Origin of the sequence: Puia dinghuensis (assembly GCF_014642875.1) — a bacterium.
Classification (GTDB): Bacteria; Bacteroidota; Bacteroidia; order Chitinophagales; family Chitinophagaceae; genus Puia; species Puia dinghuensis.
The window spans coordinates 1-115,343 of the sequence record NZ_BMJC01000002.1 but is presented as its reverse complement, the minus strand read 5'-3'; the positions used below and the strand labels follow the sequence as shown (position 1 = coordinate 115,343).

Sequence of the window (115,343 nt, the reverse complement as noted above, 5' to 3'; positions counted from 1 at the left end):
TGTGGATGGACGGAGTCTCGATCAGCTGTCCGCGCGGGAGCAGGCCTTGCACCGAAAGGCTTTTGACACCAACACCGGAGACCCGGATTACCGGGTGTTGGAAGAGCTGAGCTATTCGGATGGCGGGGTGGCGCGGATGATGAAGTCGCCCAAGGGGGATGTGCTGCACCAGTTTCGCCAGGATGTACAGTCGGGGCAGCTGCCGACCGTGTCGTGGCTGTCGGCGCCGGAGAACTTCTCCGATCACCCCAGTGCGCCGTGGTATGGCGCTTGGTATGTCTCCGAGGTGTTGGACATCCTTACGCAGAACCCGGAGGTGTGGAAGAAGACCATCTTCGTCCTTGCCTATGACGAAAATGACGGTTATTTCGACCATGTACCGCCTTTTACCGCGGCGCATCCCGACCGGCCGGAGACGGGGAAGGTGTCTGCGGGCATCGATACCCGGGTGGATTTTATAACGCTGGAGCAGGAGAAGGCGCGGAATGGCTTTCCGGAAAAATTCGAACGGGAATCGTCGATAGGGCTTGGCTTTCGGGTTCCCCTGATCATTGCCTCGCCCTGGAGCAGGGGCGGCTGGGTCAATTCCCAGGTGTTCGATCATACGTCCACGTTGCAATTCCTCGAAAAATTCCTTTCGCATAAGCTGGGCCGGCCGGTGGTGGAGCCCAATATCTCCGCATGGCGCCGGACGGTGTGCGGCGATCTCACCAGTGTGTTTCGGCCGTATCAAGGGGAGGCGATGAAACAACCGGAATTCCTGCCCAAGGATGCTTTTTTGGAGAGTATCAACAAGGCGCAGTACCGGAAGCTGCCCAATGATTTCAAGGCGTTGACGCCGGATGAGGTGATGGCTTATAAGCGTGATCCGCATTCGTCGCCGTATCGGACGAAACAGGAGCCAGGCACGCGGCCATCCTGTGCGTTGCCGTATACGTTGGGGGCGGACGGGCTGTTGAGTGTCGACCGGAAGCAGTTTGAGATGGTGTTTTCGAGTACTAATAGACTTTTTGGCGAACGGACGGCGGGGGGTGTGTTCAATGTGTATGCTTCGGGGCAGTTGGGGCAGGCAGGGACGCGGGCTTATACGGTGAAGCCCGGGGAATATGTTACTGACGCCTGGCCGCTGGCGGAGCTTGGTGAGGACGGGTATCATCTGCGGGTGTATGGGCCGAATGGATTTTTCCGGGAGTTTAAAGGAAGTGCTGCCGACCCGGCCGTGGAGATCGCCTTCGACTATGAGATGGCGAAGGGTGGGAGCTATGCGTTGACGGGTAATGGCGTGTTGCGCGTGAAGAATGGAGGGGGTGAGACTTCGGTGATAGAGGTTGTCGACCATGCGTATGGGGCTGGTATGTTGTCGAGGACGGTGGGTGTGGGCGAAGTTGTTTCGGTGGTGCTGCCGTTGGGGCGCAGTCATGGATGGTATGACTTTAGCGCAAGGGTGAAGGGTGTGAAGGGATTTGAGAAACGTTTTGCGGGAAGGGTGGAAACGGGCAGGGATGGGGTGAGTGATCCGGCGATGGCGTAAGCGCACAGCGAGTGTATCGAAAGAGGACAGTGCGGTTTTGGGGAGGAGCTTGATAAGCGGTTGATTGCTATTGTATTAAGCGTTTGGCATGGGGTTAGCGCGGGGATGATCAATCAATTCGGTGTTTATGATCATCAATTACTTCAAGATCGCGTGGCGCAACCTGATGAAGAGCAAGATATTTTCCTTCATCAATATTTTCGGACTTGCCGCGGGTCTCACCTGTTGCATGCTTATCTCGATCTACCTGAAGCACGAGCTGAGCTATGACGCCTATCAGAAAGATGTAAAGGACTTATACGAGGTGGCGACGGTCTTCCAATTCCAACATAAAGATGAGATACTGCCGGCGACGCCCTGGCCCATGGGACCGACCCTTCAACGGGATTTTCCCGAGGTGGAGCATACGGCCAGGCTGCTGCCGTTGTCCCTCTTCGAGGATAAGACGATGCTGGAATACCGGCAGGGGAGCGCGATACCGGTAGCTTTTTATGAGGACAAGGGTTTTTTGGCGGATTCCACCTTCTTTCGGCTGTTTACTTATCATTTTATCGAGGGCGATCCGGGTACGGCGTTGGATATGCCGGCCGCCATCGTCGTTTCGGAGGAGATAGCTCATAAGCTGTTTGGGGCTGCGCCCGCTGTTGGCAAGGTGATCCATGTGAGCAGTGGAATGTATGGCGATCATGTGCTTACCGTCAAGGGCGTCTTCCGGCCGATGAAAGCGCCCTCGCATATCGCGGCGAATTTTTTTATGAGCATGAAAGGCGGGGATATGGACAACTTTTATCACCGTCAGGAGAACGATTTTGCGACTAACAATATGTTCGTCCTCTATCTGAAGCTAAAATCCGGCACCAGCCCGGCGGCGTTGGAAGCGCAGCTGCCCGCCTTTATCGATAAGTATGCGGGGAAGGACCTCAAGGTCTATGGTTATGGAAAGCGGGAAATGCTGGTGCCGGTGAGGGATGTCCACCTGCGCAGCGATATAAAGAGCAATGTCACCCCGCCCGGGAGCAAGGCCTACCTGTATATATTGGCTTCCATTGCGGTGTTTACGTTATTGATTGCCTGTATCAATTTTATGAACCTTGCCACGGCGCGGTCGGCAAAGCGGAGCAGTGAAGTGGGCATCCGCAAGGTGTTGGGGGCAGTAAAGGGATCGTTGATCGGGCAATTCCTGGGCGAGTCCGTGCTGATGAGCATCATAGCGTTTGGGTTGGCGTGGGCGTTTACTGTCCTGTTGCTTCCCGCCTTCAGCATGATGACGGCGAGGAATCTCTCGTTTACGGTTGCCGACAGTCTGCCGATGCTTGCCGGATTCCTGGCGCTGGCGGTTTTTGCGGGTTTGCTGGCGGGGCTTTACCCGGCCTTTTATCTTTCTTCTTTCCAGCCGGCCAAGGTGCTGAAGGGGAAATTTTCGAATTCACTCGCAGCCGCTTCGCTGCGAAAAGGGCTTGTCATCTTCCAGTTCATCATCTCAGTAACGCTGATCGTTTCCACTGTCGTCATCAACGACCAGATGAAATTTCTCCGCAGCCAGGATCTTGGTTTTAACAAGGAGTCGCAGATCGTCATCCCGTTGCGTGGATCCGTGGCCAAGGAGAAATGTGCGGCGCTGGAGACCGAGTTCAAACGCAACAGCTCGGTGTTGGGTACCGGTGGGGCGGCTTATTATCCGGGGATCATCAATCCTTCGGACAATATGATGTACAAGGATGGGGACAATCCGCAGACGGGCAGGCGTGTCCAGCTGAATTATGTAGACTATGACTATTCCTCCACGCTGGGGCTGCAGATGGCAGCCGGCAGGCTGTTCTCCCGGGATTTTCCGGCAGACAGCAGCGGCCGCATCATCCTCAATGAGAGCGCGGTCAAGGCGTTTGGGTTCGCTACACCGCAGGCGGCTATCGGCGCATGGGTGAACAGTGCTTTCCAGGGTATGACCAACCGGTTCGAGGTGATCGGTGTCGTCCGGGACTTTCATTTTGAAGACCTGCATACCACCGTGGCGCCCTATGCTTTGTTGCGCAACCGGAGTATGAACAGCTATCTCATCGTTCATGCCCGACCGGGAGCGCCGGGGCCGCTGCTTTCTTCGCTTGGTGCGGCCTGGCACAAGGTAGACCCCGACGAGCCTTTTGAATATTCCTTTCTCGATGAAGATTTCCAGAAGAATTATGCCGCGGAAGAACGGCTGTCGGCGATGATCGGTTATTTCACGGTGATGGCCATCCTCATCTCCTGTCTTGGGCTTTTTGGACTGGCCAGTTTCAGTGCGGAGCAACGTATCCGGGAGATCGGTATCCGCAAGGTGTTGGGAGCGAGTGTAGCGGGTATCGTGATGCTTTTGTCGAAAGACTTTTTGAAGCTGGTGGGCATCGCCATGGTGATCGCTTCGCCGGTGGCATGGATGATCATGCATCAGTGGCTGCAGGATTTTGCCTACCGGGTGCCAATAGACTGGATGGTCTTCGCGGTGACGTTTGTGTCAACGCTGCTCATTACGCTGGTGACGATAGGTTTCCAGGCGGTGAGGGCGGGGATGGCCAACCCGGTGCAAAGTTTAAAGATGGAGTAGTAGGGATTAGCGATGCTGGGCTTCTTTGACGGAATCCTCCTTTCTTTTCTTTTCTTTTTCCTTCTTGCGGAAGAAGCCGCGGAACAGGAAGTTATGCTGTGCTGCTTCCATGTTCTCGTCCAGCTTCTTGCTGCCGGATTTCAGGTTTTTCACCGTGGCGCTGATATTGGATGAGAGGGCGGTGTCGTGCAGCAGTTTGCCAAGGGCGCCCTTGCCGTTGCTGATGCGGGTGGAAATGTTGGCGAGGTTGGCGGTGATGATGGCTGCGTTGTCGGCGGAGGTCTTCAGGCTCGAGATGATGGCGTCGGTCTCGATGGGCTGGCGGGCGGCCAACGTGTCGCCCTCACGTATGGTGGGGGTGTCGGGAGTGCCGGCGAGAATGGAGACCACTTTATCCCCCATGAGACCCTCGGTGCCGATGCTTGCCATTGCGTCCCTGCGGATGAAGTGCTGGACTTTTTTCTGGATGACCATCTGCACCTGTACGGTGGAGTCGGTGATGAGCTGGATACCGTCTACGGTGCCCACGTCGATGCCTCTGATGCGGACATTATTGCCCACTTTGAGGCCGTTGACGGAGCTGAACAGAGCGCTGATGTGCAGCACCGAGCCAAATTTATTTCGTTGTTTGCCGATATAATAAATGCCGGCGATGGCGACGACCAGCGCGGCGATGGCGAAGAGTCCCAGTTTCCATTTATAGTTACTTTCCTGTGGCATTTTGAGCTGTATTTATGTTGTCGGAAAAGTCGAAGAAAGACCTTATCCATTCATCCTGCGAGTTTTCCAGCTGCGCATAGCTGCCTTCGGCATACACGATGCCGTCCCTCAGGATGATGATGCGATCGGCGGTGATGCCGGCGCAGATCATGTCATGGGTGATGATGATGGAGGAAATATGGTATTTCTTCTGCATTTTAACGATGAGCTCGCTGATCTCTTTGGCGGTGATGGTGTCGAGTCCTGTTGTCGGCTCATCGTAGAGCATGACCTCGGGCTGCAGGATGAGCGTGCGGGCCAGGCCGATGCGTTTGACCTGGCCACCGGATAGTTTGGAGGGGAGCTGGTCGATGGAGTCGACGAGCCCTACGTTGTCGAGCATTTCCAGGATAAGGGCTTCTTTTTTTTTAGCAGACATTCTCTTTTTGTGTTGTCGCAGGGGGAAGGCAAGGTTCTCACGGACGGTCATCGAGTCATAGAGTGCCGCGTTTTGGAAGAGGAAGCCGATGCGGATGCGCAGGTCGTTGGTCTCCTGGTAGTTGAGCGAATCGAGGTCTTTGCCGAGGATGCTGATCGTGCCGCAGTCGGGCCATTCCAGTCGTACCAGGCATTTGATGAACACCGATTTTCCCGATCCCGACTTACCAAGGACGACCAGGTTTTCCCCTTTTTTGACGTGCAGGCTGATGCTGTGCAGAACTTCATGCTCGCCGAAGGATTTTGTCAGGCCGCGGACGACGATGACGGGTTGTTGGCCATTGGCAGGCAGTTTTTCTACCTGTGGCTGGACCGCGCGGTCGGTAGTGGGGGATATGGTATTGTTTGTCTGGTCCATATGGTTACTTATAAAAGATCGGTGATCTGGGCTGCGATCATATCGATGATGAACACTGCCAGCGAGGACGCCACTACCGCGCTGTTGGCTGCAATACCGACGCTTTCCGTCCCCCGGCTGGCGTGATAGCCCTTGTAGCAGCCGATGATGCCGATGACATAACCAAAGAAGAAGCTCTTTATCACTGCCGGGAAGATATCGACGAAATCCAGGTGGGCCATTCCTGCTGTGAAGAAATGCCTCAGGGAGGTAACATCATGAATGTTCATGGCGAGGTAGCCGCCGAAGAGCGCGATGCCGTCGGTGAGGATGGTGAGCAGCGGGATCATCAGCGTGGTCGCCACTGTGCGCGTGACCACCAGGAAGTGGAAGGGATTTATTGCCGAGACTTCCATGGCGTCTATCTGTTCGGTGACGCGCATTGAACCGAGCTCTGCGCCCATCCGCGACCCGATCTTTCCACAGCAGATGAGCGCCGTGATCATCGGTCCGATCTCTCTTACGACGGAGACTGCGATCATGCCCGGGATGAGGGAGACTGCGCCGAAGCCTGCCATGGAAGGCCGTGTTTGGATGGTGAGCACAGCGCCCATGATAAAGCCGGTGAGCCCGATGAGCAAGGTGGATTTGTAGCCGACCAGGTAGCATTGATAGAAGATCTCCCGCCACTCAAAAGGGGGCTTCACCACTTCCCGGAAGAAGCGGAGCATGAAGGCGGTGAGATCACCGGCCTGATGGAAGAAGGTTTGATATCGGTGCAGGAAAGGCTGCATCGTACTGAATTGGTTAAGTTAGTGTTCATACTATAGGATTCAATTATCAATCCACGCCGCTTCCAGCGGCGTTTGGCATGTTATTTTTTGTGAAAATTGGGGAAATAGTTCCACAGCTGCGAAGCGAACGGCGATGAGATAATAGGTTACTTTTGGGGATGATCCTGATTGTCGATGACAAACCTGAAAACATTCTTTCACTCAAGACCATCCTTGAATTACATTCGTTTCCTACCGATACGGCGCTGAGTGGAGAAGAAGCGTTGAAAAAGATACTCCGGCAATCCTATGCACTTATTATCGTGGATGTACAGATGCCCGGCATGGATGGATTTGAGGTTGCCGAAGCGATCAGTGGTTACAGTAAGGCCCGGGATGTCCCGATACTTTTTCTTTCCGCTGTCAGTACCGAGAAGAAATTTATCACCAAAGGTTATAGTTCGGGGGGCATCGATTATATCACCAAGCCTATCGATGCGGATATCCTTTTGTTAAAGGTGAAGACTTTCTATCGGTTGTATGAGCAGAACCGGGAGTTGAACCGTATCGAGACCAGTCTGCGCAGCGAGATCGAGTATCGCAAGAAGATGGAAGGGGAGCTGCAGGAGCGGGCGGGAGAGCTTCATTCCATCCTCGAGTCGCTTCCGCAGGTAGCGTTTACGACCCGGGCCGACGGACAGATCGAGTTTGTCAACGAGCAATGGTTGAACTATGCCCCTTCGAAACAGGAATTCCCGTTTACGCATCCTGATGATGCCGATCTTCCGCGGGTGTGGGCCAGGACGGTGGCGATGGGTGAGGCGTTGGAGCTGGAGATCCGCGTGCGGCGCATCGACTCCGAGCAATACCGGTTTCACCTGTTGCGGGCCATGCCTATCCGGGAAGGCGAGACCATCGTCAAATGGGTGGGTACGTTTACCGACATCGAAGATCAGAAGCAGGCCGTGAAGCGGAAGGATGAGTTTATCAGCATTGCCAGTCATGAGCTGAAGACCCCGTTGACGACCATCAAGGCGTATATGCAGCTGCTCGATCGCAGCATTTCGACCGGAAACCCCACCAAGCAATATGTAGAACGGGCACTCGCGCAGGTGCGCAAACTCGACAACCTGATAGTAGAGCTGCTCGATCTTTCCAAGATCGAGAGCGGGAAACTGAAATTCAACAAGAAATTATTTTCTTTCGAGGCGATGCTGTCCAATGCCATCGAGATGATACAGCAGACCTATCCGGACTATCACATCACGCGGAAGGGGACGGCCGATGTAGAACTATATGGAGATGAGACGCGGATAGAACAGGTGATCATCAATTACCTCACCAATGCGGTGAAGTATTCGCCTGACAGAAAGGAGATCGACATCGCGACGGTGGTGAAGCCGGATGGCCGGCTTTTTGTGGAGGTGCGGGACTATGGTATCGGCATCCGCAAGGACCACCAGGCCGATATCTTCAGTAAGTTTTACCGGGTGGAGGAATCGGCCAACCGGTTTCAGGGATTGGGTATCGGGTTGTATATCTGTGCGGAGATCATCCGGCGGCATGAAGGAGAATTCGGAGTGGAGAGCGAGCCGGGGGAGGGGTCTGCTTTCTATTTTTCCGTTCCACTTTCAGTTGGCTGACTATAGATAGCTCAGCCATTTTTGTTGCGCCTGGTGACTGCGTTTGTAGGCGTCGAAGCGTTTGCAAAGCGGATAGAGCGCCAGTACGACGATGATCCACACTGCGTAGACGACCCAGAGATCGAAGCCATAGCCTTTTAGCCGGGGATTGCTGGTGACCCAGGCGGTGATGTTGGTCATGTCCGAGGCGGGGTGTCCCTGGCTCATGGCGGCGAGGACAGCGATGCCGTGGAAGATATAGATATGCAGGATATAATAGAAGAAGGGGACGCGGCCGAAGACGGAGATAGCCGAGGCGAACTTGTTCAGCGGACGTTCGGTGTATGCGAGGAAAAGAAAGGCTGGTCCGAGGGTCATCAGGATATAGCACAGCGAGGGCGGATATTTCGTGACATTGATAAAGGACAGGACGGTGTAGAGGGCGTTGTGTTGGACGGACCAGGGGGAGGGGTCGCCATAGTGATTGATAGCGCGGATGACGATGAAGGCGCCGATGGAGAAGAGGCCGAGGTTGCGCAGGGTCTTTTTTCTCCGGGCGGGGTCGACATCCGGTGCATATAGCTGACCGAGATAGTATCCGATGGTGAGGATACCCAACCAGGGCAGGATAGGATAGCCGATGACAAAGCTGAAGTGCGGGTAGGAGAAGAAATGAAACTCGTGGAGGGCGGACCAGCCGACGGCGTCGAGGCCGTTACCCGGGACATGGATGCCGTCGAGGAGGTTGTGGGTGCAGATGAGGAGGAGGGCAGTGGCGAGCAGCATGGGTCTGCTGAGATAGACGAGCGCGGAGAGGATGACCATGGTGGCGCCGAAGGCCCAGATGACCTGTAATATATAGAAGGTGAAGTGGACGTTGAAGGTCCAGGCGACGGTGACGACGAACAGTTCGATAAAGATGAGCCAGGCGCCGCGGGTGAGCAGGAAGAAGGAGACGGCTTTGCGCCCGTTCTTATTTCCATAGAGCCAGGCGGCGACGCCGGCCAGGAGCATGAAGATCGGCGCGCAATAGTGGGTGATCCAGCGGGTGAGGAACAGCGCCGGCGAAGCCTTTGACAGATCGGTCGGGTCGTAGAGATAGGCGCTGTTATTAAAATAATCGCGGGCGTGGTCGAGGGCCATTATGATCATGACGAGACCTCGGAGCAGATCGATAGACGCTACCCGCCGGGAGCGGCCGGCTTGTGCGGGAATGGTGGTAGTGGCGGTCAGTGGAGCAGTAGCTGTTGACATGCGATGGGGGTTTTTACCCTGCAAAGATGGGTCGTTTATCCCGATGTGCAAGGGGTGGTGGACTACCTGGAGGAAAGAAAGGAGGTAGTCCAGTTATCTGGCAGGGTGTGGGGTCGATGGCGATGGTGGGGAGGGTTGGACGTCGGGCTGCTGTTTGGGAGATCCCACGTCTTTTTTGACGGCCATTTGTACGATGGCTTCGAGGGTGGCGATGTCGAATGGTTTTTGGAGGAAGTAGTCGGCCTGGGCTTCGCGGGCCAACTCTGTGATGTTGCTGTTGGCGCTGAAGAAAATGACGGGAATGTCCAGCGTTTCGGGGTCCAGCTTGAGCAGGCGGGTTGCTTCTATGCCGCCGGGGCCCGGGATCCAGTTGTCCATCAGGATGACATCGGGGTGGTAGAGCGCTGCCTGGCTGACCACCTGGTTGGAGCTGTTTAGGGTCTGCACGTCGTAGCCTTTTTTGCGGAGGACGATGGTGCAGATCTGCAGGATGTCTACATCATCGTCCAATATCAATACCCTTTTTTTCATACTGGTTGATTGTTATACATAGTTGCTGAAAATCTTGTGCCAGCAATTGGGATGGGGGAGACCCCGGGGGTGGGATGCGTATGAGTGGGGTGGGGTGTGGAGCGGCGCCAGGCGCCTGGTGCGGCTGACTGGGGAGGGATGCCGGCCGCGGGTGTTGGAATGCGGGGACGGCGGGAAGATGCAATGGATGCGGGCGGGATGTGGATAAAAAGAAACCCGGGTGCTAAGGTGCGCCCGGGTCATGGTTGTGATTATTGGTTAATGCCTCGCTTTTGAAAAGCCTTTCTACAAAATTTCTATTTTTTTATAAACAATGGCTTTAGCGTATACCAGCCGAGGGCCGGAAAGAAGTGCATGGGGATGACCATGCCGGGGAAGAGTTCGGGGGTTTGCATGTCCAGGGGCAGTTTGAAGCCGATGGGCAACAGCAGGCTGGCGAAGCTGAGCAGGGTGAAGAGCAAGTTGAACACGATCTCTCCTTTTGCCTTTAGCAGCTTGTCCGCAACGGTGTAACCGATGGCTGCAAGTACGCCGCCGAACAGGCTCGAGGCCAGGATGCGGATGGTTCCGACGATCTTGGAAAAATCTGCCTCATTGATCTTATAGTAGATTCTGGCGTAGACGATGCCGGCGATGCCTGCGAGTATGCCGGAGATGAGGCCCAGTAATAATGCTTTCTTAAACATGTATCGGTGTTTGTGTTTTCAGCCTATTTGGTGACGGGGACGGAAACGTCGATCTTGATCGATTCGCCTACTTCCCCGCCGGGTTTGCCCACTTTGAAATCGTTGCGGTTGACGGTGAACGAACCAGCGAAGGTGCCGCCAGTGCCAGTCTTCTTGAAGGTGAACGGGAAGGTGATAGCCTTGGTGACGCCGTGCATTGCCAGGTCGCCGGTGACCTGGTAACCGTTGGCGGTTTTGGCGACGCTTTTAGAGACGAAGTGGATCGTGGGATATTTTGTCGCATCTAACCATTCGTCGCTTTTGAGATGTTTGTTTTGCAATCCGTTGCCGGTGTTGACGGTGGCAACGTCGATGGTCACATCGAATTTAGATGCGGCCGGATTCTGTTCGTCGAAGGCGATGGTGCCTTTAAACCCCTTGAAGATGCCGCCGGCGTCGTCGCTGCTGAAGGCGATGTTGTAGCCATCGGCGATCTGCCAGTTCGTTGCCGCGATGAAGGCGAAGGCGCTACCGGTGAGGAGCAGGAGAGCGGCGAGGGGAGCTATATACTTCTTCATAAACATTTTTTGAGAGAGTCCCTGCCGATTGTGGCAGCAGGGACTTTTTGGGAATTAGCCTTTTACAAATTCGGTGTTAGCAACCAGGGTTACGTCATCGCTGACCATACCCGCGGGGAAGTTGGCGCCGATGCCGAAGTCGGTACGTTTGATGGTTCCGGTGACCTTGAAGCCGGCAATGGTCTTTTTGTTCATCGGGTTGACGGTTGTTCCATTGAAGGTGGCTGTGAGCGTGACGGGCTTGGTGACGCCATGGAGGGTCAGATCGCCGGAGACCTGGTAGGTCTTGTCGCTTACCTTTTTAAAGCTGGTGCTTTTGAAGGTGAGGGTAGCGAATTTGGCAGCGTCAAAGAAATCCGGGCTCTTCAGATGGTTGTTGCGTTGTTCGTTGCCGGTGTTGACGGAGCTCATGTCGGCAGTGAATTCGACGACGCCGTCGGAGAAATCGTCTTTGGAGGAGGTCAACGTGGCAGAAACAGTACCGAAGGAGCCGTCAATTTCGTTGATGCCCATGTGGGTGATGCCGAAATTGACCTGGGAGTGAGCTTTGTCCATGCTCCATGTCTGTGCAAAGGTAGAGCCCGCTACGAGGATAAGAGCTGCTGCGCTGAGAATGATCTTCTTCATTTTTTGGTTTTTTGTGTTTTTAAGAATGGCTTTTTTGCTTTTGATGTTTGTTCAATGTTTGAACACGAATTTATAGTTCAATTATTAATTCCTCTTTGGGGCGACGGACTTTTTTGAGTTGGCCGTATTTGTCGTTTGCAGCGTCGCGGTAGCCTAAGGCCATAAGTGCGTAGCTGCGGAGTCTTTTTTGGGGCAGGCCGAGCAACTGGTCGAGTTCGGCGTTGCGGAATCCTTCCATCGGGGCGGCGTCCACTTCTTCGAGGGCGGCGGCGGCGATGGCCAGGCCCAGGGCGATGTACGTTTGACGGGCGGCCCATTGCGCGCGGAATTCCGGGGTATAGCCGGCGAACCGGGCTTTGAGCTTATCCACATACTCTTTTTGTGCGCCGGGTGCCAGGTTGCGCTCGCTGGCGATGTGATCGTAGACTGCATCGATCCTTTGAGCCGTTACATCTTCCCAGGCGGCGAAGATCAGCAGATGAGATGCTTCGACTATCTGGGGTTGGTTGTTGGCGATGGGTTTTATTTTTTCCAGCAATTGTTTATCGGTGATCTGCAGGATGGTGAAGGGTTGGAGACCATTGGAGGTCGGGGCCAGTCTTACGGCTTCGAGGATGGTATCGACCTTCTCCTGGGGGAGTTGTTCACCGGTCATCCGCTTCGTGGCGTAGCGCCATTGCAATGCATCCAAGAGAGACATATGAGTGTTTGTGTTTTTTGTTAGATTTTTTTTCGGTAGTCCGGAATTGCCTTTTGAGCTACCGGGATTATAATTTATAACAGTGTTACGGTTGAGCGCCAAAAAAAGCGTTTAAGGGTTTTCGGTGGTTGACGGGTTTTCCGCGGTTGTCGGATTTTCCGCGGCCTGGATGCCCCGGATAAAGCTGCACATGACGTCTTCGAGGACCAGCAGCGGCAGGCTTCCGTGGTCGTCGCCGGTCTTTGGGGCGGTTGCCGTGCGGCCGAGGGTGGTCATATTGATAGACACAAGGCCGTGGAGCATGGACCAGAAGGACTGGTATTTCAGGAAAGGGTTAAAGGACGGTTGTTTACCTGCGGGCACCATGGCTACGATGCTGCTGGTGATGACCTCGTTGAAGGTGCCCATTGCCGGGATCTTGCTAACGGTTTCACAGGTAGGGATACCGAGGCCGAACATCAGCTGGTAGTATTCCTTGTTCTGGAAGGCGAAATCCCAGTAGGCGCGGCCCATAGCCCTGATCTGGTTGGCAGGGTTGTCCTGGCCGGCTTTTGCCTTAATGAGGCTGTCGGTGAGTAATTGGAACCCTTTTCTATTGAATTCCAATAAGATAGCGTCCTTGTTCTCAAAATGACTGTAGATGACAGGGACACTGTATTCGATGGCGTCGGCAATTTTCCGGATGGAAAAGGATTGCCACCCTTCGGTGACGATCATTTCCCAGGCGGTTTCCAGGATGCTGGCCCGGACCTCTTCTTTTTGCCTTAGTTTACGATCTGTGATTCCCATTTTCTAGCTCTGTTACTTTCTGTAACAGTGTTAGGCAAAATTACACCCTTATTTTGTTTTGCCAAATTTTTTTTGGGGAGGGGCCGGGGGAGGCTTTTTGGAGCGGGGTGGAGGGGGAGGCTGGGGCTTAATTTCCACACATCGCGGTGATTTTCACCTTGTTGAAAAGTAACGAGCTGAAATGCCCAAGAGGGTACGATAGTTGGGATAGGGGGTATCTAAACTATTCTTACTTATGAAGCGGATATTCGCCTGGGTCGCCGCGATGGTATTGACGGGTTGTTTTGCTACCAGGGTGCGCGGACAAAATTCTACTCTGCCAAATTCTACTCTGCCAAAATGGGAAGTCGGGGTCAGCGGGGGCATTTTTATCTACCAGGGTGATCTGGCGCCTTCTATCGTTGGCTCGTATAAGCCGAGCCTGCTTAGTGTGGGTGGAACGGTGTATGCCGATAGGATAGTGAATCGCTTTCTCGCGTTGCGCACCAGCCTCACTGTTGCCGGACTAAAGGGAGACGACCGGAAATATGATGCGGAAGCCTGGCGGCATGCCCGCGCGCTGCGATTTCATACCTCGGTGACAGAGCTCTCGGAGAGTTTCGTCTGGAACATCTTTGACAATAATGACGGAAATGCACGCACGCGGTTTACGCCTTACGTGTTGGTGGGTGTAGGATATGCGCTGCTTGGAGTGCACCGGGATGCGAGCCGGTTCGATACAGCTTATTTTGGAGCGCAGTCCGTTGTCACAAACGGGTTGAAAACCGATCTTGCTACGAAACCGCCACAGGGTGTTGCCATTATTCCGGTGGGCGTCGGGTTGCGGTGTATGGTATCACCGGCCTGGTCGGTGAATGTCGAGGGGGTGTACCGCTTTAGCAGTACGGATTATCTGGATGGATTTAGTAAGGTGGGAGACCCCAGCAGGAATGATCATTATTATAGCCTGGAAGTTGGGGTGAGCTATGCTTTTTTGAAGGGAGACAGGACGTCGAAGTGCCCGGTGATGAGGGAGTGATATGTAACTATGTTGCCGGAAGAGGACGAGGCGATTGGGTCGGGATGTCTTAGATGAGACCGTTGAAGTTGGTATTGCTCAGAAGCTTTTTACCCCTGGCGATTTTTTCGGGAAAAAGAGTGTCCTTGGGGTCGATGGTGCTTTGAATAATAATCACCGTTTCTGTCCTCTTTTTGCGAAGCCTTTTAGCTGTTTTTTTTCTTGTAGGCATATGGTAAAGTTAAACAATTCTTTTGATCAAAAAGGCCGAATATTCGGTGTTTTTTGTAGGGTCAAATGTGATCAATTGGCTATCCTCCGCGCCTTCTTTGATTGCAAGCAGGATGAATTCCTTGCTGAATACGGAATAATAGGTTTTTAAGATGCGGCTGTAAAAGCGGTTGCGCTTCTTCGTGCTGCCCTCGAAGTAAATCACTGCGTCGGGATGTTGAGAAGTGAAATGCCTCAGTATCTCAATTACAGTGGCCAGCACCTTCGCGATGTCTCCATTGTTGGAGTTGATCACGTCGTCTATAGTGCCGTCCGAGCGCAAATCACCGAAGCCGAGATTAATGACGTTTCGTATTCCGTAGGGCACAAACTCCACTACCTTCTCGATCCTCGTCTTGCCAAGGCTGAAGAATGTATAACGTGTACTTCGAACTTGTTTATATGGGTACGGAACGTGCGCCATTTTATAAAGCTACAAAATTTAGCATTTTAAAACTAAATTTTGTAGCTTATTGCGGGGCGGTCAGCGGCGGGCGGTGGGGGCGGGGCGGGTGGTGGGTGATGTGGGGGGACCGGTGGGTGTTTTTTGCCAGGCGTCGGCGAGCCAGGTGTGGAGGGAGTCGGGGATGTGGGCGTCGAGGGTGTTGAAGAGGTCGTGGGCGCCGGCATAGGGGCCGCCTTTGCGAAAGGCCCATTGGTCGCGGAAGGCGCGGAGTGCGGTGTTGAGGCTGTCGAAGCCGATGGACCGGCCGAGGGCGTAGAGCTGGAGGGCGGCGCGGGCATCGAGCTCATAGCCTTTGTTGGCGTTGATCAGCGGACGTTCGCCGTCGTGGTCGGTGCGATGGCCCCATGTATAATCCCAGTTGAGGAAGTCTAGCGCCCTTTGCACCTGTGTGCTATCGGGACGTCGCGCAAGGAGGGCCAGGGCGGCATAATGCGGAACGCCGCTGTTAATGATGGGTGCGCCCAGGGTGTTGTTGGGGATCACCGTGGAGCCCCACCATTGATGGGCGAGCTGGACGGCGGCGGTATAATAAGGGTAGTCAAAGTCTCCGCGGTCGCGAAGATCGGCGACCCAGCCGTCGGGTTCGGAAATGAAGATGACTCCCGGGGTGGAGATCTCGTTGCGGCTATAGGCCGAGGATTCGACGAGGCAGAGACGGTCGTAGGGAAAGGGACCGAACGCACGGGAAAAATAGCGCAGCCCATCCTTTAGCGCGGTCTGGTAACGGCGAAGATTAGCCGAATGTACGGGGTGATAGTCTATCTCCACCTGTATGGTCCGGCCGTCGTTGAGCCGGACGGTGTCTGTCCACCGGGCATACCGCGCCGTGGCGATTGCTGCGGGCGGATAGAGGCCGGGGTTGTCCTGGATGAAATGAAAATAGTGACGGCCATTTTGCATCCATTCCTTTTCCAGGCGCCCGGAGGCCTGTACCCATTGACCGGCTGATGTGCTGACGGTGAGGTCGTAGCTGATGAGATCGCCGCCAGCGGCCAGGGTATTCCTGCCGGTGGAGTCGTCCCAGGGGATGTCGATGGCGTGTTTTTCGGGAAGGCCATGGTCCTTGCGGATATCGTTATTACCGATCTCGTCGCCTTCGTCATAGCCGGCGCCAGGGAGATTGCCGGTGGTGAACATGCCGTTGTGCAGTGCGTTTGCGGCATAGAGGCTATTCCGAAAGCCGGGGAAAGCGAGGTTGGAGTGCACCTGGAACTGCATGGAATCACCCGGTTGCAGCGGCACCGGCAGGATATAGAGGCGATAGTCGGAGGGTTCTTTTCGGGGACGGAAGAGATTGAACTTCCCGGCGGGGAAATACAACGGGCAGGTATACGGTAGAATGGCGCCGTTGTGACTGATGTCGAAGTCCAGCCCGTCGCCGTCGATGAGCAGGCTGTCGATGGGCCGGTGGTCTTTGTTCATCACCGTCAGGGTTGCGTGGGTCTCTTCCCTTTGCTCGCCGGGGAAAAGGTCGACAGTCATCGAGAGACGGGTGATACGAGGCAGGGGCATGCCGGCATATTGCTTGAGGTGCTTTTCCACCAGGGCATTTCTTTCATTGTGTTCCCAGGGCGTGAGGTATTCGTTCAGATAGCTGACATTGTAATAAATATATCCGCCGAGAATGAGGAAGAGCGCGAGCAGGGCGCCGAAGCCGATGCGGGCGGGCCCGTGGAAACGCTGACTGGCGAGTCGAAGCCGTTCGCGGAGGGAGCGGGGGACGCCGCGGGCAAAGAAAAGGGAGCCGATGACGATCAGTACCAGACCTGCCGCTGTCCAGTAGAACTGGAACCAGCCAATGGGCCGGGTCATATGGCCGATGCCATCCATGTCGGAAGCCCAGACAAAGGGGATATGGGAATAGAGCAGGGGGGTATAATTGAAGTAATTGAACTCGGAGACCACCAGCATCGCGGTGTAGATAGTGATCGCGACGCCGTAGGCGGCGAACTTATTGTTGACGATGAGTTGGATGGCATAGCAAAAGAGGACCATCGCTACCAGCTTTGGGAAGGTGATGACGAAGGTGGATGCGAAATATACAGGAATATTGACTGCTGTGTAGCCTCTCAGCAGTTGAACGGGCAGGCCTATCAAGGCAGGTGTCAGGGAGAGGAAGGCCGCCAGGCAGCAGAGGCTGACGATCTTGGCGCTGTTAAGCACCCAGTCGGGTGGGGGCAGGGCGTCGTTGATGAAGGCGAAGCCGGTGAGCTTTTCACGGTGGACGGTCTCGCCGGTGTAGAATACGATGATGAGGAAGACAAAGACGAGGAAGATATCGTTAAATACGTCCACAAAGAAGACCGTGCGGGGAAAGTCCTTGACGCCGAAATGGTGCGGGCCGTTCCAGAATACAAAGCTGAGGAAGATGTAGCCACCGGTGAGGATGAGCCAGAAGTAATTATCCCGGATGATGTTGAGCAATTCGATGCGGGTGAGGCTGAAGAGGGTGCGGCGGTAGTAGGAGCCTTGCAGCTGTGTGTGCACGGGGGTGAGACCGGCTGGCAGAGCGGGTGCGGGGCGGGTAGCGCGACGGTCTTTTGTCAGCCTGCCGCTGAAGAAGCGTTCGAAGCTGAAACGCCACCAGGTGATGGCCAGTACGATGGCCCCAACTGAGACCCATAGAATGCGATTTTCCAGGATGAGGCCGGTAAGGGGGATAATGTTGTGATTCAGCTGTTGGGGTGAGAGGCCGCTCTGGGCGCTGTGCACGCCGTTGAGGAGGAAGGGATCGGCCAGAAAGATGATTGTCTGGTTGTTGATATTGTGAAGGAAGAAGTTGGCGAGAATATAGCCCAGGAGGAGAAAAAGTCCGCTGCTATAGATGACCTTGACATTCCGAAAGGCGGCCACGAGTCCGAAGAAAAGGGATGAGGTGAAGAATAGGGTAGGAACGGTGATGGTGAAATAGGGATAGAAATAATAGAGCAGCCGGTTGGCGCCATAGCGACCTGCGGGCTGCCAGCCAAAGACGGGGCCGAGCAGGGACCCCAGCCGGATACCCAGCAGGATGCCCAGGCCAATGACGAGGACAAAGAAGAAAGAGCCGAGGTATCTTCCCCAGAAGTAGCCGGCTTTTGTGATGGGGTAGGAGAGATAGTACTCCTTTGTGTTGTGCTCGAGATCGCGATAGAGCGGTGTGCCCATGATAGCCGAGCTTACGAGCATGAGGAAGATGCTGGTGGCGGCGAGGAATTCGGCCAGCGAGGCCGGGGAATTGAGCACTACCTTTTCCGGGGCCCCTATCGCGCCTTTTGCGAAAATGAATAAGGAGAAGCCGAAGAGCAGGATGAAGTAGACATAGAAGGCCGGGCGGCGCAGCCGGTACCGGATCTCGAATAAGAAGATCTGGGAGAACATAGTAATAGGTTTTATGATGGGTTAGGTTAGATCGTCAGGACATCCATTTTTGTCGCGATGTGGCTGAAGTAAACGTCTTCGAGGTTAGGGGCGCTGGGGACGAAACCATTGCCCGGGGCCTGGCCGGCGAGGATGCGGATATGCAGTTCGCCTGCTTTCAGCTGGGTAGAGATGATGGGGTAGACGGCCCGGTATTGGTCGATGGTGTCGCGGGGGATGCGCTTGCTATATACTTTTCCTTCCAGGGTGGCGACGGCTTCATCCGGCTGGCCGCTGTAGAGGACCTCACCAAGACAGATGATGGCGAAGCGGGAGCAGAGCGTGCTGACGTCTTCGACGATGTGTGTCGAGAGGATGACGATGGTCTGTTCGCCGAGGTGGCTCAGGAGGTTGTAGAATCGGTTGCGTTCGGCAGGGTCGAGGCCGGCCGTGGGTTCGTCGACAATGATGAGCTTTGGACTTCCGATGAGGGCCTGGGCGATGCCCCAGCGTTGTTTCATCCCGCCTGAGTACGTTCCCAGTCTTTTCTTTTTGTCTTTGTAGAGATTAACCTTGTTAAGCAGGCCGTCGACTAGGTCTTTTCTTTCGCCGGCGCGGTCGACTCCTTTGAGTCGGGCGACGTGGTCGAGCATTTGTTCGGCGGAGATGCGGGGGTAGACGCCGAACTCCTGGGGCAGGTAGCCGAGTAACTGCCTGACGCGGGTCTTGTTTTGGAGGACGTCGATGTCGTCCAGGAAAACGGAACCGCCATCGGCCTCCTGCAGGGTGGCGATGGTGCGCATCAGCGAGGATTTGCCGGCGCCGTTGGGCCCAAGCAGCCCGAACATCCCGTTGTCGAGGGTGAGCGAGACGTTGTGCAGGGCGCGTACCCCGTTGGGATAGGTTTTCGATAAGTTGCGAATGGTCAGTTGCATGGAGATTTTTTTATTGGGTGATGACTTGTGTTTTTTTCAGGTTGTCGCCGGAGAGGTCGACATGGGACTCGGGCGTGCAATAAATGGTGGGGTGGGTCAATCTCGCAGACTGGTCTTTCAGTTCTGAGTGGTCATGCAAGTGGATCAGCGGGTTTTCAACGGTGGAATGAGCGTTGAGCACAACGATGCTGTTGAAAGAGCGGATGTTGATGCTGTCGAAGTATTCGCGGGGGGCGGGGCGGTAGAGCTCGTATTGCATGCCGACCCATACAGTAGAATTGAGTACCAGGAGGCGGGCGGAGAGGCCCATGGTCGAATCGCCGGCGCCTTGCAGGTATACTTGACCGTGATTGAGCACAACATCGTCAAAGGCGGGCCCGTAAACGGTCACCTGGGGCAGGTTGGCGCGATAGTGCCCGTCGGAGAAAGGGCGGTGGACGGACGCGGTGATGTTGCCGGTGATGAAAAGCGTATCGCCCTGTTGGCGCCAGGTGATCGCCTGCGGAGAGGCGGCATTTTTTATAAACATATGTGCGTCCGGGTCTTCGTTCTTGCGAGGCAGATCGAGTGCGAATTCCCTGGCGGGAGCGAGGTTGACCCAGATGGCCCCGTCGATGAAAATGACCCGGGAGGCAGGAATGGGCTGTTTTATATAATCCTCTTCGTGCATCTGCTGTGCCGTCACGAAGTGACCTTTGCGGTATTCGCTGTATAGCACGAGGTGGACGGCGATGGCCAATCCGAAAAAGCCGAGGATAAAACCGAGGATCAATTTATTGCTGGTCTTCATTGCCGGTGGTTTAGCTGTTTTTGGCGCGCATTTGTTTTTTGAACTGCTGGTATAGAGGTTTCAGTTCTTCGGGATCCATGCCAAGCAGGAAGAGGCTGCGGAACACCTGGGGCAGATCGGATTCGATGAACAGACGGCGGCGATAGCGGGCGGCCTGTTCGAGTGCATCGTTAGCCGCGAAGAAGCCGATGCCACGCTGGTTGAAGATGATGGACTCCTGTTGCAGGAATTCATACGTACGCATGATCGTATTGGGATTTACTTCCAACTGAACGGCCAGTTCACGGACGGAAGGAATGCGTTCGCCCGGGACCCACTCCTTCAGTAGGATCTTCTCGCAAACATAGTCAGCGATCTGCAGGTAGATGCTTTGGGTTTCTCTGAACTGCATGGCTATACCTGTTTTTCTTTGAGCCGGTGATAGGTGATGAACCAGAAGAACGGGGGCAGCCCGAATTGGATGAGCGTGATCAGCATTTGCTCGACACCAGCCGGCAGCCGGACCTCGTTTTGGGGTGGCTCCATTATATATTTCATCTGGTCCCAGCGAAACACATCATTATTCCAGTTTCTGGGAAGCATCGGGGTGATGACAGTGTTCTCAAAGAGGACAAAGGCTATCAGGAAGAGGACCCCTACGATGACAGTCTTTATAAAGGCATAGCGGGTGTAGTATACCGAACCGAGCAGGGCTACGGCCTGGGCGGTGAAATAGCTATAAAGAAACAAATGGTGGTTGGCTTCCGGGATAGGGGCGCCTACTGCAGTGAAGACGTTATATACGGACAGGAAGGGGATCGGCTGGTTGGTGTTGGGCCAGTTTTGGGGGTGATGGCGGAGTGCGTTGTTAGCCCAGTGCACCATGGGTATGTCTACGCAATAGAAGACTACGGTATAGGCGATGAAGAAGAATACGACGCTGAAGAGCAGGGCGCAGAGCAGTTTCTCGAATTGGGAGGCGGGCAGGGACAACCAGGGCAGGGCTTCCTTTTTTGTACTGAGGTCGGCGAAGAGGAGGCTGGAGAAAAGACAGCCGGCGAAATAAAGTCCGCCGAAAAAGGCGAAGAATTGGGCTATGACCAGGGTTGCATAGCCTTGCATCAGGATGATAAAGGTGAAGAAGACAGCCAGGAGGCCGGCGATGGCCAGCAGCGACAGGATATAGCCGCGACGGTGTTCTACCCAGTGTTTGCCGACGAGCAGGCTCCAACGGGAGAAGCTGAAGAACTGGTTTGCAGGGGTCGTTCTCATGGGAAAAGGGCGTTGATGGTTTTACTGTTGAGCAGGACGGCTTTGTAGAGCATTTCCAGATCGGGCCGGCTGTCCTCTCTGTCGTGGTTGGACAGGATGAGGGCATGGCCTTTTAATGATGACTCGCTATAGAGGGCCTGTGCTTCTTCTTCCGGGTCGAAGGTGAGTTTGAAGAGCAGGGTCTCAGCGATGCGGCTCATGGGTTGGTGGAAGAGGATCTTTCCGTCTTCGAGGATCATCAGGTGGTCGATGAGGTTTTCCAGGTCTTTTACCTGGTGCGTGCTGATGAGGATGCATTTTTCGTCGTCCAATGCGCCGGCGATGACTTTCCTGAACTGGCTTTTGCTGTGGATGTCGAGACCGTTGGTGGGCTCGTCCAGCAGGAGCAAGGGGGCGTTTGTCGCGAGGGCGAGGCTGATGAGGACTTTTTTCTGCTGACCATAGCTGAGTTCGCGCAGGCCGTTGAAAGTAGGGATGGCGAACTCCCGGGTATAATGTTCGAACTGTTGCTGATCGAAGCCGGGGTAGAAGGGCGCCGTGTGGTTTATCCATTGGGCGAGGGAGATGTCCGGCAGCTGGAAGTCTTCCGGGACATGAAAGAGTTTTCCCAGGAAGGCGGGCAGGCGCTTGCGTGGGGTGAAACCGAAGGCTTCGATCTGTCCCTGTTGGGGGAAGAGGTAGCCGGCGATGTTGTGGAGCAGGGTTGATTTGCCGGTGCCGTTGCGGCCGAGCAGCCCGTAGATGTGGCCGGGTTGCAATACGAGGTCGAGGCCCGAGAAGACGGGGCGACGGCGGTAGGCGAAATGGAGGTTTTGGATGGATACCATAGGTAGTGTACTAGTGAAGTAGTGCACTAAGTTGCGACAATTTTTTGAGTCCGGCAAGTTTTTGGGGAGGAATTTTTTTGCGGGGGATTTTTTTGGGGGGTTGGGGTTTTCGGAAGGGATGGTTTTGGGGCGGCGGGGGATGGGGAGGGGTTATGGCGTCTCGGCGGAGGTGGTGTTGGCCTGGAAGACTAGTTGGGCGATGCGGGCGATGACCCATTCGCGGGTGGTTTCGGTGGCTTTTGCGTCGGTGACGAAGACGGCGATGAGCAGGTGCTTTTTGTTGGGGAGGGTGATGATGCCGACGTCGTTGGTGGCTGCGGCGATGCCTTCGGGCGAAACATCGGATGTGCCGGGTTTATGTGCGACGGGGGTGCCGGTGGGCAGGAGACCTTTGAGGCGGCGGGAGATGCGGGTGGAGGCTGTCATCCATTGCAGCAGCTGTTGGGTGCTTGCCGGGGTAAGCAGCAGGCCGGCGTCGAATTTTTCGAGCAGGGCGAGCATGGCGGCGGGGGTGGTCCAGTTGGTGTACTGGACGGGCCAGGAGTGATGCATCTGAGCTTCGGTGGCGGCGATAGAGATATCGGGGATGCCTAATCCTTTTATATACGAATCTACTTGCGCGGGGCCGCCGGCCTTGCGGAAAAGGATGTCGCAGGCGACGTTGTCGCTGTTGATGATGATCGCTGCCAGGAGATCGCGCAGCCGCAGGGATGCGGGTGGCGTTTTATATTGATCGCGAAGGGGGCTAAATTCTTTTGGCTCCCAGTCGTCCTTACTGATGGGGATGGGCTGGTCGAGGGTGAGGTGTTTTTTGTCTACCTGGTCTAGGAAGTAAAGCGCCAGATGGAACTTATAGACACTTTGCATGGGCAGATGCGCGTTGGTGTTGAGGCCTTCGTAGGATGGGGCGCCGGCCATTTTGTAGGCGACGCCGACGGTGCCCTGGGCCATAGGGGCGATGCTGCGGATGGAATCTGGTAATGACTGGCCGTGGGTAGTAAGGCAAAGAAAGAGTAGGGCGGCGGTGAGGGATCTATAGAAAGTCATCTGCTTCGCGGTATGCTTTTATCAGGGCTTTTTCGCCATCGATACCGGTGCCTGCCATGCCGTGCTCCATGCCGAGGACGCCTTTGTAGCCCTTCTGATAGATATGTTTAAAAATGTTCTTGTAGTTCATTTCTCCTGTTCCTGGTTCTTTGCGGCCGGGGTTGTCGCCGATCTGGAAGTAGGCGATATGATCCCAGGCACGGTCGATGTTGGAGATGAGATCGCCTTCGTTGCGCTGCATGTGATACATGTCGAAGAGGTATTGGCAGGAGGGGCTGTTGACGGCTTCGCAGATCATATAGGTCTGGTCGGGATGGCGCAGGAAGAGATCAGGGGTGTCGCTGAGCGCTTCGAGCACCATGATGAGGCCGTGTGGTTCGAGTATCTCGCATGCTTTGCGCAGGGCGTGGATGACGTTTGTCGTCTGGTAGCCCATGGCCAGTTTGCGGTCGTAGTTACCAGGAACGACGGTGATCCATTTGCCCTGACAACGGGCTGCGGTGTCGACGGCGTCGTGGCAGGCTTTAAGGAATTTTTCCAGCCAGGCGGGGTCGCCCGAGCAGAGGGAAGTGCTCAGGGGCCAGTGGTCGAAGTTGAGGACAAAGACCCCCATGCTCATGCCCAGCTGTTTTAGCGTATCGCCGATGCGGGCCTGTTCGGCGGCGGGGCGGTCCATCATTCCGTTGTCTTCGATGGCGCGGAAGCCTTGTTCGTAGGCAAAGCGGATCTGATCGGTGAAGTTCGGTCCGGCGTGATTGCGGAATGTTCCGTCGTGGATGCCGTAGTTGAGATGGAAGGGCGTGCCGGTGGTTTGTTGTGCGGGTCCGCATGCGGCAGCGGTGAGTGCGCTGCCTGCCAGAAGGGAACCGCCGGTGAGCAGCGATTTAGACAGAAATTCTTTTCGTTGCATGGTCCTAAATGTAGGCAATAATTTTCCTATATTCATATCTATTATGACCCAAACCACACCTTCCCAGCGGCTCTACTCGCTGGATGCCCTTCGGGGTTTTGATATGTTCTGGATTGCGGGCGGAGAGGAGATATTCCATAGCCTTGCGAAGATAACCGGAAGTCCTTTCTGGCAGACGTTATCCGATCAATTCGAACACCCGGCGTGGAATGGGTTTCATTTCTACGACCTGATCTTTCCGTTATTCCTGTTTATTGCGGGGGTGGCTACGCCTTATTCCGTCGGTAAGGAGCTGGAGAAGGGGACATCGCGGCAGAAACTGTTGTGGCGTGTCGTGCGCCGCGGGCTCATCCTGGTGTTGCTGGGTATCTATTATAACAACGGGTTGAAGATCCATCCCCTGGCCGAGGTGCGGTTTTGCAGTGTGCTGGGGCGCATAGGACTGGCGTATATGTTTGCGAATATCATCTACCTGTATACGAAGCAACGCGGGCAGTGGATCTGGTTTGCGGGATTGCTTATCGGGTATTGGTTACTATTAACCTTTACTTCTGCGCCTGGTTTCCCGCGTGGTGACCTGACGATGGAAGGGAATTTTGCTTCCTATATCGACCGGTCGATCATTCCTGGCCGGCTGTATCTGAAGATACATGATCCGGAGGGTTTGATGTCCACGATACCGGCGATAGGGACGGGGCTGCTGGGTATCCTGGCGGGGCAGCTTTTGAAGAACAGCTCGCTTTCGGGCGCGGCCAAGTCGGTAAGGCTGGCGCTGGCCGGAGTTGTTTCGATCGTGCTGGCGTTGGCGTGGAATGTCGTGTTTCCGATAAACAAGAACCTGTGGACGAGCTCGTTTGTGTTGAATGTGGGTGGGATCAGCCTGCTGTTGCTGGCCGCCTTTTATTATATCATCGACGTGCGGGGGTACAAGAAATGGGCTTTCTTCTTTACGGTGATCGGGATGAACTCCATCTTTATCTACATATCAGGTCATTTTATCAATTGGAAGTATATGACCGATGGATTTTTTGCCTGGGTAGGGCAATTGATCGGCAGTCCATGGAATGCCTTTGCCATGGTATTTTGTTTCCTGGCCGTGAAATGGGCGGTGCTGTACCTTATGTACAGGAAGAAGATCTTCTTACGTGTTTAGAGCGGCCGCCTTTGCGCGGGTGTCTATTTTCGCCATCAGTGTGTCACTGAAATCGCACATCTGTCCGAGCAGACCGGAGAGCTCTTCTCCTTTGTCGGTGAGGGAATACTCCACTTTCGGGGGGATCTCGTCGAAGTCGGTGCGGGTGATGAGGCCATACCGTTCGAGCAGCTTTAGTCTGTCGGACAGGATGGTATCGCTTATGTACTTGAGATCGTCCTTGATGAGTTTGAAGCGGTTGTTGCCTTCCTGGATACAGAACAGGACGTCGCTGAACCATCTCTTGCTGACGAGATCGAGCAACTCATTAAGGCTGCATTTTTCTTCCAGGAAGGATTGGTTGCGGTAATTGGTGGAACTTGTTTTTCGCTCTGTCATTGCTCATTATTTTGAAGTTGAACGGTAGGGCAGGCAGTCGAATCTTGCAAACATAATTTTTTAGCGGGAGAAACTTCTCCCGATGGCGGGGGGATATGACCGGCTATACTAATTATCGAGCAAGCATCATACTAAGTTTAAACTTAGCTATTTCAAAGAACGGGGTTTTGGGGCCTCCGGTTGGCCGGATTTTAACCCAGTATGAGCATATTTTAACCTCGTTGGGTGGGACTCAGAGGTCGAGGCGGTGGGCTTGTTGGGGGAAGATGAGTTTTACCTGCAGCGGGTTGTTGGCCAGGAGCTGGCGACGGATGGCTTCTTCCTGGTTGCCGACGGGTTTGCGGTGGGTGATGACGACGGGGAGACCTTTGAGGGCGCCTGCGCCGGTGAGGTGGGCGAGGGTTTGCAGCTCTTGTTGCAGCAGGGCGGGGGTCAGGTGGCCGAAGAGCGACTTTACCGGTTGTTCATTGGGGAAGGAGACCTCTATAAAAATGGCTTTCAGCTTACCGGCGGTTACCAGGGGGGCAACGGCCTGCCAAACGGCCTGCATCCGGGTTGAATGTTCGACGCTGTCGGCGCCGGTGTCACCGAAATATAAAAGGCTGTTGCCGCCATTGCGTACGAGGAAGGCCGTGCTTTCGTACGGGTTGCCATGACTTAACGGAAATGCTTGTACGAAGAGGGGTGTCCCCGCGGCGAAGAGCTCTTTACCGGGTTCCATCGGCACGTAGTGGTATTTTTTTAGCTGGGGTTTTTCACCATCGTCGCCGAAGTTGGCCCAGCTTTCCCAGGTGAAATATTTTTCTTTTAGTACGGTGAGGCAGGACGGCAGACCATAAATATTCTTGGCGCTGTCGTCGGGGGAGCTGATGATCAGCCCGGCAACATGGTCGAGGTGCGGGTGGGAGATGAAATAACCTTTTATCCTGTTGCGCAGGATGGCACTTATCGGTGGGGGGAAGAGTCCATTATCTACAGATAGCTTAATGCCCGTATATATAGTTCCGGCGTCGAGACAGATGTAGTCCTGTCCGCCTTTTGCGGCCACCATATAAGAAGAGAGGTTGCTTTCGTCCAGTCCGCCGCGCACGCCGAGGGGGATGACGGTGAAGGCGGGTTCGGTGTTCACCGGTATTGCCGGGGTTTGTGCCCGGAGGGTGGCGGTCAGCAGCAAGCAGCCGATAACGGCCAGGGGCAGGCGGGAAAAGGCGGAGGGCGTATTCATGACCTAAAAATACGCCCTTTGTCGATATTGTTTAATTTTACGGGCCTATGGAAAAAGAACATCATTACGCTACGCAGCTCCGGTGGACCGGTAACCGGGGCGAGGGCACGAGTAACTATCGCGCCTACGACCGGGATCATGTCCTTTCCGCGACCGGCAAGCCGGAGATACCCGGTTCTTCGGATCCTTCCTTTCGCGGTAACCCGCAGCGGTATAACCCGGAGGAACTGCTTGTTGCTTCCTTATCTTCCTGTCACATGCTGTGGTACCTGCATCTCTGCGCCGTCAATGGGGTTGTCGTCGTCGATTACGAGGATTCGGCGTCGGGAGTCATGCAGGAGACCAGTGATGGCGGCGGTCATTTTACGGTGGTCGTACTGCGGCCTGTCATTACCGTTACTGAGTCCGGGATGATCGGGAAGGCGCAGGCCTTGCATCATGAGGCCAATAAGCTTTGTTTTATCGCCAATTCGGTGAAATTCCCCGTTCGGCATGAGCCGGTGATCAAAACTTTCTCAGCCGGATGATGCGGAGTGCGTGCAGGGCCCGCATGATGGGATAAGTGGGGTCCAGTTCGAACCATTTACGGGCAAAATTGGCGTCGTTGGGACTCTTATGATGGTTGTTCTGAAACAGTTCGCCCATCATGAGGAAGTCCAGCGGGAGGGTATTCTTGCTATGATCGTGGTTGTCATAGTTGGAATAGCCATATTTATGTCCGCACCAATTGACGATGGCTCCGTGGATGGGCCCCATAAAATAGTGAATGGGCAGCAGCAGGTAGAGCCACCAGTGCGTTGCAAAGGCGACATAGAATGCGGTGTAGCCGAGGCCGAAGGCGATGCGGGTGGGCCAGAGATCGCTTAGGCGATCGAGAGAGGGCCAGGTGGGATAACGATCGCGAAAGGCCGGTTCGGGTTCCAACTTGTATCTAAGATAGTCGAGATAGATGTTCTTGGTCTTTATCATCAGGCCCCAGACATCCTTTATAAAATGCGGGGAGTGAGGGTCTTTTTCCGTGTCGCTGTAGGCATGGTGCATCCGGTGGAGGATGGCGTAGGCGCGGGGGTTGAGGAAGGACGAGCCCTGGGAGACGAAGGTGAAGCCGTAGAAGAACTTCTCCCAAAATTTATTCATCTTAAACATCTTGTGCGAAGCATAGCGATGCAGGAAGAATGTTTGTGAAAATAGGGACAGAAACCAATGACACAGGAAAAACACGACGACGATAGCCATAACTAAAAACAAAGCCTTTTTGAACTTAAAAGGGCACGAAGTTAGGTGATTTCAGATTACCCCCATGTTATTGTTTACGCTCGTTTTTAGCCATTAAGGGTCAAAAAGACCTTTTTCGAATGATCTGGAAGGCGGTGGCGAGCAGCAATGCCAGCATGAAGATGCCCGCGATGATCTGGATCGTCGTGCCGGTGTAGTAAGAGGCCGGGTGGAAGGTGAACCTGATGGTGTGGCTGCCTGCGGGGATGGAGAGGCCGCGGAGCACATAGTCGGTGCGGATGATGGGGACTTCGTTGTTGTTGATGTAGGCGTGCCAGCCGCGGTTGTAGTAGACTTCGCTAAAGACGGCGAAGCGTGGGGCGGTGGTGGTGGCGTGATAGGTCATTTCGTCATTGTCGTTCTTTTCGAGCCAGATGGAGTCGGTGTTTGCGGGTGTTGCGTCCGCGGCCTTGCTCTGGTCGGCGGTGAAGAGAATAGCCGTATCTCTGGTGTCCAGGTCGGTGAGCGCATCCATCACCGTGCGCGCGTCGGGGGCATAGCGGATGCCGCGGACCAGCCATACCGGGCCGAGGGCCGCTTTGTTGAGTGCGACGGAGTCGCGGCCACCTGCGGTGGGTAACAGGAGATATTTGGTATTGAGCATGTTCAATACCGGCTGGCAATTGGGGTATTTGTATAGTTGATTCTCGATGATATCCTCGTAAATGCTGAGTTTGGCTGGATGATAGCCGGTGATGGAATGATGGAAATAGGGGGTCGGTCCGCTGTTTGTGATGTTTTCCCGTCCTTCGCGGAGATCGAAGACACGGTAATAGCTTTTGTCCGTCAATATCTGCTGGTCGGCGGGTGTGGGTTGGAAGGGGGTTTGGGCTTCCTCTTCGTCCTGGTATTTATCGGCGTTGAGGTATTGAATGTCGGTGGTGATGAGATCGATGAAGGCCAGGGTGCCGATGAGGCCAAGGGAGAGGAAAGGTTTGAGTTTGCCTTTTAGCCAGAAGAAGCCGATAGTGGCGGCGATGGCGATGTAGGCGAGACTGCGGAAGATGCTGCCGAGGAACATGCTTTGCCGATCGTCCCGCAGGGCATGGAGGAACGAGCGGATGAATTCCTGCACCTCGGCCGGTGCGGAGGTAATGCGTTGTTGGAAGCCGCGGTCTCCCTCGGTGGTATAGTCGAAGCTCATGTAGAGCAGGAAGAGGATGACGAAGATGCCGCCCATGAGATAAAGTCCTTTTTTATATTGTTTCCAGGTGGCGTCGCTTTCTGCGGCGGTCAGGGTCAGCAGCCGGTTGAGGCTGAGGGCGGCCAGCATACAAAGCAGGAGGGTAGGGATGACGATGATGACGCTTGGCGCCCGGAATTTGCTATAGCCGGGGAGTATTTTGAGCAGAGGGCCGTTGAATTCGACGAAATAGCTGCCCCAGCTCATCAGGATGGCGAGGACGCCTGCTGCCAGCATCCACCATTTGTGTTTGCCGTCGAGCAGGAAGAAGCCCATCAGGCCGAAGAGGCAGATGACGGCGCCCGCATAGGCGGGACCGGCGGTACCACCGATGCCACCCCAGTAGCTGCGGACCATTTGTTGTAATTGTTGACCTATCTGAGGCGGCATATTTTGGAGGGCGGTCATGGTTTTGGAGTCGTCGGCGGTCATCTGGGCGTCGAAGTTACCGCCGCCGTAGATCTTGGGGACAAAGAGGGTGAAGGCCTCGGTCTTATACATGCTATAGCTGAGCGCATAGTCCTGGCTGAGGCCTGTTTTGGTGATGTTCCCACCGGCGGTAGCCAGGTCGCTGCCGTTGCGCAGCGAGGCTTTTGCGTAATCCATGGTGGTGAGGATGACCACGGCGTTGCTGGCGATGCCGATGAGTCCGGCTGCGGCCCCGAGGGCTATGACGAGGGCGATGTGGCGATAGTCTTTTTGACGGACCCAGCGGATGAGATAGGCGAGGGTCATAAAAGCGGCGGTGATGAGGCCGTAGTAGACGATCTGCGGGTGGTTGGCGGCGATGAAGAGGGAGGTGAAGAGGGCAAGGGTGGCGGTTCCCAGCCAGTACTTTTTCTCATAGAGCCAGAGGAGGGAGGCGAGGAAGGCGGGCATGATCGCGATGGCTTCCATCTTTGTCGAGTGGCCGACGACGAGGATAGATGGGTTATAGGTGGAATAGGCATAGGCCAGGGCCGTGAACATGCCCACGTAAGGGTTTACCCGAAGGGCGAGGGCAAGCAGGTAGAAGCAGATGCAGGCGAGGAGAAAGAAGTTGGCGGGCGCCGGCAGGCCCAGCGTGAGAATATTATATATAAGGTATTGTGGTGAGAAGGCCGGGGTGTCCATGGCGATCTGGTAGGCGGGCATGCCGCAGAAGAGATTTTCGGTCCAGAGCGGAAATCGTCCATGAATCTCTTTGTATTGGAAGGAGTTCTGTGCCATGGCCTTCCAGCCGGCGGTATCGTCGGGAGAAAGGGTTTTATGTTCGAAGATGGGTTTGCAGTAGACGACGGCTACCAATAAAAATACCCCGATGGCGATGGCATGGGGAATGAATGGGCGATACCAGGACTTTTGCATGAGGGCAATATAACGTAATAGCTTATTTTCAGGAAATAGAAAATGAGCGTGCGCCGAAGGCATGGGGAGATGCATAGGGAGGGGGCAGGGGAGTCGCGCGGGGAGGTGCGCGGGGATACATTAGATAAAAATAATATGCATCTTAATTCGGATAGTTCTATGAGTATAGATCAGTGAGCGGCATAAAAAATGCATTTATGGGATTAACCGTGTCGATATTTTTAACAGACGTGCATTTTTAGTCGATTTTTGATCTGTTGTGCTGTCAAAGCCAGTCCTGTCGCGACTTTTAGGGTAAAAGAAATTTTTTCCCTGTGGTGTGGATGTACGAAAAAGCCCTACCTTTAGCAGGTAGCAGAGAGCCTGCTGCTTGTCACTCTAGCGATTGCATACCAACTTTCAACATCTCATCCCCGGGTTTCCGCCTGGGGTTTTTTGTTTACTTTTAGGTATGGCAAATGAATTTTATGATCTAAGCGCCAATACACCCCAGGGGCATTCCGTCAGTATGGCCGACTATCGGGGAAAGGTGGTGCTTGTTGTCAATACGGCTACGCAATGCGGGCTTACGCCGCAGTTTGCGGGGTTGGAAAAATTGTACCAGGAGTATAAAGACCAGGGGCTGGTGGTGCTGGGATTTCCGTGTAATCAGTTCGGGAGCCAGGAGCCGTTGACCAATGAGGCGATGGAGCAGACCTGTCTTGTCAACTACGGGGTAACGTTTCCGTTGTTTGAGAAGACGGAGGTGAACGGACCGGGGACGAATCCGGTGTTTCGGTATTTGAAGAAGAAGCTGGGTGGCCTTTTCGGCAGTAGGATCAAGTGGAATTTCACGAAATTTCTAATCGACGCGAATGGCAGGCCGGTGAAGCGGTATTCGCCGGTGACGAAGCCGGAGGCGATCGAGGGGGAGATAAGGCGGATGTTGGGTGGGGAGAGGGTTCATATATAAAGGCTATTCCCAGAGTGGTTTTTGGCGGGTGCTATAGATGGCGGCTATGAGGACGATGCGGGCTTCTTCGTCGATGGTGTAGTGGACCAAGTAGGGGAACCGAGGAACTTGAGCGCAGCGCACCTCGTCGTAGCGAAAGGAAGCAAAATGGGGGTTACTTTTGATGGATCGTAAGGCCTGTTGCACCTGGGCGGCGAAACGTTTGCCGAGGCCTCGTTGCATCCGGTTGTAGGCATAGACAGCGTCTTCCAGGTCGATTAGGGCGTGCGGAGAATAGATAACCTTGTACCTTGTCATTTAGTCAACCGCTTGAATTTCTTCTGCGCTTCTTCCCAGGGGATAGCCTTCTCGGGATGTTTTTGTATCTCCTTGATGCGTTTACGGACCTCTTTTTTCTGCCATTCGGGGATGACAATATCTTCTTCCGGCCGGAGCTCTACGGCGTCGAGCTTTTGCAAGTCTTTGAGGATGGCGGCGGCGTAATTCTTTTTAATGCGGATATGATAGGTGGTAATTGGCATATATAATAAATATACAAATGATTGGATTAGTGTGCAAGTTTACTTTCAACACTGACGGAGTAGCACAAATCTACACTTAAAATTTCATTCATCAAATGAATCGCGGCCCAACAGACCATGGTGATGGACCGGGCTTTGAGTGGTGTGGCGGCAGGGGCGCGACACGGGCACGAGGGTGCGGCGGCGGCGCGGAGCCCGAGTCGTTAGGCGAGGGCGGGGATTATTTTTCGAGGCGCTCGAGCATTTCTTCGGTGAGTTCGAGGTTTTCGGCGGCGAGATTTTCTTCGAGGTGTTGGACGCTGGAAGTGCCGGGGATGAGCAGCGTGTTGGAAGAATGATAGAGCACCCAGGCGAGGGCGACCTGGTGGGGCGTGGCGCCGATCTTGCTGGCGACGTATTCGACCGAAGACATGCTGCCGAGATTGCCGGCATTGATCGGATTCCAGGGGATGAAGGCCATGTCGGTCTCTTCGCAGTAGCGCAACACGGATTCCCATTTACGATAGTCCTGGCTGTATTTGTTTTGGACCGACACGATCTCAATATATTCCTCCGCCTTCTTTATTTCCTCTACGCTTACTTCGGACAGGCCGATGTGCTGCACCAGCCCTTCTTCCTGTACACCCTGCAGGAACTCGAGAGTCGGCTCGAAGGGTAAGGTCGGGTCGATACGATGCAACTGGTATAACGGGATGCTGTCGAGGCGGAGACGGGTGAGGCTGCCTTCCAGGGCTTCCTTCAAATGTTTGGGACTGGCATTGATATGCCACTGGTTGGGACCGCTGCGCAGGAAGCCGCCCTTGGTCGCGATGACGAGCCCGGCAGGATAGGGATAGAGGGCTTCGGCGATGAGTTCTTCCGAGATATGGGGGCCATAGCTATCCGCCGTATCGATGAAATTGACACCCAACTCCACGGCGCGTTGCAACACCCGGATGGCTTCGGCCCTATCCCTGGGTGGACCCCAGATGCCCGGACCGGTGATACGCATGGCGCCATAACCCATCCGGCGGACCGTCAATTCCCCGCCAAGGGTGAAATCTTTCCGGAAACTTAGTTTGGTACTCATATGTAAAGTGTTTTTTGTTGTGGTAAATTGGGGGTGCTACCTTCAACGCCCCGGTCGTGTAAATTGTTCGCCGGGTGTCCGGGGTTTGGATTAAATTCGATGATACCAAAATTCTGCGAATGAAAGCCCGCTTTTTTACCCTGGTTTTTATTGTATTGACCGCTGCGGCCCCGGCTCAAGCTCAGAAAAAGCCCCTGGACCATTCTGTATACGACGGATGGCAGAGCGTCGGCGAAAGCCTGCTCTCCAACGACGGCAAATGGCTTGTTTATACCATCACGCCCCAGGAAGGGGATGGACGACTTGTCATCCGCGCTACTTCAGGAGACTATGCAAAAGAGATACCGCGCGGGGCGGATGCAACGATCACGGAGGATGGCCGGTTTGTCATTTTCCTGATCCACCCTTTCTTCAAAGACAGCCGGGAAGCCCGCATCCGCAAACGGACGCCGGACCAGTCACCAAAGGATAGCCTGGGCTGGCTGGAGCTGGGGACGGACCATCTTGTGAAGATGGCGAGGGTGAAATCTTATAAGGTTGCGGAAAAGAATGGAGAATGGTTAGCTTATTTAACTGAGAAGTTGGTACCTGCGACACCTGACTCGGCGACCCGCATCCGGTTGTTGATGGCGCGGGCGGATAGTTTGGCACGAGTAGCGGACAGTCTGCGTCACCAGGTGGCAGAGGTGGAGGCGAAAGGTTGGAAGGCGGCGTCGGCGGGTTCCAGGGGCCGGGGTGGTGCGACGGTGGGTGAAACGCAGGAGGAAGGTACCGATCTCGTCCTGCTGAATCTGCACAGCGGAGCAGAGAGACGATTCCCGCTAACCAGCGAATATACACTTAGTGCCGAGGGCAATACGCTGATCGTCGAAACGACAAGCCGCAACGCGGACTCGCTTTCCAAGGCTTTTGTCCTATGGGTGAACACCGCAAACGGCAAGACAGACACGGTGTTGCGCGGCTTCCACGATGCGAAGAACTATGCCCTCGACGAGGCCGGCGCCCAGTTGGCGTTTGTAGCCGAGCGGGACAGCGTCCCCAAGGCCCTTGTAAAATTCTACCGCCTCTGGTATTATACCCCGGGAATGGATAGTGCAATAGTTCGCGCCGACGCCGGCAGCATCGCCGCAGCCCTGGCAGCCAGTCCCAACCATCCCAGCCCTTTGCCGCCGACGGAAAGCAAGGGATTTACCGTTAGCTCAGACTTCACCAACGCCTTCAGCAAAGACGGCAGCCGCCTTTATATCGGTCTGGCGCCCATCCGCACGCCAAAGGATACCAACCTCGTAGACTTTGAAACGGCACGACTGGATGTGTGGAACTATAACGACGACTATCTTTCGCCCCAACAGCTGGTGCAGGCGAACAACGAACTAAAGCGCAGCTACCTGGCCGTGCTGCCAAAAGGCGAGAGCCGTCTTGTGCCACTTGGTGACGCCGACTGCGAGACTGTGATCCCCGGCCAGGAAGGTAATGGCCGCTATGCGCTGGGGATGACCTCCCGGCCCTATCGTATCCAGCAGCAGTGGGAACAAAGTGGGTTGCAGAAGCTGTATCTTATCGATATGGCTGACGGAAGCCGCCGGCCGGTGCAGGACAAGGTGCGCGGTGGCGCGACGCTTTCCCCGGGCGGTCAGTATATCCTGTGGTACGACTGGAAGGGCCGTAACTGGTATACTTATTCGACGGCTAGCGGAAAAGTGAACAATATCACGGCCGGTATCCGGGCGCCGCTGTACGACGAAGAGGACGATCATCCCGATGACCCGCCGCCCCATGGGATGATGGGCTGGCTGGAAGGGGACAGGGAGGTGTATATCTATGACAAATATGATATCTGGCAGTGCGATCCCGAGGGTAGGACTCCGCCGGAATGCATTACACGCGGAGTTGGCCGGCGGCAGCAACTTACCTTCCGTACTATTCGCCTTGACCAGGAGGAACGAAGAGGGCGAGAGGGACGATTGCTACGCGAGGACTCCGCTGTGCATGCGGGTCAGGTCTTACTGTTGACCGTATTCAATCAGCGGGATATGTCCGAGGGGTTTGTGCTGCATCGGTTGGGCTCGACCTTCGATGCTGATACAACTGGTGGGCTCACCGGTGCGCAGAGCTATAACGGGTTCTTCAAGGCAAAGAAGGCGGCGGTGTATGGTTGGCTCAGGGGTAATTTCGATAAGCCCTATGATGTGTATGTAGACAGGCGGCAGTATAGTCAAATCAACCCGCAACAGAAAGATTACAACTGGCTGACCGTCGAGCTGCATCACTGGAAAATGCTTGATGGGAAGCAAAGCGAAGGGCTTCTGTACAAGCCGGAAGATTTCGACAGTACAAAGAAATATCCGGTGATCTTCTATTTCTACGAACGGGATGCCCGGACACGGTATGACTATATCGCGCCGCAGCCTGTGCGGGCTTCGATCAATATCGCGTATTTTGTGAGCAATGGATACCTGGTGTTCGATCCGGATATTTACTACAAGACGGGTCAGCCTGGGGAAGATGCCTATAATTCCGTGATCTCGGCGGCGCGATATTTGTCACGATTCAAGTGGGTTGACACGACGAAGATGGGGTTGCAGGGACATAGTTGGGGTGGATACCAGGTGGCGTACCTGGTGACGCGGACGCATCTTTTTGCGGCGGCCGAGGCGGGGGCGCCGGTGGCGAATATGACCAGCGCCTATGGGGGCATCCGCTGGGAGTCGGGGATCAGCCGCCAGTTTCAGTATGAGAAATCGCAGAGCCGCATCGGTTCGACGTTGTGGCAACGGCCCGATCTTTATCTTAAGAATTCGCCGTTGTTCCGCGCCGATAAGGTGACGACGCCGTTGCTGATGATGCATAACGATGCCGATGGGGCCGTACCCTGGTACCAGGGGATCGAATATTTCTCCGCCTTGCGGCGGCTTGGTAAAAAGACCTGGCTTATCGAGTATAACGGAGAGGGGCATGGACTAACAGAGCGGCGCGACCGGAAGGACTGGTCGATGCGCTTGTCGCAATTTTTTGGCTACTACCTGAAGGGAGAGCGTGCGCCGCGCTGGATGGTGGAAGGGGTGCCGGCGACGCTGAAGGGGATCGATTGGGGGCTGACGACGGAGTAAATATCAATACGATACTATGAAAAAAGGCCGATTGGAAGCTTTCAGTGATGGAGTGTTCGCGATCATCATCACTATTATGGTGCTTGAACTGCATGTCCCGCAGGGGGCAAGCCTGCACGACCTGGCGCCGGTGGCGCCTGTCTTCATCAGTTATACCCTCAGCTTTATCCTTGTCGGCATCTATTGGAATAACCACCATCATATGCTTTATGCGGTGCAGCGGGTGAATGGGGCCATCCTTTGGGGCAACCTCCACCTGCTGTTCTGGTTGTCGCTTATGCCGTTTGCTACCGCATGGATGGGGAACAGCCGTTTTGCGACATGGCCTGTGGTTCTGTATGGGGTCGTGCTGTTTATGAATGGGCTTGCCTATATGATCCTTTGCCGGCTGCTGATAAAAGAAGCGGGGCCCAATTCTCCGCTGGCCGTTGCGCTGGGAAAGGATTGGAAGGGGAAGGCTTCCATCATTTTTTATGCCCTGGGTATTGCGTTGACCTTTCTTAATCCCTGGCCGGCGTTTGTGTTGTATGTCGCGGTGGCCGGGATGTGGCTCATTCCGGACAAGCGGATCGAGAAGAAGGTGGCCGGTAGAGATATCGTGGAGTGAGGGGCGGGTCGGATGTTGTAAAACCAGGGATTGTAGACACAATCCCCGGTAGCTTTTATGATAAAACGAACGTGCACGTGGTTGAAGACCAAAATACATGACAATCGGCGGAATATAAAAAAATGAAAATGGGGCGGGGAAAAGATGTGCGCAAAGATAGGTGGGGGGAGCAGGGGTTAGTGCGCGAAATGGAACAGCAAGTGTATTGAAAACGAACAGTTTCGTTTTTGAGGCGGTTTGTAAGAGTCTGATAGACAGAGACGTAAAAAGATGGTCGCCGATTTGTGTCTTAGAGCAAAAAGGACTTCATGATCCGAAACTATCTCCTTACTGCCTGGCGCAATCTCCAAAAGAACAAATTCAATGCAACGATCAATGTCATCGGCCTATCGGTGGCGTTTACCTGCTGCATCCTGCTTTTTTTGATGGTACAGTATGAGTTTTCCTATGACTCTTTTCAACGGAACGGCGATCATTTGTACAAGGCGTATGATCTTTCTCATGCGGCCAGCGGGGACAAACGGGGGGAGAGCATGGCCTTTCCCGCGGCGCCGGCCATGAAGAAGGAGGTAGCGGGGGTGGTACATACTACGGGGTTGATGTCGGCTGGTGCGGGTATCCGTTATAAGGGAAAGGAAGTATTTCAACGGATCACGCTGGTAGACCCGGATTTTTTCGGGATGTTCTCTTTTCCGATCGTGGCGGGCAATGCCGCTTCGCCACTGGCGGAGTTGAGCGATGTTGTGCTCGCACAGTCGACGGCGACGGCGCTTTTTGGCGGGGAGGACCCCGTTGGGAAGCCGGTGGAGATCAAGGTGGCGGGACAATGGAAAGCGGTAACGGTATCGGCGGTTATTGCGGATGCCCCGGAAAATTCGAGTGTGCAATACTATATCCTTGCGCGGACGGAGATACATCCCAACTATCCGAACCAGAAGAATAGCTGGGATGAGCAGCATCATCCCGTTTTTGTCCAGTTAGCGGCTTCGGCATCTGTGCTGGCCGCGGAGAAGGACCTGCGGCAGCTGGTGAAGCGACACGGGCTTGTCAACGAGATCCAGATGAAGAGCCAGGGTTACCACAAGGACGCGAACGGGGACTATTATGCCATCCGCCTCGAACGTATAGCCGATCTTCATTTTGACCCGGACCTGGGTGGCCGCAATTCCATGAATAAAGCCTATCTGTATACGCTGATGCTGATCGCCGGGATTGTGATGTTGATCGCCTGTTTCAATTTTGTCAACCTCAATGTGGCGCGGTCGTTCACGCGGGCCAGGGAGGTGGGCATCCGCAAGACGATCGGCGCCGGGAGGCGGCAGATCTATTTCCAGCTGTGGGCGGAGAGCCTGCTGCTCTTTGTCGTTGCCGCGGTGATCGCCGTGGGGGCGTCGTCGATGCTCTTGCAGCGATTCAATGATCTTTTTACCGAAAAATTGAAATTAGAGACCCTGTTGCAGCCGGGGGTGTTGTTGGTGGCGTTGGCGGGGGCGGTGCTGGTCTCCTTTCTTGCCGGGGGGTATCCTGCCTGGCTGGTGTCGCGGTTCAATACAGTGGAGGTGTTGAAAGGGAAGGTCTCGGTGCGGGGCAGCGGACTGCTGCGCAGCGGGTTGATCACCTTCCAGTTTGTCCTGGCGAGTGCGCTGATCAGTGGAACGCTGGTCATCTACCGGCAATTTAATCATCTGCGGACGGCTTCCCTGGGGTATGTACAGGAATCGGTGATCAGCATTCCGTTGAAGAACCCCGAGAATGCCCAGCGTTATGCCAATGAGTTGCGGATGGACCTGGGGTCGCAGCCGTGGATGGCGGGGATCACCGGGAGTTCGGTGAATATCGGCATCGGGCAGGACGGGAGCATGAGCCATAGCGGGCTTGGCTTTACCATCGGCGACAAGGGTTTCTCCACGACCATGCTGCAAGTCGACTATGATTATCTTTCCGTTCTTGGCATGAAACCGTTGGCTGGGCGGGATTTCAGCCGGGATTTTGGCACCGACACTTCGACTTCCGTGACCAATGTAGTTGTCACGGAGAGTATGGCCAGGGAGTTTGGGGTGAAGAACGTACAGGATGTAGTGGGAATGTCCTTCCTCACCGACAGTTCGGGCCCGAAGTGGAATATTATCGGCGTTATCCCGGATTTTCACCTGTATTCGATGAATGAGCGGTTGGCGCCGACGACCCTGTTTTTGCAGCGGCATGGGGGGCTGAACTATCTTTTTGTCAAGGTGCGCACCACCAACCCGGCGATGACGCTTGGGCTTGTGCAGGCGGCCTTTCACCGGCTGGAGCCGGACAACCCGACGGCGGCCTCCTACCTTACGGAGAACACCGCGCGCTGGTATGATAAGGAGCGGCGGCTGTCATCCATCTTCTTTACTTCTGCTTTTATCGCCATTCTGCTCAGCTGCCTGGGGTTGTTTGCCATCGTTTCGCTGGTGATGAAGCAACGGCGGAAGGAGATCGGTGTGCGGAAGGTGCTTGGGGCTTCGATTCCGGCCATTACCGGTTTGTTGTCGAAGGATTTTATCCGGCTGGTGGCGATTGCTTTCCTGCTGTCGACGCCGGTGGCCTGGTATTTTCTCGACCGGTGGCTGCGGAATTTTGAATACCGGGTGGCTGCTTCGTGGTGGGTGTTTGTGCTGGCGGGTGCGACGACCCTGGTGATCGCGCTGGTGACGGTAGGGATACAGACGGTGCGGGCAGCGGTGGAGAACCCGGTGCGGAGTCTGCGGAGCGAGTAGGGCGACGCGAGTTGGTGAGGCACGGCGCCGGGGAATTTTTGCAGGCGGGCCTTGCAAAATTTGGTTACCAGGATGTTTTTAGGGTGACACCCCAGGTTTGCGGGTCGCCGAGGTGGGCGGCGCCGAAGTCGTAGGCGTATTCGATGTATTTGGTGTCGGTGAGGTTGCGCATCCAAAAGAATAGTTCGAGGTGGGGGATGGTGAGGCCGGCGCGGGCGTTGAGGATGCTGTGGGGCGATTGGGAGATCTTGTTATTGAGGTCGAAGTATTCTTTTCCCAGATAGAACCATTCCCCGTGGAGGACCAGCTTGAGTTGGCGCCGGGCGTTTAGCAGGAGGCTGTATTGGGGGCTGAGCATCGACGTGAGTTCGGGCGTATAGATCTGTTTTTTCCCGGCGAGGTCGACGGTGTGGCCGTTTTGTGAGAGATCGAGGGACTGATAATGGGCATCGGTATAGCCGAAACTGTACTGGAGCTGGAGGCCTTTTACGGGATTGGCTGCGGCTTCGAGCTCGAGGCCTTCACTGATCAGTTTTCCGGTGTTGCGGGTGACGGTGATGGCGCTTGGCAGGATGAGGGTGGGAACCTGTGCGTTGTTGACGTGTGAGAGGAAGGCCGTGATGTTGAGTTCGAGCCGATGCTCCCACCAGGTGTTTTTGATGCCGGCTTCGATGTTGTTGCTGTATTCGGGCTGGTAAGGATAGAGGGGTGGCTGGGTAGGAGCGGTAGATAGCTGAGTCAGTCCGCCGGGTCGATAGGCCCGGCTATAAGTCGCATAGATGTTGGTGTGAGGGTTAAGAAGGTATTTTATCCCGGCCTTTGGCGACAGGGCGCTGAAGTGCAAGGCAGCGGAAGTGTCGGGTCTGACAGTGATGACCGCGTGGCCGTCCTTTTGGTATTGTCCTTCTACATCGAGATAGCGGTGTTCGTAGTCATAGCGCAGTCCCGCGATGAGCTGCCATTGGCTGGTGACCGCATAGCTTACCTGACCATAGCCGGCAACGCCGGTATTCTTTCCCGTTGTAATATCGATAGAAGAAAAGTTGGATTGGGGTGACCCGACGAGTGCGGCGTCGGCGCCAAAATGCGTCGCCACTTTTTTGGGGTCGTCCTGGTGAAAGAAATAGACCCCGGCCGTCCAGTTGAAAGGCGAGTTGCGGTGATCGGCGGAGCTGAGACGGAGTTCCTGGGTGAAGACCTTGACATTGTTCCAGTCCGGGCCGTAGTTGTTGATGATGGAGACGGCATCCGCCGGGGAGAAATCACCATCGACGGAAGGGATATAATACCGATAGTTATGCTGCCAGGCGGTCTGTGCGGTAAAGTCGACGGTGTTTCCGGAATGCTTTATGGCCAGGGAGGCGTCGAGGGTGTTGTCGATCATTTTTCCCACGGCGTTCTGCGACAAATGGAAGGGGTGGCTCAACGCGTACTTTGCGCTGGGGGAGAGGGGGAAGGCGCCCCAGTTGCGGTTGTTCTGATGTTTTACGTTGAGGGTTGCCGACCAGCCTGCGCCGGGGAGATATTTCAGATAATAGTTGCCGGTAAAACCCGATTGCCGGTCGAAGGAAGTGTTGTTGTAGTCGTTTGTATAATAGCCGTCGCGTTTGCTGTAGGCAGCGGAGGCACCGAAGAACAGCACGTCTTTTACCAACGGGGTGCGGATGCCGGCGGCATAGCGTTGCTGGCCATAGTTGCCTTCATCCACCCGGGCAAAACCATGGGTGGCATTGGTGGGTTGCTTTGTGATGATGTTGATGACCCCACCCATGGCATTGCGGCCAAAGAGCGTGCCTTGCGGGCCGCGGAGGACTTCGATCCTTTCGATGTCATTCAGTTGTGGGATATAGGTGTCGAGGCTGAACTGGTTGACGCCATCGACATAAGTGGCGACGGCGGGGTCATAGGAGGTGGTCGTGATGCCGCGGATGGCCGTCACGTTGCGGCCGTCGCCGGAATTACCCGAATAGAGGTTGGGGACGATGGCGGTGATGCCTTTTATGTCCCAGAGGCGGTAGTCATCCACCTGTTGGGCCGAAATAGCCGATACGCTGAGGGGTACAGATTGCAGCAGCTCTTCTTTTTTTTCGGCGGTGACGGTGACGGCGTCGAGCTGGGTCAAGGAATTGGCCAGCCGGAAGGATTGCCGGTTGTCGCCTGCGGCGATATCGATGTTGGTGGCTAGAGTGGCATAGCCGATGGCAGATAACTGTAGCGTATACCTGCCATCAGTGAGATGCTGTATAGTGAAGCCGCCGGCGCTGTCGCTGACCGTGGTGATCTCCGTGTTGAGCAGGTGGATGCTGGCGCCGGCGATGGGTTTGGATATTTCGTCGGTGATGGTTCCGAGGATGCGCGATTGGGCGTTGGCGGTGATGGTCAGCAGCAGGGCCAGGATGCCGGGTAAAAATTTCATTTAAGCACTCAGAATTTTGGTAAGGTTGTTATAGCTGGTGGTGATGCTGGCAAAGGCATCGGCCGGCATATCGTGTTCTACAAAGAAGTGTTGCATCCCTGCTGTGGCTGCATTGTCGAAGATGCGTTTGAAGTCGACGACGCCGGTGCCTACGGGGGCGGGGCCGGTTCTCTCCTTGTTGAGATCTTTTGCATGCCAGAGGGGGAAGCGGCCGGGATGCGCCTTGAACAGTTCGACGGGGTCGACGCCGGCCTTTGTTGCCCAGCAGAGATCGAGCTCCATTTTTATGTCGGGGGACAGTTGCGTGAGGAAAAGATGATAGGGTGTCTCGCCGTCCACCTTTGTAAATTCTTCGGTGTGGTTGTGATAGCAAAAAGTGATGCCGGCTTTTTTGCAGGCTTCGCCAGTCTTATTGAGCGTTTCGATAGAACTCTTTATTTCGTCACTTGTGTGCATCGGGGTGTTAGCGCAGACGAGATAGGGGATGCCGCCTTCGGCGGCCTCGTCTACCAGCTGTTGCATATTCTCTCTCAGGTTGCGCATCGGCGGGAAGGTGATGGGTTTGCCGTTGGCGTCGACGATGGGTTTTGCGTTGGCGGGCATGTGGAAGGGGGCCCCCAGCACGTGGTGGGATCTCCAGGACATGCCGGTGTCCTTTACGAGGGCGGCGAATGCCGCCGGTTTCATGCCGTAATACCCACCTTTTTTGCTGAAGGCGGATTCTATTTCTTTATAACCGATGCCGGCCACCTTCTTCAGATTGCCGGGGACGTCGTTATCGATGAAGGTGAAGAGGGTGAACAACTGCAAGCCGATGGGGTGAAGCGCCTTGCCCGGGTGGCCGGATGAACCGGCGGCTTTGCTGAAGAAGGCCTGTGCCTGCTTACTGATGGCGAAGCTGCCGAGGGCGGCGGCGCCGCCGAGCTTGAGGAATTCTCTTCTGTTTGACATAGTTATTTTGAATTAAAGGTTAAGGATAGTATTCCGCCTGAGATGGGTTCTTTGGACTTGTAGAGGAAATAGACGGTGTGGCTGCTGCCGTCCGTTATCGCACTGATGGGGAGGGTGGCGATGGCGAAGGCCAGGGCGCCCGGCTTACCCGGGGAGGGAGTTATCGCTGCCTTGCCCAATAGTTTGCCGTCAGGGCCATCCAGTCTTGCCTCGAAGCCGAGCGGCATTTTTGGCGGCGCCTGCCACCCGCAGGTGAGGCTGATGTAGCGGACGCCGGTGAGGTCGACGCTATCGGAAGAGAGATAACCTTCGCCGGAGGGGAAGACCATCACGTTGTGGCCGTTGTATAGGAAGGGATTGAATCCTTTTACTTTTTCCTTACCGGTGAAATACATCGTGTTGCTGCGGAGGCTGACGGTGGCTTTGCCGGTGAGGGCTTTTATGTTGTTACCGCCTTTGTCGGTGTAGCTTGCGGTGATGACCATGTTATCACCGGGCTTTGTGTCCTTCGACGGGGTGATGGCGCCGGATTGGGGCAGAGACTTCTTAATGGCCGTTTTATTGCCGAGGGAGAGGATCCAGGTGACTATCTGGTTGACGTCTTCGGGGGAGATGTTGGGATGAGCGGACATGGCAACATCGCCCCATACTCCGCTGCCGCCTTTGATGATCTTTTGTGTGAGATAGCTGGCGGCTTTCGGATCTTTTTGGTATTTCTGCGCCACCAGCACGAAGGCCGGGCCGATGGATTTGTCGGCTTCCTTGTGACAGCTTTTGCAGTCGAGGGTCTGAGTGAGCAGTTTCCCGCTGACGCTTGCCTGACCTTGTTGGTGGCCCATGGGGACGGCATTCTTGTAATAGCTCTGGACGTAATCCACAGAGACGTACAGGTTGGCGGGGTCGAATTTGGCGGTGTCGTTGTCTTTTACGTCGACAGTGTAGCCGACGGGGGTGCCAGGCATATAGAACGACTTGTTGCCGCTTTTTAGTTCGATGGACACTTTCGGTTCTTCATTGCCGGCATAGACGGAAACGCCTTCGCTGTTTGCCGTGGCGCCCTGGTCGTCTTTTGCCTGGACGGTGATTGTATAATCGCCGGCGGTGCTATAGGTGTAATCGAGAGTGGGTTCGGTGGTCACTTTCTTTGTGCCGTTGCCGAGATCCCAGGTGTAGGTGAGTTTGCCTTTCTCCGGGTCTTTGGCCGTTGCAGTGGCTTTAACGGTGAAGGGCAGGAGGCCGGAGGTTCTGTCGACGGTGACCGCCGTGACGACGGGCGCCCGGTTACCAGCAATGTAATCGACGCGGGCCAGGCCCGCGTCGGGGTTTTTGGTGAACCAACCGGTGCCGTATTCCAGGAGGTAGAGCTTCCCGTCGGGGCCGACCTCCATATCGATGACCGAATTCATTTTTACGCCGGGGGCGAAGGGCTCCATCTTGTCGAAGTCGCCGTTGGGTTGCATAGTCACGGCCTTCATCCAGCCGCGCATCCACTCGTATATGATGAGTTTCCCGTTGTAGTAGTCGGGGTACCGCGTGGAGTCGGGGAACAGATCGGTGTAGTATACCGGTCCGGCCATGGCATTTCGTCCACCCGTTCCTACTTCGGGGAAGTCGGGTGAGGGTCCGTAAGGATACCAGATGAAGGCAGGTTGTGCCGGCGGCAGATCGCGGAGGCCGGTGTTGTTGCGAGAGTCATTGATGGGATGTTGGGGGTCGAAGGCGGGACCGCTCTTACCTGTCGCATAGTCATATTCGTGATAGGCGTAGTTGTCGCCTACGAAGAGGGGCCAGCCAAAGAACCCGGCTTTTCTTGCCTGGTTGACCTCGTCATAGCCGCGGGGGCCACGGGTGGCGAAGCTGTCATCGTTGGCATCGGGGCCTACTTCTCCCCAATAAAGATAACTGTTCTTCTGGTCTACGGAGATGCGATAGGGATTGCGATCGCCCATGACATAGATCTCGGGGCGGGTTTTTGCTGCTCCTTTGGGGAAAAGGTTGCCCGGAGGAATATCGTAGCTGCCGTCGGGGTTTATCTTTAGCCGCATGATCTTGCCCCGCAGGTCGTTACTGTTGCCGGCAGACCGTCGGGCGTCATACTGCAGATGGCCGGGGATGTCGTCGAGGGGAGCGAAGCCGTGGTTGACATAAGGGACGCCTTTCTCATCGAAAGGCGTGGAGTTGTCGCCCGCGGAGAAATAGAGCAGCTTGTCGGGGCCGAAGGCGATGGAGCCGCCGGTGTGGCAGCAGATCTCGCGCTGCGCTTTTACTTCGAGGATGGTTTTCTCGGTGGCGTTGTCGAGGGTATCGTTTATAAAGGTGAAACGGGAGAGCCGGTTGACCGAGCTATCGGCAGGGCTGTAATAGATGTAAACATAATGGTTGGTGGCAAAGTCAGGGTCTTTGGCCAGGCCCAGCATGCCTTCTTCGGCGTTGACGCCGGGTGTGTGGAGCGTTTTACAGTAGACATCAAAATATCCCACCTGTTTCACCTGTTTGGTATCGTGTTTGTACAGCGCGATGGCGCCGCGGCGCTGGATGATGAGGATGTCCAGGTTGGGAAGGATGGTCATCTCGGTAGGTTCGTAGAGCTGTCCCGTGAACAGCTGGGTCTTTACAAAGCGATCTTCATCCGGGGGGATGGGGGATTTCGCCTTTGCATAGTCGAGCTCGTTGTTGTCCCCGATGGCGTATTGGATGCCGGCGAGGATGTGTTTAAGGTAATTGTCTTCCGTGTAGCTTTCTTTTGTATGGCCGAGCTCGGTGTAGAAGGCGCGGCCACCGTCATAGTCATGCTCCCAGGCCATCGGGTGATCGCCCATTTTGTGGCCGCCTTTGTAGCTGGTCTCGTCGATGGTGAGCAGGACATGAACGTCCTTGTTCAATTCTTTATAACTGTAGAATTCGTCTTTTCGCTTCCATTGTTTTGGCAGGAATTGGGTGGCAGGGTTGTTGGCGTCGACGATGTTGAGAACACCTTCCTGGACATTGGGGAAGCTATCGTGGATGCCGGGGTGGTCGAGGAAGTAACCTCCTACCAGGCGGCCATACCAGTGCCAGTCGTATTCCGCGTCGGCCGCAGCGTGGATGCCGACAAAGCCGCCGCCGGACTGGATATAGCGTTCGAGGGCACCGCGTTGCCGGTAGTCGAGGACATCGCCCGTCGTGCTGAGGAAGATGACGGCAGAGTATTTCTTCAGGGTGTCGTCGGTGAACCACGTGGCGTCGGTAGTAGTGTCGACCTCGAAGTTGTTCTGGGTTCCCAACTGCCTGATGGCTGCGTTGCCATCGGCAATAGATTCATGGTGGAAGCCGGCAGTCTTGCTAAAGATGAGGACCAATGGTTTGCCGGGTCTGTGGTGGGAGCAGGAGGACAGGAAGGCGACCATGATCATCATCATGATCAGACTCTTTGTTGGCAGGCAATATCCTTTCATGTGTGTTGTTAGTTTATGGTTTCTTTATGTCAGGATGACACAATAATAAGGAATTATTTTTAAGATTGGGGTACCGCTGGTGGAGGGGAGGGGGGCTAAAGTGAGCAAGTTACGGGTTTTCGAAAGGCCGTATTTAGGATAATTTTGGGGTATGACAACGAGAAATCTATTTGCTACTGAGTCGGTTATCAACTTATTACCATTTGACGGGCAGGCGGATTACTATGGAAACGTCATTGAGCCGGCTGCGGCGCGGCGGTTTTTGGAAAAGCTGATGGCGGGGATTGAATGGCGCAATGACGAAGCGGTGATCTTTGGCCGCCATATTATTACCAAGCGGAAGGTAGCGTGGTATGGGGACAGCGACTATGGGTATAAGTATTCAGGTGTTGTCCGGCAGGCGCTGCCCTGGACCCCGGAGCTGATGGAGCTGAAGGGATTGACGGAGGGGCTGACGGGGGTGCAGTATAACAGCTGTCTGTTGAACCTCTATCATGATGGGGATGAGGGGATGGCCTGGCATAGCGATGATGAAAAGGAGTTACAGCCGGATGGGGCGATCGCTTCGTTGAGTTTTGGCGCCGGGCGGCGGTTTCTGTTCAGGCACAAGGAGAGTAAGCAGATCGTTGAGGTGATGCTGGCTGCGGGCAGTCTTTTGGTGATGAGGGGGGCTACGCAGGACCGGTGGCTGCATAGCCTCCCCAAGATGAAAAAGGTGCGGTTGCCGCGGATCAATTTGACATTTCGGACGATGATGCGGCGGGAGCCGGAGGACCGGACGATTGCAACCCCACGGCTCACGGCAGGTTAGTTACCCCAGAAGCTGTCCTCGGCCTGCTGGTCGAGCGAGAAGATCTTTGCGGAGGCGATCTTATTATCTCTCACCGAATACACATCGATGTTGTCGATATCGAGGCCGTCGCCGGGGCTGGTGGCTTTGAAGTGGAGGATACAGGCTACTTCGTCGCCGTTGACGCCGATAGGCGAAAACCCCGTGAGCCGGAATGTGCCTTCGCTGACGGCCTGCCAGCCCGCGGACATTTCGAAGACTTCGGCGGCGCTGTTACGGATGCCGGAGAAGCGGTTGTTGCCAGGCTGGGTCCATTTTACGTCGGGATGGATGAGTCCGGCCACGGTTTCCATGTCGCCATTCAATAATGCGTTGAGGAACGATTCGACTGTTTTTTTTGTTGCGTTTTCCATTTGTTTACGTTTTCAACAAAATTAGCGGCAGGGGGAGGTCCGGGCCTTACCAATTGGCGCCAAACGATTGACATTTCGCGCCATGGGGAAAAGCGGGGGACGAATTCGCTTACCTGTGAGGTGATCAGGAACAGCCATACTGTAGGGGAAGCATTTCAGCATTGCGCGGATTTTACGGAATTGCTGACCGATCTTTTCCGGACGAAGGTGACAAATGGTAAAAAGACCTTTGTCGCGGAGTTCATCCCTATCAAGGAGAAGACGGACGCTTTCCCCGTGTTGCGGAAACAATTGCTCGAGCTGTCGATGGCTTTTGTGCTGCACGAGCTGGATGGGCTGCTTTTTACGAAGATAGAACCGGTAGCCGTGGAAATGCCGTATGAGCGGGCTTCGCTGGGCGAGTTGCGAAGGGTGTTGCGGTGTGACAGGATCAAACCAGGGAAGCGATACCGAATGGAATTCAGCAATGATTTTTGGAATGAGCCGATCGTCGCCGCCAGTTTCAGCCTGCAACAGGTGTTGCTGGAGCGGGCGGGGCAATTGCGGGCCAGTGCCGGTAGCCGGGCGGCGAAGGAGGAGACGCTGTCCGGGCATATCAGCCGGTTGCTGGAGAATAATACGTATCTCGGAGTACCTTCTCTACAGCAGGTGGCGGCCAATCTCCACCTGAGTACGCGAAGTCTGCAACGCCGGTTGAAGGAAGAAGGAGTTTCTTATGGGGAACTCGCGGAGTCGGTGCGGAAGGCGACGGCTATGCACTACCTGCGGAGCAGCGACTACCCGTTGAAGGAGATCTCTTTTATGCTCGGGTATAATGAATTGAGTGCCTTCAGCAGGGCGTTCAAGAAATGGACGGGCCGGTCGCCGCAGGATCTCAGGAGACAATGGACAGGCGCCAATCGGGATAGGGTGGATATGGCCAGGGGGGCTTAAGGGGCGAGGGGCGTGACGAGCGATTTAGGCAATCTTTAACGCTGCCGGATTTAGCGGGGGAATTGTTTTTTATTAGTTTGGGCGTGCTAATCCATGCGCCATGCTAACAGCGAAGATCAAGGCATGTTTCCTATATTATAAGCACCTGCTGAGGGTGAACTTTGTTGTTTCTCTTTTGATCGCCCTCCTGGGCTGGGCTTCGGGGCTCGATGGTCTGAAGACGTTTTGTTTTTCTCTTGTAACAGGCGGAGCTTTTTTATCGTCTTACTTCTACGAGCGGCAACGCGGACATCAATATTATTTCTTTTTCAATCTCGGGCTCTCAAAAGGGGTGCTGTATGGCAGTGCCATCCTGTTTAATATTGTGTTGGCGGTGGTGCTCCTGGTCGTAAAAAACAATCTCCGATGACCGAACATGTCCTGGAAGCCGACAGTATCCTTGTGGAGCTGGGCGGCAGAAAGCTGCTATCGGATATTTACCTGCAATGCCGCACCGGTGAGGTTGTCGGGTTGTTGGGGCGTAATGGCGCAGGCAAATCCACTTTGCTCAAAGTATTGTTTGGCACCCAGGCCACCCCGGATCGTAGCGTCCGGATCGATGGCCGGAGCCTATCTCCGGTGTCGCTGCGCGGCAGGTGGATCACCTATCTGCCGCAGCATGGATTTTTACCGCCCGATCTTTCGGTGCGCAGCCTCATCAAGCTGTATGTTACCGATGCCCTGGAGGTGAGCCAGGTGCTGGCCGACGAGCGGATCAGTCCCCATCTGCGAAAGCGGGTAACGGCCTTGAGCGAGGGAGAGCTGCGTTACCTGGAGGTGCTGTTGTTACTGCATCTGCCTGCGCCGTTCGTACTGCTGGACGAACCTTTTTCGGGGATAGAACCGCTGTACCAGGAGCGGGTGATGGAGCTGATAAAGGAGTACCGTAGCCGGAAGGGATTTATTATTACCGATCATATATATCGGCCCATCATCAGTGTCAGCGACCGGCTGGTGCTGTTGGACAATGGGCGGGCGATCGGTATCCGCAGGAAGGAAGAGCTGGAAACGCGGGGGTATGTGCCGAAGGGTACATTTGTTCGTGGGGAGTCCGGTGTGGATGGTGGCGTTTTGGAGAGTGAGCAGGAGGCGGGATTCGAGGTGGACAAGCAGACCTGGAAAGACCTTGACCTGTTTGACCATGGAAGACGGGGATTGGTATTCGAGCTCCTTAACAAGGTGAAGACGACAGGTGGTGGCGATGTCCTGGAGCAACTATTAAAGTCGCCATCCAATCAGCGGGAGCTGCTGGAGGCGCGGCGGGACACTATCCGGTTCTTTGCCGACAACGGGGTCGATCTGCATATCGATCGGGAACAGCTGAGGACAATAGAGCATTATGCTACTTGTGGTATCGGGCTTTTCCCGGGGGTATTCTTTGATGCGGCGATCTATACCCTGCGAAATCAATTAAAGCAATCGCCGGATTATTATACGATAACCAATGGAGTGAGGCGGACGGTTGGTGTTCTGCGGCATCTTGTGGTACAGGCGGAAGAGTGGCTGGAGTGCGGTTGTCCCGATGCGCTGGTCAGCGAGGTGCTGGAAATGCTGGAGCTGCTCTTCGACTCCCGGGTCAAGGCCATCCTTTTCACCCCCGAGCATCCGCTGACGATGAGGGAAATTGCGCGGTGTGATCATTTTTTTCGCGGGGCGGGTAAGGTCTCACTGCGCCGGATACTCGATTTGCTGTATGAATGGGATGCCTATGTAGCGGTGGCCCGGGCGGCCCAGCAATACGATTGGTCGTTTCCGCACTATAGTGAGGCAGCGAGCCCGGCGATACAGGCTCACGGCGTTTTTCATCCGCTGATTGCCAATGCGGTGGCCAATGACTTTCAGATGGATGGGAAGGCGAACCTGTGTTTTATCAGCGGAGCCAATATGGCTGGTAAGTCGACTTTTCTGAAGTCGATGGGGCTGGCGGTTTATTTCTCGCACGTGGGATTCCCGGTGCCGGCCCGGTATTGGGAGACGACCTTGTTCAACGGCCTTATCACGACCGTCAACCTTGCCGACAATATCAGCCAGGGGTATAGCCATTTCTATACCGAGGTGAGGCGGGTGAAAGAGGTGGTGATGAAGGTGAAGGAGAAGCGGAAGATGGTGGTGATCTTCGATGAGCTGTTTCGGGGAACGAATGTCAAGGATGCGTCCGATGCTTCGTTGCAGGTGATCGATGGGCTTGCGGGCATCGGCGGGAGTCTTTTTCTGATCTCGACGCATATTGTGGAGATTGCTGCGGGGTTGGAGCGGAATCCGAATATCGTCTTTGCCTGTTTCGAGTCGCGGATGGAGGGTGGGGTGCCCTGGTATAGTTATAAGCTGCGGAGCGGGGTCTCCAACGAGCGGGTAGGGATGCTGATATTGAAGAATGAGGGGATATTGGAGATGCTGGAAGAGATGAAAGGGGCGCGGCCGCCCGGTGGGATGGGCGGGCATCAGCGGGGACCGGAAAGGGCGAGTTTTTCCAGCTGATGGCGGTAGAGTTTGCCGACAGGGATATCTTGCCCGCCGATCTCGACACCGGTATGGGTGTAGGCGGTGACCTTGTGGATGGCGATGATGAAAGAGCGGTGGATGCGCAGGAAGAGATGAGCGGGCAGCATCTCTTCGATGGAGCCGATGGGTTTTTTCATCACGAGCGGCTTTTGATCGGTGCGGATGATGCGGCTATAATCTTTTAAGCTTTCTATATAGACGATCTCGTCGAGGCGGACCTTGACCATTTTCCTGTCGACCCTGAAATAGAGAAAGGGGGCGGCTTCCGGGGTTTCCGCGGGTGACCTGCCGGCAGCAAGTGTTTTGCCGGCCGCGGGGGTTACGGATGTAGCGAGACTTTCGCCCGTGAATTTGTTGACGGCGCGGAGGAAGCGTTCGAAAGAGAAAGGTTTCAGCAGATAGTCGACTGCATCCAGGTCGAAGCCTTCGAGCGCGTAGTCTGCGTGTGCGGTGGTGAAGATGACCTTTGGCGGATGGCGCAGGGTGCGGATGAACTCCGTCCCCAGCAGGCGGGGCATCCTGATGTCGAGAAAGATGAGGTCTACCGGTTGTTGCCGGAGCAGCTGCATCGCTTCGAAAGCGTTGTGACAGGCGCCTATCAACTGCAGATTGTCCGTGCTTTCCAGATAGGATCGGAGTATTTTTAGCGCGGGTGGTTCGTCGTCAACGATGAGACATTTCCATTGCATGATGGTTCATTTCTTTGGATGAAGCCAGGCGGATGACGAGGGTGACCTGCCAGGTGTCCTCGTCGGCGAGGCATTTTAATGTATGGGTACCGGGATAGAGTAATTCCAGTCTTTTTTGCACATTATGCAGACCCAGGCCGCCCGGGTGGCGGTCTGCCGGCCTTTGTCCGGCTTCGTCGCGGCTGTTGATCAGTTGGAAGGTGAGCGTATTAGCCTCTACGTGGAGGTGGAGGCTGATCCAGCTTTTGTCCAGCTGTTTACTGATACCGTGTTTTATGCTGTTCTCCACGAAGGGGAGCATGAGCAGTGGTGCGATGGTTTTGCCGGCAATGTCACCGGTGAACTGCAGGCTGCAATCGAGCCTGTCGCCAAAACGCATACTTTCCAGTGCCAGGTAATTTTTTATGATGTCGATCTCGGTAGTCAGCGGGATCAGGGGGGGATTGCATTCATACAAAATATAGCGCAGGAGGGCGGAGAGTTTCAGGACGAGCTGCGGGGCCTGGTCGGACTTTTCGAGGCAAAAGGAGTACAGACTGTTGAGGGTGTTGAAGAGAAAGTGGGGGTGGAGCTGCGATCGCAGCAGTTGTAACTCGACGATGAGCTTTTCCTTTTCCAGCTGTTGCTGGCGTTGTTTTTCGAGATACCAGGATTTGACCAGTTTGATGGTGACGGCCATCCAGCCGGTGCTGAAGAGGGCATAGATAGTGCGGGGTGTGTAGATACTCAGCGGCGTTTCGTTTCGCCTCCACATCTGACGCTCGCCGGAATAGTGAACGAGGTAGACGTCGGCAAAGCGGGCATAGAACAAGCAACAGGTGAGGATGCCCGCGAAGCCGATGATGGTGGGCACGAGTTTCCCTTTGAGGACGAATTTTGGGAAGAGGAAATAGTTGAGGGAATAGGCGAAGAGGATGTGTCCGGGCAGAAAGCCAAGGGTGGTGGTCAGGATCCGCAAGGGGGTGCCGAAATGGAAAACGAAATAGTGGAAGATGATGACGGCGATCCAGAACAGGATGTGCAGTAATATCCGTTGGCGGGACAGCCGATCGAAGAGTTTTATGTACATGAGTTCTGCCATGCCCGGGATTGACCGGGCAATTTATAGTAAAAGGATCGGATTGGAGGGAGGAATGTTGCTTACTGTCGACGAAAGTGCCCTTTTGGTAGATGAGTGGAATAAACAGGCGAATATCGCCGGTGAGGAAGGGTTGGGCGATATGGTGGCGGCGCCCCGGAGGGGCGCCGTAGTTTTGGAGCCTCTCATCATATAGAGAGGTTTTGCAGAGCCTTGTTGTATCTACGGCGGGGCTCATTTTTTTTCGTATCTTGGCTGTCTACACTGGGAATATCTTTCATTTTAAATTATTGGTCATGCTGAAAAGTATGCTGCGGATCGCGGTCCGCCACCTGCGTAAGCGTAAGGGTTATGCTGTATTGAATATTTTGGGATTGACGGTGGGCATCGCCTGCTGTCTGCTCATTTTCGAATATGTGGCGTATGAGCGCAGCTATGAAAGTTTTAATCCCAAGGCCGGCAGGATCGTCCGGGTGCAGAATGAGGAATACCAGAACGGCGTGATGACGGTGCCCTGTGCGTCTTCGATGTCGGCGCTGGCGCCTACATTGAAAAAGGATTTCCCGGAAGTAGAGGAAGCCTGCCGGCTCCGGCATTCGCCCCTCATCCTGGCCAATGATATCCGTAATGTCCGGTTCGAGGAATTGAAGGCCTATTATGCCGACCCGGCCACAGTGGATATTTTCAGCGTCCACGTGCTGGAAGGCGATGCGAAGACAGCACTGTCGGCGCCCTCGAAGGTGTTGTTGTCGGCCACTTCGGCGAAGAAATATTTCGGCCACGAGGACCCGCTCGGGAAGACATTGACCCTTCATGGCAACGGACGTACCTGGTCGCTGGAGGTGACGGGCGTATTCGCCGATTACCCAGCCAATTCCCACATGCAGTTTGACCTGCTGGTATCCTATAAGACCCATAGCGTAGTGAATGGCACCTATGGCAAGCCGAATGACCCGGTTGAGACCAGCTGGGGCTGGACGGACTTTTACACGTATATCCTGTTGCGGGAGGGGGCCAACCGTCAGCAGTTTGCAGCCAAAATGCCGGCTTTTATCGACAAGTATTATAATAACCTGCCGGAGAATCTTGCCGATAAGGACCGGTATAATCTTACTGTTATGCCGCTGCTGGATATTCATCTGTACTCCCATTACACCGAAGAGGCGGAACCCAACGGGGATGGGCAGTCGGTGTCTTTTCTTTTCCTGATCGCCTTTTTTATCATCGCCATTGCCTGGATCAACTATATCAATCTTTCTACGGCGCGTTCGCTGGAGCGGGCCCGGGAAGTGGGGGTGCGGAAGGTGCTGGGGGCGGTTCGCCAGGAGTTGATCCGGCAATTTATGCTGGAGAGCCTGTTGCTCAATGTGGTTGCCCTTGTGGCGGCGCTTGCGGTTGTGCTGGTGGCGAACCCGCTGTTTGGACGGCTCACGGGGCGCCCGTTGACGGCTATCTTCTCGTTGCCGGGGCTTTATTGGGAATATTTCGCCGGGTTGTTTGTTGCGGGGACGCTGCTGTCTGGTATTTATCCGGCACTGGTTTTATCCCGGTATCAGCCGGTAGCCGTGCTGAAAGGATTGTTCAAGAATGCGGCGGGAGGGCAATGGCTGCGGAAGGGGTTGATCGTGGGGCAATTTGCAGCTTCCATCATTCTTATCGCGGGGACGGTGATCGTTTACCGCCAGGTGATCTATATGCGCAGCCAGCGGTTGGGCGTGGATATCGATCGTACGCTGGTGTTGAGGGGGGCCCGCAGCGCCCTGACGGATTCGGCTTACCATGGGGCTTTTGATGCTTTTAAAGGTGAAGTGCTGCAAGTGAAAGGTGTGAAGAGCATCACCGCTTCGTCGAATGTGATGGGGGAGGAGATCTTGTGGGACACCGATTGGTGGTGGATGCAGCATCCTGGTGGCATACGTAAGGTCTCGATCTTTATGCTGGGGGTGGACCAGGACTTTGTCGGCAGCTACGGGATCAGGATGGTGGCGGGACGCAATTTTTCCCGGGATTTTCCCAGCGACAGAAGGGCTGTGCTGTTGAATGAGACGGCTGTTCGCACGCTTGGGTTCGCGTCCCCGCGAGCGGCGTTGGGGCAATTGGTGACCACGGGTGCGAAAGCCTTTGATTCATCACTGGTCGTTGGTGTCATCGCCGACTTCCACAATGAAGGACTGCAAAAAGCCATCCAGCCGCTGGTGCTGTTGCCGAATAGGGATGGGCGTGCCCATTATTCCCTTAAGATAGAGCCGACTGATGCTGCGGCGACGATCGCGGCGGTGAGGAAGATATGGGACAAGCATTTTCCCGGGGATAATTATACCTATTATTTTCTCGATGAGGCGTTCGACCGGCAATATGCCGAGAACGAGCGTTTTGGGCAGGTGTTTGCCTTATTTGCCCTGTTTGCGGTGGCTATCGCCTGTTTTGGCCTGCTTGGGCTTTCTGCCTATAACGTATTGCAGCGGACGAAGGAGATCGGGATCCGCAAGGTATTGGGCGCTTCTGTGAGCAGCCTCCTCTACCTGTTGTCGCGGGACTTCCTGGTGCTGGTGATTGCCGTCCCTGTTACGTGGGCGGTGATGGATAGCTGGTTGCAGAGCTTTGCCTATCGCATCGGTATCTCGTGGTGGGTGTTTGGGCTGGCGGGGTTGCTTGCCGTGCTGGTGGCGTTTGTGACAGTGGGTGGGCAGGCGTTTCGCGCGGCTGTAGCGAATCCCGTCCACAGTTTGCGGAGCGAGTGAGCCGCAGCGGGTTAATCCTGTGGGGTGTTTAAAAGCGGAATAGACTCCTGGAGCACTTTGTCGAGGGGGCAGTTGCCGGTGGGAGAGGTGTCGACAATTTGTTGGAGGCGGTTTTTGATGGTGGTGAGTTCATGTATCTTCTGGTCGATGCGGTCGATCTTCCGTTGTACAAAGCGGATGCCGCGCTGGGGTTCGAGGACGCCTTCCTCGAAGAGGATGATCATGCCCAGGGTTTCCTGGAGGGTAAAGCCAAATTCCTTTATTTGACGGATGGCCAGCAGGCGTCTGAGGATGGTTTCGGGATAGTCTTTGAACTGGTATCTGTCGCGTCCGGCGTCGGGCAGCCGGATAAGGCCTTTTTTCTCGTAGAAACGGATGGTATCCCTGCTGAAACCCGATCTTTTTGACAGTTCGCCGATGCGCATAGGCCTGTTTTTGAGGGTGATGAAATTTTTTTGGCGTTTTTGTTGACTGTGGACTATACTCCAGGGTATAGGTTTGCAGGACTAAATTAGCCAATTATGGAAAAAACGCCTATGTCTTTTTATACCGTTCGGTTCAATGATTGCGATCCGATGGGCCATCTGAACAACAGCAAGTATATCGACTATTTTTTGAATGCGCGCGAGGATCATTTGAAGGAGCATTATGGGATCGATCTGAAAGAGTGGGCGCAAAGGGGGGATCTTTTTGTGGTGAGTCAGCATGAGATCCGGTATCTGCGGCCGGTGACCTATAATGAGCGCGTCGGTATCCAGTCTGCGCTGATCGGGTGGGGGGATAGTTTCCTGATGGTGGAGATGCTGATGTTTGATGAGGCGCGGCAGCTGAAGACCATTTTATGGACGCGGTTTACACGGATCAATGCGCGAACGGGGAAGAAGGAGGCGCATCCGGCGGAGTTTATGGAGTGGATACAGGGGACACTGGTGGAGGGGATTGAGCTTGAGCGGGGGTTGAATGGGAGACTGGAGGGCTTGAGGATGGTTTTGCCGGGATAACTATAGGCAGCTCGAAATCGATGGTTCGGGGAAACAGGCAGGTTCTGGCATCACAGGCCTGGTAGCGCAATTGCGCTTTGATGTGGTGTAGCCCTGTCTTGGTATCAGCAGAAGGTTTTATGGGAAGGCGAATGATGAACGACGACTCGAAAACATTCTGGTCGTTTGCGGCGCCTTCCAACCGAAATAAGGTGTAGGGAGGGAAGATGGTGGCGCCTATGGTGAATAGACTGTTTGGCGTTGTTCGCAACGTGACGGGGATGAGCGATGCATCGTTGACGATATTGGCCTGAACGTGATAGCCTTCTTTTACCGTTACGCGGATGTTAGCCATAGTTTTCCTGCCCGGCTGGACAACAGTCGTATCGATCGATAAGCTCACTATTGGTTGTTGTAGTATTGCATCCAGTTTTTTGCGGGCCTCGGTGAGTTTTGCATCGAAAGCCGCCGAATTCAGCAAAGAATAGAAACGAATTTTCCCCTCCCTGTCAATGATCAGGTTGGCTGCCAGCACCACTTCATCTCTTTTAAGATCGGGCAAGACATCCGGCGGGGCATAGGTGGCCGCCACTTTCCCATTCGTGTCCAGTAACACGGGAAAGGAGAAATCATACTTCTGAAGGGACTGGGCGACCAGCTCTTTGTCTTCCTTTACATCGATGACTACTACCTGCACGCCTTTGTCTTTGTACGACTGGTAAAGCTGTTGCAAGTTGGGCGCTTCCGCATTGCAGAAGGGGCACCAGGTGGTGGAAAAATGCAGGAGGATGACCTTGTCCTTCCATTGCGCGAGCCCATAGTCTTTTCCATCCAGGCCTTTCAATTCGAATGCCGGCGCTTTTTCCCCGAGCATGGGTTGGGTTTGCTGTTGTTGCTGCGCCTGCAAGGTTGGTGCTGCGAAGAAAACCATGGCGCTGGCGATGAATGTTAGTGATGGCTTCATATGGCTAGTTTTTTGAGGGCGCCTTCGCCTAGTATTCAATTATTTTATTGAATACTTGAATTTACGTAATTTTGTGCAATGGAGAAAAGAATCTTTAAGGATAAGGCCTATTCCCTGCTGGCGGCGATGATCAAGGCGATGGCCAATCCTCACCGGCTGGAGATCGTGGATCTGCTGGGCCAGGGTGAGCGAACAGTGGAGGAAATAGCGGAGGAAGCCAACATGTCCATCGCCAACACGTCGCAGCATCTGCAAGTGCTGAAGCAGGCCAATCTTGTGGAGGTGAGGCGGGAAGGGAATTATATACATTACCGGTTGACCCATGAAGAAGTATCTAAATCGTGGCAAATGTTGCGCGAACTGGGATTTAGCCAATTGTCGGAGATGGAACGGCTGATAAGGGATTTCCGGGAAAAGCGCAATAGCCTGGAAGCGTTGCCGATGGATGAATTGCTGACGCGGATGAGATCGCGCAACCTCGTGGTGCTGGATGTACGCCCGGCAAAGGAGTTTAACAATGGGCATATCCGCGGGGCTATCAACATACCGCTGGAAGGGCTTGCCGCTAAAATCAATCATCTTCCTAAGAACAAAGAATATGTTGCTTACTGCAGGGGACCTTTTTGTGTGTTTGCGGATGAGGCGGTGGCCCTGCTTACCAAAAGAGGGTTTAAAGCAAAAAGATTGATGGAGGGGTTCCCGGATTGGAAAATGAAGGGTCTGCCTGTTGAAACTATTGAATCATGAATCAGGTAAGACTTGGATTAAAAGAGAACCGGCAACAGTTTGCGCTGCTGGTTATTATCAACGCCTTTGTCGGCGGCATGGTCGGGTTGGAAAGGAGTATCCTCCCACAGATGGCGGAATCCGCTTTTCAGATCGGGGCAAAGACCGCTATTCTTTCCTTTATCATCGTTTTTGGATTGACAAAAGCCATTGCCAATTATTTCACCGGGGCACTGGCCAACAAGGTGGGAAGAAAGAAGCTGCTGACCATTGGCTGGCTGTTTGCCCTTCCCGTCGCGCCGATATTGATGTATGCCGATAGCTGGAACTGGATCGTCGCGGGCAATATTTTATTGGGTATCAACCAGGGTTTGACGTGGAGCAGCACGGTTGTCATGAAAATAGACCTGGTGGGTGAGAAGCAACGGGGCCTGGCGATGGGGTTAAATGAGTTTGCCGGTTATCTGGCGGTTGCGGTAGTGGCTTTTTGCACCGGCTGGATCGCCTCGGCCTATGGTTTTCGGCCGTATCCCTTTTATATCGGCATCTTATTGTCGCTCTTTGGGCTGCTCGGAAGCTGGCTGCTGGTAAAAGACACTAAACAGCATGTTGCGCAGGAAACGACGACAAGCCCGGTTGCGAGGCTCAAAACCATTTTTTGGGATACTACGTGGCGGAATAAGAATCTTGGTTCCGTCTCGCAGGCGGGGCTGATCAATAACCTCAACGATGGGATGGCCTGGGGGCTAATGCCTATATTGCTGGCGTCGAAGGGGTTTAGTATCGGGCAGATAGGGGTGGTGACGGCTATTTATCCTGCCGTCTGGGGAATAGGGCAATTGTTTACCGGGAAAATGGCCGATCATTTTTGTAAAAGGGATCTGCTGTTTTGGGGTATGCTGCTGCAGGGGTTGGCGCTGGTGGCCTTTTTGTTTGCCGGGACGCTTCTGTCCTTTATCCTGCTTTCTGCTGTTCTCGGGTGGGGCACGGCCATGGTATATCCTACTTTTCTGGCGGCGGTTGCGGAGAACACGCATCCTGCCGATCGGGCCAAAAGCCTGGGAGTCTTTCGTTTTTGGCGAGACCTGGGTTATCCCATCGGGGCCATTATCACCGGGCTGGTAGCCGATGCTTTTGGGATCAGGGCCTCCGTGCTGGTGATCGGACTGCTTACTCTTTTTTCCTCCATAGTTATCTTATACCGGATGAAATGCGCTAATCTGACTTTGCTTAGAAAAAATATAGCGTAAAACCTTATTATATGGAGATTATTTAAGAATTTTGCGGCTTGTTTAAATTCTGCAAAATGAGCAATACACCTGCTACATTATTTGACAAGGTATGGGATTCTCATGTGGTGAGGAAGATAGCCGATGGTCCCGATGTGCTTTTTATCGACCGGCATTTTATCCATGAAGTGACGAGCCCGGTGGCTTTTCTTGGCCTGGAAAGCCGCAAGCTGAAGGTGATGTTTCCTGAAAAGACCTTTGCGACGGCCGATCATAATACACCTACCATCAACCAGCACCTTCCGGTGCAGGACCCGTTGTCTGCCAACCAGTTGAAGGCGCTGGAAGTGAATGCCGCCAAATATGGCATTTCGCACTGGGGCCTTGGCAATCCGAAGAATGGGATCGTGCATGTGGTCGGTCCGGAAAACGGTATCACCCTGCCCGGGATGACGATCGTTTGCGGTGACAGCCATACGTCCACCCATGGGGCATTTGGCGCCATCGCTTTTGGTATCGGAACGTCGGAAGTGGAAATGGTTTTGTCCTCGCAATGTATCATGCAGCCCAAGCCAAAGAAGATGCGGATCAGCGTCGATGGCGTCCTCGGCAAAGGCATTACGCCAAAAGATGTGGTGCTCTTTATCATTTCCCGGCTGACGGCAGCGGGCGCTACGGGCTACTTTGTAGAATTTGCGGGTGAAGTATTCGGGAACATGAGCATGGAAGGCCGGATGACGGTTTGTAACATGAGTATTGAAATGGGCGCCCGCGGCGGCATGATCGCCCCGGATGAAACGACCTTCAACTATATCAAAGGCCGGGAAAAGGCCCCTGCGGGCGCCGCCTGGGATAAGGCGCTGGCCTACTGGAAGACGTTGAAGACGGAAGAAGGAGCGGTCTTCGATAAGGAATATCGTTTCGCCGCTGCCGACATCGAGCCCATGATCACCTACGGCACCAACCCTGGTATGGGCATCGGTATCACCAAAAATATTCCTTTGGCAGATGCCGCCGGTGGTAGCAAGAGCACTTACGAAAAATCCCTGGACTATATGGGCTTTCATGAGAATGAGGCCATGCTGGGCAAGAAAGTGGATTATGTCTTCATCGGCAGCTGTACCAATGGACGCATCGAGGACTTCCGCGCTTTTGCTTCTATTGTAAAGAACCGGAAAAAAGCCGAAGGTGTCACGGCATGGATCGTTCCGGGCAGTCATATCGTGGAGCAGCAGATAAAAGAAGAAGGGATACTGGATATCCTGACGGCTGCGGGGTTCCAGCTGCGCCAGCCCGGCTGTTCGGCCTGTCTGGCGATGAACGATGATAAAATACCGGCAGGTAAATATGCTGTCAGCACCAGCAACCGCAACTTCGAAGGCAGACAGGGTCCCGGCGCCCGGACGATGCTGGCGAGTCCCCTGGTGGCGGCAGCCGCAGCCGTGACCGGCGTTGTGACGGACCCCAGGACATTATTGGTAGATTAAACTGTACAAACATTATGGCTTACGATAAATTCACGGTACTAAAGAGCACTGCCGTCCCCATGCCGATAGAGAATGTGGACACCGACCAGATAATCCCTGCCCGCTTCCTGAAGGCTACCGAACGCAAGGGTTTTGGCGACAACCTTTTCCGCGACTGGCGGTTCAATGCGGATAATACGCCCAAAAAGGATTTTGTGCTGAATAATCCCATTTATTCGGGGAAGATACTGGTTGGCGGCAAGAACTTCGGCAGCGGCAGCAGCCGCGAACATGCGGCCTGGGCCATCTATGACTATGGCTTCCGCTGCGTGGTGTCCAGCTTTTTCGCCGATATCTTTAAGAACAATTCGCTCAACATCGGCATCCTGCCTGTGCAGATAAGCCCCGGCTTTTTGGATAAGATCCTCCGGGCGATAGAGGCCGATCCGCATGCAGAGCTGGAAGTGAGCCTGCCGGAACAGAAGATCACTATTCTGGCTTCGGGCGAGTTCGAACCTTTCGAGATCAACAGCTATAAAAAGCACAACCTCATGAATGGCTATGACGACATCGACTACCTGCAGTCGATGAAGGAGGACATCCGGGTTTTTGCGGCAAAGAGCATCTATTAAAAATACTCCAATGGCTCACGCTGCACGTCATATCGAGATAATGGATACTACCCTCCGGGATGGTGAACAGACCAGCGGGGTGTCGTTCTCGCCTCAGGAGAAGCTGACGATCGCCCAGCTATTGCTCACCGAGCTGAATGTGGATAGGATAGAAATTGCTTCTGCCAGAGTATCTGAAGGAGAATTAGAGGCGGTGAAAGCGATCACAACGTGGGCTAAGGCCAACGATCTGTTGGACAGGATCGAGGTGCTGACCTTTGTCGATGGAGATGTCAGCATCCAATGGATGAAGGAAGCCGGAGCGAAAGTAATGAACCTGCTGACGAAGGGCTCGCTCAATCACCTGACCCACCAGCTGCGGAAAAAACCTGAACAGCATTTTGAAGAGGTGGCGGCCGTTATCGCGCTGGGCCGGAAGAATGGGCTGGACTGTAATGTCTACCTCGAGGACTGGAGCAACGGAATGCGGCATTCGCGGGAGTATGTCTTTCAATATCTGGATTTTTTACAGCACCAGCCGGTGAAACGGATCATGTTGCCCGATACGCTCGGCATCCTTATCCCATCGGAGGTGACGGAATACATCGGCGCCATTGTACAGCGTTATCCCGGGCTGCATTTCGACTTTCATGCGCATAATGATTACGATCTGGGCACGGCCAATGTGCTGGAAGGGGTAAAAGCAGGGGCGCACGGCATCCATCTTACAGTCAATGGGATGGGGGAGAGGGCCGGCAATGCGCCGTTGGCCAGCGCCGTCGCCGTGCTCAACGATTTTCTGCCTTCCGTAAAAACTTCGGTTAACGAGGCTTCGCTCTACCGGGTGAGCAAATTAGTGGAGACCTTTTCGGGCGTACGTATCCCTGCCAACAAACCAGTCGTGGGCGAAAATGTATTCACGCAGACGGCGGGCATCCATGCCGACGGGGACAAGAAGAACAATCTTTATTTCAGCGATCTGATGCCGGAGCGTTTTGCCCGGCAGCGCAAGTACGCGTTAGGCAAAACGAGCGGTAAAGCCAATATAGAGAATAACCTTGCACAATTAGGTATACAGTTATCGGAAGCTGACCTGAAGCTGGTGACGCAGCGGATCATCGAATTGGGCGATCGAAAGGAGGTGGTTACCCAGGCCGACCTGCCGTATATCATTGCCGACATCCTGGACAGCAAGGCCATCCAGGAAAAAGTGCGGATAGAGGATTATGTGCTTACACATGCCAAGAGCCTGCATCCTTCCGTGGCGGTGAAGGTCTCCATCGATGGGGAGCTATTCGAGGAGCATGCGCAGGGTGACGGCCAATACGATGCTTTTATGAATGCGCTGAAGAAAGTGTACAAGCGGCAAAAGCTGGAGCTGCCCACGCTGGTGGATTATGCCGTGCGTATTCCCCCGGGCGGGAAGACGGACGCGCTCTGCGAAACGGTGATCACCTGGGCCGCTCACAATAAGGAATTCAAGACAAGGGGGCTGGACAGCGATCAGACCGTCTCGGCGATAAAGGCCACCCAGAAAATGCTGAATTTAATTTAAGATCGAATGGCAAATAAAAAAATTGTAATCGTTCCGGGAGACGGAATAGGACAGGAAGTAACAGCAGTTGGAAAGAAAGTATTGGACGCCATCGCCGCGAAGTTCGGGCATTCGTTTACGTATGATGAAGCGTTGATCGGTCATGTCGCCATCGAGGCAACCGGTAGCCCGCTGCCTGATGAATCGCTGGAGAAGATGCTCCATTCGGATGCCGTGTTGTTTGGCGCGGTGGGCCATCCGAAATATGATAACGATCCCTCCGCCCGCGTCCGGCCCGAACAAGGGTTGCTGAAGATGCGGAAGGAACTGGGGCTGTATGCCAACCTCCGGCCCATCAAATTGTTCGATGAATTACTTGGCGCTTCGAGCATCAAGCCTGAGATATTAAAGGGGGCGGATATCCTCTTCTTCCGGGAGCTGACGGGGGATATCTATTTCGGCGAGAAAGGCCGGAAGAACAATGGCGACACGGCCTACGACGTGGCTGAATACAGCCGGTATGAGGTGGAGCGCATCGCCCGTAAGGCTTTTGACGCTGCCCGCACCCGGCGCAAGAAGGTCTGTTCTGTCGATAAGGCCAATGTCATCGAGACGTCCCGGCTTTGGCGAGAGGTGGTGCAGAAAGTGGCGAAGGAGTATCCTGACGTGGAAGTGGAGCATCAGTTTGTGGATGCTACGGCGATGCTGCTGATCAAGGACCCCAGGCGTTTTGACGTTGTGGTTACGGCGAATCTTTTTGGCGACATCCTTACGGATGAAGCCTCCCAGATAGCGGGCTCCATGGGTATGCTGGCTTCCGCCTCCATCGGCGACGGCACGGGGGTATATGAACCCATTCATGGTTCGGCGCATGATATTACGGGGAAAGGCGTTGCCAATCCCCTGGCATCCATCCTGTCAGCCGCCCTGCTGCTGGACATTTCCTTTGGGATGAAGGCCGAATCCGAGGCGGTGATCGCTGCCGTGGATGGGGTGCTTAAGGCGGGCTTCCGGACGAGGGATATTGCAGATGCAACGACTCCTACGGCGAAGGTGCTCGGGACAGAGGCGATGGGAGCGGAGGTGTTGAAGCTGATATAGGGGTTGGCCGCCGGTGCGGGTGGGTAAAGTAATTTTATTATCTTGTGTCTACTTTGCCTATGATGAAGGCCTTATTGTCCCTGATCGTTTGCCTGGCTTTTTTTCCCATTGTATCGTTGGCACAGGAGTATAGCTATGCCCACTATGGGATTGCCGAGGGTCTGGCCGGATCGACCGTCTATTGTATCACGCAGGATAAGGATGGGTTTATCTGGACCGGTACGGAAACCGGTGTCAGCCGCTTTGACGGTTCGCATTTTAAGAATTTCACCACTAAAGATGGGTTGCCCGACCTGGAGGTAGTACAGCTATTTGCCGATTCCAGGGGCAGAGTATGGATGGCGCCCCTGCGGAAATCCATTTGCTATTATTACCAGGGCAGGATACACACGGAACAGAATGACTCCGTGCTGGGGCATATCCGGCTGGATGGCAATCTCTGGGGTTTTGCGGAGGACGCCGCCGGTAATATTTTGTTGCAGGAAAAGAACGTCCTGCATATACTCGGGGCAGACGGCTCGTTGACCGATGTCGATTCTCTTGACGGGGCGCCGGTGAGCAACTGCTTTGCTGTAAGCGCCAGTACATCCGGTGGTTTTCTCGCGGAAATAAATGGAAAGATAGTCGAGTTCTCCGGCAACAAATGCCTCCATTCGATGCGTATCCCGTATGTCGGATCCAGATCTAACGATTTCGCCTTGAGCAGCGGCACGGTGGTGTGGAATGAGAGAGGTCTTGCGTATAATATCCTTTCATTTGGGAAAAAAAGGATCATCCGCCAGGCGTGGGATAAACAGCATCACAGGAGTATCGCTTTTACCGCTATAGGCGACAGCCTGGTGTATTCCAATGAGCTGGATGGCAGTCATGAATATAACATCCGAACCGGGCAAACGAGAACGTATTTGCCAGGTATCGCCGTATCGAGAGTGTTTAAGGACGCCTCGGGGGACCTTTGGTTCACGACCATGGGAGCAGGGCTTTACCGGCTTATTTCGAATGATGTGCGGTCGATCTCTTTTACGGTGGAGCGCACGGAAAAGGCGACGGTGACTGCCCTCGCCAGGGTTGGCCATGAACTATGGGTCGGGGATAATCACAACTATATTTTCCGGCTTTCTCTGCCGGGGCTTACCCTCCGGGAACAACACCTCTATTTTCCCTTCAAGCCCGAGCGGATACTGATCATCGATACGACAAAGGATGGTAAGATCCTGGCCGGAGGCGACGGCGGGGTGCAGGAGGATACCCGCGATCTCCGACCTGTTGGGGATATTTTTGGGGGTGGCCTTAAATCTCTTACCTGGATGAACGAGCGGACCGTGCTGGCCACTTATTCCTGGGGCGCAGGGACCTTCGATCTGCCGCTTACCCGAAATGCGCGGATGAAGGACACTTTATTGAAGGGTAGAGCTACCATTGCCTTTTACACGCATGATACTATTTATCTGGGCACGATGGATGGATTATACCGGCTCGTAAAGGGCCGCCCGCGGGTGTTCCTGGGCGACGGGGTCCCTTTTCTGAGGAACCGGATCTCTGCGATCGTCAAGGCTGAGGATGGGACGCTTTGGATCGGGTCGTACGATGATGCGGGGATCATCGGGTATAAGAATGGCCGGGAGGTGGCCGCGCTTACCCGGCAGCAGGGATTGACCAGCGATATCTGCCGGTGTCTGCAGGTGCACAACAATATTCTCTGGGTAGGCACGGATAAGGGGTTGAACCGGGTCGAGCTGGACAAGCCGGGATATCCCATTACGCGTTATACCAGCCGGGATGGGCTTGCATCGGATATGATCAATACGGTATTGGCAGACAGCTCGCGCATCTATGTCGGAACATCCGAAGGGCTAAGTTATTTCGATGAGCAGAAGCCGGTGAATAGTGAAGGGTGCCGGCTCCATCTCCTGTCGGTGATGAATTCGGGTCGGGAGCGGATAGTAGATACGGCCGATCTCGTCATCCCTTACAGGGATAAGCATCTCCGGTTGGAGTTTGCAGGTATTTCTTACCGATCGGCCGGGGATATTACCTATCGCTACCGGATGCTGGGGCTCGACAGCACCTGGCGGGAGACGAAGGAGAACACCCTTGATTACCCTGAGCTTCCGTCAGGGGAGTATGAATGGCAATTGATCGCAGTGAATAAGTTCGGCAACTGGAGCCGGATGTTGCAGCTACCCGTCACCGTTGATATCCAGTGGTGGAAGAAGCCCTGGTTTGTCGTTGGCGCCTGGCTGTTGTCGCTTGTTCTGTCATGGCTGTTAGTATCGAGCCGGATTCGAATAATCCGCCGCCGGCAGCGGGAAAAAGAGGGCTTGCTGCAACGAATGAGCGATCTGGAGAGTACTGCACTGAAGTCGCAGATGAATCCGCATTTTATTTTCAATTGTCTTACTTCGATCCAGCTGCTCAACTTATCCGGGGATACCGGCGGCTCCAATCAATACATTACGGGCCTGGCCAAGCTGATCCGGATGACGCTGCATAATTCATCGCGAACCTTTGTGTCCATCGGGGACGAAGTGGATTATCTATCTTCCTACCTGTCGCTGGAAAAGATGCGTTTCAAGGAGAAGATCGATTATGAGATAGTAGTGGATACTTCCATCCATCCTGGCGTGGTGCTTATCCCGCCCATGCTTATCCAGCCCTTTGTGGAAAATGCGTTGAAGCATGGCCTTGCCCACAAGGTTGATGGAAAGGGCTTCATCAGTATAAGGATGCGAATTGCCGACGACCGGATAGTGATCGTTATCGAGGACAACGGTGTCGGCAGGAAGGAAGCTGCTGCAAGGCCAAAAAGCGCCGAATGGAAAGAGTATCCCTCGCGTGGCCTGTCGCTGACCGAAGACCGCATCGGGATCATGAATAAGCTCTATGCTGGTGATGCCGGCATCGAGGTCACCGATCTGCAGGACAGTGACGGCAGTCCGGCAGGGACTCGTGTTACGCTGAGATTGCCCATATTTTATGGGCGGCCACAGCTTTCCTGAGTCGAGGCAAGCCGGCGGTTATGGAGTGCTGGTGAGTTCGGTCTGGCTTTTCAGGACGGCGTTGTCGGATTGTCGGTGATGCAGGACGTTGACATATTCGAGGGCCAGGCGGAGACCGTAGACCTCATATGCTTTCTGCGCCCACTGGACAGCCCCGGGGAGATCGCCATTGATCTCACTGATGATGGCCATATTATAACAGGCCCTGCCTGCTGCCTTGCGGGAAGTGCTGGCGGTCTCTTGCTGCCAGATGCGAGCGGCGCCGTCCCAGTTGCCCGTTTGCGCCATGCGTTTGGCAACGATGAAATTTCCGTCGCCCCGTACATAATAATACCGCCATACACGGATGGAATAGGGCAGGATGCGTGAAGCATAGGCCTGGCCTGCGTTGATGGCAGCCTGTTTCACCGCTTCTTTACGACCGATGAGGCCCGATCCGGCTGTAGCAGGGTCAAGGCCGTGGCCCTGGAAGGAGAGATCCCGGGAAATGATATATTCATCGAGGATATTTCGAGAAGATGGGTCATAGATTCGCCAGCCGGTTTTTACCTGGGTGTTCATGTTCACCTGCTGTGCGATGGCCGGCAGATTGCTTACTACGGTTTGCAGGTTCGTGGGGGGGACGGGAATGCCGACCTTGGATTCCGCGTCGAAGAGTTCGAGAGAAAACAAGACATCCACATTGTTGAGCCTGCATATGCTGTCCACGGTGTCCCAGGGCAGGGAGGTGGGGAATACTCCTGCGCCGAACGAGCGGAGGTCAAGATTATCGAGGTATCTCACCGAGGTGAACCGGTTGTTCTTCATCAACTCGTCGGTGAGGCCGGTGACGCCGGCCTTTGCGCCTTCTGCCTGGAGACTCTTGCTCTCCAATGAGAGTGCCTTATGAAGGGCGTCGATGGTTCTGTTCTCATCGGTGGCGCGACTTCTGTCGACTACTGCTGCTGACTTTATATTGGGAGGAAGGCCCACTGGAGCCGGTTCGGTGACGCTGAGGGACATCAGGTTGGTGGAGCTACAGGAATAGCAAAGGACCATGAGTCCAAGGAGGATGGATGGGTTCTTCATAAGGGGATCGTTTAGAAGGACATACGGGTTTTTCCTCGTTAAAAACGGGGAATGGGTGGTTTTAGTATATTATGGCGTGTACTCTTTTGACGGATCGATGCTGCATATAAAGGAGCCGTTGAGTGGTGATTCCTTATTATAAAGGAAAGCCCCTCCCCCGGGGTGCGTGAATTTCCCACCGCTGAATTGCACGAGGGCTTGACCAGCCGCCGTATCCCACTCCATAGTAGGGCCATGCCTGTAGTAAAAATGGGCCTTTCCCTCGGCTATGAGGCAAAATTTAAGGGCACTGCCCGCGGCTATGGTCTTCGAGATGGGATATTGCTTTACCATCTCCTGCTCTTCGGGGGATGAGTGAAATCTGCTGCCTAATGCTGTCCAATCCTTTGCCTGGTTATCGGCGTGAAGGCGCACCGGTGAACCGTTCGAGGTGATGCGCCAGGTTCCTTCGCGGCTGCTTCCGTAGTAGCAGGATCGCTGTACAGGAACATAGATCATCCCAAATACGGGTTGCTGGTGATGGACAAGCGCGATGTTGATGGTGAACTCGTCACTGCGCTGCAGAAATTCCTTTGTGCCGTCCAGGGGATCTATACACCAGAAGTATTCCCAGTGTTTGCGCTCCTCATAAGGAAGGACGGCGCTTTCTTCGGACATCACCGGGATATCCGGGGTCAGCGTTTTCAGGCCCTCGACAAGGATCGCGTGACTGGCTTTGTCTGCAAGCGTCAAGGGAGAGGCGTCCTGTTTGAAGGTGACCTGACTTATCAAGGTTTCATCGTAATATATATCGAGAATGGCCTTAGCGGCGTTTGCCGCAAGCGCTTGCAAGGCCGCTATTGGTGGCAGGGGATGCGTGTCTTGTTTATCCATAGCTGTAGTGTGAAATGAAATTAGTTATTTATATTTAATCCACTCAATCTGGCGGCGCATGCAGAATATACAAAGGCGTTGGTTAACTTTAGTTGAGGAACGTTTTGGGTTTTGCCACGATTCTCATCTCAAAAGCGGACGAGGGCTATCCGAGAAACGCGGATCGCCTGCAGAGTTGTTTTCTATCCTGAAAGAAATACTCCAAGGATCCATACTTATTCACATTTGTGGAGATTTAAACTTGACGTCAAGTGTTTATATTATTTTAATTTGATATGGAATGTTTATTTTAGATATATTGAAATTGGTTTTTGGGGAAGAAAATGGAGCGGCCCATTTTAAATATCTGAGGAATAAAAATGAGGGAGGAAAAAATAACGCAAAAGGGAATACATTTGAGAATTTTTTTGCGGTATTCGTTATTGCTCAATTTTTTAACCAAAATGCAGATGGGGAGGGTACATTGTTTTCATCACAGGTCATTGCTTTTGTCGATGACTTCGTAGTAAAGCAGGTGAAAGAGAACACAGAATACTGCTTTCAAATTAAAGATGTTGTAGAATTGTATTGGCAGGGTGGCAAGCATGAATTGAGGGATGATTTTAGGAATCAAAATGAAATTTCATCCAAGTTGGGCGTGACTTCAAATCTTAGATTGGTGGTGTCGAAGAAAAGCGTATACGATCATCTTGTTGCTAATATGCCAGAGGAGTTTAGTAGTTTTGTCAAGGTAATACATTTTGAATCAGCATCGTCAATGAATAATTTAATTCGGACGAATCCTATGATGAGAGAAGAGCTGACGAAAATGTGTGCACTTTCAAATCCATCAATAGATAAATTGGAGACTTTGGGGACGATATTGTTGGGTTCGTGGGATGCTTCAAATAAGGTTGATGTTCCATTGGGGCTGCTAATAGATGGGAGTTGTAGAAGTAATCCCCATTATATTAAAGGTAGATCTAATGTTGTTTCCAGAAAGCTAAGTGATATTTTTAAATCAATAGTAGGATTTTCTTATAGGGTGGAAAACGGATTCATAAAATGGGAGTACTATGATACGGATAGTGGAGTCGTGCAATACGCGATTGGAAGCAGTGGATTTGAGCAGTGGGAGAATGATGTCTTTAATAATGAAATCAAATCGTTTGAAGATTTAGAATCCTTTTTATCTGCATAATATGGCGAGAACTATCGAGAATGATCTTGTAGATCAACATACAATCAAATTGCTTAACAGCCTCATCGATAAGGCACTGCCAAGTTCGGCATATGCCAATGTGATGTATGAACTTGGGTTGAGATTCGGTTCGTTGATTTCTGATCGAATTGGAAGCCTTAGTGATGCTGTTTCCCTTGTATGTACTGTCGAAGATGCGGATAGCTTGGGTAAGGGAATTGTAGAGGTTTTGGAAGAGAAAGGGAGAAAAGTGCTTTTGACAGTATTTTGGAATAAGAGATTTAAGCCAAACAAGGAAAACGACATTTCTGTTGCTCCGATACTGAGGGAGTTTCACGACGAGGGTTACAAAGATGCCAGGGTATTGATTGTAATTAAGTCGATTATAGCAAATTCGTGTGTCGTCAGAACCAACTTAACTAGATTAATTGAAGAATCTAACCCCGAGCGAATTCTTGTTGTTGCCCCTGTCTTGCTTGAAGGCGCAACGAAAAAGCTAGAGAATGAATTTGATTCTGTGGTCAGTAAAAAGTTTGAATATCTATATTTTGCGGTAGATAATGCGAAGACTTCAGATGGCAATGTTGATCCGGGCGTTGGTGGTAATATTTATGAGAGGCTTGGCTTTGGTGACCAAGACAACAAGAATAGGTTTACTCCAGCAATAGTAAAGCAACGACGGCAGAGGAGCGCATAGGGTTGAGTGGCGTACTTACGAGGGCATTAATTCGAGGGGACGGAACACAATTGTTGAAATAGCCAAAAGAAGGGGATCTTACAGTTTGATCGAACAAGTTTGAACAAAAGATAATTTATTTTCTTAGGATAGAAAAAAGAAGAGCAATAATTGAGATAATGAAACTGCCAATTGGGATTATCCATTTTGTGTATAACTCAATTGATTCCAATCTGTCCTTCTGATTTTCCTTCAGATAGTAGCTTTCTCGAAACGCGTCTACTCCAGGATTGGTAATTTTAATTCTCGGTCTTTCTGGAGTATCAAGATCCTTTTCGATATGACCATTGTTTGAAAGCATTTCAACAATTGAGAATAGTTCTAGAATCTTTGGTCGAGGAATTACTTTAAAAAGGTCAAGATAATCTTCATCCGGATCTTGCAAGATTCTAATTTGCTTTTCATAATGATCACATAATATAGAAAGAATTCGGTGTGCGGTAATCCTTTTTTCTTTTCGATACTTATAACTCATATTGTTTATCGCCGAGGGCTTGACTTTACGTCGACCGGGACTTCATAAAGGTAATGGTGATTAGAAAGGTATGTTGCGGAGAGACTTATTTCTTCGATTCATCCAACCGTAAGTTAAGAAATTGCGGAAAGTGGGCGAAACTGGGCCGTAAAATAGGGTTAATATTATGAAAAAAAGCGCTTTGAAAACATGTATCAAATCATGTATCAAATGAAAAAGCACCTAGTTGCCATATGCTCCTAAGTGCTTCATTCTCAGTGTCCCCGCACGGGCTCGAACCGTGGACCCGCTGATTAAGAGTCAGCTGCTCTACCAACTGAGCTACAGAGACGTTGATCTTATTTGAGATCGGGCTGCGAAATTACGGAAAAAGTAGAAATCACGCTCAAATCGCGGGAAATTTTTTCGGGGCGGGAGGCTGACGCGCTGACCCATTGGGCGAGGAGGCGCGCCATCATTGCGCTGATGGTCAATGGCAATTCGGACCGGTTTCCCGGCGCGCATGTGACCTTCGGCGTACGCACCTTTTATGATGATAAGCAATTTACGGATACCTGGTATCCCGTCAAGAAGAAGAACAGCGACGATCTTCTACTGCGGATGTTTTCGTTGATTCCATACAGGGGCCAGGTGGTGATGGAGGCAACGGAGGGAATGGAGGTGACGGCGAAAATGGTGCGAACGGCGGCGGTGGCACGCCTCCGAGAGCACCGGGGAGCAGGGGCGGGATGGGTCCAGCGGGATGAATGGAATCAATGGAAGCAGTGGAACGGTGCGGTTTATCGTGATGTGATCCCTGGCGCCGGGAGGTTGGGGAGGCGTTTTTGGCGCTTTTGTGTGGGAAAGAAGCCCTTTTGTACCTTTATATAGCCGAATAAATAGAAGACCTGGGGTATTAAGGTAGTTTTTTTACCTTTAAATGAGATTTTTTTATTAATTCTCCTGGTTTGAACATGAGCGGCACATTGAAAAAGTTATTCAAAGACAACTTCTCTATTTATATCTTATTCCAGGCCCTGGGTTGGGGATTTATCGTCCTGGTCAATATATTTTTTGCCATCACCTTTGCCAAATATAACAGCCGGTTTGTCAGCAGGCTTTTTGTTTTTGTTTTTCTCGGACTGCTTTGGACGAGCATCATGCGGCAGGTGATCCACAAACGGAGGATATTGGCAAAATCCTTAAAGATGCAGCTGATCGAATTCTTCTGCATCACGATGATCTTCGGCGCGCTTTGCGGGTATTGTGAGTCGGTGTTCACCGATTATTTCGACCTGAAGAGCAGTGCGGAAAAGAACCTGACCCGGAGCTCCATAATTATCAGCGACATTTTCTATTCCTTTATTTACCTCTTCATCTGGAATTGCATTTATTTTATCTATCATTATGTCGAGAAGAGCCGGCGCCAGACCACCGACAATATGAAGTTGGAAGCCATCGTCAAGGAGCTGGAACTGAAATCCATCCAGGCGGAATTGAAGGTGATCAAATCGCATATCAACCCGCATTTTATTTTCAATTCGTTGAACAGTATCCGGGCGCTGATCGATGAGAATCCCCCGAGGGCGCGAAAAGCCGTCACGGAACTCAGCAACATCCTTCGCAGCAGCATGCTTGCTGAAAAGACCGAGGTGGTGCCGTTGGAAAAAGAGATCAATATCGTAAAAGATTACCTGGAGCTGGAGCATATTCGCTTTGAAGACCGGCTGCAGATAAGCTATTGCCTGGATGAGAACACGCTGGACCGACCGGTGCCGCCGATGCTGGTGCAGACGCTGGTGGAGAATGCCATCAAACATGGGATCAGCAAGAGCATAAAAGGAGGGCAGATAAAAATTACCTCCACCATCGTCGATGGATTTCATATGATCATCATACAGAACACCGGTGAATTAGATAAGTTCCCCCCTAATGAAGGCTTCGGACTGGTGAGCACCGAAAGCCGGTTGAAACTGCTTTTTGGCAATAAGGCGAAATTCAGCCTGAGGCAGATAGACAACAGTGTGGAAGCGATGGTGCTGATCCCGATGGAGGTGGTGAAGGAGAGTGTCGGATATCATTTGAATTGAGGGCCCGGTTTGTTAAATTGCCTTATAAAATCAGGTAACCATGGCCTTTATCCCAGCGCTTGACCGGCAACGATCTATTTTTATAAAGGGGCTTTCCGGAAGGAGGCCCCTCATCCCTTTTGAGGCGGCCACGCTGCGTGAAACAGCGAAGCGAAAAATGTCGACGCCCGCCTGGGCGTATATCGATGGCGGGGCCGGAGACGAGAAGACCATCGCCGCCAACCTGGCGGCTTTTTCCCGGGTGGTTATCCGGCCGCAGATGATGCGGCCCAATGCCTCAGCTGATCTTTCTACAACGTTGTTGGGTATGCGCTTGCCCGTTCCGTTATTGCTGGCGCCGATCGGGGTGCTTGACCTCGTCTGTCGCGGCGCCGACCGAATGGTGGCGGAGGCCTGCAGGGAGACGGGTATCCCCTTTGTTTTTTCCAACCAGGCGGGTATTCCTATGGAGACCTGTGCCGCAGCCATGGGGGACACACCGCGGTGGTTTCAGCTGTACTGGAGCCGGAGTGATGAGCTGGTGCTGTCTTTTGTCCGGCGGGCGGAAGCCTGCGGTTGCGGCGCCATCGTCCTCACCCTGGATACCACGCTGCTGGGATGGCGCAGCCGCGACCTGGCGCTGGGCTACCTGCCCTTTCTGCGCGGGATGGGTATTGCGCAGTATACGTCGGATAAAGTTTTCCTTGAATTGTTGCGCAAAGGGTTCGTGGCGCCCGGGTCCGGGGGCGGCCAAGATGCGATGCCGGGGTCTGGTGGGGATCAAAGTGCGGGTGCGATGCCGGCCACGGGTGCTGCACCCAAACCGCCGATAACGCCGGCGACCATCGCGGCGCTGCTGCAACTGAAGGCGAATTATCCCGGCGGGTTGTGGAAGAATCTCTTTAGCAGCGAGCCGTTGGAAGCCGTTCGTCTTTTTACGGGTATCTATTCGAATCCTGCCCTCAGCTGGGAGAAGCTTGCCTGGTTGCGTCAGCAAACAAAGCTGCCTATCCTTGTAAAGGGCGTTCTGCGAGCCGACGATGCGCTTAGGGCCCGGGAATGCGGGGCCGATGGCGTCATCGTGTCCAATCATGGGGGCAGGCAGGTGGATGGGGCCATCGCCTCACTGGATGCCCTGGTGGCTATCAGGGCGTCGCTACCGAAGCCCTTCCCTGTGCTGCTGGACAGCGGCATCCGCAGCGGCAGCGATCTATTCAAAGCCCTCGCGCTTGGCGCCGACGCCGTACTGCTGGGCCGGCCCTATGCTTATGGACTGGCGATCGGCGGGCGGCGGGGCGTGCGGGAGGTGATTCAGAATATCAGTAATGATTTCGAGCTGACGGCCCGGCTGGCGGGATGCAGGACTATCAGCGAGATCGGGGTAGACGTTGTGGGAGATTGACGCTATAGCCTTTCTTACCATGCCACCACGCGGCGGCCTGCCCTGCCAGCCAGAGATAGTAGTCACTGCCCAGATCGCTGTCAATGCCTACGAAGCTGCCGCCGTCATTCACCGGAAGATGATCGACGGTATTGCACTTGAAGATAGACGTTCCTTCGTTCATTTCATCAAACATCGCGATGTAAAGCATGGCGGCTCCCGCCTGTTTGGCGCCGGCGATCTGTTGCCAGAAGAAATGCCCCCGGTTGCGGGGGATGGCGGTGGATTGCAGTCCGTTCATATTCTTCCAGGAGAAACCCGGAAAGGCCAGCGGCGCATAGTCCACACCATTAGCGCGACACCAGGCGAGGTCATCCGTCAGGAGGCTGCTGAAAGCGGGATAGCTGTTCTCGTTGTAGCGGCCCACGAACCAGGGGGCTACGATATCGCATTTGCGGATGAGCCGGTGAAGCGTCGAATCTGGCAGACAATCGCGGCCCAGTGTCCGCCAATATGTGGGAACACCCAACATGACGCTGAACCCCCGTTGCTTTATCCCGTCGATGAGGGTCTCCGCTTCCGTGAAGCCATAACGGCGATGGTCATTGAAGCCGACTCCCCAGACGACTACCAACGGCTTGCCGTGATGATGCAGGTAGGTGGGACTATGCGTACCGTTCAGTAAGTCGTATCTGGCAGTAAGCTCGTCGAGATCGCCCAGGGTCAGCTCTTCTTCGCCCGGCTGCATCCCGCTGAGATCATACATGATGCAAACGGCACGGTCGTATTGGGCAGCCGCTGCCATCGCGTTGTCCAGCACGGTATTGAAATGCCGTTTCCCGCTGGGATTGCGGATCTCGGCCACGAAGCGCTGGAGGAAGACGCCGTCGATGCCGTAGTCTTTCATCCATTTGAAGTGCAATTGGACGGTGGAGGCGTCATAGGCGCTGAAGGCGGTGGCCGTAGTTGCATCAGCATATTGGAAGGGGGTAGGATAGGTCTTTGCATATTCCCGGGTGTCCGGCCAAAGATCGATCTCGCAGCTGCCGGGGGCGAATACACCCCGGTGTTGGTAATGATGCCAATTGCGACCGCTGCTGTCGCCGGGGGTGTTGAACCAGCCCTGGTAACCTGCCATGACGAGCCCGGTGTAGGATGGGTAGCGGACCTTCGCGGCGGCGGCGCCCACGGCGGCCGTATTCACGGCGGCCTTAGCCAAGGGACCCGGGCCGGTAGTGGTAGGGATCACCTTTTGGATGGTGCCGTCGGGATTATAGAACAGTTTGTCCACGCAGATGCTACGAAGCCAGTCGAAGTGCGATAGGGCGCTGGTATGATAGAAGGCATACCACTGGCCTTTGTATTCGACTATCGAGCCGTGGTTGGTATAGCTGTCGGTGGGGTCTATGAATATGCCCCGGTAGGTCCAGGGTCCGAGCGGGTTATTGCTGGTGGCATACCGCATCCGGTTGTGCCGGCCGGCGGAGTCGTGGTTATCGGAATAGGAAAGATAGTAGATGCCGTTGCGCTTGTGGACCCAGCTGGCTTCGTGGAAGTCCTGTAGGCCGACCATTGGCTGCATGCTGTCCTCTATCTCCATCATATTATCCTTCAGCTTCCCACCTTCGCAGTGGCCACCGCCGCCATAATAGAGATAAGCCTGGCCGTCGTCGTCGACGAATACGCAGGGGTCGATCATGGACTTCAGCCCTTTGATATATCCCTGCACTTTGAAGTGGGCTGCCGGCTCTTTGCTGGTGGCCACGCCGATCTTCCAGGTGTTGTTCCATTCCTTACCGCTGCCGGTGGGATGGGGGAAATAGAAGTAGTATGTACCGTTCTTATACGCGCAGTCGGGCGCCCACATGAACCCGCCTTCGGGCCGGCCCCAGGGTACTTCGCTTGCTTCGAGAACCTGGCCATGATCTTTCCAGTGGACCATATCATCGGTGGAGTACACGTGATACTTATCCATCAGGTCGCAGCCCCTGGGTGGGGCGACGTCGTGGGAAGGATATACATAGAGCCGGCCATCCTTCCACACATGGGCGGAGGGGTCTGCCGTGTACATATCGCTGATGAAGGGGTTCTGCGCCTGCGCGGAGAAGCCGGCTGAAACCGCCAGGAGCAGGATGATAAAACAGTGTCGCATAGACGATCATTTTGTTTTGACTACAATGAAGTTGACGATCGGCGTGATGTCCGCGGGCAGCGGGCCAGGAACATCGAGCCGCGGGATGCCCGCCTTCGTCAGCGGCGCCAGGCTGTCGACGAGGGGTGCTTTCGCCCTGAGGCTGCGGAGTACGAGGTTTTGCGTATAGATGCAAGACAATTTATCGGGGTTGGCGATGGCCCAGTAGTAGGCTTCTCCGCCGGCGGCTCCGGCGCCTTCGAGGGCGGGCTTGGGGGAATAGCCCAGGGCGGTGAGCTGGCGGTAGACTTCGTCCCATTGTTCGGTGACGGGTCCGGCCTGGGCAGTGACGGGAGCGGCGACGATGGTAAAGCCTTTGGCCAGCAGCGCCAGGTCTACCGGATCGGCCACCCGACCGGCGCGGTCGGCACGGAAGATCCAGGGTTTGCCGGAGGCCGGTCTTTTGGGAAGGATGACCGTCATGCCTGTGATATCGAGGTTGGAACCTGTGTTTACATCATAACGGTCATAGCAAGCCGTAAAGAGCGGGCCGCGGCAAGTAGCGTTGATCTCTTCGGGATGAAGGAGGCGCATCGTGTCGGCATAGGAGTAATAATAGGACTTGTCCCAGCTGATCCCCGGGATGGCGGGTGCGTCGGGTTTCGCGGGCTGGTTGTTGTTCTCTATCCAGTCGGCGATGAAGGTGGAGTCGCGGAGGGCATGGGGATGGTGGGCGGCGCCTTCCTTGATGACCACAGATATCCGCCCTCCCAGCTGGTGATAGAGGTCCTCGACTCTCAGCGTATGTTCCCGCAGCAGGAAATCATAACTGCCGCAGATATGTAATAAAGGGATATCGTGGCGAGCCAGCGCGTCCAGTCTTGTGAAGCTTTCGGGCCGGAGGGCCGGGTTATCGGCATAGATGCAGGAGACCTCGTCGGGATGGGAGGTGGTCCAGGCGAATTCGTTGATGCCGCCTCTGCTCATGCCGCTGAAGGCGGGTTTTTTCGACAGGCCATGGACCCGGGTGAGGAAATCATACCAGGCATCCCAATGCGTGTCGGGGTCGCACATGATAAAGGCGACATAAAAGCCCCGGCGCAACAGTTCGACTTCAAACCCGGGTTCATAATCCCAATAGCATCCCCGCCAGACCCAGGGATTGCCCGGGGCTGGGGTTTTCGGGGCGACGACGATGCAGCGGATCTTCCCCTTTTCGGCCGGCCTGGCGCCAGAGCCTTCGTCGGCGGTGGCGAGGATGGGGGTGATCGCATTCGTTTGCCCGTCCATGAGGAAATCAAAACGGTCATATCCATTCCGCCAGCTGGTCTTCTCGCCCGTGAAAGGCATCGGAGGTTGATTGACGATGACATCGGCCTGCCGTGAAGCGGGCGTTACGATGAGACGCGTGAGTTTCCCATGGACGACGTGGCCCTCGATCGTAGTATTGTACGGGGCGTTGAGTTTGAAGTCGGCGTCCCAGTCATCGGGCCAGGCCGGCAGGAGCAGGATCTTGTTCCCATCCGCCCGGAGCAGCATTTGTTGCAGGGCATTTTCGCCGTTGCCACCATTGTCCTCATCCGGCAGGTAGTCGTGGCCGGTAGCCCAGAAAGCCGGGAATTTGAGGGTAGGATCTTTGCGTGCAAAATTGAAAGCGGTGTATTCTTTTGCGACGTCGGAGAGTCCCAGCATAGCCGCCTGGATGGGGTCCTGATTCCAACAGCCTTTGTCTTTAAACCGGCGATGCCCGAAGGTGGTGCGGGCGAGATCCAGCTCTGGCCTTAGCAGGTTATATAGGCGGTAGGGATATACGGCATAGAGTTCCGGGTTTTCGAGATTGTGGCCGTGGACTGTCTGCGGCCCTGTATATGGCAGGAGGAGGGGTTCGCCCGTTTCCGTAGTGCCCATGGGAAGTGGAGGCAGCTGGCTCAGCAGCCTTGCCCAGCTTTGGCGGAGGCGGGTGGGGGCGAGGCCATCCGGTAGAGCGATCAACCGGGGAAGGACGGCATGCAGGGCAGCGATGTCAGGCGCGGGGTCATGCACCTTCCAGAACATCTCGATGGAATTGTCGGGGTCGAGCAGCAATTTGCCCATGATGTCCCGATCGAAATGCTGATCGAAGAAGGTGATGCCGGCGGTAGCGATCGGCAGCAGGGTGTCGCGTGCGAAGGCCGTATCGCCTGTGTAGTCGAAATAATCGAGCATCATCATGCTGAGCTCGAGGATGGGGGTGAAATAATGCGCCGTCCAATTTTCTTTCACCTCCGGTGCCATATAAGGAAGGCCGCCCCAGAAGGGTGTCGTCTCCTGGAAATAGGCGCCATCGTGATGGTAGTATTGCTTTACCAGGGCGGTATTGCCCGGTAGCATGTTGCGATACATGCCGAACAGGGGCCGCATCATATCGAAATCGCCTGCCTGGAGCCGGGGCCAGTAAATGGCGCGGGTGTTCTGGAACCAGTATTGGCCACCCCAGGCGCGGAAGTCGGCAGTCATAGGAGTGCGTTTGCCAGCCGATCGCCATTCCGGGTTGTCGACGACGAACAGGGAGCCGTTGAATTTTATCGGCCAGGCGCCGCGGCCTGCGCAGGCGGTGACAAAGCGTTGCAGTACGTAGCCTCGAGTGGTCTTTTCCGCGGTGCTGTCACCATGGATGTAGATGTAGCTGCGTTGCCAGAAGTGGCGCCACCATTCCTGATGGGCGGTGCGGGTCTGTTCGAGGGGAATACGTTGGAGGGTGTTGATCTGTGCTTGCAGGCTGGACTGCCATTCGGTGGCCGTGGCGTTGGTGAGTGTGAGGGGATAGATGGAGATGAGGGTGTGGCGGGTGGCGGTTGCCGACTGCAGGTTTGTCGTGCTTTGGCGGGTCATGCCTGGGGATTCGATGGTGGCGCCGAAGATGCGGCCGGCGAGATGGGGGTCTGCGGTGCCGGCGTTGTGGTGGAACCAGGTGAGCGTGCTGGTTTTGGTGGGGATGATGGTGTCGCCCTCGTTGAGGCGCCAGTCGTCGAGGGTTACCTTTAGCTTTGTGGGCTGCGGGCTATTGGCCTCCACGCGGATGATGGGATGGTTGGCGTCGACCCATATTTTGATATCGGCATCGCCTTCCTTTATCATGATCTCGCCCTGGCGCAGGCGGAGGGTTTGCCGGAAAGGGGTTGAGGGGGTGAGCGGGTGCGGCGTTAGCGATACGCGGATGGCGCCCAGCTTCATCAACACGCCACCGGTGTTCATCCAATTGTCCCATTCGGGCCGGGTTTCTGCGCCCCAGGCATCTGTTTTGGCGATATAAAAGAGGAGATCGCCGCCTGGTTCCACCCATACGTTGAGCCCGATGTCCCCGTTGCCGAGGGGCATGGAGGCGGCGGATGTTGGCCCGGGTTGGTCCCAGGTGACATTACAAGCGTCGAGTTCGGCGATGGGGTATGGGATTTCGGCGAGGTGTTGGGGCCCGGCCGGATGTTGGGCTTTGGTTTGGGCTTCGGCTGCGGGGGAGAAGATGAAGCCAATGAGGAGGATACTCAGCAGTGGGATGAGCCTACGGCAAGCGATGCTATTCATACTGCGAAGAAAGAGTTATAGCATTAACGGGAGCATTAATGGGGGATTAATAATAGAATTAACAATAAAGAAAAAAACCGGGAAGGCGGCATTGGGATGCAGGCCCGGCAGATAGCACAAGTTTGGACAATTATTTCGGGATTAGGTTCATTGGAATCAACCGACTGTTTGTTTTGATAATATTTTGATTAATAGCATATTTTAGCAAGCCAATGGTCGATTTTATTCCCAATTTCTTCTTGATATCCTGTCTTATTTTTTCTATGGACCGGATACTGAGAAACATTGCATCGGCTATTTCCTTATTATTTTTTTCTTCCCATATCAACTGCACAATTTTTTTTTCGCGTTCGTTCAACTGGCTATTCTTATCAGGTTTTCGGAAGCGCATTTGTTTATTCCAATACAGTGCTTCGGTAAATAACTCGTTGCGATAGATCTTGCCCTCGGAAACAGCCCGTATCGCACGAAGCAATTCATCGGGTTCGTCCGATTTGGAGATGTATGCATGTATGCCCATCTCCAGCAGATGACTGATCACGCCAATATCCAGGTTCATTGATAGGACTATCACTTTTGTCAGAGGGAATTCGCTGCGAATAACTTCGAATACGGAGAGACCGTCGATCTGCGGCATGAGGATATCGATCACGAGAACATCGATGTGGTGATCTTTCAATTGATAGAGTAAGTCGGTAACATTTGAGCTTTGAATTTTAACGATTAGGTTTTTTTGGCTTGCAAGAAAGGTAGTTAGTGTTTTTCTAAAAAGAAGCTGGTCGTCGACGATCGCAAGGGTAGTGAAGGTAAGTAACATTTGGTTCAATTAATTTAATATTTAATATGTCTTACCCCGGCATATGATGTCTACATCCTCAAATTACTATTTATGTCAATATGTCGGTTGTGATCATTAAATAGTTGTCGATTGAACAAAAATAGAAATTGTTTTCAACTCTATCTAAATCAATGGTATTCGTGTAAATTTTTGATTTAAACGAGCGTTTTTAGCGGATATCCGTGCAATCAATGTTTTCGATAGGGGTTGCTTTGGTTTTCGTAGACACCGCAATTATAAATCGTACAACTACGATCCAGTTTTGGGAAATGAACGAGTATTTTTAAATGGTAATTCCGAAATTTAAAAGGTTCTGCTTATTGTAGAAGCATGTCTGCTAATGGGCACCACGTAAGTGTAACTACTGCCCTCCCTAAAGCCTAAACGATGATATTTTATTTAAGAACTGAAGGGGACCTGTCAGGGAAGCTTCATATTACGCCGTTGAAAAGAGCAAACCTTATAAATTTTATTTTATGTCCATTAGACCTATCTGCCTTGCTTTACTCGATGATCGTTCGTTGTTTAGAAAAATATTAAAATACTATCTTTCAAGTCAGCCTGATATGAGTGTTTTTATCCAAGTTTCGGAAACGCATACTTTGCTTGACAGGCTCAGGGAGACATCTGTCGATGTTTTATTAATGGATCTGTTCATGCCGGGGTTAAGTGGCGTCGATGCAGTGAAGGCTGTGCTCAACGAGGTTCCCGGGATCAAAATAGTGGTATTGTCTATGAATGTCAACATCAAGCTGATCAATATGCTGTTGGATGTGGGTGTATATGGCTATGTGTCGAAGTCGGATGAGCCGGAAGAGATGTTACATGCTATAAGGTCGGCGGCGGGCGGCCGGATATACAGGAACAAATGGTTTACGGAAGCATTGTATTGGAGTAAGCAAGCCAATATCAATGGTTGTTTGAATGACGAAGTCGACATCCTGAATGAACGGGAAAAAAAGATATTGCAGATGATATGGGAAGAGAAGAGCAATAAAGAGATCTCAGAAGATCTTTTCATCGGTATCCGATCCGTCGAAAAGATCCGACAGGATATGAAGGAAAAAACCGGAGTGCAATCCACCGTGGGGTTACTAAAATACGGTCTTAATAAAATGATCATCGATCCGCCCTTCGTCGAGATGGGAAGTTATCAAGGCAAATCGCTGTAAGTTTTCGTACTAACCGAAATGGGAATTAGTATATCTGCGAAGATTGCCGATATATTTTTACGGTAACTTGGTATTCATAACGAGGTCATAGTTCCTTTGTTCATTTACTTCATTTGTTTTATCATTTACTTCAAATTACTATGAATGGGGTTTGCTGTAGCTATAGCTCTAACGTCAAGACAACCACCAGTTCTACAAAAGGATTTAGGGTGGGTTGGTATCTCATCTATACGAAACCTAGACACGAGAAGAAGGTGGAGGCGAAACTGGCGGATATGGCTATCCAATCTTTATTGCCGTTGACGAAAAGGCTTCGCGTCTGGAGTGATCGGAAAAAGTACATCGATGACCCTCTTTTCCCCAGTTATGTTTTCGTCCATTTAAACGGTCTACATGAGTATTTTACCGTATCTAATGCAGAGGGCGTCGTTTGTTTTGTGAGGACGGGCAAAGATATTGCGCGGGTAAGCGAGATTACAATAAATAACATAAAATTGCTTACCGGAAATATGCAATCATTGGAAGTCGTCGATACAAATTTTCAAGCGGGGCAACGTCTCGTTATCAGCCAGGGGCCTCTTGCCGGATTGACCGGCGAACTGGTAAGATTCAGCAACAAACAGATATTGGTCGTTCGCGTGGAACTCCTTAAAAGAAGCATAATTGTTTCCTTGGCAAAGGAAAACGTGAGTGTTTGTCCGTCGGATCGTTTGGAGGACATTTCATAAAAAAAATCAATGGACAGGATCAAGTTGAAGGATGTAACGCTATTTGGCGTCGATAGCGTCGATATCGATCGTTTAATCGTTGCTTCGGAGTTGAGTCAAAAATTTATACAATTTGGGGATGTTAAGCTGCTTAGCCATATCAAGGCGGATTGTACGGACGTGGTGAGGATTGATCCTATAACCAGCCTGGAGCAGTATAGCCATTTTATGATAAAAGAGGCGTACAAATATGCCGATACAAAATATTTATTGGTTATTCAATATGATGGATTTGTTTTAAATCCCTGGGCCTGGAGTGATGAATTCCTGGAGTATGATTACATCGGTGGCCCCTGGTGGTGGGTAAAAAATCATAGTGTGGGGAATGGAGGGTTCAGTCTTAGATCCAGGAGACTTATGGAAGAGGTGGCTTTGGATGAGAATATCAAAGAATGTCATCCGGAAGACGTCGTGATTTGCAGAACGTGGGGGGAATACCTAAAGCAGAAAGGATTCAAGTTTGCTCCGGAAGACATTGCCCATCGTTTTAGTACGGATGGGGGAAAATGGAAACAACAATTTGGCTTTCATGGGGCGGATATCTCAGATTGGGAGATTGAGAAATTTGCTGATGTAGAAAGGCATGCAGAATATATAAAACTGTTTTACGAGATACGAGGCTCGATAGCGGAGTATGTGGCTCCCGCGACGGACCTTGAGGGTCAACTTGTGACGATCTGGGAGGATCTGCTGGGCGTGGAGCGGGTGGGGGTGTTGGATAATTTCTTTGTGCTGGGTGGGGATTCGCGCCGTATAATTAAATTGCTCAGCAGGATAAGAAAATTGAACTACGATATAGAGCTAAGCGATCTGTTATCTTATGAGACTGTACGCGGACTGGCGGCATTTTTAAAGAAAGTAAAGGTAAATAATGGATAAGGTCGTGGGACAGGTGTCAGGGCTGGATTATTGGCGGAAGCAGTTGTGGGGAGCGGAGCAATTACAAATGTTGACGGACCGGGTAAGGCCATCGGGCCGGCTGATCGCTGACGGTGTAGTAATCCGGGATTTGGGCGTGCTGGAGTTGGAGGCTTTGAAGCGAGTGTGTCGGGAAGAAGGGGTGACGTTTTATATGTTGCTGTTGGGCGGGTTACAAGTGTTGTTGTATCGTTATACGGGTCAGGGCGATATCTGTGTGGGTAGTCCTGTGACGGGTCGGTCGCCGCGGGAGGTGGACGGGTTGATTGCATCTTTTAAAAATACGGTGGTGCTGCGTGGTCGGATCAGTGGCGGGATGAGTCTGCGGGAAGTACTAGGAAAGGTGAAGGAGACGACGCTGGCAGCATATGAGCATTGGGATGTTCCGTTCGAAAAAGTAGTGGAGGCGTTGGGGCTGCCGTGGATGGCGGGTCGCAATCCGTTGTTCGATGTGAGGCTGACGTTGCACGATAGACCGGAGGGGGAAGGGCTAAAGCTTAGCGGCGCGCGGCTGCAGGGGGAACAGGGAGAGGAGCCCACGGCGCAGCTGGACCTCGGTCTGGATGTGGTTGAATCGGCGGAAGGATTACGGATTGGGATCGGTTATTGTCGGGATTTGTATGGGGCGGACCGGATGGACCGGATGTTGGAGCATTATATCCGGGTATTGAAGGTTATAGCAACGGACCCGTGGATGGTGGTTGACGGGGTGTCGATTCTTGGTGTGGCAGAGCGGGAGTTGCTGTTGGGAGAATTCGGTCATCACCGGAGGGAGTATAAAGGAGCGGAAACGGTGGTGGATCGATTCAGGGAGATGGTGTATGAGCATGGGGAGTCGGTAGCGTTGGTGTATGAAGAGCATGAGTGGAATTATGGGGAGTTAGACGAGGCATCGAACCGGCTGGCACATTATCTAATATCGAAGGGATTGGAGGAGGAGGAGCTGGTAGGGTTGTGTGTGGAGCGATGTCCGGAGATGCTCGTGGGGATACTGGGGATCCTGAAGGCGGGAGGAGCATATGTGCCGATCGATCCCGACTATCCTGCCGATAGGATCAGGTATATGCTGGAAGACAGTGGTTGCCGGCTGATATTGAGCCGGGATGAGGAGAGAAAAGTAGTGGAAGATACGGACGGCAGGGAGGTGCTATTGATCGGGGAGGAGGAGGGGCCGGTGACGGACGTAGCGCGACCGGTGCGGCCGGATCAGTTGGCATATGTGATCTATACATCCGGTTCTACGGGCTGGCCCAAGGGGGTGATGATCCAGCACAGGAGTGTTCTGAATATGGTTCGGGGGAAGGCGCCGGCCCTGGGGCTGCGTCCGGGGATTGGGGTGTTGCAATTCTCTTCGCTGAGTTTTGATGCGTCGTGTTATGAGATCTTCGGCTCGTTGCTGCATGGGGGTAAGCTGGTGTTAGCGTCGCGGTCGGTGATCCTGGAGCCGGTGCTGCTGGGTGAGCTGTTGAGGCGACACCAGGTAGAGTTGATCACCTTGCCGCCAAGTTATCAGCAGGTATTCGGAGAAGATACGTATGGGATAAAGACGATTGTCTCGGGTGGAGAGCCCATGGTGCCGGCGCGGGCCAGGAAGCTAATGGAGAGGGGCATTCGGGTGATCAATTGTTATGGCCCTACGGAGAATACAGTCTGTACAGCCTTGTCGACTACCCCGTTGCACAGCAGTGGGGTGGTGACGATCGGCCGGCCGATCGGGAATGTTGAAGTCTATATTCTGGATGACCGATTGGCGCCGGTACCGGTAGGTGTGAGGGGGGAGCTGTATCTGGGTGGAGCGCAGGTAGCACGAGGATATTGGCGGAGGGATGAGCTCACGGCGGAACGCTTTGTGCCCGATCCGTTCGACAGGGAGAAAGGGAAGCGGTTATACCGGACTGGTGATCTGGGTCGGTGGCTGGAGGATGGGAATATCGAGTTTCTGGGAAGAGTCGATGAGCAGGTGAAGGTTCGGGGTTACCGGATCGAGTTAGGGGAGATAGAGGGGGTACTGGTGGAGTGCCCTGGAGTGTTACAGGGAGCGGTAGCGGCAGTGGAGGATGGTCAGGGAGGCAAACGATTGTTAGGGTTTGTGGTGACCGGAGAGGAATATAGCCCTCAGGCGGTATTCTCGTGGCTGGGGAGTAAGCTGCCGGAGTACATGATTCCCGGGGTGCTGATAGAATTGGAGGCATTACCGGTGACAGATAATGGGAAGATAGATAGGAAAATGTTGAGTAACCCGAGAAAAATGGAAAAGACGTGAAATATCTTGACGAGACGCACATCAAGGCGATCGGAATACCGTGGGAAGATATTGTGGAAATAGTGAGGTCCGCGGTGAATTTGTTGGAAAATGGGCAATACAGCCAGCCATTGAAGCCATATCTCCGGTTTGATGAGCCAAGGAACAGAATTATTGCCATGCCTGCGTACATCGGGGGTCGCTTTAATAGGGCGGGTATAAAATGGATTGCCAGCTTTCCTGACAATCCCGGGAAAGGAATTCCCAGGGCGCATTCTGTCATTATTCTCAATCGGGCCGATACCGGGCAGCCATGTGCGATCATCAATACGGCGCTTGTAAGTGGGATCAGGACCGCGGCCGTTTCGGGATTTGTTATCAATGAGTATTTCCGCCGTCAGAAAGCGAATGGCGGAAAGTATGATTTGGGCATTGTTGGTTTTGGTCCCATTGGACAATTGCATTTGCAAATGCTGCAGGCATTATTTCCGGAACATATCAATGTGGTGCATATTTACGATCTCAAAGAGGTTGATAAGAAAATGATAAAAGAAAAATCGGGGTCTGTCAAGGTGGAGATATGCGATTCCTGGGAGGATGTATTCGAGCGGTCCGAGGTTTTCATCACCTCCACTGTTGCAGAGAGGCGTTATGTCAATCTTCCGCCCCGAAAGGGGGCTTTATACATCAATGTCTCCTTAAGGGATTTCGAGGTCGATTTCCTTAGAAATGTGGATGTGATACTGGTAGACAACTGGCAGGAGGTATGCAGGGAAAATACGGATATCGAACAGGCGCATCAGGCTTATGGATTGAAAAAGGAGGACGTGTATGAGATCACTGCTTTATTGCATTCGGAATTCACTTCTTCCATTTCCGATAGATCGGTGATGTTCAATCCGATGGGAATGGCGGTGTTCGATATGGCTATTGCGGATCATTATTACAATCTGGCCGGGGTGAACAAGTGCGGGATCGAACTTACAGACGTGCTATAAACAACAATCTTGCAACGAACGCGAAAAATAGTCATTATCGGTGGAGGATTAAGTTCCAGGCTTCTACTTATTCATTTGCTGAGGGCGGCCCGGGAGAATACCGGACACGGTAGCGAAAGTGTTCTGAAGATTACATCTATCGAACGGCATGCGTTGGACAGAATGGGCGACGCATTCTGTACGGATGTGGACTATCATCTGCTGAATGTACCAGCGGGCAAGATGAGCGCATATGATGATAATCCGGGGGATCTGGTAGAATGGTTATCGCTTGCGGGGTATGACTATAACCCTTATTCCTTTATCCCAAGACGACTTTATAAAAACTACATTTTTTACACGCTGGAAAAGGAAATGGCATGTGGCGCCGGATATGTGCAGGTGGAATTTATTCGTGGCGAGGCAACCGACGTGTCGGAGGAGAGGAGGGGGGTCGTCGTCGATGGCAGGGATACTATTCAAGCGGATATGGTCATATTGGCATTGGGTAATTTTCCGCCCGGAAATCTGCGTCTCGAGGACAATGCCTATTTGAATTTGCCTGGTTATTACAGATCGGCGTGGGAGTCAGATTTTTTCCGAGAACTGGATACCGATGATCCTGTGCTGCTGCTTGGCACGGGCCTTACAATGGTCGATATGGTGCTCACGCTTCACCAGCGGGGTCATCGGGGTGGGATATTTGTATTGTCTACCCATGGGTATGTGCCTACAAGCCATATGCCGCCTGGCGTATACCATTCGTTCGAGCGGGAGCTATATGAGGCCGAGGATGTTGTCGGACTGTTCAAGGTCATAAGAGCGAATATCAGGAAGGCGAAGGCCATGAATATCGATTGGCGTGCGGTCATCGATTCTATCCGGCCGTTTACCCAAAAAGTATGGTTAAAGCTATCTATCAGGGAGCGTTGGAGGTTTCTCGAGCATCTGCGGCATATCTGGGGTGTTGCCCGTCACAGGATGCCTGCGGATAATGCCGCTTTGGTCGAACAGCTCATACAGACCGGCCAGGTTCAGGTATTGGCGGGCAGGGTGTCATCCATTGGTGCGACTGGGCAGACCGGTTTCCAGATAATGTACAAAGAACGGGGCTCCCGACTCGAACGGGTCATATATAGCAAGGTCATTGTCAACTGTATGGGGCCGGAATTGAACTGGAACAGGATCAAGCAGCCTCTGGTCACGAACTTGCTGAATAAGGGCGTCATCGACACCGATGAACTCCGGCTTGGGGTTAATTGCATGCCGGACGGTGCTATCATCGGGAAGAATGGACGGGTTTCGGAATTCCTGTACACCATCGGGCCCACTACCAAGGGAATTTTGTGGGAATCGACCGCGGTACCGGAAATAAGACATCAGGCGCTGCAGCTGACGAATTTGGTTTTCAGGGTAGTCATCCACTCTTTATTATAGATCGTATCGATATAAGCCGATCCTCTATCCGGGAATATTAGCATCGCCTTCGGTTTGTGAGTAAGCGTGTCTTTGCTCAAATATCTTTTGGCCGCCAGATATACGGCGCCAGAAGAGGCTCCCGCGAAGAGCATCTGTTCATTAAGCAAGTCATGACAGCCTTTGATGATATCGAAATGTGATACGTGGATGACGTCGTCGATCACGGCGTCTTTCAATATCGGGGGCACCTTGCTGGAACCGATACCGGAGATGAATCTGGTTGCTGGTGGGGTGCCGAAAATGACTGATCCTTCAATATCCACACCTACGATCTGTACTTTAGGCAATCTTTGTTTGACAGACCTGGAAATGCCGGTGATCGTCCCGCCGGAGCTAACGGCAACAAAAATATAATCCGGTTGTACGGATGAGGCTATGATCTCATTTCCGAGACTATAATAGCCCTTGTAGTTGTTGATATCGCTGTATTGGTCTGCGCAGAAGGAATTGCCGATGCGGTGACATAGCTCGTTGGCTCTTTCGATCCTTGTCAGAAGATACCCTCCCGTTGTGTCCCGTTTATCCACTTTATCCACCCTATAAGCAACAAGGTCAAGCAGCGTCTCGTAAGCTTTATTGATATTAGGATCGATGACCGGTATAAATTTGATATGTAAATGTTTGCATATCAAAGCCAGCGAAATCGCCAAGTTGCCCGAGCTGGACGCGATGATGGTTGTCCCATCATTCACCTTCCCTTCTTTTATTGCGTGGTAGAGCATGCTAAAAGCTGCGCGGTCTTTTGAACTGCCGGAGAAATTGGCATATTCCAATTTGGCGAACAACGCCATGTCTTCGGTTTGCAAATTCTTCAGGGGAGTATTGCCAATGTGTTTCGACAGGCTTTCCAGTGAGAGCAAGTGTTGGTTATCCCGAGCAAGCATATTTTTTGTTTTTGTTTTAACGCGATTATATCTATTGTTTTATCATCTCTTCGTTCGCTTCTTTAAAAATGGCCAAAGCGCTATCGATCAGCTCTTTGTTAACGATCAGCGGGGGGATGAACCGGATGACGTTATTGTAATGGCCGCCCACTTCGAATAGAAGTCCTTTATTAAAGCAGCTTTGGCGGATCTTTTTTACCAGTTCGGGGTCAGGTAGTTTCGAGTCCGGTCCTTTCACGTATTCAATCCCCAGGATAAGGCCCTTCCCCCGGACATCGCCGATAAATGGATAGATGGCTTTCAGCTCATCGAGCTTTTCCAGCAGGTATTTTCCCATTTCCCGGGTATGACATTCCACGTTATAATCGCTGATAAAGTCGAAAGCCCCGTTGCCCGCTGCTATACTTACCTGATTTCCCCGAAACGTCCCGATATGGTCGGCAGGTCCCCAGGATTCGATGGCCTTGTTATAGATTATCGCAGAGATGGGGAAGCCGATACCTCCCAGTCCTTTGGACATTGTTATGATATCGGGAAAGGTCGTATCATCCTGGAAGGCCCAGAAATTGCCTGTGCGGAAGAACCCGCACTGTATCTCATCGAAGATCACCAGAATGTCATTTTCCCTGGCTATTTCCGATATTCTCTCTAAAAAGCCCGGTTTGGGGATGATCGTTCCTCCTTCCCCTTGAATAGGCTCGATAATTATCGCCGCGGGCTTGCTGATACCCGAATGGGGATTTTCCAGCGTATATTTTAAGAACTCGGCGCATTCCAGCCTGCAGGAATTAGCGGACTTGCCGAATGGACACCGGTAACAGTAGCTGTAAGGCAAGAAAGTGATATTGGGGACAAGAGATCCCAGCCTGGCTCTGAACTTCAAGTTGCTTGTGAGAGACAAGGCTCCGGAAGTCATACCATGATATGATCCATGGAAAGCGATAATCCCTTCTCTTCCCGTCTTATGTTTCGCAAGCTTGATAGCTGCCTCTACAGCATCCGATCCACTAGGCCCGCAAAAGGCGACCTTATACTGGTTTCTTATCCCCTCGGGTATCTGTTGCAGTATCTTTCGAATAAGTGCAAGCTTATTTTCGGTTGGAAAATCGAGGCCATGGATCAACTTTTCCTCTTGTATTTTTACATAGTCAAGGACATAAGGATTGCAATGGCCGACATTAAGCACGCCCGCAAAGCTGAAGAAGTCGATAAACATATTTCCATCGACGTCTTTGAGGATTGCGCCCCTGGCGCTATCGATGGCTATCGGCATAGCTTTTGGGTATGAAACGATACTGCCTTCCAGGTGCTCTTGTATGTCCAAAAGCTGTCTGGATCTTTTTCCGGGGAGGGTGTCGGAAACGAGCCTTACTCCTGCTGATAAATGAAAACCTGAAAATTTGTCCATACCATTGTTTTATTTACCCAATAATATTATATTCGTTTTATCGATGCATGGCGATGTAGCATGCTTTAGCGGAAGCATTCCTGACCGGCGTATTTATTCTTCATCTCGAGATAATTCGGGATCCTCGATAAGACATTTTCCGTCACGATCTTGTTCTCACGATTTAGCAACGACCTTAGTGTAACTTCGTATTTTCCGGAGAAATGATTCAATTCCATAAAATCCAGCATCTCGTCTATCCGCTGCAAGCCACGGGTTTCGCTGTGAAATATATCTTCGTAATAGACTTCATAGAAGGCAATCTGTTCCGCATTAAAGAAGTCGATATATTGCTTCACTATCCTATTCTCGTTTTCGACAGCCCATTGTATCGCCCGCTCATTTAAGGGAGAAAATTCAAGTTCGTCAATGATCTTTCTTTGATCGAGGGTGCGGATATGCCAGACCTTCGATTGCCGGCAAATCTCCGCCGATACGAGCCGTTCAAACACGCTTTTTCTGTTGAGGAAGATTACTTTTTTGAATCGGCGAACAAGCGACTTGTTCAGGCTGGCATCCTGAAACGGCCATCCCTTGGGGTCCCAGACATGCTTGATCAAATTGAATTGGCCGCGTATGTCGTTCAAGGAGGACGACAACTCTTCTTCGTTGCCGGCGTGATAGGTATAGTTATTGCTCTTATTGAACGGTTCGCTTATACATTCCAGATTTTCATGCAAATTGAAAATGTTGTATAACGATTCGCTTCCGGTTCTTGCCAGTGCAAAAATTATTACATCTTCCTGGTTTTTATTGTTCATATCATTTTGGTTAACATAGTTCTGTTATTCATCAATCAATTAATCAATTATTTTATGTTATTTATCCAATTAACGGGCTTGTCAGGATCTGGAAAATCCACCATCGCTAATGGCGCAAAGGAGCAATTGCAGAAAAGAGGCTATAGAGTCGAAGTGCTGGACGGAGACGAGTTCAGGAAGCATTTGTGCCGGGACCTCGGATTTTCGAAAGCCGATAGAAACGAAAATGTCAGGAGGCTGGGTATTGTCGGATCTTTATTGGCGAAAAACGGCATCATAGCGATTATGGCGGCAATCAACCCTTATGAGGAGATCCGGCAGGAACTGCTGCAGCTTGATTGCACTGTTCTTACGGTATGGATCAGGTGTGATATCGATACTTTGATCGAGAGAGACCCCAAGGGATTGTACAAGCGGGCTTTGTACAAGGATGCCCATCCCGACAAGGTGCTCAATCTTACCGGCATGAGTGATCCGTATGAAGAACCGTCGAAGCCGGATCTTGTGGTCAATACCAATGAAGAAGAAATTTTCGAAAGCACCATGAAGTTCGTCGATTTTGTATGTGATAAGCTGGAAGGGAATATTAGTAAAGTGTATACGCGTATTGCAGAGGCTGAAGGATCTCCGGACTGTCCATAAGTTCCGAGGAGACCTCGTTTGTGTATTTTCCTTCCAGGACGCCCTTTACGATTTTATTCGCCGATTCGGAGAGCTCCTGGCCGACGTTGAAATTGTCCTTGAAGTGCTGATAGTGCCAGGTGTTCTCACCGTGATAGACATAAATATAAAGGTTTGGAATGTCGATTGGATAAATGACATTTAACGGCAGCAGCTTTTCTACCAGTTTAAAATCTTCCAGCTTTTCGAGATTCGGGTACTTAAGTTTGGAGGCAAGAAGAAAGTCTTTTTTACATAAGATGGTTCCCTCCCATAATCTTTTTCGTGATAAATAGGCTTTTTCAGTCAGGGAATCGTACATGATCCAATAAGTAAGGAAGCAAATTGGTTTGTGCATTTTCAATATATACCTCATTTGAAGCTGCAGCCTGTTATTATGAAACCAGTCGTCGGAATCCCACTGACAAATATATTCCCCATCCGAATGGTCTATCGATATGTTTCTCAATTCACCCAGGTTGAGCTTAGGTTCGTAAGGTACCTGGATACATTTTATCGTGGGGTCATCGATGGTTTGCAGGAATTTACAAATATGTACGTCTTTGTCTTCGTATACGATCACCAGCTGTTTGTTAGGGTAGGTTTGTGATTGAAAGCATGCGATGGCCCGTGCAATTTGAGCGATCCTGTTATGCGTTACACACAGGCACGATACGAGAGGAAAGTTGTTCATTTGTTTGTCTTTTTGCATTTGGAAGTGTTTGAAATTAGTGGAATAGCCAACCTGTTTCGTCCGAGCCAAATTCCCGGTCGATCTTTTCGATTTCCGGGATTTGGCGGTATATTTCGGCGGGACTCATTTTGTTGTCGATCGCAAGGAGGTTTTCCAGCTGATCATATGGAAGTGTCTCGATACCGGGATAGCCTAGAAATGAGAACAGGTTATCCAGCGTTGAGCATTTTTCAGCGGAATTCAGCCGGTCGCTATAGATATCTTCGTAAGAAAGTTCCATATAGTCTAGTTTATTTTCTTTTATATAGGTTCGCCATTCCGTTAAAAAGATGTTCTCATTCATTAGGAGCCATTTGATCCTCTCAGCATTCAGGGGTTTGAATTCGAATTTACTGATCTGGCTTTTTTCGGAGAGGTCCGGGAGATGCCAGATCTTTGTTTGCATGCTGATCTCGCTCGACACGATACGTTGAAGAATATTTTTTCTGGTGAGGAAGACGATCTTTCCTGCTTTCAGTAGGATCAGCTTATTTAGCTGCGGCATCCACATAAAGGGCCATCCTCTGAAATTCCAGGTATGCTTGATCCCATCGTAATCTTCATAGATGGTTTCCATCGCCCTGGAAAGTTCATCCTCAGTATTGACCTGCGAGTCGAGTCGATAATATCGGACATCGGGGTTGAAGGGCTCGTGAGCGCATCGCAAGCATTTTTGAAGATTCAATATTCTCATCAAGGTGGTGCTTCCGGTTCTTGTGAGCGCAAAGATCATGAATTTATTTCCCATGGATCACAGTGATTTAATGGTTTCAACTCGAGCAATATGGCGTCGATCAGATGGACGTTATGCTTCAAGATGTAAAAATGGTTGCCTTTGAATTGATATATTTTAATATCTTCGGTTGTTTCGTCCTGCCACGTCAGGCATTCTTCGAGGGAGACCTTATCCTCATCTGCCAGAAAAACGACGATCGGTACGGTTAATTTGTCGGTGTAGCGATATTTATAAGTCTCCAATGCCTGAAAATCTGCCCGGAGAATCGGTTCAAACATGTCTCTTACCTGGTCGTCCAGCAACAATGAATTTTGGACCCCTCCTATTTCTATTATCATCTCCCAGAATTTATCGGAATCCAACATAAGGCTTTTATTGTTACGGATCATTGAAGGGGCCATGGCGGAAGAGGAGAAGAATTTTATGGGGGGAGCCAGATTCGCAGCTACGATGCGCTTAATAACGAGATAGGAGAGGAGGCTGCCCATGCTGTGGCCAAAAATGGCATAAGGTTCATCCAGACGGTCTTTGATCTCGGCAAACAGGCTGTCGGCCGCCTCTTCAGCGTCGTAGATCAGCTTCTCTTTTGTTTTTTTTCCTCTTCCCGGGAGTTCCAGCAATTCGAGGGTCAGCAATTTCGGCAACCAGCTTCTGAAGCTAATATACGAGTATGCATTTCCACCGGCGTGCGGGAATATGAACAATCTCATTTTGTCATTTGTTGGATCAGCGATATCGATACTTCTTCTACCGAATGGCGTTTGCATTCCTGGTGATAAGGACATTTATATCCGCTGAGCGTTACATAGCAGGGTGAGCATTCCAGGTTTTTGTAGAGGTTGATATTATTCCGATGTCCCCATACAGTCGGAGTGGAATCTGTGAAAAGGACGACACCTTTTTTGTCAAATGCGTTCGTGACGTGTCCGAAGAAAGATTCTACCCCTACGAATGAATCCGCGTGCTTGACAAGAGCCATTGCCTGTCTGACCGAAGTCTGGCCTCTCATATCGACGGCTCCTACCACTTTTTCTTCGTTGCCGTATCCTAGCTGGATAAAGGTAATATCCGGGTGTTTTTTTACCAGTTCGTTCCATTTGTCGAGGTTCCAGTGATTGTTGATAGAATGTTCCGAAGTGATGTGCATGGCTACGGTCTTGCCTTTGAACCTGGATAAGAAGGACTTTGCCCAGTTGTCTTCTTTGTTCGATAGGAAGATATCGAGGCGGTCGTGATCGAGCCGTATCCCCAAAAGATCGGCCATGGTTTTTTTTACGGACACGGATGTTGTCTTTTCCAGCTTATATTGCGACAAGTCGGCAAATTTGAACCAGCGTTTAAAAAAGATATAAGCCGGCGAAAAAATGGGTTTGTTGGAAAAGTATAACGGGATTAAGAGGTCGATATAGGGATTGCCTTTAAATAGGGGAACCAATTTTTTCGGGCAGTAAACAATGGTTTTGGAGCCGCGTTTTTTTTTCTTTATCGATCTTAGAGCGGCGGTGACGATCAAGGCGTCTCCGAATCCCCCCCAGGATATGACGATCCTATATATTTTCATGTTCGAATATTTCCTGGATATTAATCAACTCATGCAATAGGCACTCATATTTCTTTTTTTCGTCGTATAGGAATTCCAAAAAGGACGCCCGGCGGATGCGAAAGGGGAGCCTCATTTCGTTATCCCAATGATTCTGCAGGGTGCGTAACCGTGTTTCGATCTCTCCGACCCTTTTTTCGAGATAATCCTGCAACATTTTCAACCTTATTTTTGATATAAGAGCTCTTTTTCGCCAAAGAGGCGTTCTGCAATTATTCCTTTTTCTTTGCAGTAGGCGAGAATTTTATCGGATTCCACTATCGGGCTGGATTCGGGGGTATATTTTATGCTGCTTATGAACTCCACCCAGGGTTCCATTCCCATGGCGTATACATAGACTTCTTTGGGGTGGAAGGTGTCGATAAAGCCTTTACCTTTTGCGAAATTGGACCCGGCCAGTCTTCTGGAGTTGTCTTTATCTCTTTGAAGGGGGCTGGTCAACAGCGGGCCGTATAGCCAGGACAAAGGGGCGCCGTCGCATTCCATGCCGAAACAGATGACGTCTATATCGCCGGTAAGTTCGTAGATGCGTTCATAGAACATGGGCTCGGAGATGCGGGAGTCGGCAACGAGAAGTACCGAGAATTTGCCAAACTTTACATGGTAACATATTTTCGACATTATATCCAGATCGCAGTGTTCGCCAAGGAATGGAATGCCCATGATCGTGCATTCTTTTCCTTGTATCTTCTCAAATTCGGCAAGCTCCATCACGTTGTCGAATCCGATGGCGCCGAACACGAGCTTTAGCCTGGGATCCTGGATAGATCTGTTTCCCCCGTCCGGGACGATGATGTTCTTTATTTTATGTCTCAGCGGCAGCAGGGTTTCCAGCAGAATATGGTCCTGGTGGTTATGAGTGATCAGGACATAGTCGATCGTATCCGGCAGGTCGACATCTGAAAATTTATCGATCTCGGACATGTATCCGTAGTAACTGATCAGGGGATCGATAAGTAAACTTACATTTGCTGTCTCGATTAGGATGCAGGCGTGTCCGAAATATCTCAGCCGGACCTTGTCGCCGGAATAGTTTTGATATTTTGCCGGCTCTTCCTCCGTGAAAAAGGTCGAGAATAGTGTTTCCTGAGGTCCGCTGAGTGAGAGCTTATTTTTGATGTCTTCGTAGCCATTGCTTTTTCTTTTCATTTTGGCGAGTTCATCGATCACCGGGCTATCGAATGGCAGGGGAAGATGGCATACGTCATCTTTATCCAGGCGGGGGGTGCTGAGAACAAAAGGTCTTTCGTTATTGGAAGTAATCCAGAAAGCGATGGATTGCCTGTTTTTATTATAGTAGATACTGCGGTAGAACAAGGCTTCGAACAGCCTATACGATGGATTGTTATTTAAGTCGTACACCAATTCTACGAATCCCCTGAGGTTTTCCGGGATTTCTGCGTACAGGCCTTCCAATGAATAGCCGGTCGCTTTTTCCTTCAACAGTTTTTCCAGCTGGTAGATCGATTTTGTCAGGTCGATCATATGGGATTGCTGTTTTCGGGTATAGGCGATCAATTGTTTGATCTCGTCGACTTTCTGGCCATCCAGATCGATAAATGGGCCTCCTTTCATATTAGCGTTCTTAACAGATGCGGCGTGGATCGACGGAGCATTGACATAGGATTCCATGATCTTCAAGTGTCTGTTCACCAGGTTCATTGCTGACGTGACTGGCGAGATCAAGTGGGACCATGCATACCACCTGTCTACCAGGGGTTCGAATACTACATTTGGTTTAAGATACATATACTTATCTATTTAATAGTCATTTCACCTGATCTCCCATGAGTTTCCAAACCTGTCCTTTTACTTCCATGGATCTTTGGTAGGTGCCGGTTTCAATGATCTTTCCTTTGTCCAGGCATATCAGTTCGTCCATGAATTTGACGGTGGTGAGGCTGTGGCTCACCAGGACCACTGTCTTATCTTTCCATATTTTTAAAAGGTGGCTCAGTATCCTGGCTTCGGAGATAAGGTCGATGGCCGAGGTGGCCTCGTCCAGGAGTATGATGTCTGCATTTTTAAAGACGGCTCTTGCCAGGGCGATGCGCTGCGCTTCTCCTCCGGAGACCCTTTGGCTGTTTTTGCCGAGGTTTTCCTTAAGGTCGTTGCTAAGTATGGGAAGGGCCAGATCCCAGCTTATCACATCCGACGGACCGTTGGGTTCGTCTCTCCGGCTGATGCCACCGTACATAATGTTTTGTTCTATGGATTCGTCCAGCAATTGCCTTTCCTGGGTTACCAGTACGATCTGTTTACGCCAGCATTCGAGATCGATCTCCTCTATGTCGGTACCGCCTGCCCTGATGTGGCCGGATTGAGGGCTGGAGAAACGGAACACCAGATCGAGCAGTGTGCTTTTGCCGGCTCCGCTGGGCCCGATCAAGGCATATTTTCTGCCGGGCTCCAGGCGCAGGTTAAGATCCTCGAAGATGAGCTTATTGCCGTAAGCGAATCGGACATTTTTAAATTCAATGGGGCCATCCAGCCTTTTGCCGTTTTCCAGGTAGTGCGAACTTCGGCCTTCAGCTGGGGTGTCCAATACTTCGATCACCCGGCGCATGGATACGACAGCTTTTGTCAGATCCATTTGCGATTCTATGAGATTGACCAGAGGAAAGAATATCCGGTTAAGATATTGAAAGGAGGCGATGACGCTTCCTATGGTCATCGCTCCGCTCATTACGCTTTTCCCGCCCAGCCATAGGATCATGATGGGGCCAAGCAATAGCAGGAAATTGGAGATGCCGGTAAAGGTAGATGAAGTGCGGGCCCTTATGAGACGTTTCTTTGTTAGTATTCCTCCTTTTGTTTCTATTGCTGATCTTTCTGCAACATGTCCATTGAATATTTTGATCAGCGCGATCTTCTTTAGCCTGTCCGTGAGGTAGTGCAAAAGATCGGATTCTGCCCGCAGGGCGTCTTCGGATTGGACTTCGTTTCTGGGATTGAAGTAAAGATAAAGGAATATGAAGCAGGGGGACAGGCATAGTACAATCAGAAACAGTCTTAGGCTTATGATCAGGATCATGGTCGTGATACCTGCCAACAGGAGGCTGCTTTGAAGGAGCCGGACGAATTCCCCGGTAAAGATGCCTTTGATGTCGTCGACTTCATTATTGACCCTATGGAGGATATCGCCGAATTTCTTTTCCTTGAAGTAGTTTATAGGTAATTTAATTACGTGCAGGAAGATATCCCGGCGCATATCGTAGCCTATATGGGCGCTCAGCCATTCGCGCAGGTATTCCGTTCCGGAGGCGGCGAGAGACTGGACCACAATGACTACCGACCACAAAGACAAAATGATAGTCAGCATTTTGAGGTCGTGTGCCGGGACGATCTTGTCGACGATCAATTTTAGGAAGAATGGGGTCAATACGGGAGCAATTGTTCCCAGAATAATGACCAGTAAAAAAAGGGCTTCCTGTTTTATGTAAGGCCTTAGATATTTCAGAAATCTTCGGGCTGTTTTCCAGTTCGATCTTTTTTGTACGTTCATGCGATCATTTATTCGGGTTGAAGAAATGGGGGGGTCTGCAGAATTCTCCCAAGTATGGGGGAATCCGGCCGCAGCATTGTGTGCCAGAAGACCTGCTGTCTTTTAGTGACTGGTTATTTATTCATTCTTGAGCAGGGTAGAAACCTTACCCTTTAAGAAGTGATAGAAGAGATAGAATATATTGGTGAAGATCAAGATAACGATCAATATCAATGAATACACGTATGGGAGTAGCGACGGATTCGAAGAATAAGCGTAATTCTCCCGCCATTTTTGGATCAGAAAAAAAGAGGCAGGGCATACAAACAAAAAGACGACCAGAAGAATATACCCGAAAGGCTTGAATATCAACCCTATATTATCGGCTAAACTGCCTCCAAGGACTGATCTGATGGCCAATTCCTTCGAACGGCCTTTTACAATGATGGAGGAGATGCTAAATACCCCGAGACAGGACACCAGTATCGCAATGAAGGAACACATCATGAACAGGGTGAGGAGCCGGTTTTCCCTGGCATACTGATTCTGAAAGTAATCACTGAGAAAATAATATTTGAGTGGAGTGTCGAAATTGAGCCTGGCGGCTTCTTTCCTGATGATTGCGAGGGCGCCGGGGTCGGCTTTGATCAGGACCTTGGAGACAGCCTCTTTTTTTAAATCCAGCTTTCCAATTATGATTGGTGAAATGGGGTCATGAAAGGAGGTTTGGTGGAAGTCCCCGATCACTCCGACGATCGGCTTCACAGTGTCGGTAGCTATCCTGATCCGGGTCGGGTCCAAATCGGGATATTTATTCAAGAAGCTACGCGTGACGATCACGGAGTTGTCGTCCGACACCCTATCGAAATTTCTTCCTGTGGTAATGGGGATACCCAATACGTTGAGATAGTTTTCGTCTGCCTTGATATAGGTATAGACCGTTTCGGATCTTTTTCCGTTCTTTTTACTATAGAATATTTCTTTAGAGGGTTCGTCTCCCGGAACCGATGCGGAAAGAGAAACGGCCTTTATATTGGGATGGCTTAGCAGGTTCGTTCTGAAGACTTCGAGCTGGCTGTTATTGACGCCATCGGGGACGTCGATGACCACCAGATTCTCCGTTTTAAATCCGAGATCCTGTTTGTTGAAGAATAGGAGCTGTCTATGAAGTTCGAGGGTCAGTATGATCAATCCCGACGAGATGGTCAGTTGAAGGAAGAGGATTGTTTTGTGGCTCCAGGAGGAGTGCGACACCAATGTCATTTTATTCGCCAGCAGTCTGGCGATGGACTGGTTGGACATGTGGTACGCGGGGATGATCCCTCCCAGGCAGCCGATGAACGTCGATATCAGGATGATAGTGACAGCGTAAGCGAGGGTTTGGGTGGTGCCGAGGGTAAACCTGATATGTCCAAGAGCGTCGACGAAATGTGAGGCAAACAGTGTTAAGAGGATGGCGATCATTAAGGACACGGCAACTCCAAGGAGAGATCTGCCGATGAATTGCCGTATGATCCTGCCTTGACCGATGCCGTAGAGTTTTTGGAGCCCTATGCTTACTGCTTTTTTATAGGACGTGACTATATTGTAATTAACGAAATTGGCGATCCCGATGATAAGCAGAAAAACGGCAAGCAGGGATAGTATATACAGGTTATTTGCATTTCCCTTTGGGGTATCCATCAGCAAGGGTTTGCTGAAGTGAAGGATGGAAAGAGCAGTGGCTTCGAATTTGAGAGAGAACTTTACCCCGGCATTATGGACGAGAGGGTTGATCACATTGGTTCCAAAATTATCGAGTGCAGTGGTGATATCACGTTCGCTGCTACCCGCTTTTTGCAGAATGTAGGTATAATGGTCTGTATCGAAATAAGATTGAAGCGCCTCGTCGTCGGTTCGGGTAGCCGGCGGATAGTAAACGAGTGCATCGAATTGAAGATCCGAGTTGGAGGGTCTGTCTTCTATGACCGCGGTTACTGCGTAAGCCTGTTTGTTTATTTCCACGAATTCTTTCAGACACCGTTTATCGCCGAATAGTTTTCTGGCGAGCGTTCGAGTAAGTACGATCGAGCCCGGGTTATTCAATGCGGTCGCCAGCTCGCCTTCTATCGGTTCGAATGAGAAGATTTTGAAAGCCTGAGGATTTACTTCAAATATCCTTTCGTTAAGGAAAACATCCGTATTATGTTGGATCTTTGGTTTTCCGTCAAACATCTTGAAAGAGGCGTACGTCTCGATGGCCGGGTAGTTCTTGGCCAGCTCCGATCCGAGGAGGCCACCTGTGGCAGCGTAATAGTCTTCGGAATTGTTGGCTTTTATTCCCATGGACACCCTATAAATCCTGCCACGGTTAACCTGGTCTTTATTGTAATTAGTCTCGAAAACGATATATCTGAAGATCAGTAGACTTACGGTGATGGAAATAGCCAGCCCAAGAACAGACAATGCCGATGATCTACACCATCCAATGAGTCTTTTCGTGTTGATATTCATAAGTTAAGGGATGTTTTAGTAAGAGACGGCAGATATTATCGGATAACAAGTTAAGATTTTCTGCCAGATCTAAAAAGTTTGAGTGCCAGCCGGATTGCATGGTTACATATTGAACAGTTCCGGCTGTATAATCGTCCCATAAACGAACTTCATGCGTCGACGTTTTGCAGATGAAGTTGACAATATCGGAGGTGATCTTTTTATTGAGATCCTGGAGTTCGGAGTTGAATATTTTCATATAACTCCTCAAGGCGTTCTCGTAGCGGGAAAGGAATATCTTTCCCTGCTCCGTATCGTTGGTGAATTCCGCGACGTTGGCTACATATTGTCTTATGTATTCTTCTTTTTCCACTACGATGGTGGGCTCGGAATCCAGCATGATCAGGAGGCATTTTCTTCCTTTTTTTTCAAGAAAATCCGCTATTTCGAAGATCAGGTTTCCGCCGCTTGACAGGCCGATCAGGGGAATCTCGCCGTCAGCTTTTGCTTTGTCCAGAACTATATTCCCATAGTAATGCTGAACATCCCGGAGATCGGTGAAGGGTTGTTCATTTTTTCCGATACCTCTGTAGTTAAAAAGGTGGCAGTTAAAGGCCTGGTCCAGTTGTTTGACCAGGTTTTTGTAGGGGAATCCCAGCCCCCCCGCAGGCGGGAAAAGGAATATGTCTGTTTTTTGGGTATCCAGGGTCCGCTGCAGGTAGTAAAGACTGCCTTCGTCGTCGGTTCCGAAAGCGCGGGTACCTTTTTCCATTAATTTTTCAGCCAGGTCCATTATAGTCCTGGCGGTGAAATAATCCGTGAGGTCCAATTTGCATGGGAATAGCTTGCTTACCTTTCTGAAGATCTTTACGAGTTTCAGCGAATCGCCGCCCAGTTCAAAGAAGTTATCGACGAGTCCGATCTTTTCTACCCCGAGCACTTCCTGCCACACCGCTGTCAATTTGAGCTCTGTTTCGGTTTGGGGGGGGACATATTCCTGTTTCTGCACGATGCGTCCTGCTTGTGACGAGAGGCTTTTCCGGTCGATCTTTCCTGTGGGAAGCAAGGGCAGGTGATGCAGTAATCGGATATCTGCCGGCAGCATATAGGCCGGCAGGCTGCTTTTCAATTTTTCCCTGATCTGCCTGTGGGTAAGATCTTCGTTGGGCTTCAGCGCAACATAAACTATTATAGCTGGGTCTTCGTTTTCCGACGTGCGGTGCAAGACAGCCGCGGATGAGGCAATAGCCGGCATTTTATTGAGGCATGATTCTATTTCTTCCAGTTCGATTCTAAATCCGCGGATCTTTATCTGGCTATCGCGTCTTCCTAAAAAGACCAAATTTCCGTTGGGCAGGAATTTTCCCCAATCCCCTGTTTTATACATTCTTTCCCCGGGGACAAAGGGGTCGTCGGTAAAAGCCTGGTTGGAAGCCTGGTTTATATATCCTCTTCCTACGCCGATGCCTGATACGCAGATCTCCCCCTGTACTTCCGGAGGCAACAGATGGCCGTCCTGTCCCATTACGTAAATGCGCAGATTTTGCAAAGTTCTTCCAATCGGGATGTATTGACCATCTGGTGGCCGATGCATGACAAACTGGGTTATGTCGTCTCCGGCTTCTGCCGGACCATATGCGTTGACGATCTTTATTTCCGGGAAAAAGGCGAACCACTGTTCCACAAGCCGAAAGGGCAGGGTTTCGCCGGTGACTACGAGGTATTTCAGGGACGAAAATCGGAACTCCGTTTCTTTTACTACTTCCAGGATTGCCTGAAGATAACCCGGAACGATCTCGAGAATGTCTACTTTATCCGATTCTATTTGTTTTAGAAAACGTTCGACGTCGAGTATCAGCTCCTCCGGGTATATTGCTGTCATGCCACCCTGCAGCAATGCGGACATGAACTGCCAAATGGATATGTCGAAAGATTGCGAGGCCGTTTGAGCCAGGATAGTCTCCGGGCCGATCTCCAGCGACGCGATCTTGGCCTCCATATGGTTGAGCATATTTCGATGTTCTATCATGACTCCTTTGGGGGCACCCGTAGAACCCGAGGTAAATAAAACGTAGGCGAGGTCTTCGGGGCTGGCCTGTTCTGACGGCTGTTCGCCCTGGGCCATATATCCAGTCGCATTTTTGTCCAGGCATAGACAGCCGGACAGTGATTGGCATTCCCCTACCAGTTTTTCTGCAAGCTGTGTGTGTGCGGGGTCGTTTATCAGGTATTTTGCCGAGGAGTTTTCTATCATCTGTTTGATCCGGGACTCCGGGAGGGTCGGGTCAATGGGCATGTACGCGGCATTTATATTCCATATTCCAAGCATACTTATAAGGTATTCCGGCGACCTGTCCATGAGCACCCCTACTACCGCCTCTTTTCCGATCCCCTGGCAGTGCAGATGCCTGGATAGCCAATGGGAGACGTCGTACACGGCCTGATAGTTCGTTTCCTCTCCTTTAAAAAGGATTGCCTTTCGTTGGGGGTATTTTCTACAGTTTTCCTCTATCCGCAATGGAGTTGTTCCTGTCACCGAGACAACCGGTCCTTTTCCCATTGCCAGCATTTTCTCTTCCCATTCCGGAGGCAGCATATTCAAGGCGGAGACGAGGGCATTCGGTTCATTACAAATTCTTATGATCAATTCGCTGAACAGGTCGACATAGAAACCAAGCTGCTCCCGGGAGTATAGATCCGTATTGAACTCGATCTCCAGCTCGAGATTTTCCCGTGTTCCGGAAAAAATGAAGCTGATATCGAAAATACTGCTTGATGAGCTAAAATTCACCGGTTCGATAGCTTCATGAGAAGAGATGTTCGGATTTTGCCAGTCAAAGATGTCGTCGAATCCGTGGAATTCGATAAGGACATCGAAGATGGGTGATCTTGACAGATCGCGATCGATTTTAAGATCGTCGAGCATTTTATCGAATGGATACTGGCCGTAAGAGAAGGCATCTACGATCGTTTCCTTCGCTGTTTTAAAGAATTCGTTCAAGGTCCGGCCAGTGTCGACGGTCAGGCGGATGGGGATGGTATTGACAAAGTATCCGATGAGGTCGTGGACGTCCGGCTGTTCTCTGCCTGCCAGAATGGTGCCTGTAATAATGTCCGTTTGACCGGTGAGTTTGTGGAAGAGGAGGTCCAGAATGCCGTTAAAGATAATGAACGAGCTACATTCATACCTGTTCTTCAGTTGGTTCAGGGCGTCGCGGACCGCGTCGGTCAAATGAAAATGCAATGAATTTCCCTTGTAGGATTGAATGCTGCTTCTATTGGCGATCTTGGGTAGATCGAGTCTTGGCAAATATCCTCCGAGCTTTTCCTTCCAATATTCCGCTGCCTCTTCACCAGACTGACCCTTTACCCGGCCATTCTTCCATAGGGCATAGTCCTTGTATTGGATCTTTAGCGGCGGAAGGGTGGGTATGTTGTTCTTTTCAAGGCTTGTATAGAATTCGAAGAGGTCGCGCATAAAGATCATAGCGGACCATCCGTCTGTAACGATATGGTGGATGGACAGCAGGAAATAGCTTTCGTTGGCTTTTCGGATAATTTTTACCCTGAAGAGCGGGCCTGTTTCGAAATTGAAAACTTTTCTTTCTTCTCGTCCGACTATCTCTTCCAGGTCCATTGTTTCTCCCCCGTCTATAAAGTCAAGGTCGATATGGAATGCCTCCGGGGGGATTATTTTTTGCATCGGCTCTTCGTTGACCGTATGAAATACCGTCCTCAATATCTCGTGCCTGGCTACCAGGGATATAAGGGATTGCCTGACCAGTGCCGGTTCCAGCTTGCGTTTGATCCTGAACGAAAAAGACTGGTTGTATGCTTCTGACACATTGGCAAATTGGCTCAGGATCCATAATCTGCGTTGCGAATGGGATAATTGATAATATTCCCGGCGGCCTGCGGGCTCGATCCTGGTGTACTTGTCCGAGCCGGACAAATCGATGAGTCTTGCCATTGCTGCGACCGTGGAATTTAGGAACAGTTCCCTAAATGGTATGTTTATGTTGAAATGCTCCCCAATGAGTCCGATCAACCGCATGGCTTTCAGGGAATGTCCGCCGACCTCGAAGAAGTTATCCTCCCTTTTGAAGTTGCCATGGCCCAGCACCTGCGCCCATAGTTCATAAAGGGCTGTTTCTACCGGGTTCAGCCGTTGCTTGTCCGGGGGGAGATCTGCAGGGGTGAGAGGTCTGGCGGCCAGCGTCTTTCTGTCCACTTTCCCATTTGATAGGAGCGGTAGTGTTTCGAGAATGGTGAAATGATCCGGGACCAGGAATTCCGGTACGTGTTTCAGGAGTCTTTGTCTGAGTCCGGGTATATCGGGGAGGTCCGTTTCACGAAGGCATATAAAGGCCTGGAGGGATTTTTCCCCGTTTTGTTCCCGCAGTAGAACGGCGCAGGAGCGTACGGACCCATATCGGATGATATTGGCTTCCACCTCTCCGAGCTCGACCCTTACACCTCTGATCTTTACCTGGTTGTCCTTGCGGCCGAAAAAGTCGATCTCCCCGTTCGCAAGGTACCGGCCTATGTCACCTGTTCTGTAGAGTCTGCCACCGGATGGCTCGAAAGGGTCTTCGATAAATACCTCTTTTTCTTTTTTCTCTCTGTTTATATAACCCTTTCCCACGCCTATACCCGATACAACGATCTCGCCTTTTACGTTAACAGGGCAGATCTGCATGTCCTCATTTACTATCCTTACTTTCATATTGGGTATGGGTCTCCCTACCGGTATCCTGTTATGCTTTGGTGCGACGGTGAATTTATGGTGGGTAATATCGCAAGCGGCTTCGGTAGGACCATAAGCGTTGAGGATCGGGATATTCGGGAAAAAGGTGAACCATCTTGCTGCCAGCTCCGGGGTGATTATTTCCCCACAGGTCACCAATGTTTTGAGATGTTCCAGCACCGGCTGCCCGGGGGTGGTCCCGATGAACGATAGCAAAGCATTCAAATAAGACGGGACGACCTCCAGGATATCAATTTTTCTTTTTTGCAGCTCTTGTAGGAAACGGCCGGGGTCCAAAACTGTCTTCTGATCGAAGATGCGGGTGGTTCCGCCAATGGCCAGGCCCAAAGAAAATTGCCAGATCGAAATATCGAAGGTTTGCGATGCGCTCTGGGCGATGGTATAGCCAGGGGCTGCGTCCAGGCTATCTTTTTTGGAGTATAGATGGTTCATCAGACCTTCGTGGGTCACGATGGCTCCTTTAGGTTCTCCTGTTGAACCGGATGTGTATATGATGTAGGCGGCCTCATCGGGCCGATATAGGAAACGATGAGGCGATATTATTTCCTCCATGCCGAAATAGCTTGTGTCAAACTGCTTAAAAACCGAGCTGTCGCCGGGCTTTTGTTTTGGGCGTTCTTTAGCTAACCCGATGATAGAGTCAAACCTAAATTCGGTGAGCTCATTCTTGATGGAGCCGATCTTGGCAGAATGCCGGACCATTGCTATTTCAGGTAGTTGGTATATGAGATTGTCGAGGAATTTTCTATTGACAAAGAATTCATTGGTCCAGTCCGTCTTTGTATGTTCGGTATCTAAGCCCGAGCTTTTAAATGCCAGGAAAGAGGCTTCGAGGTCCTGGCGTTTGTCCTCGTCCATGAGGTCACCGAGAAAAATGATCCCTATTTCCGATGCCAGATCGATGGATGATCTCAATACCTTTCTGAAATAGTTGTAGCCGCTGAAATTCTGGGCAACGCTGTTGAGGATGATGATGTCGAAATTGTTTTCCTCCAGCTTGTCTATTTCATCTGCAGCCAGTCTGTATTGCCGAATGTTTCGTATTCCTTTTTTATCGATCTCTGTTTCATTTTTTTCCAGTATGACGCTGGAAATGTCCGTCGCAATATATTTACGGACCAGGGGGGCGATCCTGAACATGGTGATCCCGGAACCGCATCCTATTTCCAGGACTGTCGAATCGGGTTTGATGTAGGGCAAAATTTTCAAATAGGCATTTTGTGCGTATTCGTCCATTTCCAGCCGGGAGAATGGCCTGCCTGTGTAGCTGTCGACCCAGCCGCCGCCCATGATGTCGTCGCTGGCCTTGTCTCCAACGTACTCCCAGAGCTCTGTGGCTATCTTGTTCCTATCCGTTTCGCCCAGGCTGTATATATTCGGGCTATTTATACATAGGATAGAATACAGATCATGGGATCTCCATTGCAGTGCGTTCGCCAGTTCCACATATTTTGCTTCGAACAGGAGGAAATGAGGATGGCTGTCGTTCAGGAAATACAATAGCCGTTCGATAGGGTCTCGCGGGTCCAGCGGTAAATATATGGAATTGGCGGCCCAGATCCCCATGATCGATTCTACCCAAAGTGCCGAGCGGTCGGCAAGGACGGCGATGATCTTACCCTGCGCATTTTTGTCAAGAAGGAAGTTGCCGATACGGGTTGCATTTATACGAAGGTTGCGATAGTCGGTCTCTTCGTCGTCTTTTGCTACCGCTATTCTTTCCGGGAAGGCATTCGAGTTTTGTTTTAAGAGCTCCCATAGGCCACGGTCCCTGTGGATATCCTTTTTCGACTGGAAGGATTCCCATTCCGGCAGGTCTGTGGCGGAAAGATATTCGGCTTTGCTGAGGTGTGCATAGGGTTTGGACAGGAGGGAATCGGCAATCGCCCTGAAGTGGCCGACCATCCTATGAATATCCTGGTCGGTATAAATGTCCGTATTGAATCTTAGACTGAGGTACAGGCTGCCGCCCTGTTCCCGGAACATGAAATTCAAGTCATAGATACTTGTCTGTTTATCGACCTGAAGGTCCTTTACTCTGAAATTGTTGGTGAAAAGTTTCAGCGGGCCCGTTCTCTGGATCGTGTCGTTAAAGTTCTGCAATCCTATGAGGACGTCGAAAAGGGGCGCCCTGCTCAGGTCACGCTTTACCTGCAGTTGGTCGATCAGCATGTCGAAAGGATAGATCCTATGCTCAAGCGCCCCGAGGACGGTGGCGCTCACTGCTTTTGCAAAGGACACGAATGGCTTGTCCGGATCAACCCGGTTCCTGAGTACCAAAGTATTGATATAAAACCCGATTTGGTTCTCCAGGTCCGGATGGTCCCGGCTTCCGTTATAGGTACCTATGACGATGTCTTTCTCGCCTGTATACTTATAGAACAGAACGTTAAGGATCGCCACCAGGGTGGAAAAAAGAGTTATTTCATGTTTTTTTGCGAATTCATCGAGGTGCCGGGTCAGGTGGAAGCTAAGATCGAAAGAAAGCTCCTTTCCGTTATAGGTTATCGTATCCGGCCGATCGCAGGAGGCGGGTAACTCCAGCACGGGTAACTCACCCGCAAGCTGGTTCAGCCAATAGTTTTTGTGGGTATTATATTGTTCTCCTTCCAATTCTTTATTCTGCCATTCTGAGAAATCTTTGTATTGGATGGGAAGGGGGGGCATGCGGATCTCCGTGTTTTCGTAAAGGCTGTTATAGATGGTCAGGAAGTCATTTATGAAGATTGAATCGGACCAACCGTCGTTAATGATATGATGCATATTTATTAGAACGGTATGACGTTTATCCGACAGTCTTATCAATAGAACCCTGAGTAAAGGCGCTTTGTCGAGATCGAATTTCCGATGGACTGCCAGGTCGATGATCTTATGGACCTCTGCGGCCGGATCTAATTCCGATTCCAGGTTTATATACTCGACTTTAAAGTCAAGCGTGGCCGGATCATGTATCTTTTGGTAGAGTTCATTGTCTTTGTATACAAAGGAGGTCCTTAGAATTTCATGCCGTTCGATTAGCCGGTAGATCGTGTTTTCGAGGATAGCCCTATCGAGATCTCCGGCGATCTCATAGGCTTCGCATTCGTTATAGGCAACCGAGGTAGCCTCGAATTGGGACAGCACCCAGAGTCTTCTTTGTGCATGAGAAGTTCTGTAGAGTTCTTTTTGCGGCAGGGTTGGTATCGCCGAGTGCAAATTGCCAATGGACTTTTCAACCAGCCGGCTGAAATCTTCGAGGAGGGGGGAGAAAAAAATGTCTCTAAGATTGACTTTTACCTGTAAGAACTTATGTACCCTGGATGATAGCTGGATTGCCTTTAAAGAATGTCCGCCAAGCTCGAAGAAATTATCACGGAGGCCGACCTTTTCGACTCCCAGGACTTCCTGCCAGATGGAGGCCAGAGCAATCTCTGTCGGGGTGCGTGGTGGCAAAAATTCCCCTCCTTCAACGGACAGGCCGATTCTGGACAGCAGCGTTTTTTTGTCTATTTTCCCGTTTGGCAGCAGGGGTAAATGTTCCAGTATGGAAATCGATGCAGGGAGCATATACGCAGGTAGTCTTTTCTTCAGGGCTTCAAAGATATCTCCTGTGGTGAGCTGTTCTTCTGGTCTCAGCTGCGTATATACGTATATTTTGAGGTCATCGGATCCTCCTGTTGTGTGGGTAAGAGCCGATGACAATGCGATGGCAGGCATAGTGTTCAGACATGCCTCTATTTCCTCCAGTTCTATTCGGTGCCCCCGGATCTTTATCTGGCTATCCTTCCGTCCTGCGAATATCAGGTTGCCGTCAGACAGGTATTTTGCCAGATCTCCTGTTTTATACATTCGCTCAGCGGGAATAAATGGATCGAAGGTAAAGGATGGATTGGCGTCCGAGTTGATATATCCTCTGCCGACTCCGGCGCCTGCTATGCATAGTTCTCCTTTTATTCCAGGAGGGCATATCTGTCCGTCTGAATCGAGTACATACAGGCGCATATTCTGCAGGGGCCTGCCTATTGGAACCTGCTCTCCTTCCGGAGGCTTGTCCATGGTAAACAAGGAGACGTCGTCGCCTGCCTCTGCCGGGCCATATGCGTTGATAAGCTTTATTTCCGGAAAATTGCTGAACCAGCGTTCGACGAGGGGGTAGGGGGTTTGTTCGCCTGTGAGGAGAAGAAAGCGTAATGAAGAGAACCGGAAGCCTGTTTCTTCAATTACCTGCAGCATTGCCTGGAGATAGCTGGGGACAATTTCGAGGATCTCGACTTTATCTTTTTCCATGTGAAGAAGAAGGTCTCCGATGTCCTGGATGCTGTCCTCCGGATAGATGGCTGTTACACCACCCTGCATTATGGCTGTTATAAACTGCCATACTGAAATGTCGAATGACTGGGAAGCGGTCTGGGCCAACACCGTACCAAAGCCGATGCCGAGGTGATCGATCATGGCCAGCTTGTGATTGAACATAGCCCCGTGTTCGATCATGACGCCTTTGGGAACCCCCGTAGAACCCGAGGTGAACAGGATGTAGGCGAGGTCTGTGGCGTTTCCTTTTCGGTTTGGGGGATAGGAAACAGGGTAGGAGAGCAGGGTGTCCACTCCTTCCATGATCTTGTTTCGTGTCCGAATGATCTTTTCGCCTGTTCTGCTCCGATCTATGCTGATCAGCGTGTCGTACCGATATTTCGTAAGCTCGTTTTCCAGGGTTCCGACCTTTGGTGAATGCCGGACGGTTGTGATCATTGGGTTCCCGGCCTGCAGGTCGTCGAAGAAGCGTGGAGAGACGAACAGTTCATTGGTCCAGTTGACCTTTGTGATGTATCCTTGTCCCGCGTGTTCCTGTTTAAAGGTCTCGAGCGAGCATAGCAATTGCTCTTTGCGGTCGAGGTCCATGATATCTCCCACGAACAGCAATCCTTGTTCTTTCAATAAAGATATGGCATCGTCCAACACTTGTCTTAAATACCGGTAGCTTTCGAAATCCTGGATCACGCTATTCAGTATTATCACATCAAATTTTCCTTCCTGCAGCTGTCGTAACTGGTGAGCAGCCAACTGACGTTGCCGGATATTGCCGATATGGTTTTCAGTCAGGACCTTTTCATTTGCCGACAATACCACACCTGATTGATCCACCCCTATATATTCGGCTGTGAATGGCGCGAGTCTGAACATCGTAAATCCTGATCCGCAGCCGATCTCGAGTACACGAGACGAGCTGTTCAGGTAGGGTTTCAGCTTGATAACGACATTTTCGGCATATTCGTCCATCTCTTCCGGGCTCAGGGGCTTACCGGTATAGCTGCTGAACCATCCGCCGGCTGTAATGGCATCCCCGGCATCTTCGCCTACGGCTTCCCAAAAAGCTTTTCGGTCCTGAAAGGTTCCGTACCCGGGGGGCTGTCCCGTTTTGTTCGCATCTATGCATACGCAACCGGACAGGGAGTGGCTTTCCCACAAAAGCTTCTCCGCAAGGTCACGATAGGAGGAAGTAAAAATGAGGAATTTCGCCGATGCCTGTTCTATCATTTGCAGCATCCGCTTATCCGGAAGGGCGGGATCTATGGGCATGTAGGTGGCATTTGCTTTCCAAATACCTATAATGCATTCAATAAACTGCGGGGTCCGGTCCATTAGAACGCCTATCACGTTCTCTTTTCCTATGCGTGAAGCGTGGAGATAATTGGCTAACCGATTGCTGTTCTCATACAGAGTTTTATAAGTAACGCGTTGTTCCCGGAACAGGATGGCCGTCCTATCCGGCCATTTTTCACAGGCTTCGTCTATCAGCATATCTACCTGTTTGTCGGCGTTTATGGCACTGACTGGTCCTGTGCTCATCGCCAGGATTTCTTTTGTTCCCGCAGGCGAGAGGATGGATAGATCGGCAATCTTCGTTTCCGGGTGGGCGAGCACCTGGTCGACGAGATTGGTAAAATGCTGCAAGATCTCCCGGACGGTCTCTGCACTATAGATAAGGCTATTGAATCCAACCTGTACCGACAGGCGGCGACCGGGATAGATGGAGATCTCAAAATCATAGCTTGTCTGATCAAAAATTCCGCTGCCGGATATTTCCAGCTTATTCAATGCGTTTTCCCCGGCGACGCTGGTTTCCGGATAGTTCTGGAAGCTAAATAAATGATTAAAAAGCTGGCCCTGTATTTCGGCGAGCTGCTGGATGGCGACCAGTGGAAAGTGGTGGTAGTCGTTTGCAATAATGGCGTTTTTCTGTGCGGCCTGGAGAAGGTCCCAAAAACGGTCTTCTCTCCGGAAATTGAATCGAATGGGTATCGTGTTGATGAATAGCCCGATGATATTTTCTGCGCCTTCGATCTCGGGTGGTCTGCCCGAGACCACTTCGCCAAAAAGTACGTCGGTCGTGTTATTGTATTTCGCCAGCAGGATCGCCCAAACAGTTTTCAGCAGGATGTTCTGAGTAACCAGCGCTTCTTTGGCCATTTCCACCAGGCGAGCTGTTGTTTCGGGGCTAAGATCAAACTCCACAGTTTCCTTATGATAGCCCGTGACAAATCGTTTTTTGCCTTCATAATTCAACAGACAGCTGACCATGTCGAAGCCGCGGATATATTCTTTCCAGTATTTTTTGAGATCTTCTCCCGAGCGATCTCTTAGCCATTTTATATATTCTTTATAGGGTACTATGGGGACCAGGTCAGGCTGTTTGTTGTCCAGGAAGGCGTGGTATGCTTTCAGGACCTCCATGGCAAGGATCTTTGTACACCATCCGTCGAACAATATATGATGCCAGGTCCATATCAGTTCGTATTCGCCGGCTCCGAGCTGGATGATCCTTATCCTCATGAGCGTGTCTTTGCTCAAATCGAAGGTCTTGTTCCTGTCTGCCGCTTTAAGTTCGTCTCTAAGGCGGCTCAACTCGGATGGGTCATCGATATAGGGGAATTCGTTATAATGGATCTCCGGCAGTCTTTTTTTTAATACTACCTGGAGCGGTTTGTCCATTTTCTCATATATAAAGGCAGTTCGCAAGATATCATGTCTCGCGAAGATCAATTCAAAGGCCCGGTCGAATGTTTTACGGTCGATCTGCCCCGATACCCTGAACGAACGCTGTTCCATATAGGTAGGTGTCGATCTGTCTATCAGGGTGTGGAATAGCATCCCTTGTTGTAATGGAGTCAGCTCGTATATGTCATCAAATTTTTGACTCATGCCTATCGGTTGAAAGGGAATTAAATAATTGCATTGATCGTATCCAGGTCGTCTGCGGACAATTCGGTGTATGTCAGATCCGAAGGCGTTAAAATGTACTCATCGATACGCTCGACTGTCGCGACGAGCGACTCCAAATTGTTTTTATAAAGCTGTAGGAATGCTTCCATGCTATCGTTTTTAAAATGGGATCTGTTAAAGGAGATCTGCATCATTATCCTGCCTTTGGCGTAGATGCCTGCAAAAGTAAACTGGTACTCCCTGGTGTTTTCTTTGCAGATCAATTCGCCCACGTTGTAGGAGGCTATCTGGAAGGAGCTGGTCTTTCCGGTATTGAATTGCCCCAGGTAATTGAAGATGATGGTTGGTTCGGGATAGTCTGCTTTTTTGTCCTCCGGCCTCAGGTATTTTGCGGCGCTACGTACAATGGCATTTTTTGATCCCACTTTAAGGGTATCCTTAAAATCTACGAGCATCTCAACGGGATTGTCGCTTTTTTTCAGGTTGAACATTACCGGATAGATATTGGTGAACCATCCCACAGTTCGTGTAATGTTTATACCCGGCAAAATCTGTTCTCTTCCGTGGGATTCCATGGCGACATATAAATAGTCCCGGTGAAATGCCTGCTTATAAGTAAGGCCAAGTGCACAAATAAGGAAGTCGGCCATTTCCGTTTTCAGCTTTACATGGAGAGATGGACCGGTCAACTTGTCGGTTGTATCACGTTCGATGTAAATGACGACGGTCTCTTCATCTCTATACAGATCGGTAGCGTTGTTATTCCATTCCGGCGGTATGCGTTCTGGCCGGATGTGTGTCATCTTGTGTGCAGTGTCTTTTGTTTCGATATCGGGTTGGCTGATGATGAATTTTTGCAATTCCTCTGCCCATTTCTTGAACGGATCGGTTTTGAGTGGCAAAGGGGACCGGTGGCCATAATTAAAAAGGTGTTCGAGGTCCTCGAGCAATATCCGCCAGGAAATGCCGTCCACTACCAGGTGATGAATAGCGATGATCAAGTATTGGTCGTCCGCTATTTCGAATTCTCCTGCCTGCACCAGCGATGCGGCTTCGATGTTCATACTTCCGTTCAATTCGTTTATCATTTCCATGAGCCCCGCATCATTCAGGCTTTCGAACTTTCCGAGGGAACGTACCCTGAACCGATGGACCACTTCATCGAGCGATTGCACCACCTTGTTGGATGCGTTATCCCTGTGGAATTTCGTCCGTAAGGCATCATGATGCGTTATGAGTAACGTGAAAATGTCGTCCAGTTCGGTCACCGGACGTTTTTTCGTTAGACAGAGCATGATGTTGTGAAGGAAGCGTTCGGGAGCTTTTAGGTAATGTGAAAAGAATTGATGCTGGATGGGAGTTAGCGGGATCTCTCCCGATACGAGGCCCTGATAGGCGGTTGACCGCAGCCCGGCAAGGGTTACGGCGATCTCCCGGATCGTGGATTTGGTAAATATATCGTTGACTTCAAGGTTAAATCCTTTGTTTTGTACGCGGGAGCAGATCTGGATGGCCTTGATCGAATCGCCGCCGAGGGAGAAGAAGTTGTCGTCTATGCCGACCGTTTCGTTA

General features: G+C 52.2%; 89 protein-coding genes and 1 tRNA gene (1 of these 90 running past the window's edge). 36 read left to right on the top strand and 54 right to left on the bottom strand.

What is annotated here, in order from left to right; genetic code table 11:
• Positions 1–1,531 carry the 3' portion of a phosphocholine-specific phospholipase C gene (locus IEY39_RS08630; protein WP_188930585.1) on the top strand. The gene continues 860 nt to the left of window position 1, outside the view, so the window shows 1,531 of its 2,391 coding nt (coding positions 861–2,391); its start codon lies off the left edge, out of view; it ends in the stop codon at positions 1,529–1,531.
• Between the two features lie 127 nt (positions 1,532–1,658).
• Positions 1,659–4,112, top strand: a complete 2,454-nt coding sequence (locus IEY39_RS08625) for an ABC transporter permease (RefSeq protein WP_188930584.1) — start codon at positions 1,659–1,661, stop codon at positions 4,110–4,112.
• Between the two features lie 6 nt (positions 4,113–4,118).
• On the opposite strand, the gene IEY39_RS08620 is transcribed toward IEY39_RS08625, so the two are convergent.
• From IEY39_RS08620 to IEY39_RS08610, 3 genes are read right to left on the bottom strand one after another with little or no spacing between them, the layout of a single operon-like run.
• The gene (locus IEY39_RS08620; protein WP_188930583.1) at positions 4,119–4,832 is read right to left on the bottom strand and encodes an MlaD family protein; all 714 of its coding nucleotides are present in this window, start codon (positions 4,830–4,832) and stop codon (positions 4,119–4,121) included.
• Complete coding sequence (locus IEY39_RS08615) at positions 4,816–5,667, bottom strand: ABC transporter ATP-binding protein (protein WP_188930582.1); 852 nt, start codon at positions 5,665–5,667, stop codon at positions 4,816–4,818. Before IEY39_RS08615 ends, IEY39_RS08620 begins: the two co-directional genes overlap by 17 nt.
• A gap of 8 nt (positions 5,668–5,675) precedes the next feature.
• Positions 5,676–6,440, bottom strand: coding sequence for an MlaE family ABC transporter permease (locus IEY39_RS08610; protein ID WP_188930581.1), 765 nt, complete (start codon positions 6,438–6,440; stop codon positions 5,676–5,678).
• A gap of 158 nt (positions 6,441–6,598) precedes the next feature.
• Here IEY39_RS08610 and IEY39_RS08605 point away from each other — a divergent pair, with 158 nt between their 5' ends.
• Positions 6,599–8,062 (top strand): ATP-binding response regulator, encoded by a 1,464-nt coding sequence (locus IEY39_RS08605; protein WP_188930580.1) that lies wholly within the window; start codon positions 6,599–6,601, stop codon positions 8,060–8,062.
• Here the strand turns inward: IEY39_RS08605 and IEY39_RS08600 are convergent, their stop codons facing one another.
• Together IEY39_RS08600 and IEY39_RS08595 are read right to left on the bottom strand one after the other, a co-directional pair.
• A complete protein-coding gene (locus IEY39_RS08600) occupies positions 8,063–9,295 on the bottom strand; it encodes an acetyltransferase domain-containing protein (protein ID WP_188930578.1) in 1,233 nt (410 codons plus the stop codon).
• Positions 9,296–9,388: 93 nt separating this feature from the next.
• Positions 9,389–9,826, bottom strand: a complete 438-nt coding sequence (locus IEY39_RS08595; RefSeq protein WP_188930577.1) for a response regulator — start codon at positions 9,824–9,826, stop codon at positions 9,389–9,391.
• A gap of 34 nt (positions 9,827–9,860) precedes the next feature.
• Here IEY39_RS08595 and IEY39_RS08590 point away from each other — a divergent pair, with 34 nt between their 5' ends.
• Positions 9,861–10,034: a hypothetical protein gene (locus IEY39_RS08590; protein WP_188930576.1), complete on the top strand. Its 174-nt coding sequence runs from the start codon at positions 9,861–9,863 to the stop codon at positions 10,032–10,034.
• 88 nt (positions 10,035–10,122) lie between these two features.
• Here IEY39_RS08590 and IEY39_RS08585 read toward each other — a convergent pair whose 3' ends face one another.
• The 5 genes from IEY39_RS08585 to IEY39_RS08565 form a co-directional block, all read right to left on the bottom strand.
• The gene (locus IEY39_RS08585) at positions 10,123–10,512 is read right to left on the bottom strand and encodes a hypothetical protein (protein ID WP_188930575.1); all 390 of its coding nucleotides are present in this window, start codon (positions 10,510–10,512) and stop codon (positions 10,123–10,125) included.
• A 23-nt stretch (positions 10,513–10,535) separates the two neighbouring features.
• Positions 10,536–11,069, bottom strand: a complete 534-nt coding sequence (locus tag IEY39_RS08580; RefSeq protein WP_188930574.1) for a YceI family protein — start codon at positions 11,067–11,069, stop codon at positions 10,536–10,538.
• Positions 11,070–11,123: 54 nt separating this feature from the next.
• Positions 11,124–11,696 (bottom strand): YceI family protein, encoded by a 573-nt coding sequence (locus IEY39_RS08575; RefSeq protein ID WP_188930572.1) that lies wholly within the window; start codon positions 11,694–11,696, stop codon positions 11,124–11,126.
• A 70-nt stretch (positions 11,697–11,766) separates the two neighbouring features.
• Positions 11,767–12,396 (bottom strand): nitroreductase family protein, encoded by a 630-nt coding sequence (locus IEY39_RS08570; RefSeq protein ID WP_188930570.1) that lies wholly within the window; start codon positions 12,394–12,396, stop codon positions 11,767–11,769.
• A gap of 111 nt (positions 12,397–12,507) precedes the next feature.
• The gene (locus IEY39_RS08565) at positions 12,508–13,185 is read right to left on the bottom strand and encodes a TetR/AcrR family transcriptional regulator (protein ID WP_188930568.1); all 678 of its coding nucleotides are present in this window, start codon (positions 13,183–13,185) and stop codon (positions 12,508–12,510) included.
• Between the two features lie 235 nt (positions 13,186–13,420).
• Here IEY39_RS08565 and IEY39_RS08560 point away from each other — a divergent pair, with 235 nt between their 5' ends.
• Positions 13,421–14,203 (top strand): DUF6089 family protein, encoded by a 783-nt coding sequence (locus IEY39_RS08560; RefSeq protein ID WP_188930566.1) that lies wholly within the window; start codon positions 13,421–13,423, stop codon positions 14,201–14,203.
• A gap of 49 nt (positions 14,204–14,252) precedes the next feature.
• Here IEY39_RS08560 and IEY39_RS08555 read toward each other — a convergent pair whose 3' ends face one another.
• The 10 genes from IEY39_RS08555 to IEY39_RS08510 all read right to left on the bottom strand — a co-directional run bounded on the left by IEY39_RS08555 (position 14,253) and on the right by IEY39_RS08510 (position 24,017).
• Complete coding sequence (locus tag IEY39_RS08555; protein WP_188930564.1) at positions 14,253–14,414, bottom strand: hypothetical protein; 162 nt, start codon at positions 14,412–14,414, stop codon at positions 14,253–14,255.
• A gap of 9 nt (positions 14,415–14,423) precedes the next feature.
• Positions 14,424–14,876 carry a DUF6934 family protein gene (locus IEY39_RS08550; RefSeq protein WP_188930562.1) on the bottom strand — a complete coding sequence of 151 codons (453 nt, stop codon included), beginning with the start codon at positions 14,874–14,876 and terminating at the stop codon, positions 14,424–14,426.
• A gap of 60 nt (positions 14,877–14,936) precedes the next feature.
• Positions 14,937–18,278, bottom strand: a complete 3,342-nt coding sequence (locus tag IEY39_RS08545) for an ABC transporter permease/M1 family aminopeptidase (protein WP_188930560.1) — start codon at positions 18,276–18,278, stop codon at positions 14,937–14,939.
• Between the two features lie 26 nt (positions 18,279–18,304).
• Positions 18,305–19,192, bottom strand: a complete 888-nt coding sequence (locus IEY39_RS08540) for an ABC transporter ATP-binding protein (protein WP_188930558.1) — start codon at positions 19,190–19,192, stop codon at positions 18,305–18,307.
• A 10-nt stretch (positions 19,193–19,202) separates the two neighbouring features.
• Positions 19,203–19,982, bottom strand: a complete 780-nt coding sequence (locus IEY39_RS08535) for a hypothetical protein (RefSeq protein WP_188930556.1) — start codon at positions 19,980–19,982, stop codon at positions 19,203–19,205.
• A gap of 10 nt (positions 19,983–19,992) precedes the next feature.
• Complete coding sequence (locus tag IEY39_RS08530; RefSeq protein WP_188930553.1) at positions 19,993–20,373, bottom strand: GntR family transcriptional regulator; 381 nt, start codon at positions 20,371–20,373, stop codon at positions 19,993–19,995.
• Positions 20,374–20,375: 2 nt separating this feature from the next.
• Positions 20,376–21,233, bottom strand: coding sequence for a hypothetical protein (locus IEY39_RS08525; RefSeq protein ID WP_188930552.1), 858 nt, complete (start codon positions 21,231–21,233; stop codon positions 20,376–20,378).
• Entirely contained in the window at positions 21,230–22,060 is an 831-nt protein-coding gene (locus IEY39_RS08520; RefSeq protein WP_188930549.1) for an ABC transporter ATP-binding protein, read from the bottom strand. Before IEY39_RS08520 ends, IEY39_RS08525 begins: the two co-directional genes overlap by 4 nt.
• Before the next feature lie 150 nt (positions 22,061–22,210).
• Entirely contained in the window at positions 22,211–23,107 is an 897-nt protein-coding gene (gene bla, locus IEY39_RS08515) for a class A beta-lactamase (RefSeq protein ID WP_188930547.1), read from the bottom strand.
• Positions 23,094–24,017, bottom strand: coding sequence for a hydroxypyruvate isomerase family protein (locus tag IEY39_RS08510; protein ID WP_188930545.1), 924 nt, complete (start codon positions 24,015–24,017; stop codon positions 23,094–23,096). Before IEY39_RS08510 ends, bla begins: the two co-directional genes overlap by 14 nt.
• A 43-nt stretch (positions 24,018–24,060) precedes the next feature.
• Between IEY39_RS08510 and IEY39_RS08505 the strand changes: the two genes are divergently transcribed.
• Complete coding sequence (locus IEY39_RS08505) at positions 24,061–25,170, top strand: acyltransferase family protein (RefSeq protein ID WP_188930543.1); 1,110 nt, start codon at positions 24,061–24,063, stop codon at positions 25,168–25,170.
• Here the strand turns inward: IEY39_RS08505 and IEY39_RS08500 are convergent.
• Complete coding sequence (locus tag IEY39_RS08500) at positions 25,159–25,548, bottom strand: winged helix-turn-helix transcriptional regulator (protein WP_188930541.1); 390 nt, start codon at positions 25,546–25,548, stop codon at positions 25,159–25,161. The two genes, IEY39_RS08505 and IEY39_RS08500, sit on opposite strands and share 12 nt — an antisense overlap.
• Positions 25,549–25,780: 232 nt before the next feature.
• The gene (locus IEY39_RS08495; RefSeq protein ID WP_188930539.1) at positions 25,781–26,773 is read right to left on the bottom strand and encodes an MBL fold metallo-hydrolase; all 993 of its coding nucleotides are present in this window, start codon (positions 26,771–26,773) and stop codon (positions 25,781–25,783) included.
• Positions 26,774–26,820: 47 nt separating this feature from the next.
• Here IEY39_RS08495 and IEY39_RS08490 point away from each other — a divergent pair, with 47 nt between their 5' ends.
• Positions 26,821–27,300, top strand: coding sequence for an OsmC family protein (locus tag IEY39_RS08490; protein WP_188930537.1), 480 nt, complete (start codon positions 26,821–26,823; stop codon positions 27,298–27,300).
• Here the strand turns inward: IEY39_RS08490 and IEY39_RS08485 are convergent.
• Both IEY39_RS08485 and IEY39_RS08480 read right to left on the bottom strand, forming a co-directional pair.
• A complete protein-coding gene (locus IEY39_RS08485; protein ID WP_188930535.1) occupies positions 27,278–28,009 on the bottom strand; it encodes an acyl-CoA desaturase in 732 nt (243 codons plus the stop codon). The genes IEY39_RS08490 and IEY39_RS08485 overlap by 23 nt on opposite strands.
• Before the next feature lie 100 nt (positions 28,010–28,109).
• Entirely contained in the window at positions 28,110–30,578 is a 2,469-nt protein-coding gene (locus IEY39_RS08480) for a YfhO family protein (RefSeq protein WP_188930533.1), read from the bottom strand.
• Positions 30,579–31,029: 451 nt separating this feature from the next.
• On the opposite strand from IEY39_RS08480, the gene IEY39_RS08475 reads away from it, so the two are divergent.
• Positions 31,030–31,530: a glutathione peroxidase gene (locus tag IEY39_RS08475; RefSeq protein WP_188930531.1), complete on the top strand. Its 501-nt coding sequence runs from the start codon at positions 31,030–31,032 to the stop codon at positions 31,528–31,530.
• 3 nt (positions 31,531–31,533) lie between these two features.
• Here the strand turns inward: IEY39_RS08475 and IEY39_RS08470 are convergent, their stop codons facing one another.
• From IEY39_RS08470 to IEY39_RS08460, 3 genes are all read right to left on the bottom strand, one after another.
• Complete coding sequence (locus IEY39_RS08470) at positions 31,534–31,827, bottom strand: type II toxin-antitoxin system RelE/ParE family toxin (protein WP_188930529.1); 294 nt, start codon at positions 31,825–31,827, stop codon at positions 31,534–31,536.
• Positions 31,824–32,051, bottom strand: coding sequence for an addiction module protein (locus IEY39_RS08465; protein ID WP_188930527.1), 228 nt, complete (start codon positions 32,049–32,051; stop codon positions 31,824–31,826). The genes IEY39_RS08470 and IEY39_RS08465 overlap by 4 nt, the downstream gene beginning before the upstream one ends.
• A 220-nt stretch (positions 32,052–32,271) precedes the next feature.
• Positions 32,272–33,120: an aldo/keto reductase gene (locus IEY39_RS08460; RefSeq protein WP_188930525.1), complete on the bottom strand. Its 849-nt coding sequence runs from the start codon at positions 33,118–33,120 to the stop codon at positions 32,272–32,274.
• A 119-nt stretch (positions 33,121–33,239) separates the two neighbouring features.
• Between IEY39_RS08460 and IEY39_RS08455 the strand changes: the two genes are divergently transcribed.
• The 3 genes from IEY39_RS08455 (at position 33,240) to IEY39_RS08445 (ending at position 39,584) form a co-directional block, all read left to right on the top strand.
• Positions 33,240–36,230 carry an alpha/beta hydrolase family protein gene (locus tag IEY39_RS08455; protein ID WP_188930523.1) on the top strand — a complete coding sequence of 997 codons (2,991 nt, stop codon included), beginning with the start codon at positions 33,240–33,242 and terminating at the stop codon, positions 36,228–36,230.
• 16 nt (positions 36,231–36,246) lie between these two features.
• Entirely contained in the window at positions 36,247–36,837 is a 591-nt protein-coding gene (locus IEY39_RS08450; RefSeq protein WP_188930521.1) for a TMEM175 family protein, read from the top strand.
• 308 nt (positions 36,838–37,145) lie between these two features.
• Complete coding sequence (locus IEY39_RS08445) at positions 37,146–39,584, top strand: ABC transporter permease (RefSeq protein ID WP_188930519.1); 2,439 nt, start codon at positions 37,146–37,148, stop codon at positions 39,582–39,584.
• Between the two features lie 64 nt (positions 39,585–39,648).
• Here the strand turns inward: IEY39_RS08445 and IEY39_RS08440 are convergent, their stop codons facing one another.
• From IEY39_RS08440 to IEY39_RS08430, 3 genes are read right to left on the bottom strand one after another with little or no spacing between them, the layout of a single operon-like run.
• Entirely contained in the window at positions 39,649–42,000 is a 2,352-nt protein-coding gene (locus IEY39_RS08440) for a TonB-dependent receptor (protein ID WP_188930517.1), read from the bottom strand.
• Complete coding sequence (locus IEY39_RS08435) at positions 42,001–42,951, bottom strand: sugar phosphate isomerase/epimerase family protein (protein WP_188930515.1); 951 nt, start codon at positions 42,949–42,951, stop codon at positions 42,001–42,003. It lies immediately after the preceding gene.
• 2 nt (positions 42,952–42,953) lie between these two features.
• Entirely contained in the window at positions 42,954–46,385 is a 3,432-nt protein-coding gene (locus IEY39_RS08430; protein WP_188930513.1) for a ThuA domain-containing protein, read from the bottom strand.
• Between the two features lie 151 nt (positions 46,386–46,536).
• Between IEY39_RS08430 and IEY39_RS08425 the strand changes: the two genes are divergently transcribed.
• Complete coding sequence (locus IEY39_RS08425; RefSeq protein ID WP_188930511.1) at positions 46,537–47,196, top strand: alpha-ketoglutarate-dependent dioxygenase AlkB family protein; 660 nt, start codon at positions 46,537–46,539, stop codon at positions 47,194–47,196.
• Here the strand turns inward: IEY39_RS08425 and IEY39_RS08420 are convergent.
• The gene (locus IEY39_RS08420; protein WP_188930509.1) at positions 47,193–47,588 is read right to left on the bottom strand and encodes a nuclear transport factor 2 family protein; all 396 of its coding nucleotides are present in this window, start codon (positions 47,586–47,588) and stop codon (positions 47,193–47,195) included. The genes IEY39_RS08425 and IEY39_RS08420 overlap by 4 nt on opposite strands.
• On the opposite strand from IEY39_RS08420, the gene IEY39_RS08415 reads away from it, so the two are divergent.
• The 3 genes from IEY39_RS08415 (at position 47,589) to IEY39_RS08405 (ending at position 51,038) form a co-directional block, all read left to right on the top strand.
• Complete coding sequence (locus IEY39_RS08415; RefSeq protein WP_262892851.1) at positions 47,589–48,521, top strand: AraC family transcriptional regulator; 933 nt, start codon at positions 47,589–47,591, stop codon at positions 48,519–48,521. It begins immediately after the preceding gene.
• A gap of 100 nt (positions 48,522–48,621) precedes the next feature.
• Positions 48,622–48,930 (top strand): hypothetical protein, encoded by a 309-nt coding sequence (locus IEY39_RS08410; RefSeq protein WP_188930505.1) that lies wholly within the window; start codon positions 48,622–48,624, stop codon positions 48,928–48,930.
• Entirely contained in the window at positions 48,927–51,038 is a 2,112-nt protein-coding gene (locus IEY39_RS08405; protein ID WP_188930502.1) for a MutS-related protein, read from the top strand. The genes IEY39_RS08410 and IEY39_RS08405 overlap by 4 nt, the downstream gene beginning before the upstream one ends.
• On the opposite strand, the gene IEY39_RS08400 is transcribed toward IEY39_RS08405, so the two are convergent.
• Both IEY39_RS08400 and IEY39_RS08395 read right to left on the bottom strand, forming a co-directional pair.
• Complete coding sequence (locus IEY39_RS08400) at positions 51,002–51,751, bottom strand: LytR/AlgR family response regulator transcription factor (protein ID WP_188930500.1); 750 nt, start codon at positions 51,749–51,751, stop codon at positions 51,002–51,004. The genes IEY39_RS08405 and IEY39_RS08400 overlap by 37 nt on opposite strands.
• The gene (locus IEY39_RS08395; protein WP_188930498.1) at positions 51,726–52,832 is read right to left on the bottom strand and encodes a sensor histidine kinase; all 1,107 of its coding nucleotides are present in this window, start codon (positions 52,830–52,832) and stop codon (positions 51,726–51,728) included. Before IEY39_RS08395 ends, IEY39_RS08400 begins: the two co-directional genes overlap by 26 nt.
• A 293-nt stretch (positions 52,833–53,125) precedes the next feature.
• Here IEY39_RS08395 and IEY39_RS08390 point away from each other — a divergent pair, with 293 nt between their 5' ends.
• Complete coding sequence (locus tag IEY39_RS08390) at positions 53,126–55,570, top strand: ABC transporter permease (RefSeq protein ID WP_188930496.1); 2,445 nt, start codon at positions 53,126–53,128, stop codon at positions 55,568–55,570.
• 11 nt (positions 55,571–55,581) lie between these two features.
• Here the strand turns inward: IEY39_RS08390 and IEY39_RS08385 are convergent, their stop codons facing one another.
• Entirely contained in the window at positions 55,582–55,995 is a 414-nt protein-coding gene (locus tag IEY39_RS08385) for a MerR family transcriptional regulator (protein ID WP_188930494.1), read from the bottom strand.
• A 96-nt stretch (positions 55,996–56,091) separates the two neighbouring features.
• On the opposite strand from IEY39_RS08385, the gene IEY39_RS08380 reads away from it, so the two are divergent.
• Complete coding sequence (locus IEY39_RS08380) at positions 56,092–56,571, top strand: acyl-CoA thioesterase (RefSeq protein WP_229688828.1); 480 nt, start codon at positions 56,092–56,094, stop codon at positions 56,569–56,571.
• Here the strand turns inward: IEY39_RS08380 and IEY39_RS08375 are convergent.
• Positions 56,474–57,514, bottom strand: a complete 1,041-nt coding sequence (locus IEY39_RS08375; RefSeq protein ID WP_188930492.1) for a TlpA family protein disulfide reductase — start codon at positions 57,512–57,514, stop codon at positions 56,474–56,476. The two genes, IEY39_RS08380 and IEY39_RS08375, sit on opposite strands and share 98 nt — an antisense overlap.
• 78 nt (positions 57,515–57,592) lie before the next feature.
• Between IEY39_RS08375 and IEY39_RS08370 the strand changes: the two genes are divergently transcribed.
• From IEY39_RS08370 to IEY39_RS08340, 7 genes are read left to right on the top strand one after another with little or no spacing between them, the layout of a single operon-like run.
• Positions 57,593–58,261: a metalloregulator ArsR/SmtB family transcription factor gene (locus IEY39_RS08370; protein ID WP_188930490.1), complete on the top strand. Its 669-nt coding sequence runs from the start codon at positions 57,593–57,595 to the stop codon at positions 58,259–58,261.
• Positions 58,258–59,490: an MFS transporter gene (locus tag IEY39_RS08365; protein WP_188930488.1), complete on the top strand. Its 1,233-nt coding sequence runs from the start codon at positions 58,258–58,260 to the stop codon at positions 59,488–59,490. Before IEY39_RS08370 ends, IEY39_RS08365 begins: the two co-directional genes overlap by 4 nt.
• Before the next feature lie 56 nt (positions 59,491–59,546).
• The gene (gene leuC, locus IEY39_RS08360) at positions 59,547–60,956 is read left to right on the top strand and encodes a 3-isopropylmalate dehydratase large subunit (protein ID WP_188930486.1); all 1,410 of its coding nucleotides are present in this window, start codon (positions 59,547–59,549) and stop codon (positions 60,954–60,956) included.
• A 14-nt stretch (positions 60,957–60,970) separates the two neighbouring features.
• Positions 60,971–61,567 carry a 3-isopropylmalate dehydratase small subunit gene (gene leuD / locus IEY39_RS08355; RefSeq protein ID WP_188930484.1) on the top strand — a complete coding sequence of 199 codons (597 nt, stop codon included), beginning with the start codon at positions 60,971–60,973 and terminating at the stop codon, positions 61,565–61,567.
• A 10-nt stretch (positions 61,568–61,577) separates the two neighbouring features.
• The gene (locus tag IEY39_RS08350; RefSeq protein ID WP_229688827.1) at positions 61,578–63,101 is read left to right on the top strand and encodes a hydroxymethylglutaryl-CoA lyase-like TIM-barrel protein; all 1,524 of its coding nucleotides are present in this window, start codon (positions 61,578–61,580) and stop codon (positions 63,099–63,101) included.
• Positions 63,102–63,107: 6 nt separating this feature from the next.
• Positions 63,108–64,181: a 3-isopropylmalate dehydrogenase gene (gene leuB / locus IEY39_RS08345; protein WP_188930481.1), complete on the top strand. Its 1,074-nt coding sequence runs from the start codon at positions 63,108–63,110 to the stop codon at positions 64,179–64,181.
• Positions 64,182–64,225: 44 nt separating this feature from the next.
• A complete protein-coding gene (locus tag IEY39_RS08340) occupies positions 64,226–67,180 on the top strand; it encodes a sensor histidine kinase (protein WP_188930479.1) in 2,955 nt (984 codons plus the stop codon).
• 18 nt (positions 67,181–67,198) lie between these two features.
• Here IEY39_RS08340 and IEY39_RS08335 read toward each other — a convergent pair whose 3' ends face one another.
• Together IEY39_RS08335 and cysQ are read right to left on the bottom strand one after the other, a co-directional pair.
• Entirely contained in the window at positions 67,199–68,248 is a 1,050-nt protein-coding gene (locus IEY39_RS08335) for a DUF6340 family protein (RefSeq protein ID WP_188930477.1), read from the bottom strand.
• 69 nt (positions 68,249–68,317) lie between these two features.
• Positions 68,318–69,121 carry a 3'(2'),5'-bisphosphate nucleotidase CysQ gene (gene cysQ, locus IEY39_RS08330; RefSeq protein ID WP_188930475.1) on the bottom strand — a complete coding sequence of 268 codons (804 nt, stop codon included), beginning with the start codon at positions 69,119–69,121 and terminating at the stop codon, positions 68,318–68,320.
• A 280-nt stretch (positions 69,122–69,401) separates the two neighbouring features.
• Here cysQ and IEY39_RS08325 point away from each other — a divergent pair, with 280 nt between their 5' ends.
• Together IEY39_RS08325 and IEY39_RS08320 are read left to right on the top strand one after the other, a co-directional pair.
• On the top strand, positions 69,402–70,301 hold the full coding sequence (locus tag IEY39_RS08325; RefSeq protein ID WP_188930473.1) for a hypothetical protein: 900 nt from the start codon (positions 69,402–69,404) through the stop codon (positions 70,299–70,301).
• Position 70,302: 1 nt separating this feature from the next.
• Positions 70,303–70,998 (top strand): hypothetical protein, encoded by a 696-nt coding sequence (locus tag IEY39_RS08320; RefSeq protein ID WP_188930471.1) that lies wholly within the window; start codon positions 70,303–70,305, stop codon positions 70,996–70,998.
• Positions 70,999–71,113: 115 nt separating this feature from the next.
• Here the strand turns inward: IEY39_RS08320 and IEY39_RS08315 are convergent, their stop codons facing one another.
• Positions 71,114–71,512 carry a hypothetical protein gene (locus IEY39_RS08315; protein WP_188930469.1) on the bottom strand — a complete coding sequence of 133 codons (399 nt, stop codon included), beginning with the start codon at positions 71,510–71,512 and terminating at the stop codon, positions 71,114–71,116.
• Between the two features lie 258 nt (positions 71,513–71,770).
• Positions 71,771–71,843 (bottom strand) — tRNA-Lys (locus IEY39_RS08310).
• Between the two features lie 11 nt (positions 71,844–71,854).
• On the opposite strand from IEY39_RS08310, the gene IEY39_RS08305 reads away from it, so the two are divergent.
• The 3 genes from IEY39_RS08305 to IEY39_RS08295 all read left to right on the top strand — a co-directional run bounded on the left by IEY39_RS08305 (position 71,855) and on the right by IEY39_RS08295 (position 74,962).
• Complete coding sequence (locus IEY39_RS08305) at positions 71,855–72,382, top strand: hypothetical protein (protein ID WP_188930466.1); 528 nt, start codon at positions 71,855–71,857, stop codon at positions 72,380–72,382.
• An 83-nt stretch (positions 72,383–72,465) separates the two neighbouring features.
• Complete coding sequence (locus IEY39_RS08300; protein ID WP_188930464.1) at positions 72,466–73,581, top strand: sensor histidine kinase; 1,116 nt, start codon at positions 72,466–72,468, stop codon at positions 73,579–73,581.
• Positions 73,582–73,621: 40 nt separating this feature from the next.
• On the top strand, positions 73,622–74,962 hold the full coding sequence (locus IEY39_RS08295) for an alpha-hydroxy-acid oxidizing protein (RefSeq protein WP_188930462.1): 1,341 nt from the start codon (positions 73,622–73,624) through the stop codon (positions 74,960–74,962).
• Here the strand turns inward: IEY39_RS08295 and IEY39_RS29745 are convergent.
• From IEY39_RS29745 to IEY39_RS08275, 3 genes are all read right to left on the bottom strand, one after another.
• Positions 74,928–77,093, bottom strand: a complete 2,166-nt coding sequence (locus IEY39_RS29745) for a family 43 glycosylhydrolase (RefSeq protein WP_229688826.1) — start codon at positions 77,091–77,093, stop codon at positions 74,928–74,930. The genes IEY39_RS08295 and IEY39_RS29745 overlap by 35 nt on opposite strands.
• 6 nt (positions 77,094–77,099) lie before the next feature.
• Entirely contained in the window at positions 77,100–80,633 is a 3,534-nt protein-coding gene (locus tag IEY39_RS08280) for a DUF5703 domain-containing protein (RefSeq protein WP_188930460.1), read from the bottom strand.
• 130 nt (positions 80,634–80,763) lie between these two features.
• Positions 80,764–81,450 (bottom strand): response regulator transcription factor, encoded by a 687-nt coding sequence (locus IEY39_RS08275; RefSeq protein WP_188930458.1) that lies wholly within the window; start codon positions 81,448–81,450, stop codon positions 80,764–80,766.
• Between the two features lie 497 nt (positions 81,451–81,947).
• Here IEY39_RS08275 and IEY39_RS08270 point away from each other — a divergent pair, with 497 nt between their 5' ends.
• From IEY39_RS08270 to IEY39_RS08245, 6 genes are all read left to right on the top strand, one after another.
• Positions 81,948–82,643, top strand: coding sequence for a response regulator transcription factor (locus tag IEY39_RS08270; RefSeq protein WP_188930456.1), 696 nt, complete (start codon positions 81,948–81,950; stop codon positions 82,641–82,643).
• Between the two features lie 140 nt (positions 82,644–82,783).
• Positions 82,784–83,371: a UpxY family transcription antiterminator gene (locus tag IEY39_RS08265; protein WP_188930453.1), complete on the top strand. Its 588-nt coding sequence runs from the start codon at positions 82,784–82,786 to the stop codon at positions 83,369–83,371.
• A gap of 9 nt (positions 83,372–83,380) precedes the next feature.
• Complete coding sequence (locus IEY39_RS08260) at positions 83,381–84,289, top strand: DUF5672 family protein (protein WP_188930452.1); 909 nt, start codon at positions 83,381–83,383, stop codon at positions 84,287–84,289.
• Positions 84,282–86,591, top strand: coding sequence for a non-ribosomal peptide synthetase (locus tag IEY39_RS08255; protein ID WP_188930451.1), 2,310 nt, complete (start codon positions 84,282–84,284; stop codon positions 86,589–86,591). The genes IEY39_RS08260 and IEY39_RS08255 overlap by 8 nt, the downstream gene beginning before the upstream one ends.
• Positions 86,588–87,568 carry a 2,3-diaminopropionate biosynthesis protein SbnB gene (locus IEY39_RS08250; RefSeq protein ID WP_188930450.1) on the top strand — a complete coding sequence of 327 codons (981 nt, stop codon included), beginning with the start codon at positions 86,588–86,590 and terminating at the stop codon, positions 87,566–87,568. The genes IEY39_RS08255 and IEY39_RS08250 overlap by 4 nt, the downstream gene beginning before the upstream one ends.
• Positions 87,569–87,577: 9 nt before the next feature.
• Positions 87,578–88,984 carry an FAD/NAD(P)-binding protein gene (locus IEY39_RS08245; protein WP_188930449.1) on the top strand — a complete coding sequence of 469 codons (1,407 nt, stop codon included), beginning with the start codon at positions 87,578–87,580 and terminating at the stop codon, positions 88,982–88,984.
• Here the strand turns inward: IEY39_RS08245 and IEY39_RS08240 are convergent.
• From IEY39_RS08240 to IEY39_RS08230, 3 genes are all read right to left on the bottom strand, one after another.
• A complete protein-coding gene (locus tag IEY39_RS08240) occupies positions 88,927–89,910 on the bottom strand; it encodes a pyridoxal-phosphate dependent enzyme (RefSeq protein ID WP_188930448.1) in 984 nt (327 codons plus the stop codon). The genes IEY39_RS08245 and IEY39_RS08240 overlap by 58 nt on opposite strands.
• A 31-nt stretch (positions 89,911–89,941) precedes the next feature.
• Positions 89,942–91,318, bottom strand: coding sequence for an aspartate aminotransferase family protein (locus IEY39_RS08235; protein WP_188930446.1), 1,377 nt, complete (start codon positions 91,316–91,318; stop codon positions 89,942–89,944).
• A gap of 65 nt (positions 91,319–91,383) precedes the next feature.
• Complete coding sequence (locus tag IEY39_RS08230; RefSeq protein WP_188930444.1) at positions 91,384–92,118, bottom strand: Stf0 family sulfotransferase; 735 nt, start codon at positions 92,116–92,118, stop codon at positions 91,384–91,386.
• Positions 92,119–92,172: 54 nt separating this feature from the next.
• Between IEY39_RS08230 and cysC the strand changes: the two genes are divergently transcribed.
• Positions 92,173–92,760, top strand: coding sequence for an adenylyl-sulfate kinase (gene cysC, locus IEY39_RS08225; protein WP_188930442.1), 588 nt, complete (start codon positions 92,173–92,175; stop codon positions 92,758–92,760).
• Here the strand turns inward: cysC and IEY39_RS08220 are convergent.
• The 9 genes from IEY39_RS08220 to IEY39_RS08180 form a co-directional block, all read right to left on the bottom strand.
• Positions 92,705–93,472 (bottom strand): glycosyltransferase family 2 protein, encoded by a 768-nt coding sequence (locus tag IEY39_RS08220; RefSeq protein WP_188930440.1) that lies wholly within the window; start codon positions 93,470–93,472, stop codon positions 92,705–92,707. The genes cysC and IEY39_RS08220 overlap by 56 nt on opposite strands.
• 34 nt (positions 93,473–93,506) lie before the next feature.
• A complete protein-coding gene (locus IEY39_RS08215) occupies positions 93,507–94,259 on the bottom strand; it encodes a Stf0 family sulfotransferase (protein ID WP_188930438.1) in 753 nt (250 codons plus the stop codon).
• On the bottom strand, positions 94,241–94,957 hold the full coding sequence (locus IEY39_RS08210; RefSeq protein ID WP_188930435.1) for a thioesterase II family protein: 717 nt from the start codon (positions 94,955–94,957) through the stop codon (positions 94,241–94,243). The genes IEY39_RS08215 and IEY39_RS08210 overlap by 19 nt, the downstream gene beginning before the upstream one ends.
• Positions 94,954–95,808, bottom strand: coding sequence for a glycosyltransferase family 9 protein (locus IEY39_RS08205; RefSeq protein WP_188930433.1), 855 nt, complete (start codon positions 95,806–95,808; stop codon positions 94,954–94,956). Before IEY39_RS08205 ends, IEY39_RS08210 begins: the two co-directional genes overlap by 4 nt.
• Before the next feature lie 204 nt (positions 95,809–96,012).
• Positions 96,013–97,596, bottom strand: a complete 1,584-nt coding sequence (locus IEY39_RS08200; protein ID WP_188930431.1) for an MBL fold metallo-hydrolase — start codon at positions 97,594–97,596, stop codon at positions 96,013–96,015.
• Positions 97,597–97,615: 19 nt separating this feature from the next.
• Complete coding sequence (locus IEY39_RS08195) at positions 97,616–99,352, bottom strand: ABC transporter ATP-binding protein (RefSeq protein WP_188930428.1); 1,737 nt, start codon at positions 99,350–99,352, stop codon at positions 97,616–97,618.
• 117 nt (positions 99,353–99,469) lie between these two features.
• Positions 99,470–101,824 (bottom strand): ABC transporter permease, encoded by a 2,355-nt coding sequence (locus IEY39_RS08190; RefSeq protein WP_188930426.1) that lies wholly within the window; start codon positions 101,822–101,824, stop codon positions 99,470–99,472.
• Complete coding sequence (locus IEY39_RS08185; RefSeq protein ID WP_188930424.1) at positions 101,787–113,750, bottom strand: non-ribosomal peptide synthetase; 11,964 nt, start codon at positions 113,748–113,750, stop codon at positions 101,787–101,789. The genes IEY39_RS08190 and IEY39_RS08185 overlap by 38 nt, the downstream gene beginning before the upstream one ends.
• A gap of 20 nt (positions 113,751–113,770) precedes the next feature.
• Positions 113,771–115,343: condensation domain-containing protein (locus tag IEY39_RS08180; protein WP_229688824.1), on the bottom strand; the 1,573-nt coding region annotated here is incomplete at its 5' end.

Coding starts and splice junctions, on each gene's coding strand:
- IEY39_RS08625 (WP_188930584.1), top strand. CDS start 1,659: ATGATCATCAATTACTTCAAGATCGCGTGGCGCAACCTGATGAAGAGC.
- IEY39_RS08620 (WP_188930583.1), bottom strand. CDS start 4,832: ATGCCACAGGAAAGTAACTATAAATGGAAACTGGGACTCTTCGCCATC.
- IEY39_RS08615 (WP_188930582.1), bottom strand. CDS start 5,667: ATGGACCAGACAAACAATACCATATCCCCCACTACCGACCGCGCGGTC.
- IEY39_RS08610 (WP_188930581.1), bottom strand. CDS start 6,440: ATGCAGCCTTTCCTGCACCGATATCAAACCTTCTTCCATCAGGCCGGT.
- IEY39_RS08605 (WP_188930580.1), top strand. CDS start 6,599: ATGATCCTGATTGTCGATGACAAACCTGAAAACATTCTTTCACTCAAG.
- IEY39_RS08600 (WP_188930578.1), bottom strand. CDS start 9,295: ATGTCAACAGCTACTGCTCCACTGACCGCCACTACCACCATTCCCGCA.
- IEY39_RS08595 (WP_188930577.1), bottom strand. CDS start 9,826: ATGAAAAAAAGGGTATTGATATTGGACGATGATGTAGACATCCTGCAG.
- IEY39_RS08585 (WP_188930575.1), bottom strand. CDS start 10,512: ATGTTTAAGAAAGCATTATTACTGGGCCTCATCTCCGGCATACTCGCA.
- IEY39_RS08580 (WP_188930574.1), bottom strand. CDS start 11,069: ATGAAGAAGTATATAGCTCCCCTCGCCGCTCTCCTGCTCCTCACCGGT.
- IEY39_RS08575 (WP_188930572.1), bottom strand. CDS start 11,696: ATGAAGAAGATCATTCTCAGCGCAGCAGCTCTTATCCTCGTAGCGGGC.
- IEY39_RS08570 (WP_188930570.1), bottom strand. CDS start 12,396: ATGTCTCTCTTGGATGCATTGCAATGGCGCTACGCCACGAAGCGGATG.
- IEY39_RS08565 (WP_188930568.1), bottom strand. CDS start 13,185: ATGGGAATCACAGATCGTAAACTAAGGCAAAAAGAAGAGGTCCGGGCC.
- IEY39_RS08560 (WP_188930566.1), top strand. CDS start 13,421: ATGAAGCGGATATTCGCCTGGGTCGCCGCGATGGTATTGACGGGTTGT.
- IEY39_RS08555 (WP_188930564.1), bottom strand. CDS start 14,414: ATGCCTACAAGAAAAAAAACAGCTAAAAGGCTTCGCAAAAAGAGGACA.
- IEY39_RS08550 (WP_188930562.1), bottom strand. CDS start 14,876: ATGGCGCACGTTCCGTACCCATATAAACAAGTTCGAAGTACACGTTAT.
- IEY39_RS08545 (WP_188930560.1), bottom strand. CDS start 18,278: ATGTTCTCCCAGATCTTCTTATTCGAGATCCGGTACCGGCTGCGCCGC.
- IEY39_RS08540 (WP_188930558.1), bottom strand. CDS start 19,192: ATGCAACTGACCATTCGCAACTTATCGAAAACCTATCCCAACGGGGTA.
- IEY39_RS08535 (WP_188930556.1), bottom strand. CDS start 19,982: ATGAAGACCAGCAATAAATTGATCCTCGGTTTTATCCTCGGCTTTTTC.
- IEY39_RS08530 (WP_188930553.1), bottom strand. CDS start 20,373: ATGCAGTTCAGAGAAACCCAAAGCATCTACCTGCAGATCGCTGACTAT.
- IEY39_RS08525 (WP_188930552.1), bottom strand. CDS start 21,233: ATGAGAACGACCCCTGCAAACCAGTTCTTCAGCTTCTCCCGTTGGAGC.
- IEY39_RS08520 (WP_188930549.1), bottom strand. CDS start 22,060: ATGGTATCCATCCAAAACCTCCATTTCGCCTACCGCCGTCGCCCCGTC.
- bla (WP_188930547.1), bottom strand. CDS start 23,107: ATGACTTTCTATAGATCCCTCACCGCCGCCCTACTCTTTCTTTGCCTT.
- IEY39_RS08510 (WP_188930545.1), bottom strand. CDS start 24,017: ATGCAACGAAAAGAATTTCTGTCTAAATCGCTGCTCACCGGCGGTTCC.
- IEY39_RS08505 (WP_188930543.1), top strand. CDS start 24,061: ATGACCCAAACCACACCTTCCCAGCGGCTCTACTCGCTGGATGCCCTT.
- IEY39_RS08500 (WP_188930541.1), bottom strand. CDS start 25,548: ATGACAGAGCGAAAAACAAGTTCCACCAATTACCGCAACCAATCCTTC.
- IEY39_RS08495 (WP_188930539.1), bottom strand. CDS start 26,773: ATGAATACGCCCTCCGCCTTTTCCCGCCTGCCCCTGGCCGTTATCGGC.
- IEY39_RS08490 (WP_188930537.1), top strand. CDS start 26,821: ATGGAAAAAGAACATCATTACGCTACGCAGCTCCGGTGGACCGGTAAC.
- IEY39_RS08485 (WP_188930535.1), bottom strand. CDS start 28,009: ATGGCTATCGTCGTCGTGTTTTTCCTGTGTCATTGGTTTCTGTCCCTA.
- IEY39_RS08480 (WP_188930533.1), bottom strand. CDS start 30,578: ATGCAAAAGTCCTGGTATCGCCCATTCATTCCCCATGCCATCGCCATC.
- IEY39_RS08475 (WP_188930531.1), top strand. CDS start 31,030: ATGGCAAATGAATTTTATGATCTAAGCGCCAATACACCCCAGGGGCAT.
- IEY39_RS08470 (WP_188930529.1), bottom strand. CDS start 31,827: ATGACAAGGTACAAGGTTATCTATTCTCCGCACGCCCTAATCGACCTG.
- IEY39_RS08465 (WP_188930527.1), bottom strand. CDS start 32,051: ATGCCAATTACCACCTATCATATCCGCATTAAAAAGAATTACGCCGCC.
- IEY39_RS08460 (WP_188930525.1), bottom strand. CDS start 33,120: ATGAGTACCAAACTAAGTTTCCGGAAAGATTTCACCCTTGGCGGGGAA.
- IEY39_RS08455 (WP_188930523.1), top strand. CDS start 33,240: ATGAAAGCCCGCTTTTTTACCCTGGTTTTTATTGTATTGACCGCTGCG.
- IEY39_RS08450 (WP_188930521.1), top strand. CDS start 36,247: ATGAAAAAAGGCCGATTGGAAGCTTTCAGTGATGGAGTGTTCGCGATC.
- IEY39_RS08445 (WP_188930519.1), top strand. CDS start 37,146: ATGATCCGAAACTATCTCCTTACTGCCTGGCGCAATCTCCAAAAGAAC.
- IEY39_RS08440 (WP_188930517.1), bottom strand. CDS start 42,000: ATGAAATTTTTACCCGGCATCCTGGCCCTGCTGCTGACCATCACCGCC.
- IEY39_RS08435 (WP_188930515.1), bottom strand. CDS start 42,951: ATGTCAAACAGAAGAGAATTCCTCAAGCTCGGCGGCGCCGCCGCCCTC.
- IEY39_RS08430 (WP_188930513.1), bottom strand. CDS start 46,385: ATGAAAGGATATTGCCTGCCAACAAAGAGTCTGATCATGATGATGATC.
- IEY39_RS08425 (WP_188930511.1), top strand. CDS start 46,537: ATGACAACGAGAAATCTATTTGCTACTGAGTCGGTTATCAACTTATTA.
- IEY39_RS08420 (WP_188930509.1), bottom strand. CDS start 47,588: ATGGAAAACGCAACAAAAAAAACAGTCGAATCGTTCCTCAACGCATTA.
- IEY39_RS08410 (WP_188930505.1), top strand. CDS start 48,622: ATGCTAACAGCGAAGATCAAGGCATGTTTCCTATATTATAAGCACCTG.
- IEY39_RS08405 (WP_188930502.1), top strand. CDS start 48,927: ATGACCGAACATGTCCTGGAAGCCGACAGTATCCTTGTGGAGCTGGGC.
- IEY39_RS08400 (WP_188930500.1), bottom strand. CDS start 51,751: ATGCAATGGAAATGTCTCATCGTTGACGACGAACCACCCGCGCTAAAA.
- IEY39_RS08395 (WP_188930498.1), bottom strand. CDS start 52,832: ATGGCAGAACTCATGTACATAAAACTCTTCGATCGGCTGTCCCGCCAA.
- IEY39_RS08390 (WP_188930496.1), top strand. CDS start 53,126: ATGCTGAAAAGTATGCTGCGGATCGCGGTCCGCCACCTGCGTAAGCGT.
- IEY39_RS08385 (WP_188930494.1), bottom strand. CDS start 55,995: ATGCGCATCGGCGAACTGTCAAAAAGATCGGGTTTCAGCAGGGATACC.
- IEY39_RS08380 (WP_229688828.1), top strand. CDS start 56,092: ATGGAAAAAACGCCTATGTCTTTTTATACCGTTCGGTTCAATGATTGC.
- IEY39_RS08375 (WP_188930492.1), bottom strand. CDS start 57,514: ATGAAGCCATCACTAACATTCATCGCCAGCGCCATGGTTTTCTTCGCA.
- IEY39_RS08370 (WP_188930490.1), top strand. CDS start 57,593: ATGGAGAAAAGAATCTTTAAGGATAAGGCCTATTCCCTGCTGGCGGCG.
- IEY39_RS08365 (WP_188930488.1), top strand. CDS start 58,258: ATGAATCAGGTAAGACTTGGATTAAAAGAGAACCGGCAACAGTTTGCG.
- leuC (WP_188930486.1), top strand. CDS start 59,547: ATGAGCAATACACCTGCTACATTATTTGACAAGGTATGGGATTCTCAT.
- leuD (WP_188930484.1), top strand. CDS start 60,971: ATGGCTTACGATAAATTCACGGTACTAAAGAGCACTGCCGTCCCCATG.
- IEY39_RS08350 (WP_229688827.1), top strand. CDS start 61,578: ATGGCTCACGCTGCACGTCATATCGAGATAATGGATACTACCCTCCGG.
- leuB (WP_188930481.1), top strand. CDS start 63,108: ATGGCAAATAAAAAAATTGTAATCGTTCCGGGAGACGGAATAGGACAG.
- IEY39_RS08335 (WP_188930477.1), bottom strand. CDS start 68,248: ATGAAGAACCCATCCATCCTCCTTGGACTCATGGTCCTTTGCTATTCC.
- cysQ (WP_188930475.1), bottom strand. CDS start 69,121: ATGGATAAACAAGACACGCATCCCCTGCCACCAATAGCGGCCTTGCAA.
- IEY39_RS08325 (WP_188930473.1), top strand. CDS start 69,402: ATGTTTATTTTAGATATATTGAAATTGGTTTTTGGGGAAGAAAATGGA.
- IEY39_RS08320 (WP_188930471.1), top strand. CDS start 70,303: ATGGCGAGAACTATCGAGAATGATCTTGTAGATCAACATACAATCAAA.
- IEY39_RS08315 (WP_188930469.1), bottom strand. CDS start 71,512: ATGAGTTATAAGTATCGAAAAGAAAAAAGGATTACCGCACACCGAATT.
- IEY39_RS08300 (WP_188930464.1), top strand. CDS start 72,466: ATGAGCGGCACATTGAAAAAGTTATTCAAAGACAACTTCTCTATTTAT.
- IEY39_RS08295 (WP_188930462.1), top strand. CDS start 73,622: ATGGCCTTTATCCCAGCGCTTGACCGGCAACGATCTATTTTTATAAAG.
- IEY39_RS29745 (WP_229688826.1), bottom strand. CDS start 77,093: ATGCGACACTGTTTTATCATCCTGCTCCTGGCGGTTTCAGCCGGCTTC.
- IEY39_RS08280 (WP_188930460.1), bottom strand. CDS start 80,633: ATGAATAGCATCGCTTGCCGTAGGCTCATCCCACTGCTGAGTATCCTC.
- IEY39_RS08275 (WP_188930458.1), bottom strand. CDS start 81,450: ATGTTACTTACCTTCACTACCCTTGCGATCGTCGACGACCAGCTTCTT.
- IEY39_RS08270 (WP_188930456.1), top strand. CDS start 81,948: ATGTCCATTAGACCTATCTGCCTTGCTTTACTCGATGATCGTTCGTTG.
- IEY39_RS08265 (WP_188930453.1), top strand. CDS start 82,784: ATGAATGGGGTTTGCTGTAGCTATAGCTCTAACGTCAAGACAACCACC.
- IEY39_RS08260 (WP_188930452.1), top strand. CDS start 83,381: ATGGACAGGATCAAGTTGAAGGATGTAACGCTATTTGGCGTCGATAGC.
- IEY39_RS08255 (WP_188930451.1), top strand. CDS start 84,282: ATGGATAAGGTCGTGGGACAGGTGTCAGGGCTGGATTATTGGCGGAAG.
- IEY39_RS08240 (WP_188930448.1), bottom strand. CDS start 89,910: ATGCTTGCTCGGGATAACCAACACTTGCTCTCACTGGAAAGCCTGTCG.
- IEY39_RS08235 (WP_188930446.1), bottom strand. CDS start 91,318: ATGGACAAATTTTCAGGTTTTCATTTATCAGCAGGAGTAAGGCTCGTT.
- IEY39_RS08230 (WP_188930444.1), bottom strand. CDS start 92,118: ATGAACAATAAAAACCAGGAAGATGTAATAATTTTTGCACTGGCAAGA.
- cysC (WP_188930442.1), top strand. CDS start 92,173: ATGTTATTTATCCAATTAACGGGCTTGTCAGGATCTGGAAAATCCACC.
- IEY39_RS08220 (WP_188930440.1), bottom strand. CDS start 93,472: ATGAACAACTTTCCTCTCGTATCGTGCCTGTGTGTAACGCATAACAGG.
- IEY39_RS08215 (WP_188930438.1), bottom strand. CDS start 94,259: ATGGGAAATAAATTCATGATCTTTGCGCTCACAAGAACCGGAAGCACC.
- IEY39_RS08210 (WP_188930435.1), bottom strand. CDS start 94,957: ATGAGATTGTTCATATTCCCGCACGCCGGTGGAAATGCATACTCGTAT.
- IEY39_RS08205 (WP_188930433.1), bottom strand. CDS start 95,808: ATGAAAATATATAGGATCGTCATATCCTGGGGGGGATTCGGAGACGCC.
- IEY39_RS08200 (WP_188930431.1), bottom strand. CDS start 97,596: ATGTATCTTAAACCAAATGTAGTATTCGAACCCCTGGTAGACAGGTGG.
- IEY39_RS08195 (WP_188930428.1), bottom strand. CDS start 99,352: ATGAACGTACAAAAAAGATCGAACTGGAAAACAGCCCGAAGATTTCTG.
- IEY39_RS08190 (WP_188930426.1), bottom strand. CDS start 101,824: ATGAATATCAACACGAAAAGACTCATTGGATGGTGTAGATCATCGGCA.
- IEY39_RS08185 (WP_188930424.1), bottom strand. CDS start 113,750: ATGAGTCAAAAATTTGATGACATATACGAGCTGACTCCATTACAACAA.